This window comes from Mucilaginibacter sp. SMC90 (assembly GCF_022811725.1).
In the GTDB taxonomy this organism is placed as follows: Bacteria; Bacteroidota; Bacteroidia; order Sphingobacteriales; family Sphingobacteriaceae; genus Mucilaginibacter.
On record NZ_CP094527.1, the window covers coordinates 1,499,459 to 1,614,801 of the forward strand.

The 115,343-nt window shown below is 42.4% G+C and carries 93 protein-coding genes, 1 tRNA gene and 1 riboswitch (1 of these 95 cut by a window edge); of the genes, 67 read left to right on the forward strand and 27 right to left on the reverse strand.

The window, feature by feature from the left end; genetic code table 11:
• From MTO98_RS06560 to MTO98_RS06590, 7 genes are all read left to right on the forward strand, one after another.
• Window positions 1–671 carry the 3' portion of a 16S rRNA (uracil(1498)-N(3))-methyltransferase gene (locus MTO98_RS06560; RefSeq protein WP_243485806.1) on the forward strand. The gene continues 40 nt to the left of window position 1, outside the view, so 671 of the gene's 711 nt are visible here — the last part of the coding sequence; its start codon lies beyond the left edge, outside the window; it ends in the stop codon at window positions 669–671.
• 5 nt (window positions 672–676) lie between these two features.
• A complete protein-coding gene (locus MTO98_RS06565) occupies window positions 677–1,330 on the forward strand; it encodes a DUF4159 domain-containing protein (RefSeq protein ID WP_371825424.1) in 654 nt (217 codons plus the stop codon).
• 166 nt (window positions 1,331–1,496) lie between these two features.
• On the forward strand, window positions 1,497–1,994 hold the full coding sequence (locus tag MTO98_RS06570; protein ID WP_243485808.1) for a biotin/lipoyl-containing protein: 498 nt from the start codon (window positions 1,497–1,499) through the stop codon (window positions 1,992–1,994).
• A 128-nt stretch (window positions 1,995–2,122) separates the two neighbouring features.
• Window positions 2,123–5,215, forward strand: coding sequence for a TonB-dependent receptor (locus MTO98_RS06575; RefSeq protein ID WP_243485809.1), 3,093 nt, complete (start codon window positions 2,123–2,125; stop codon window positions 5,213–5,215).
• A 17-nt stretch (window positions 5,216–5,232) separates the two neighbouring features.
• Window positions 5,233–6,597, forward strand: coding sequence for a RagB/SusD family nutrient uptake outer membrane protein (locus tag MTO98_RS06580; RefSeq protein WP_243485810.1), 1,365 nt, complete (start codon window positions 5,233–5,235; stop codon window positions 6,595–6,597).
• Between the two features lie 175 nt (window positions 6,598–6,772).
• Window positions 6,773–7,156, forward strand: coding sequence for a hypothetical protein (locus tag MTO98_RS06585; RefSeq protein WP_243485811.1), 384 nt, complete (start codon window positions 6,773–6,775; stop codon window positions 7,154–7,156).
• A 104-nt stretch (window positions 7,157–7,260) separates the two neighbouring features.
• A protein-coding gene (locus MTO98_RS06590) for an IS3 family transposase (RefSeq protein ID WP_371825378.1) occupies window positions 7,261–8,513 on the forward strand; the annotation gives its coding sequence in 2 pieces (ribosomal slippage) (window positions 7,261–7,603 and window positions 7,603–8,513; 1,254 coding nt in all).
• A 43-nt stretch (window positions 8,514–8,556) separates the two neighbouring features.
• Here the strand turns inward: MTO98_RS06590 and MTO98_RS06595 are convergent.
• Complete coding sequence (locus MTO98_RS06595; protein WP_243485812.1) at window positions 8,557–10,215, reverse strand: SUMF1/EgtB/PvdO family nonheme iron enzyme; 1,659 nt, start codon at window positions 10,213–10,215, stop codon at window positions 8,557–8,559.
• Between the two features lie 241 nt (window positions 10,216–10,456).
• Between MTO98_RS06595 and porV the strand changes: the two genes are divergently transcribed.
• The 3 genes from porV to MTO98_RS06610 all read left to right on the forward strand — a co-directional run bounded on the left by porV (window position 10,457) and on the right by MTO98_RS06610 (window position 12,552).
• Window positions 10,457–11,626 (forward strand): type IX secretion system outer membrane channel protein PorV, encoded by a 1,170-nt coding sequence (porV, locus tag MTO98_RS06600; RefSeq protein WP_243485813.1) that lies wholly within the window; start codon window positions 10,457–10,459, stop codon window positions 11,624–11,626.
• Window positions 11,626–12,108, forward strand: a complete 483-nt coding sequence (ispF, locus tag MTO98_RS06605; RefSeq protein ID WP_243485814.1) for a 2-C-methyl-D-erythritol 2,4-cyclodiphosphate synthase — start codon at window positions 11,626–11,628, stop codon at window positions 12,106–12,108. The genes porV and ispF overlap by 1 nt, the downstream gene beginning before the upstream one ends.
• 183 nt (window positions 12,109–12,291) lie before the next feature.
• Complete coding sequence (locus MTO98_RS06610) at window positions 12,292–12,552, forward strand: (2Fe-2S) ferredoxin domain-containing protein (RefSeq protein ID WP_091217070.1); 261 nt, start codon at window positions 12,292–12,294, stop codon at window positions 12,550–12,552.
• A gap of 226 nt (window positions 12,553–12,778) precedes the next feature.
• On the opposite strand, the gene MTO98_RS06615 is transcribed toward MTO98_RS06610, so the two are convergent.
• On the reverse strand, window positions 12,779–13,309 hold the full coding sequence (locus tag MTO98_RS06615; RefSeq protein WP_243485815.1) for a ferritin: 531 nt from the start codon (window positions 13,307–13,309) through the stop codon (window positions 12,779–12,781).
• A gap of 131 nt (window positions 13,310–13,440) precedes the next feature.
• The gene (locus tag MTO98_RS06620; protein WP_243485816.1) at window positions 13,441–13,800 is read right to left on the reverse strand and encodes a hypothetical protein; all 360 of its coding nucleotides are present in this window, start codon (window positions 13,798–13,800) and stop codon (window positions 13,441–13,443) included.
• 756 nt (window positions 13,801–14,556) lie between these two features.
• On the opposite strand from MTO98_RS06620, the gene MTO98_RS06625 reads away from it, so the two are divergent.
• The 9 genes from MTO98_RS06625 (at window position 14,557) to MTO98_RS06665 (ending at window position 29,006) form a co-directional block, all read left to right on the forward strand.
• Window positions 14,557–16,419 (forward strand): glycoside hydrolase family 13 protein, encoded by a 1,863-nt coding sequence (locus MTO98_RS06625; protein ID WP_243485817.1) that lies wholly within the window; start codon window positions 14,557–14,559, stop codon window positions 16,417–16,419.
• Between the two features lie 45 nt (window positions 16,420–16,464).
• Window positions 16,465–17,115 (forward strand): beta-phosphoglucomutase, encoded by a 651-nt coding sequence (gene pgmB / locus MTO98_RS06630; protein ID WP_243485818.1) that lies wholly within the window; start codon window positions 16,465–16,467, stop codon window positions 17,113–17,115.
• 126 nt (window positions 17,116–17,241) lie between these two features.
• Window positions 17,242–19,551, forward strand: a complete 2,310-nt coding sequence (locus tag MTO98_RS06635; RefSeq protein WP_243485819.1) for a glycoside hydrolase family 65 protein — start codon at window positions 17,242–17,244, stop codon at window positions 19,549–19,551.
• A 95-nt stretch (window positions 19,552–19,646) separates the two neighbouring features.
• A complete protein-coding gene (locus MTO98_RS06640) occupies window positions 19,647–21,365 on the forward strand; it encodes an alpha-amylase family glycosyl hydrolase (protein WP_243485820.1) in 1,719 nt (572 codons plus the stop codon).
• Between the two features lie 153 nt (window positions 21,366–21,518).
• Window positions 21,519–22,895 carry an MFS transporter gene (locus tag MTO98_RS06645; protein ID WP_243485821.1) on the forward strand — a complete coding sequence of 459 codons (1,377 nt, stop codon included), beginning with the start codon at window positions 21,519–21,521 and terminating at the stop codon, window positions 22,893–22,895.
• Window positions 22,896–23,004: 109 nt separating this feature from the next.
• On the forward strand, window positions 23,005–25,482 hold the full coding sequence (locus tag MTO98_RS06650) for a glycoside hydrolase family 31 protein (RefSeq protein WP_243485822.1): 2,478 nt from the start codon (window positions 23,005–23,007) through the stop codon (window positions 25,480–25,482).
• A gap of 291 nt (window positions 25,483–25,773) precedes the next feature.
• A complete protein-coding gene (locus tag MTO98_RS06655) occupies window positions 25,774–26,079 on the forward strand; it encodes a GIY-YIG nuclease family protein (protein WP_243485823.1) in 306 nt (101 codons plus the stop codon).
• Between the two features lie 280 nt (window positions 26,080–26,359).
• Window positions 26,360–28,609: a 1,4-alpha-glucan branching protein GlgB gene (gene glgB, locus MTO98_RS06660; RefSeq protein WP_243485824.1), complete on the forward strand. Its 2,250-nt coding sequence runs from the start codon at window positions 26,360–26,362 to the stop codon at window positions 28,607–28,609.
• A 205-nt stretch (window positions 28,610–28,814) separates the two neighbouring features.
• Window positions 28,815–29,006: a hypothetical protein gene (locus tag MTO98_RS06665; protein ID WP_243485825.1), complete on the forward strand. Its 192-nt coding sequence runs from the start codon at window positions 28,815–28,817 to the stop codon at window positions 29,004–29,006.
• Window positions 29,007–29,052: 46 nt separating this feature from the next.
• Here the strand turns inward: MTO98_RS06665 and MTO98_RS06670 are convergent, their stop codons facing one another.
• Complete coding sequence (locus tag MTO98_RS06670; RefSeq protein WP_243485826.1) at window positions 29,053–29,343, reverse strand: hypothetical protein; 291 nt, start codon at window positions 29,341–29,343, stop codon at window positions 29,053–29,055.
• Between the two features lie 81 nt (window positions 29,344–29,424).
• A complete protein-coding gene (locus MTO98_RS06675; protein ID WP_243485827.1) occupies window positions 29,425–29,715 on the reverse strand; it encodes a hypothetical protein in 291 nt (96 codons plus the stop codon).
• A 265-nt stretch (window positions 29,716–29,980) separates the two neighbouring features.
• Between MTO98_RS06675 and MTO98_RS06680 the strand changes: the two genes are divergently transcribed.
• The 14 genes from MTO98_RS06680 (at window position 29,981) to MTO98_RS06740 (ending at window position 49,475) form a co-directional block, all read left to right on the forward strand.
• Window positions 29,981–32,368, forward strand: a complete 2,388-nt coding sequence (locus MTO98_RS06680) for an ABC transporter permease (protein ID WP_243485828.1) — start codon at window positions 29,981–29,983, stop codon at window positions 32,366–32,368.
• 372 nt (window positions 32,369–32,740) lie between these two features.
• A complete protein-coding gene (locus tag MTO98_RS06685) occupies window positions 32,741–35,158 on the forward strand; it encodes an ABC transporter permease (RefSeq protein ID WP_243485829.1) in 2,418 nt (805 codons plus the stop codon).
• Window positions 35,159–35,388: 230 nt separating this feature from the next.
• Window positions 35,389–36,495, forward strand: a complete 1,107-nt coding sequence (locus MTO98_RS06690) for an acyltransferase (protein ID WP_243485830.1) — start codon at window positions 35,389–35,391, stop codon at window positions 36,493–36,495.
• Between the two features lie 70 nt (window positions 36,496–36,565).
• Window positions 36,566–37,471: a helix-turn-helix domain-containing protein gene (locus tag MTO98_RS06695; protein ID WP_243485831.1), complete on the forward strand. Its 906-nt coding sequence runs from the start codon at window positions 36,566–36,568 to the stop codon at window positions 37,469–37,471.
• A 51-nt stretch (window positions 37,472–37,522) separates the two neighbouring features.
• Window positions 37,523–38,248 (forward strand): SDR family oxidoreductase, encoded by a 726-nt coding sequence (locus MTO98_RS06700; RefSeq protein ID WP_243485832.1) that lies wholly within the window; start codon window positions 37,523–37,525, stop codon window positions 38,246–38,248.
• Window positions 38,249–38,549: 301 nt separating this feature from the next.
• The gene (locus MTO98_RS06705; RefSeq protein ID WP_243485833.1) at window positions 38,550–39,062 is read left to right on the forward strand and encodes a GNAT family N-acetyltransferase; all 513 of its coding nucleotides are present in this window, start codon (window positions 38,550–38,552) and stop codon (window positions 39,060–39,062) included.
• A 6-nt stretch (window positions 39,063–39,068) separates the two neighbouring features.
• The gene (locus tag MTO98_RS06710) at window positions 39,069–39,497 is read left to right on the forward strand and encodes a MarR family winged helix-turn-helix transcriptional regulator (RefSeq protein ID WP_243485834.1); all 429 of its coding nucleotides are present in this window, start codon (window positions 39,069–39,071) and stop codon (window positions 39,495–39,497) included.
• Window positions 39,498–39,620: 123 nt separating this feature from the next.
• Complete coding sequence (locus tag MTO98_RS06715; protein WP_243485835.1) at window positions 39,621–40,967, forward strand: sigma-54 dependent transcriptional regulator; 1,347 nt, start codon at window positions 39,621–39,623, stop codon at window positions 40,965–40,967.
• Window positions 40,968–41,620: 653 nt separating this feature from the next.
• Window positions 41,621–41,698: a K(+)-transporting ATPase subunit F gene (gene kdpF, locus MTO98_RS34400; RefSeq protein ID WP_083879072.1), complete on the forward strand. Its 78-nt coding sequence runs from the start codon at window positions 41,621–41,623 to the stop codon at window positions 41,696–41,698.
• A 9-nt stretch (window positions 41,699–41,707) separates the two neighbouring features.
• Window positions 41,708–43,423: a potassium-transporting ATPase subunit KdpA gene (gene kdpA / locus MTO98_RS06720; RefSeq protein WP_243485836.1), complete on the forward strand. Its 1,716-nt coding sequence runs from the start codon at window positions 41,708–41,710 to the stop codon at window positions 43,421–43,423.
• 153 nt (window positions 43,424–43,576) lie between these two features.
• Window positions 43,577–45,607, forward strand: a complete 2,031-nt coding sequence (gene kdpB, locus MTO98_RS06725) for a potassium-transporting ATPase subunit KdpB (protein ID WP_243485837.1) — start codon at window positions 43,577–43,579, stop codon at window positions 45,605–45,607.
• 140 nt (window positions 45,608–45,747) lie between these two features.
• Window positions 45,748–46,314 (forward strand): K(+)-transporting ATPase subunit C, encoded by a 567-nt coding sequence (locus tag MTO98_RS06730; protein ID WP_243485838.1) that lies wholly within the window; start codon window positions 45,748–45,750, stop codon window positions 46,312–46,314.
• Between the two features lie 306 nt (window positions 46,315–46,620).
• Entirely contained in the window at window positions 46,621–47,751 is a 1,131-nt protein-coding gene (locus MTO98_RS06735; RefSeq protein ID WP_243485839.1) for a sensor protein KdpD, read from the forward strand.
• Between the two features lie 2 nt (window positions 47,752–47,753).
• Window positions 47,754–49,475, forward strand: a complete 1,722-nt coding sequence (locus MTO98_RS06740) for an ATP-binding protein (protein ID WP_243485840.1) — start codon at window positions 47,754–47,756, stop codon at window positions 49,473–49,475.
• A 137-nt stretch (window positions 49,476–49,612) separates the two neighbouring features.
• On the opposite strand, the gene MTO98_RS06745 is transcribed toward MTO98_RS06740, so the two are convergent.
• Window positions 49,613–50,374: an NUDIX domain-containing protein gene (locus tag MTO98_RS06745; RefSeq protein ID WP_243485841.1), complete on the reverse strand. Its 762-nt coding sequence runs from the start codon at window positions 50,372–50,374 to the stop codon at window positions 49,613–49,615.
• Between the two features lie 190 nt (window positions 50,375–50,564).
• On the opposite strand from MTO98_RS06745, the gene bglX reads away from it, so the two are divergent.
• The 11 genes from bglX to MTO98_RS06800 all read left to right on the forward strand — a co-directional run bounded on the left by bglX (window position 50,565) and on the right by MTO98_RS06800 (window position 73,744).
• A complete protein-coding gene (gene bglX / locus MTO98_RS06750; protein WP_243485842.1) occupies window positions 50,565–52,871 on the forward strand; it encodes a beta-glucosidase BglX in 2,307 nt (768 codons plus the stop codon).
• Between the two features lie 933 nt (window positions 52,872–53,804).
• Entirely contained in the window at window positions 53,805–57,053 is a 3,249-nt protein-coding gene (locus MTO98_RS06755) for a TonB-dependent receptor (protein ID WP_243485843.1), read from the forward strand.
• A gap of 26 nt (window positions 57,054–57,079) precedes the next feature.
• Entirely contained in the window at window positions 57,080–58,849 is a 1,770-nt protein-coding gene (locus tag MTO98_RS06760) for a RagB/SusD family nutrient uptake outer membrane protein (RefSeq protein ID WP_243485844.1), read from the forward strand.
• 77 nt (window positions 58,850–58,926) lie between these two features.
• Window positions 58,927–62,541 carry a VCBS repeat-containing protein gene (locus MTO98_RS06765; protein WP_243485845.1) on the forward strand — a complete coding sequence of 1,205 codons (3,615 nt, stop codon included), beginning with the start codon at window positions 58,927–58,929 and terminating at the stop codon, window positions 62,539–62,541.
• Window positions 62,542–62,551: 10 nt separating this feature from the next.
• Window positions 62,552–63,874, forward strand: a complete 1,323-nt coding sequence (locus MTO98_RS06770; protein WP_243485846.1) for a vanadium-dependent haloperoxidase — start codon at window positions 62,552–62,554, stop codon at window positions 63,872–63,874.
• 16 nt (window positions 63,875–63,890) lie between these two features.
• Window positions 63,891–65,456 carry a VCBS repeat-containing protein gene (locus MTO98_RS06775; protein WP_243485847.1) on the forward strand — a complete coding sequence of 522 codons (1,566 nt, stop codon included), beginning with the start codon at window positions 63,891–63,893 and terminating at the stop codon, window positions 65,454–65,456.
• A gap of 19 nt (window positions 65,457–65,475) precedes the next feature.
• The gene (locus MTO98_RS06780) at window positions 65,476–67,029 is read left to right on the forward strand and encodes a VCBS repeat-containing protein (RefSeq protein WP_243485848.1); all 1,554 of its coding nucleotides are present in this window, start codon (window positions 65,476–65,478) and stop codon (window positions 67,027–67,029) included.
• A gap of 259 nt (window positions 67,030–67,288) precedes the next feature.
• Window positions 67,289–70,078 carry a sugar-binding domain-containing protein gene (locus tag MTO98_RS06785; RefSeq protein ID WP_243485849.1) on the forward strand — a complete coding sequence of 930 codons (2,790 nt, stop codon included), beginning with the start codon at window positions 67,289–67,291 and terminating at the stop codon, window positions 70,076–70,078.
• 124 nt (window positions 70,079–70,202) lie between these two features.
• The gene (locus MTO98_RS06790) at window positions 70,203–71,513 is read left to right on the forward strand and encodes an NAD(P)/FAD-dependent oxidoreductase (protein WP_243485850.1); all 1,311 of its coding nucleotides are present in this window, start codon (window positions 70,203–70,205) and stop codon (window positions 71,511–71,513) included.
• Between the two features lie 185 nt (window positions 71,514–71,698).
• Window positions 71,699–73,333, forward strand: a complete 1,635-nt coding sequence (locus tag MTO98_RS06795; RefSeq protein ID WP_243485851.1) for an amidase — start codon at window positions 71,699–71,701, stop codon at window positions 73,331–73,333.
• A 9-nt stretch (window positions 73,334–73,342) separates the two neighbouring features.
• The gene (locus MTO98_RS06800) at window positions 73,343–73,744 is read left to right on the forward strand and encodes an AraC family transcriptional regulator (RefSeq protein WP_243485852.1); all 402 of its coding nucleotides are present in this window, start codon (window positions 73,343–73,345) and stop codon (window positions 73,742–73,744) included.
• 79 nt (window positions 73,745–73,823) lie between these two features.
• On the opposite strand, the gene MTO98_RS06805 is transcribed toward MTO98_RS06800, so the two are convergent.
• Entirely contained in the window at window positions 73,824–74,378 is a 555-nt protein-coding gene (locus MTO98_RS06805; RefSeq protein WP_243485853.1) for an arylesterase, read from the reverse strand.
• Between the two features lie 20 nt (window positions 74,379–74,398).
• Window positions 74,399–74,608, reverse strand: a complete 210-nt coding sequence (locus MTO98_RS06810) for a hypothetical protein (RefSeq protein ID WP_091175047.1) — start codon at window positions 74,606–74,608, stop codon at window positions 74,399–74,401.
• 102 nt (window positions 74,609–74,710) lie between these two features.
• On the opposite strand from MTO98_RS06810, the gene MTO98_RS06815 reads away from it, so the two are divergent.
• Window positions 74,711–75,460 (forward strand): YdcF family protein, encoded by a 750-nt coding sequence (locus MTO98_RS06815; protein ID WP_243485854.1) that lies wholly within the window; start codon window positions 74,711–74,713, stop codon window positions 75,458–75,460.
• Here MTO98_RS06815 and MTO98_RS06820 read toward each other — a convergent pair whose 3' ends face one another.
• Together MTO98_RS06820 and MTO98_RS06825 are read right to left on the reverse strand one after the other, a co-directional pair.
• Entirely contained in the window at window positions 75,461–75,688 is a 228-nt protein-coding gene (locus tag MTO98_RS06820) for a hypothetical protein (protein ID WP_243485855.1), read from the reverse strand. It lies immediately after the preceding gene.
• A gap of 67 nt (window positions 75,689–75,755) precedes the next feature.
• On the reverse strand, window positions 75,756–76,760 hold the full coding sequence (locus MTO98_RS06825; protein ID WP_243485856.1) for a nucleoside hydrolase: 1,005 nt from the start codon (window positions 76,758–76,760) through the stop codon (window positions 75,756–75,758).
• 137 nt (window positions 76,761–76,897) lie between these two features.
• Here MTO98_RS06825 and MTO98_RS06830 point away from each other — a divergent pair, with 137 nt between their 5' ends.
• Together MTO98_RS06830 and MTO98_RS06835 are read left to right on the forward strand one after the other, a co-directional pair.
• Window positions 76,898–77,635, forward strand: a complete 738-nt coding sequence (locus MTO98_RS06830) for a peptidase (protein ID WP_243485857.1) — start codon at window positions 76,898–76,900, stop codon at window positions 77,633–77,635.
• 4 nt (window positions 77,636–77,639) lie between these two features.
• Window positions 77,640–78,488 (forward strand): transglutaminase family protein, encoded by an 849-nt coding sequence (locus MTO98_RS06835; RefSeq protein ID WP_243485858.1) that lies wholly within the window; start codon window positions 77,640–77,642, stop codon window positions 78,486–78,488.
• A 76-nt stretch (window positions 78,489–78,564) separates the two neighbouring features.
• Here the strand turns inward: MTO98_RS06835 and MTO98_RS06840 are convergent, their stop codons facing one another.
• The gene (locus MTO98_RS06840; RefSeq protein WP_243485859.1) at window positions 78,565–78,966 is read right to left on the reverse strand and encodes a transmembrane 220 family protein; all 402 of its coding nucleotides are present in this window, start codon (window positions 78,964–78,966) and stop codon (window positions 78,565–78,567) included.
• Between the two features lie 304 nt (window positions 78,967–79,270).
• A riboswitch (SAM riboswitch) is annotated at window positions 79,271–79,385 on the reverse strand.
• Between the two features lie 269 nt (window positions 79,386–79,654).
• Between MTO98_RS06840 and MTO98_RS06845 the strand changes: the two genes are divergently transcribed.
• Both MTO98_RS06845 and MTO98_RS06850 read left to right on the forward strand, forming a co-directional pair.
• On the forward strand, window positions 79,655–80,416 hold the full coding sequence (locus MTO98_RS06845) for an SDR family oxidoreductase (protein WP_243485860.1): 762 nt from the start codon (window positions 79,655–79,657) through the stop codon (window positions 80,414–80,416).
• A gap of 250 nt (window positions 80,417–80,666) precedes the next feature.
• A complete protein-coding gene (locus MTO98_RS06850) occupies window positions 80,667–81,605 on the forward strand; it encodes a DUF72 domain-containing protein (RefSeq protein ID WP_243485861.1) in 939 nt (312 codons plus the stop codon).
• Here the strand turns inward: MTO98_RS06850 and MTO98_RS06855 are convergent.
• Both MTO98_RS06855 and MTO98_RS06860 read right to left on the reverse strand, forming a co-directional pair.
• Window positions 81,597–82,100, reverse strand: a complete 504-nt coding sequence (locus MTO98_RS06855) for a hypothetical protein (RefSeq protein WP_243485862.1) — start codon at window positions 82,098–82,100, stop codon at window positions 81,597–81,599. The genes MTO98_RS06850 and MTO98_RS06855 overlap by 9 nt on opposite strands.
• A 9-nt stretch (window positions 82,101–82,109) precedes the next feature.
• Window positions 82,110–83,375, reverse strand: a complete 1,266-nt coding sequence (locus MTO98_RS06860) for an ectonucleotide pyrophosphatase/phosphodiesterase (protein WP_243485863.1) — start codon at window positions 83,373–83,375, stop codon at window positions 82,110–82,112.
• 158 nt (window positions 83,376–83,533) lie between these two features.
• On the opposite strand from MTO98_RS06860, the gene MTO98_RS06865 reads away from it, so the two are divergent.
• On the forward strand, window positions 83,534–84,502 hold the full coding sequence (locus tag MTO98_RS06865; protein ID WP_243485864.1) for a glycoside hydrolase family 5 protein: 969 nt from the start codon (window positions 83,534–83,536) through the stop codon (window positions 84,500–84,502).
• 390 nt (window positions 84,503–84,892) lie between these two features.
• Here the strand turns inward: MTO98_RS06865 and MTO98_RS06870 are convergent, their stop codons facing one another.
• Window positions 84,893–86,473 (reverse strand): GDSL-type esterase/lipase family protein, encoded by a 1,581-nt coding sequence (locus MTO98_RS06870; RefSeq protein WP_243485865.1) that lies wholly within the window; start codon window positions 86,471–86,473, stop codon window positions 84,893–84,895.
• A 185-nt stretch (window positions 86,474–86,658) separates the two neighbouring features.
• Between MTO98_RS06870 and MTO98_RS06875 the strand changes: the two genes are divergently transcribed.
• Together MTO98_RS06875 and MTO98_RS06880 are read left to right on the forward strand one after the other, a co-directional pair.
• Complete coding sequence (locus MTO98_RS06875; RefSeq protein WP_243485866.1) at window positions 86,659–87,126, forward strand: hypothetical protein; 468 nt, start codon at window positions 86,659–86,661, stop codon at window positions 87,124–87,126.
• Between the two features lie 68 nt (window positions 87,127–87,194).
• Window positions 87,195–87,473, forward strand: a complete 279-nt coding sequence (locus tag MTO98_RS06880; RefSeq protein ID WP_243485867.1) for a DUF3072 domain-containing protein — start codon at window positions 87,195–87,197, stop codon at window positions 87,471–87,473.
• Here the strand turns inward: MTO98_RS06880 and MTO98_RS06885 are convergent.
• From MTO98_RS06885 to MTO98_RS06895, 3 genes are all read right to left on the reverse strand, one after another.
• The gene (locus tag MTO98_RS06885; RefSeq protein ID WP_243485868.1) at window positions 87,470–87,910 is read right to left on the reverse strand and encodes a BLUF domain-containing protein; all 441 of its coding nucleotides are present in this window, start codon (window positions 87,908–87,910) and stop codon (window positions 87,470–87,472) included. The two genes, MTO98_RS06880 and MTO98_RS06885, sit on opposite strands and share 4 nt — an antisense overlap.
• Window positions 87,911–87,981: 71 nt before the next feature.
• On the reverse strand, window positions 87,982–88,743 hold the full coding sequence (locus MTO98_RS06890; protein ID WP_243485869.1) for an MBL fold metallo-hydrolase: 762 nt from the start codon (window positions 88,741–88,743) through the stop codon (window positions 87,982–87,984).
• Window positions 88,740–89,012 (reverse strand): hypothetical protein, encoded by a 273-nt coding sequence (locus tag MTO98_RS06895; protein ID WP_243485870.1) that lies wholly within the window; start codon window positions 89,010–89,012, stop codon window positions 88,740–88,742. Before MTO98_RS06895 ends, MTO98_RS06890 begins: the two co-directional genes overlap by 4 nt.
• A 117-nt stretch (window positions 89,013–89,129) precedes the next feature.
• Here MTO98_RS06895 and MTO98_RS06900 point away from each other — a divergent pair, with 117 nt between their 5' ends.
• From MTO98_RS06900 to MTO98_RS06910, 3 genes are all read left to right on the forward strand, one after another.
• A complete protein-coding gene (locus MTO98_RS06900) occupies window positions 89,130–90,191 on the forward strand; it encodes a polysaccharide deacetylase family protein (protein ID WP_243485871.1) in 1,062 nt (353 codons plus the stop codon).
• A gap of 9 nt (window positions 90,192–90,200) precedes the next feature.
• Window positions 90,201–90,662, forward strand: coding sequence for a DUF4265 domain-containing protein (locus MTO98_RS06905; RefSeq protein WP_243485872.1), 462 nt, complete (start codon window positions 90,201–90,203; stop codon window positions 90,660–90,662).
• A 138-nt stretch (window positions 90,663–90,800) separates the two neighbouring features.
• Window positions 90,801–91,343 (forward strand): AAA family ATPase, encoded by a 543-nt coding sequence (locus MTO98_RS06910; RefSeq protein WP_243485873.1) that lies wholly within the window; start codon window positions 90,801–90,803, stop codon window positions 91,341–91,343.
• 283 nt (window positions 91,344–91,626) lie between these two features.
• Here the strand turns inward: MTO98_RS06910 and MTO98_RS06915 are convergent, their stop codons facing one another.
• Together MTO98_RS06915 and MTO98_RS06920 are read right to left on the reverse strand one after the other, a co-directional pair.
• Window positions 91,627–92,304 (reverse strand): outer membrane lipoprotein carrier protein LolA, encoded by a 678-nt coding sequence (locus tag MTO98_RS06915; protein WP_243485874.1) that lies wholly within the window; start codon window positions 92,302–92,304, stop codon window positions 91,627–91,629.
• Between the two features lie 69 nt (window positions 92,305–92,373).
• Window positions 92,374–94,986: a DNA translocase FtsK 4TM domain-containing protein gene (locus tag MTO98_RS06920; protein WP_243487918.1), complete on the reverse strand. Its 2,613-nt coding sequence runs from the start codon at window positions 94,984–94,986 to the stop codon at window positions 92,374–92,376.
• Between the two features lie 273 nt (window positions 94,987–95,259).
• Between MTO98_RS06920 and MTO98_RS06925 the strand changes: the two genes are divergently transcribed.
• Entirely contained in the window at window positions 95,260–95,907 is a 648-nt protein-coding gene (locus tag MTO98_RS06925) for an ankyrin repeat domain-containing protein (RefSeq protein ID WP_243485875.1), read from the forward strand.
• Between the two features lie 128 nt (window positions 95,908–96,035).
• Window positions 96,036–97,019 (forward strand): GlxA family transcriptional regulator, encoded by a 984-nt coding sequence (locus MTO98_RS06930; protein ID WP_243485876.1) that lies wholly within the window; start codon window positions 96,036–96,038, stop codon window positions 97,017–97,019.
• A gap of 111 nt (window positions 97,020–97,130) precedes the next feature.
• Here MTO98_RS06930 and MTO98_RS06935 read toward each other — a convergent pair whose 3' ends face one another.
• The gene (locus MTO98_RS06935) at window positions 97,131–98,177 is read right to left on the reverse strand and encodes a sterol desaturase family protein (protein WP_243485877.1); all 1,047 of its coding nucleotides are present in this window, start codon (window positions 98,175–98,177) and stop codon (window positions 97,131–97,133) included.
• 209 nt (window positions 98,178–98,386) lie between these two features.
• Here MTO98_RS06935 and MTO98_RS06940 point away from each other — a divergent pair, with 209 nt between their 5' ends.
• Together MTO98_RS06940 and MTO98_RS06945 are read left to right on the forward strand one after the other, a co-directional pair.
• Entirely contained in the window at window positions 98,387–98,986 is a 600-nt protein-coding gene (locus MTO98_RS06940) for a DUF998 domain-containing protein (protein WP_243485878.1), read from the forward strand.
• A gap of 20 nt (window positions 98,987–99,006) precedes the next feature.
• Window positions 99,007–99,363, forward strand: a complete 357-nt coding sequence (locus tag MTO98_RS06945; protein WP_243485879.1) for a hypothetical protein — start codon at window positions 99,007–99,009, stop codon at window positions 99,361–99,363.
• A gap of 187 nt (window positions 99,364–99,550) precedes the next feature.
• Here the strand turns inward: MTO98_RS06945 and MTO98_RS06950 are convergent, their stop codons facing one another.
• A complete protein-coding gene (locus MTO98_RS06950) occupies window positions 99,551–99,973 on the reverse strand; it encodes a hypothetical protein (RefSeq protein WP_243485880.1) in 423 nt (140 codons plus the stop codon).
• A gap of 120 nt (window positions 99,974–100,093) precedes the next feature.
• Between MTO98_RS06950 and purU the strand changes: the two genes are divergently transcribed.
• Both purU and MTO98_RS06960 read left to right on the forward strand, forming a co-directional pair.
• Window positions 100,094–100,918 (forward strand): formyltetrahydrofolate deformylase, encoded by an 825-nt coding sequence (gene purU / locus MTO98_RS06955; protein WP_243485881.1) that lies wholly within the window; start codon window positions 100,094–100,096, stop codon window positions 100,916–100,918.
• A gap of 89 nt (window positions 100,919–101,007) precedes the next feature.
• A complete protein-coding gene (locus MTO98_RS06960) occupies window positions 101,008–101,889 on the forward strand; it encodes an endonuclease/exonuclease/phosphatase family protein (protein WP_243485882.1) in 882 nt (293 codons plus the stop codon).
• 53 nt (window positions 101,890–101,942) lie between these two features.
• On the opposite strand, the gene MTO98_RS06965 is transcribed toward MTO98_RS06960, so the two are convergent.
• Window positions 101,943–103,403 (reverse strand): glycoside hydrolase family 30 beta sandwich domain-containing protein, encoded by a 1,461-nt coding sequence (locus tag MTO98_RS06965; protein ID WP_243485883.1) that lies wholly within the window; start codon window positions 103,401–103,403, stop codon window positions 101,943–101,945.
• Between the two features lie 556 nt (window positions 103,404–103,959).
• On the opposite strand from MTO98_RS06965, the gene MTO98_RS06970 reads away from it, so the two are divergent.
• Window positions 103,960–105,009, forward strand: a complete 1,050-nt coding sequence (locus tag MTO98_RS06970; protein WP_243485884.1) for a quinone-dependent dihydroorotate dehydrogenase — start codon at window positions 103,960–103,962, stop codon at window positions 105,007–105,009.
• 382 nt (window positions 105,010–105,391) lie between these two features.
• Here MTO98_RS06970 and MTO98_RS06975 read toward each other — a convergent pair whose 3' ends face one another.
• The 3 genes from MTO98_RS06975 to MTO98_RS06985 all read right to left on the reverse strand — a co-directional run bounded on the left by MTO98_RS06975 (window position 105,392) and on the right by MTO98_RS06985 (window position 106,462).
• Window positions 105,392–105,565, reverse strand: coding sequence for a spore protein (locus tag MTO98_RS06975; protein WP_090527770.1), 174 nt, complete (start codon window positions 105,563–105,565; stop codon window positions 105,392–105,394).
• 30 nt (window positions 105,566–105,595) lie between these two features.
• Window positions 105,596–105,666 (reverse strand) — tRNA-Cys (locus MTO98_RS06980).
• A gap of 46 nt (window positions 105,667–105,712) precedes the next feature.
• Window positions 105,713–106,462 carry an RNA methyltransferase gene (locus tag MTO98_RS06985; RefSeq protein ID WP_243485885.1) on the reverse strand — a complete coding sequence of 250 codons (750 nt, stop codon included), beginning with the start codon at window positions 106,460–106,462 and terminating at the stop codon, window positions 105,713–105,715.
• Here MTO98_RS06985 and MTO98_RS06990 point away from each other — a divergent pair.
• Window positions 106,453–108,813: a BamA/TamA family outer membrane protein gene (locus MTO98_RS06990; RefSeq protein WP_243485886.1), complete on the forward strand. Its 2,361-nt coding sequence runs from the start codon at window positions 106,453–106,455 to the stop codon at window positions 108,811–108,813. The two genes, MTO98_RS06985 and MTO98_RS06990, sit on opposite strands and share 10 nt — an antisense overlap.
• A 179-nt stretch (window positions 108,814–108,992) precedes the next feature.
• On the opposite strand, the gene MTO98_RS06995 is transcribed toward MTO98_RS06990, so the two are convergent.
• On the reverse strand, window positions 108,993–109,526 hold the full coding sequence (locus MTO98_RS06995; RefSeq protein ID WP_243485887.1) for a hypothetical protein: 534 nt from the start codon (window positions 109,524–109,526) through the stop codon (window positions 108,993–108,995).
• A gap of 66 nt (window positions 109,527–109,592) precedes the next feature.
• Entirely contained in the window at window positions 109,593–110,090 is a 498-nt protein-coding gene (locus tag MTO98_RS07000) for a TspO/MBR family protein (protein WP_243485888.1), read from the reverse strand.
• A 155-nt stretch (window positions 110,091–110,245) separates the two neighbouring features.
• Here MTO98_RS07000 and MTO98_RS07005 point away from each other — a divergent pair, with 155 nt between their 5' ends.
• The 4 genes from MTO98_RS07005 to MTO98_RS07020 all read left to right on the forward strand — a co-directional run bounded on the left by MTO98_RS07005 (window position 110,246) and on the right by MTO98_RS07020 (window position 115,065).
• On the forward strand, window positions 110,246–110,656 hold the full coding sequence (locus MTO98_RS07005) for a hypothetical protein (protein ID WP_243485889.1): 411 nt from the start codon (window positions 110,246–110,248) through the stop codon (window positions 110,654–110,656).
• A 50-nt stretch (window positions 110,657–110,706) separates the two neighbouring features.
• A complete protein-coding gene (locus tag MTO98_RS07010; protein WP_243485890.1) occupies window positions 110,707–111,477 on the forward strand; it encodes an SGNH/GDSL hydrolase family protein in 771 nt (256 codons plus the stop codon).
• Window positions 111,478–111,686: 209 nt separating this feature from the next.
• The gene (locus MTO98_RS07015; RefSeq protein WP_243485891.1) at window positions 111,687–113,609 is read left to right on the forward strand and encodes an ABC-F family ATP-binding cassette domain-containing protein; all 1,923 of its coding nucleotides are present in this window, start codon (window positions 111,687–111,689) and stop codon (window positions 113,607–113,609) included.
• Between the two features lie 205 nt (window positions 113,610–113,814).
• Entirely contained in the window at window positions 113,815–115,065 is a 1,251-nt protein-coding gene (locus MTO98_RS07020; RefSeq protein WP_243485892.1) for a DUF5103 domain-containing protein, read from the forward strand.
• Window positions 115,066–115,343: the final 278 nt, after the last annotated feature.

Consider the following 115,343-nt stretch of genomic DNA (forward strand, 5'->3'; position numbering starts at 1 on the left):
CACAGTACTTTCTGAGCGAAGAGGAAAGTAAGCATGCCATACGTGTGCTGCGTCTTGAGGCAGGTGACGAAGTGCAGCTGATTGACGGCAATGGGGGCCTTTATACTGCCCTGATCCATGATGCACATCCGAAGCGTACCATCCTTAAAATAACATCGGTAAGCACCGGATTTGAAAAGCGGAACCATTACCTCCACATTGCGGTTGCGCCAACCAAAAATATTGAACGTTTGGAGTGGTTTTTAGAAAAAGCCACGGAGATTGGTATCGACGAGATCTCATTGATCATCACCCAGCGGTCGGAACGGAAGGAAGCAAAGGTTGAACGTTTAAATAAAATTATTACGGCAGCTATTAAACAGTCTCTTAAAGCATACCATCCGGTATTAAATGAGCCGCTAACGTTAAATCAGCTATTAGATAAACCTTTTGAGGGACAAAAATTCATTGCCCATTGCGAACCCGGCGAGAAATTTAATTTGAAAGACGAAATAAGCCCTCAGGGGCGTTATTTAATATTGATAGGTCCTGAAGGTGATTTTGCCCCAGCAGAGATTGACAAGGCCCTTCAAAATGGGTTTAAACCAATGTCATTAGGCACAAGCCGTTTGCGCACGGAAACCGCTGCGCTGGAAGCTTGCTTTGAAGTAAATTTTTTAAACAGAGTATGAAAAGGATGAGGCTGGCATTGGTTGTTTTGTTTGCCGCTATGGTGATGAGCAGCTTTAATGCCCCTGCCTATAAAATTGCCCGTCTTAAATACAGTGGCGGGGGGGATTGGTATGGCGACCGCACAGCGCTGCCTAACCTGATCAAGTTTTGTAACGAGAACCTCAAAACAAATTTTGACGATGATGACGAGGTGGTTGAGGTAGGTAGTACCTCGCTATTTAATTATCCCTTTACTTTTATGACAGGGCATGGCAATGTGATCTTCTCGGATCAGGAGGCCCGGAACCTGCGAAAGTACCTTACCGGCGGCGGCTTTTTGCATATCGACGATAATTATGGGCTTGATCAATATATTCGCCCGCAAATGAAAAAAGTATTTCCCGAACTTGATTTTGTTGAGTTACCGGTTAATCACCCCATCTATCACCAAAAATATGACTTCCCGAACGGCTTGCCTAAAATTCATGAACACGATGGTAAACGCGCCCAGGGTTTTGGGTTGATATACAAAGGCAGGTTAGTTTGTTTTTACACCTATGAGTGTGATTTAGGCAACGGGTGGGAAGATTATGGTACTTATGCAGGCGATACCCAGGAAGCCCGCCAAAAGGCCCTTAAAATGGGTGCAAATTTAATTCAGTATATCTTTACCCAGTAGCCGCTGCCGTTGCAGCAGCCGTTTCTTGCAATTTTTTTCTGCATATTGTCAATTGCAGGTTTACTTTGCCCATTAAATCCTTGTGGTTAAAGTTAATATGTTTAGCTTTATACTTATCGCCTTAAACCAACAACTTATAAACTGCCTGCAAAAAATCAGATCCTCTATGTATAAATTAAATATTAACGACAAGTATAGTATTGAAGCAGAAAAAACTGCAGCGGGTTTGCTTATTAACGGGGTAAAAAGGGAGGCAGATATCAGGCAGATAAAGCCTGGGGTATACCATATTATCGAAAACAACCGGTCATACAATGTCGAGATAGTTAATTTTAACGGAAACGAAAAGGTTGCTGAAATAAAGGTTAATAATAATATAAACCATGTTACTGCTAAAGACCAGTTTGATATACTGCTTGATAAGCTTGGTTTTAGTGATTTAAACAGTGCCAAAATCAGCGAAATTAAAGCTCCAATGCCGGGTATGGTTCTTAAAGTATTTGTAAATAAGGGAGATAGCGTAAGGAAAGGTGATAATCTTTTTGTCCTCGAGGCTATGAAAATGGAAAATATTATTAAATCGCCGGCCGATGTAACCGTAGAAAAGATTTTGATAAAGCCTGGCGACAAAGTTGAAAAAGCACAGATATTAATGCTCTTTTAGCTGATTATTACCCCTTTAATATGCGATAATAACATTTTTGTAGTCGGCACAACGTGATTTCGGGCGTTTTGTTGTTTTTGCACATTTTTTTTACGAACTTACTTTCTTAATTAACAATATTAACTTTTATGAAGAAACATTTACTAACAATCCTGTTGTTATGTACTTGTATTGGCTTAGGTTTTGCTCAAAACCGGGTCATCACAGGTAAAGTAACAGATCAGAAGGACGGCTCGCCCTTACCAGGGGTAAGCGTAACCGTGAAAGGTGTTACAGGGCTGGGCACCCAAACCGATCTTAATGGTGGTTATAAGCTTAGTGTGCCCGCTAATGCTAAAGTTATAGCTTTTAATTTTTTGGGTTATAAACTTGCCGAACAGCAAATTAGCGGTAGTGTTGTTGATGTTCAATTAGTATCAGATTCAAAGCAGCTTACAGAAGTTGTTGTAGTTGGTTATGGTACGCAAAAAAAGGCTAATATTACTGGCTCCATATCTTCAGTATCTGCAAAAGAAATTGAAGGGACACCTACAACCTCTGTTGAGCAAGCTATACAGGGTAAAACAGCGGGTGTTTATGTCCAATCAGGAAATGGTAAACTTGGCCAGGGCATCCAGGTTAGGATCCGCGGTTCATCTTCAATATCTGCCGGGTCGGAGCCACTATATGTTTTGGATGGTATGCCAATTACAACGGATAACTTATCAAGCACCGATGCACCAACCAACCCGCTGGCTGATATTAACTTTAATGATATCGAATCTGTACAGATATTAAAAGATGCATCGGCAGCAGCTATTTATGGTGCACGCGCATCTAATGGCGTAGTGGTGATAACAACTAAAAAAGGTAAATCTGGAGCTGCTAAAGTTAATTTTTCGGCATCGTACGGTAAAAGCACGCCGTCAAGGCACCGCGAGTTTTTAAATTCAACGCAATTTGTACAGATAATGCAACGCGCCGGCGAAGGGGCTGCTAAGCAAGATTTTGCAGCCGGAGGTTATGATTCGCTTGATGATGCATTGGCCGACTATAAATCATATATTGATGATGAGCTTACTTTCCTCTCGGGCGGTACTGATGATTGGAAAACCGGCAAGATCAATACAAACTGGGAACGGGCAGCTTATCAAAGTGCGCCCCAACAGCAATATGATTTAAACATATCCGGAGGTAACGACAAAACAACTTTCTACATGGGCGGTCAGTATCTTGATCAAACCGGTATCCTGATAGCTAATAGCTTTAAAAGATATTCGGGCCGTTTAAATTTGGACAGTAAGGTTGATAAAAATTTAAGTATCGGCATGAACTTAAGTTTTGCCAATACTATTAATAACAGGGTCTCGAACGATAACGCTTTCAGCACTCCTTTACAAGCAGTAGCATTATCACCTATAACACCACTAATTGACCCCCGCAGTGGTTTAATTAGCGGTACCCCTCCGGGTGAATCTGAGGATTTCCCGCTGTACTATAATCCGCTTATCGCCAAAGCAAATGCGGCTTACCAGGCAACAGTTTTCCGTACTATAGGCAATGTGTATGCCAATTGGGAAATAGTAAAAGGTTTAACATTCCGTTCGGAATTTGGTATAGACCAATTAAACCAGGCTGAAAATAGTTATTACGGAAGCGCGACTTTTCGCAATACAGGTACTAATAATGGTTTTGGTGAAAATACCACCACCCAGATACTAAACTATAACACTAATAACTATTTTAGTTATAAAAATCTGTTTGGGAATGACCATTCATTAGAGTTGTTATTAGGAACAAGTTATCAGAAATCGCGCAATGTTGGTAACGATGTACAAGGACAGGAATTTGCTTCTGACGCTTTTAAAAAGCTAACGGCGGCAGCTGTAATTGTTTCAGGTGCATCATATGATAGCCCATATAGCTTTTTGGCTTATTTCTTTAGGGCAAATTATGCCTATAAAGGCAAATACCTGTTTTCGGGAAGCGCGCGTACTGACGGATCATCAAGGTTTGGCTCAAACAACCGTTATGGATTTTATCCATCAGGCTCGGTAGGTTGGATAATGACTGAAGAGGACTTTTTGAAGAATAATAACACGATCAGCAACTTAAAAGTGAGGGCAAGTTATGGTTTAACAGGTAACGCTAACATCAGCAATTTTGGCTCATTAGGTTTGTTTTCGGCTGCAAATTACAATGGTGTAGGCGGTCAGCGGTTTTCTCAGATAGTTAATCCCAATTTAAAGTGGGAAACAACGGCTACGCTCGACTTAGCTCTTGATTTTGGTTTCTTTAACAATAGGTTATCAGGTAGTTTTGATTATTATAATAAACAAACCCGCGACCTGCTGTTAAATGTAAACCTTCCGGGAACGCTGGGTATATCCACACAATTGCAAAATCTTGGTAAACTATCAAATAAAGGATTTGAGCTTGAATTATCATCTGATAACTTTGTTGGTAAGTTTAAATGGTCAACCAGTTTAAACGCATCATATCAAAAGAATTTAATTAAAGATATCAAGGGTCAGGTTATAACTGATAATAATATCAACTATGTAATGGCTGGTCAGCCGATAGGCGTGTTTTACATGCCTGAATATGCAGGGGTAGATCCTGCCAATGGCGATGCACTATATTACAACAACACAAAAGGGACCGATGGGAAGCTTGATCGTACTAAAACAAATGACCCCACTCAGGCACAAAATGCTGTGGTAGGTTCTCCTACACCTAAATACTATGGAGGTATTACAAATACGTTCGGATATAACGGTATCGAATTAGCGGTAACTTTTCAGGGCGCTTTTGATTATAAGGTATTTAATACTGCAGGTCAGTACATGAGTACAAGTGCCGGTAACGGGTTTGATAACCAAACGGTTGATCAGTTAAAGTACTGGAACAAACCGGGCGATATAACTGATATACCCGAACCCCGTTTTGGCTACGCAAATGGTGCAAGTATTTCAAGCAGGTATCTTTCCGGAGCAAGTTATGTTCGTTGCAAAACGGTAACATTAGGGTACACTCTGCCAAAAGCGGTTGTGAGCAAATTGAGGCTGCAAAAAATAAGGGTGTATGCAAGCGCTTATAATCTGTTTTTGATTACCAAGTACAATGGATGGGATCCTGAAGTAAACTCGGATGCGCTTCCAAGCAATGTGGATTTAAGTAATGACTTTTATTCGGCCCCACAGCCGCGTACTATTGTATTTGGTATTAATATAGGCTTATAATATAAAAAATAACAGAAATGAAAACGACGAAGTTTATATATATATCAGCAACAGTATTAATTGTATGCTTAAGCGCATGTAATAAACAACTTAACATAAAGCCGGTTGAATCTGTCGATCAAACTCTGGCTATTAAGACGGCTAAAGATGTACAGGGCGTTTTGGCAGGTACTTATAATCGCTTAGGGCAGGTTGATCTTTACGGCGGCCGAATATTTATGGAACCGGATTTGTTAGCGTCACAAAACGAAATTAACTGGACGGGTAGTTATATAGATTTAACAAAAATGACTGTGCAGTTGTTGACAAGAGATAATTTATATGTTGAAGCTACCTGGTTGGATGCTTATCAGGTAATAAACCAGGCTAATACCGTACTTGCTAATTTAGATAAAGCTGATAATGCGGATGATAAAACAAGATGGGAAGGGGAAGCTAAATTTATTAGAGGTTTAATGTATTTCGATTTGGCCCGCTTGTACGGAAAGTCATGGAATGACGGTGACCCTTCGGCTAATTTAGCAGCAGCTATAGTATCAAGTCCTACTACCTCTGCCAATAGTGAAGGAGCTACAGTTGGCCGGTCGACGGTTAAGCAAGTTTATGATCAGGCTATTAGTGATCTAACAACCGCAGAAAGTAAATTGCCTGCAGACAATGATTTTTATGCCAATAAATACGGTGCATCGGCAATATTGGCAAGACTATATCTGCAGCAAGGTAATTATGCCGGTGCTTTAAAAGAGGCTAACACAGTTATTGGATCCGGAGCATTTTCACTTGTATCTGATTATACTAAAGAGTTTTTATTGTCAAGTAAGCCATCTCACCAGGAAAATACTACTGAAGATATTTTTGCTATACAGGTAACCCAGCAACAGGGTACAAATAGCTTGAATGAATTTTATGCCTCATCGGCAAATGGTGGCCGCGGAGATATCAAAATAACTGATGATTTTTTAGCGGAATTTGAGGCCGATGATGTGAGGGGGCAATTTTATACGATCACCTCAGTTAACAGAACTAAAAAGTTCGATAATCAGTATGGAAACGTACATGTTGTACGCCTTGCAGAAATGTACCTGATCCGCGCGGAGGCTAACCTCCGTGGTGGTACAACTACAGGCGCAACACCTGCAAGTGATATTAATAAAATAAGGGAAAGAGCAGGCCTCGGCCCTTTAGGAGCTGTAACTATTGCCACTGTATTGGCAGAGCGTAGGCATGAGTTATGTTTTGAAGGCGGATTTTTTCTGCACGATGCAAAAAGGCTTAAGCAAAGCGTGAACGGACTCCCATACAACTCACCAAAATTGGTGTTCCCTATCCCTCAGCGCGAAATATTGGCTAATCCAAAGTTGGTTCAAAACGAAGGCTATTAATTATTGAATGATATTTTGTTAAATATGATCCCGGAGACCTATTTGGCTTTCCGGGATTTTTTTTGAGTATAGAATTTTATTTAAGTGATAACATTCATTACTAAAATGTGATTAGATTGTTATGGATGCACTAAGCAAGAGATAAACACACAATCAAACCTAAATTAAATGAGCCATGGAAGAAGAACAAATACTTGCGGCCCTAAATGCCCATTGGGTGGCATCGGCAGCTGGCGATATAAACGCCGAACATGAGATCTATGATGATGATGTAATTTGTGACTATCCTCAATCGGGCGAGCGGATTTTTGGACGAAGTAATTTACAGGCATTACGGGGGCATCACCCGGGTAAGCCATCCGGCTTCAGGGTTAGGAGGATACTTGGAAAAGGTAATATCTGGGTTTCGGAATATACTATCGACTACGAAGGACAAAAGGCATTCACGGTAAGTATTATGGAGTTTCGTAATGACAAGGTAATACATGAAACGCAGTATTTCGCAGATCCTTTCAAAGCCCCTGCATGGCGAAGTCAATGGGTTGAGCTGATTGACTGACAGGATTTGAAACCGCTTAAAACAAATAAGGCCCTTCAATAATGAAAGGCCTTATTTAATATCTTGTCGCGTCCTGAAATAAGTTGACACTCAAGTTGACTTATATGGAAAAACGAACAAAGAATGTAAGTAGGCGCAGTCAGCGCGATTACAGCCTTGCCTTTAAGTTGCAGGTCGTGCAGCAGGTTGAAAAAGGCGAACTGACCTATAAAAAGGCTCAAAAACATTACGGGATCCAGGGAAGGAGTACGGTATTGGTTTGGTTAAGGAAACATGGTACCTTAGATTGGACATTACCCAAACAGTACACCTTGGAAAACGATCGGGAACTTAGTCCGGAACAGCGGATCAAACAATTAGAAGCAGCATTAAAAGATGAACAGGACAAGAACCTGATCTACAAGACCATGTTCGATATCCTGCAGCAAGAGCACGGTGTTGCATTGCCAAAAAAGTCTTTGCCCAAGCAATCCAAAGGCTCAAAGCCAAAGGAATAGTGAGCCTGTCAAAGGCTTGCAGGTTGTTTGGGATCAGCCGTCAGGGCTATTATCAAAAGCAGCAGCGCATAGAAAAGCGTTTAAAAGAACTTAGCCAGGTAAAAGCGGATGTGATTAAAGAACGAATCCATTTGCCCAGGTTGGGTACGCGTAAGCTTTATCATCGTTTAGGTAAACAGATCAGAAGCAAGGGAATAAAGATAGGCAGAGATGCTTTATTCGATTTTCTGCGTTCGGAACATATGCTGATCAAACCAAAGCACTCTTATCATAAAACGACGAACTCCAAGCACTGGTTACATAAGTATCCTAACTTACTTAAACACAGGAAAGCGGCAACGAGGCCTAACGAAGTATGGGTAAGCGATATTACTTATATCGACACTAAAGCAGAGACCGCATATCTTAGCTTGATCACTGATGCTTATTCAAGAAAGATCGTAGGATATCATCTGCATCATAGCTTGCACACAGATGGTGTGGCTGCTGCCATGCAAATGGCTGTCAGACATGAGCAGATCAAAGCGCCATTGATACATCATTCGGATAGAGGTTTGCAATATTGCTCAGCACAATATCAGCAGTTGTTGGCCAAACATCAGATTACCCCATCTATGACGGATGGATATGATTGCTATCAGAATGCTTTGGCAGAACGCATCAACGGCATTATTAAAAACGAGTTCCTGGTGGTTAAACCAGCAGATATACAGCAGGCAAGGGTAATGATTGCAGAAGCTATTAAACTTTATAACTGTCGAAGGCCTCATTTGGCTTTAAATTATCAAACACCACAATTTGTACATCAACAAAAAATCCTTGCTGGTATCGACCAACAAGGACTATCTTTAAATCATTAATTTCTGTCAACCTATTTTAGGACGACTCATCTTGTTGTGAAAATTATCTTGCTTTAAAAGGTTTAGCCTTTTTAACCGGATAATGAGGTTTGCCATTAGGGTTAATTTCAGGCGCACCTACCAGGGTCATGGCGCAACGGAAACCAATTTCTGCACTTGCCTCGTCCTGGTCCATGAATCGGCGTGTTGCAGGGTTTAACCAAAAAGCCATATCATTCCATGACCCGCCTTTGTACACTTTTGAATGGTCATTAACCAGCGTCGTAGTGCCGTAAAGGGCCTTATTAACTTCATCCTTTTCGCCCCTTGCATCAGGAGTGTAAGCCTTGCCCGAGTTTTTAGGTAATAATGAATCAACCGGAAGCGAGCCAGTTTGTGTAGTTGCAAGAGGTGCATTTGGATTGGCGCTTTGTGCAGCTGTAGTTTGCTGTTGTAAGGCCAAAAGTTCGCTGTATTTTAATTTTTTATTGGAATGCGCAGGATCTTTGATTGGTTTGCCATATTTATCTTTGGCGTAAAGGCCTTTGGTTGGATCTGCCATACGTTTATTTGAGAACTCGTTACCACGGAAAGGGTTAAAGTCTTCAAACTCTTCAAATGATGTTTGACGATACGTATCGGCAACCCATTCGTTTACGTTACCAGCCATGTTGTATAAGCCAAAATCATTAGGTGCATATGAACGTACCGGAGCAGTAATATCTGCCTTATCGTTCAGGTAGCCGCCTACACCGGCGTTGTCACCGCTGCCACGTTTAAAATTGGCCATGATCAAACCGCGTGTTTTGCTTTTTGCCGAACGCACGCCTAATCCATTCCAGGTATATATTTTACCATCGTCGATGTTTTCAAACTGGGTATTTCCTGCAAGGGCCAGGGCTGCATATTCCCATTCGGCTTCTGATGGCAAACGGTAAGCTTGTTTCAGGATACCATCTTCCATACGTACCGGCCTAACAGCTTTACCGCCTTTACCGGTGCCTGCCTGTGCGTTGGGGCTCAGGTTAGGCATCATCTTTTTACCGTCTATCCCGGCTCCGGTCATTTGACCGTTTAAATAAATATCTGTGTTAAATGGCTGTCCGTTGGCTGCAACACCTGCATCGCCGCCGCCGCCTTTTTTACCCTGATCTTTCCAGGCTACCAATTTCCCGGTTTCACGTAAAATATTTTCGTTGGTACGGTCGGTACGCCATGCGCAATAAGCCTGTGCCTGATCCCAGGTTACACCAACAACCGGGTAATCCTGAAAAGCCGGGTGGCGCAAATAGTTATCTACATAAGGCTCATTATATGATAATGGATGGCGCCAAACTAAGGTATCTGGTACTGCGTTGTAATATAATTCGCGGTCCTGTGGGAAAGTAATATTTATCCAGTGCAGGTAGTCAAGCCAGTCCTGATTTGATACTTCGGTTTCGTCCATGTAAAAAGAAGGTACGGTAACCCTGCGGCGCACATTGTTATAATCGTAAGTGATGTCCTGATCTGCACTGCCGCCCATAACAAAGGTACCACCTTCAATAGGTACTAATCCAGGCCCCGGAGAGGGGTGACTTTGCCTGAAACGTTCGTAACCGCCGTTATTTTTATCATTATAAGTTATACCCGTTTTTTGCGATTGCTCACGTTTACTGCAGCTGCTCAGCACGGCCCCTATAGCCAACAATCCCAGAGCAGTTTTAGTAAAAAGTATTTTCATATTTTTACAGTTATATTAAGTGGTAAATTTATAAAAAAATGGATACAGTGCTTATGCCAATGAACCATTATTTAGAAATAAATAGTACAGTTATCGGGTGTTTTAACGAAAAATTGATGAAATTAGTTGCGTCGATTTAAATTTTTGATTTAACTTTCAACAAAAGGTGTGGGCTTGAAAATGCAAATAAGTCGTAGTTCCATCTTATAAAATACAAAATGCTATAACCTAACTCCTACAAATGAAGTTTTTTACATTTCGAGGCCTTGCTATTATTACCCCATTATTATTACCAATTGTTGCTGCCGCGCAAACAAATCCTAACGGGAGTAGTGTCAATGCAATTCCTACCGAAGTCCCTTTTTTAAATATTTCACCAGATTCACGCTCGGGGGCTATGGGGGATGCTGGCGTAGCGTTGTCGCCGGATGTAAATGCAAATTTCTGGAACCCGTCAAAACTTGCATTCCTGGAAAGCAATGACGCATTATCGGTATCATATAGCCCGTGGTTAAGGCACCTTGTGCCGGACATCAGCTTATCATATCTTAGTTATGCCCACAAAATTGACGAGAGAAATACGATAGGCGCTTCGCTAAGGTATTTTAATTATGGCTCTATTCAGCTTACCGACGATAATACGAACGATCAGGGAACATATACACCTAACGAATACTCACTTGACGTTTCATTTGCCCGTAAGTTTGGTGATAATTTTTCATTAGGCTTAACTGCACGGTACATTCACTCCAATATATCAAGTATTTCGTTTGCTACCGGTTCAAGCCAGGCTGCTAAAGCGGGTAATGCCGTTGCTGCCGACGTTTCACTGTATTATACAGCACCGTATGGAGATGGCAATCTTTTTGCCTTTGGTACGCACATATCAAATATTGGTACAAAAATCAGTTACAGTGATGTTGGTAATAAGTATTTTTTACCTGCCAACTTAAAAATAGGGGTGGCTAATACCTGGCAGCTGGACGAAACTAACGAGTTTACAGCAACTTTTGACATTAATAAATTGCTTGTACCCACGCCTCCCCCGCGCGATGAGGATGGTAAGATCATAAAAGGGAAAGACGATAATGTATCGGTTCCTGCAGGCCTTTTTCAGTCGTTTGGTGATGCACCGGGTGGTTTTAGTGAGGAGTTGAAAGAGATCAGTTTTTCGCCGGGTGTAGAATACTGGTATAATAAACAGTTTGCGGTAAGGGCAGGCTATTTTTACGAAAATCCTAACAAAGGCGACAGGCATTACCTTACCATGGGGATAGGGTTTAAATACAATATTTTTGATTTTGATTTTTCATACCTGGCAGCCAGCCAGCAAAATAGTGCCCTGGCCAATACTTTGCGCTTCACATTGTCGGCAAATTTTGGCGGTACAACAAATGCTTCAAAAAGATAATGGGTAAAATTAAGGTAGGTTTTGGGTTTGATGTACACCAGTTAAAAGAAAATCACCCGTTTGTTTTGGGCGGAGTTAGGCTTGAACACCACGCAGGTGCTTTTGGCCATTCAGATGCCGATGTGTTGTTACACGCTATTTGTGATGCCTTGCTTGGTGCTGCAAACCTGCGCGACATAGGTTTTCATTTTTCAAATAAAGATGATCGCTGGAAGGGGATTAGCAGTTTGATCCTGTTGCAGCATGTTGTGGGCCTGATAAAAGAAAAAGGTTTTGTTATCGGTAATATTGATGCTATGGTTTGCCTTGAGGCTCCAAAGATCAATCCTCATATCCCCGCAATGAAAACCTATATTGCTGAAGCAGCAGGCATCAGTGAGGAAGATATTTCCATTAAAGCTACTACCAACGAGCAAATGGGATTTATAGGTCGTGAAGAAGGTGTTGTAGCTTATGCAGTGTGCTTAATTGAAAGGGAATAATTATAGCCGCTTATTGCAATAACCGGCCGGGCATCAGAATTTGTACAATGTGCAGATCGTAGCTGATTATAAAAGAAAAATCCTCTTAATCTCATAAATCTAATAAATCCCGGTTAAGGCAACTATTTGATTGTTTTAGCATTAACTTTGCTATTTGTTAACGCAATTTTAATAAATAGCATCATGAGCAAATTTACCATACCTGATAAAGTGCTGTACGTTTGTGTAGGCAGTAAATGTGGAAAGCGTGGCGGTAAAGACATGTACAAGCTTGCCAAATCATATATCAAACATCACCATGGCCGTGAAGAACTGGAGGTTATTGAAACTGAATGTACAGACAGGTGTAAATACGCCCCGGTGTGCAGTATTCAGCCCGGAAATACGTGGCTAAAAGAGTATCATCCAAAAGAGGTTTTGAAGCTGATGGATCTGATAGATTAAGAGATCTCAGATAAAGCATTGTCATTTCGACGAACAGCGAGAGTTGTGAGCAAAGGGGGAGGAGAAATCATACGCATTGCAATAAATATGCAAGGCCTATAAGATATAAGATTTCTCACTCGTTCCTCGTATCTAAATGAAAATAGGCAATAATAAAAAAGGTCCTTTTGCATTGCAAAAGGACCTTTTTTATTATCCCTGTCTTTGGAGAGGGCAGGGTGAGGTTTTAAGCTTCGCTATCATATTTTATCTGACCAACATGCTTGTCGATCTGCCACCTGCCGGTGCCTTCTTCGCCAATCACTTCGAATAGTTCGAGGGCACGACGGGCTTTGTATTCTTCCTCGCGTTGTTCTTTCAGGAACCAGTTTAGGAACTCCATAGTAACAAAATCCTGCTCTTTCATGCAACGGGCATAAATGTTTTTGATTGAGTTAGTTACGCTGATCTCCTGGTCAAGGGCCTCTTCAAACACTTCGCGGAACGAGTTAAACTCCTGTTTAATGCCGGTTACCTCTGGTGATACAGCGTTGCCGCCCATATCAAGGATATATTTATAAAATTTTAGCTGGTGATGGCGTTCTTCATCTGCTTGTTTGAAAAAATATTCTGATGAAAAATCATAACCATTACGGTTGCACCATGACGCCATGGCTAAATATACTGATGAAGAAAATGCTTCTTTCTTAACTTGCTGGTTCAAAAGCGATTCGATATCAGATGATATGAGGCTTTTTATGCGGAGTAGGTCTTTCATGACTTTATTAAATTAAGCGTTATATGCGTTATTGCGGAAATTATAATGCAATAATAATGCAGTTAAAGCATATTAGTTTAATTTAAAATCAATATGAAATTAATCTAAATTATATTGAGAATTGGTCTAAATTACAGTGAGTTACTGAAAAGGCGGTCGTGAATAATATGGTTGAGTTCCAGCATTACAAAAGTGCCTTCTAACAAGTCTTTCAGGTTGATGATCTGGGCCAGTGAAAGTACATAACAATGATCGCAGGCGCAGATAAAAATGATCTCCACATCGGGATCGGTAGTTGTGTTAAGTAGTTTTTGCTCAATATCAATGGCGTAAACTGCCTTGCGTAATTTCAGAAAATTACGGTGATCAAACCGTGCAACTTTACCGGCGAAGTCTACATACCAGCAACGCTCCGCATCGCACTGGTAAACTGCACCTGTTTTGGTGCTGAAAACATCGGTCCATAAAGTTAGTTCTGTGGTCGCAATCATATAACGGATACAAATATTGGTATTATTTGTAATCAATCCAAATAAAGATAGAAAAAAAATATTACAACTTTTGGGGAGTGAGAGCTTTAGTTGTATTTAACTGACATTGGCCCGCTCAATTGCCGCGGGTGGCTGTTACTTTTGTCTTGACACAAAAGTAACCAAAAAGTCAAGTCGGCAGGGAGGCTTCTTTGCCGCACTGTCCAGCCCACTCATCCTGCGCCGGCCTTTGCCCTGCAAAGCGGGCAGAACCACGGGCTGCAATTATTTTGCCCCGCTTCGCGCACTCATTGCCCTCGCTTCTGCAAAAACTTGCTATGCCCCTCCAATTGCACAGGCCACCATTGTTCTGCCCGTTTTCGCCCGAAGCTTACCTGCCGACGGGAAAGGAAAGAAGCAAGACAGTTAGAGTCAAGAAACAAGACAATAAAGTTTAATAAAGTACAAAAGCTGTTATAACCTCCAAAACAAAAGCGCGTCGGCCCGACAAAAAAGCGGGCCTGGGAGTATGGCCTGCGGGTGGAAGCATTTTTTTGTCTTGATTTTTTGGTTACTTTTTCATCAAGGAAAAAGTAACTGGCCCCGCCCGGCCAAGAGGGCGACGATGTAGGTTATAAAACCACGAGGTTTGTTGGAATACAATACCAATTAACTTATCTGTAACTTTTTCATACAAGCAATTAATTTTATTATAAATTTGAAACGCGGTTAAGGGCTTGTCCCTAATCAACCAATTATCCTTTTATCATTTTTTATATGAGAAAAACCTTACTATCCACCTTATGCTGCTTGTTGGCTGCTTTGGGTGTAAAGGCACAAACGCCTGCACTTGAGCGAGTTGAGCCTATGTCGTGGTGGGTTGGCATGAGCAATCCAAACCTGCAGTTGGTGGTTCATGGCAGCAACATCGCATCGCGCAGCGTATCCTTAAGCTATCCAGGTGTTAAGCTTAAAGCAGTGCATAAAGTTGAAAATTCAAATTATTTATTTGTCGACCTGCAAATTTTTTCATCGGCTATTCCGGGAACGTTCCCGATAAAATTTAAAAAAGCGGGCGAGAAAGATATTACCTATAGCTATACGCTTAATAAACGCGACAAGGCTGCAGGCAGGACGCAGGGGGTTACAAGCAAAGACCTGATCTATTTGATTATGCCCGACAGGTTTAGCAACGGTGACGCTGCTAACGACTCATTCAATAACCTTCGTGAGCAGGGTATTCACCGCGATTCGATGTTCAGCCGTCATGGGGGAGATTTGCAGGGGATCATGAACCACCTCGATTATCTGAAAAACTTAGGTGTTACCGCTATCTGGCTTACTCCCGAAATTGAAAACGATGAGCCGCACGCTTCATACCACGGTTACGCGGTTACCGATTACTATAAGATAGACTCCCGTTACGGCACCAATGATCTTTATAAAAAGTTTGTTGAAAAATGCCACAGCATGGGCTTAAAGGTTATAAAAGACCTTGTGCATAACCACGCCGGCACCGAAGGCTACCTGATACAGGACATGCCAATGAAAAGCTGGGTACACCAATGGCCAAAATACACCAAATCAAACTTCCGCGATGCGGCGGTGATGGATCCCCATGCTTCACCAATGGACCGCAAGCTGATGCAGGATGGCTGGTTTGACCATCGCATGGCCGATCTTAACCAGAATAATGTTTACGTGCAAAACTATCTTACCCAAAACCATATCTGGTGGGTGGAGTATGCCGGTATTGATGGTTTCAGGTTGGATACCTATCCTTATAATGAGCCTGTGTATATGGCCAAATGGGCCAAAGATGTTAAAGCCGAGTTTCCTAAACTTTCCATATTTGGCGAAACGCTGGTATGGTCGGCAGCTAATCAGGCATTTTTTACACAGGGTAATACCGTTAACCGCGGCTTTGATACCCAACTGCCCGGCGTTACCGACGGCGTGTTGAAAGACGCTATTTACGAAGCCATCAACGGTAAAGATGGATGGACAGACGGTGTTGGCCGTTTATACTCTGTAGTAGCACAAGACTTTTTGTACCAGGATGCTACCCGCAACACCATCTTCATGGATAACCACGATATGAGTCGTTTACTATCTATGGTGGGCGAAGATATTCCAAAGTACAAATCTGCCATGGCTATGCTGCTTACCATGCGCGGCGTACCGCAAATGTATTATGGCGATGAGATCCTGATGAAAAACTACTCTAATCCGGATGGCTTGGTGCGCGAGGATTTTCCGGGTGGCTGGGCCGGCGATAAGCAAAATAAGTTTACAGCCGAAGGCCGCGATAAAAAGGAGAATGATGCCTTTAGCTATGTTAGCAAATTGGCCAATTACCGCAAAGGTACTACAGCCTTGCAAACAGGTAAAATGATGCAGTTTGTTCCGGAAAATGGCATCTATGTTTATTTCAGATACGATGCTCAAAAAACAGTGATGATCATGTTCAATAGCGGCGAAAAAGACCAGGAAACCACAACTTCAAGGTATTTTGAGCGTATTGGCGATGCTAAAAAAGCAAGGAATGTACTAACTGATGAGATGATTGGTCTGGATAAAGTAACGATACCCGCCAAGACAACTTTAGTGTTAGAATTAATACCCGGTGTTACTCATTAAAATAATATCTTAGGAGACTAATTCCCTGTGTTTTACCCCGAAAAAATGAATACTATAAAAGCCTGTATTTTCGACCTCGACGGTGTAATTGTTGATACCGCCGTTTATCACTATAAAGCCTGGAAAAGGCTGGCCAACTCGCTTGGCTTTGATTTTACTGAACATCAAAATGAGCAGCTAAAGGGCGTAAGCCGTGTGCGTTCGCTGCAACTGATCCTGGGTTGGGGCGGTGTTACCAAGACCGAGGCCGAGCAGGAACAACTGGCTACCCAAAAAAACAACTGGTATATGGAAATGGTAAACCAGATGAAACCCGAAGAGATTTTGCCTGGAGCTAAGGAGTTTTTAATAACCTGCCGTGCAGTTGGCCTTAAAACCGCGCTTGGTTCGGCCAGTAAAAATTCCATGACCATATTGGAGAAAATTGGTATCACCGATATGTTTGATGCGGTAATTGATGGTAACAAAGTAAGCAAAGCCAAACCCGATCCGGAAGTTTTTTTGGCAGGAGCACAAGCTCTGGGTGTTCAACCCGAGGAGTGCGTGGTTTTTGAAGATGCCATTGCGGGTGTCGAAGCTGCCATTGCCGGTGATATGAAGGTAGTAGGCATCGGTTCGCCGGATGTACTTACGGGGGCCAACCTGGTAATTAAGGGGTTGGATGAAATGACACTGGATAAATTGTATAAGTTGTAATAAAAAAATATGTCATTGCGAGGAGGAACGACGAAGCAATCGCATATTGTACAGGGCCGCCCTGTATAGCATGCGGTTGCCACGCTGCGCTCGCAATGACATGTTGGTATTAAATAAAACGATTTGATGAAAAACTACATAAAAGCTGATGAGTGGAAGATAATTGAAGAAGGTTTCGACGCTCATTATAACAAGATTTCTGAAAGTATCTTCAGTTTGGGTAATGGCCGTATGGGGCAGCGCGCCAACTTTGAGGAGGCTTATAGCGGCGATACCCTGCAGGGTAACTATGTGGCTGGGGTTTATTACCCTGATAAAACCCGCGTAGGCTGGTGGAAAAACGGCTACCCCGAATATTTTGCTAAAGTGCTTAACGCCGCCAACTGGGTTGGTATCGACGTTGTAATTGACGGCGAACAACTTGACCTTGCTAAATGCGAAGTGTTGAGCTTTCGCCGCGAGCTGAATATGAAGGAGGGTTACCTGAAACGCGATTTTCATGCTAAAACAGCATCAGGGAAAGAGGTTAAGGTTGAAGCAGTACGCTTTTGCAGCATGGCTGATGATGAAACCGGCGCTATCAAATATACCCTTACACCGTTAAATTTCAGTGTTGCAATTGCTTTAACCCTGTCAATTGATGGTGATGTGGTAAACAAAGACTCAAACTACGACGAAAAGTTTTGGGATGAGGTAAGCAAAGCCACGCATACCGATAGTGGTTACATTGTGATGCGTACCAAAAAGACTGGTTTTGTAGTTGCTACAGGCATGAAGTTTAACATCCTGCAAAATGGTGTTGTTATTGAACCAACTGCCGAGGCTATCGAAAAAGAGAAATACGTGGCCGCTAAGGTTAGCTTAGAGGCAAAACAAGGCGAAAGCATTACAGTAATTAAGTACGCGGCTAACCTGTCATCACAAAATTATAAACAGGAAGACCTGATTGACCAGCTAAACGCTACTTTAACCCGTATCAGCGCCAAGGGTTTTGATACCATGCTTGCCGAACAGGCTGCTGCATGGGCCGAAAAATGGAAACATAACGATATCATTATTGATGGCGATGTATCGGCACAACAGGCTATCCGCTTTAATATTTACCAGCTTAACCAAACCTACACCGGTGAGGATGATCGCTTGAATATAGGCCCTAAAGGTTTTACCGGAGAGAAATACGGAGGCTCTACCTATTGGGATACCGAAGCTTACTGCGTGCCTTTTTACCTGTCGACAGCACCGCAAAAAGTTACCCGCAATTTGCTGCTATACCGCTATAAACAATTGGGTAAAGCCATTGAAAACGCGCAACTGCTTGGCTTTAAAAATGGTGCCGCTTTATACCCCATGGTTACTATGGATGGTACCGAATGCCATAATGAGTGGGAGATCACCTTCGAGGAGATCCACCGTAACGGGGCTATTGCTTTTGCCATTTATAATTACGTACGCTATACCGGCGATGAAGCTTATTTAGGCGATTATGGTTTGGAAGTGTTGTTAGGTATCGCGAGGTTTTGGTCGCAAAGGGTTACCTGGTCTGAGGATAAGGAACAGTACGTAATGCTGGGTGTAACCGGGCCAAACGAGTACGAGAACAACGTTAATAACAACTGGTACACCAGTACTATAGCTACCTGGTGTATGCAATATACACTTGAAGTTGCTGAAAAAGTAAAAGCTGCCGATTCTGAAAAATATGCCGCGTTGGTAAGCAAAACCAACCTTGATGAATCAACCGAGTTTGGGCGTTTCAGAGATATCATCCAAACGATGTATTATCCGTACGATGAAAAACGCCAGGTGTTTTTACAACAGGATGGTTACCTGGATAAAGAACAGATTCTGGTTAAAGATTTGCCTGCTTCAGAGCGTCCCATCAACCAAAAATGGAGCTGGGATAGGATTCTTCGTTCATGCTATATTAAACAGGCCGATGTATTGCAGGGAATTTACTTTTTTGAGGATCAGTACGATATAGATACTATTCGCCGCAACTTTGATTTCTATGAGCCGCGTACGGTGCATGAATCGTCATTATCGCCATGCGTGCACGCTATTTTGGCCGCCAAGCTTGGTGACGAAGCCCGTGCCTACGAGTTTTACCTGCGTACTGCCCGTTTAGATCTGGACGATTATAACAACGATACTGAAGATGGTTGTCACATCACTTCGATGGCAGGTACCTGGATGGCTGTTGTGGAAGGCTTTGGTGGCATGCGTGTAAGGGATGGTAAACTGGTATTCCAGCCGTTCATTCCCGAAAAATGGTCGTCGTTTTCATTCCATGTAGGTTTCCGTGGTGCACTGCTGAATATTAAAGTGAGCAAAGAAGGCGTGCAGATCAAAAATGCATCGGATGTTGAAACTACTGTGCTGGTTTATGGTAAAGAACAATTGGTAAAAGCCAATGATGAATTACTGGTTGAAGCGTAATGAAAAGCAATAAACTATTTACTTGTTTTATTGCTGCAACAATGTTGCCCGTTATTACGTTGGCACAGGTAAAAACACATCATACAAAAAAACGCATGGAATCAACCACCGATCATAAACTTATTATATACCAGTTACTGCCCCGCTTGTTCGGCAATACCCAAACGCTTAATAAAACCAATGGATCCATTGAAGAAAACGGCGTAGGTAAGCTCAACGATATCAACGATAAAGCCCTGCAGGAGATCAAAAAAATGGGTTTTACCTACGTTTGGTATACCGGGGTGATTGAGCACGCCACCATGACCGATTATTCGCAATTCGGTATCAAAGCCGATGACCCGGATATTGTGAAGGGTAGGGCAGGATCTCCTTATGCTATTAAGGATTATTACGATATCGATCCCGATCTGGCGGTTGATGTTAAAAACCGCATCGGCGAGTATGAAGCGCTCATCAAACGTACCCATAACAATGGTTTAAAAGTACTGATGGATCTGGTACCCAACCACGTAGCCCGCACTTATGGATCGGATGTTAAACCTGCCGGTGTGCGTGATTTTGGCGAGGATGATGATAAAGGCAAAGCTTTCAGTGCTACCAATGACTTTTACTATATGCCCGGTCAGCCATTTGTGGTGCCACAGGGATATAATCCGGGTGGCGATGAATTTAAAAGCCCGCTGAAGGATGGGAAATTTGATGAAAACCCTGCTAAGGCTACCGGTAACGATGTGTTCAGTGCAGCCCCATCAATTAACGATTGGTTCGAGACCATGAAGCTGAATTACGGAGTTGACTATATGGATCACCGTCGCGGTCATTTTGATCCTATCCCACCGCTTTGGAATAAGGTTTATGATATCCTGCATTACTGGAGCGAAAAAGGCGTGGATGGTTTCCGCTGCGATATGGTGGAGATGGTTCCGATTGAGTTTTGGGGATGGGTGATCCCTAAACTAAAAGCCGAGCACCCCGGTTTGGTATTCATTGGCGAGGCTTATGACAAAGGCAAATACGCCGATTATATTTATAAAGGAAAGTTTGATTATCTGTATGATAAAGTAGGCCTATACGATGCCATCAAGCGCCTAACCCGTGATGAGCACAACTCATCAACCTGGGAAATTAACGCTGTTTGGAACCACGATAGTAAAGGTATCGATGAGCATATGCTCCGTTTTATGGAAAACCATGACGAGCAGCGCATTGCCTGTAATGATTTTGCAGGCAACCCATGGCTGGCTGTTCCGGGTATGATAGTCACCGCTACGTTGAACACCGGTCCGGTAATGGTTTACTTTGGCCAGGAGGTAGGAGAGCCGGCTCATGGTACCGAGGGGTTTAGCGGGAATGATGGTCGCACCTCTATATTTGATTATTGGGGCGTGCCCGAGCATCAAAAATGGGTAAACAACCATGAATATGACGGTGCGAAATTATCTGCCGATCAGCAGAAGTTACGCGGCTTTTATCATAACCTGCTCACAGCGGTTCATAATAGTGAAGCTTTAAAAACAGGCAGCTTTTATGAGCTGATGATAGCCAACGAACATCAGCCGGGTTTTGACACCCGTTTGTATATGTACGCGCGTTATACCAATAACCAGCGTATATTAGTGATAACCAATTTTAACCGGGGCGAGCGTAAATTAACCGTAAAGCTGCCGGAAGACCTGTTGACAAAATTAAACCAAAGCGGCCATAAACAATTCACCGACCTGCTAAGCGGCGCTAAATTCAATACCGATGATATTAAAAACGGTGTTGAAGTAAGCCTGCCGGCTATGAGCGGATTGTTGCTGGAGTTTTAGCCGCTTACAATATGTCATTGCGAGAAGGAACGACGAAGCAATCGCACAGAGGCTTCGCCGCTCTGTATAGCATGCGATTGCCACGCTGCGCTCGCAATGACATGGTGGATAATATACGAGCTGCCACCAATGAATTATTGAACCAATGAACCAATGAACAAAAATAAACCAACCATCGCACAGAAGCCACGACTAAGTTTTTGGCAGATCTTTAACATGAGCTTCGGCTTTTTGGGTATCCAGTTTGGCTTTGCCCTGCAAACAGGTAACGCCAGCCGGATTCTGCAAACCTTTGGTGCCGATGTGGAGCATCTGTCGTGGTTTTGGTTGGCCGCGCCTATAACGGGCATGATTGTTCAGCCAATCATTGGGCATTACAGCGACAGGACCTGGAACCGCCTTGGTCGTCGTCGGCCTTACTTTTTGACTGGGGCAATCCTATCTGGAGTGGCTTTGTTCTTTATGCCCAACTCATCCATGCTGGCTGCGCTGATCCCGCCTATAGTAGTGGGAGCAGGGATGCTCATGATCATGGATGCCTCGTTTAACGTAGCTATGGAGCCTTTCAGGGCTTTGGTAGCCGATAACCTGCCCGATAGCCAGCATACTACTGGTTTCTCTATGCAAACTTGTTTAATAGGGGTGGGCGCAGTTATAGGTTCGTGGCTGCCTTATGTTTTTGCCGAATGGTTCGGGATAGGAAAAACTGCGGGGCAAGGTATCGTACCTGACAACGTGCTATATTCTTTTTATATAGGTGCTGCCGTATTGATAGGCGCTATTTTATGGACGGTTATCCGCACTAAAGAGTATCCTCCCGAAGTTTATGCTACATTTCATGAAAAAGACGAATCTGAATCAGGCCATAAGGGTGGCTTAGCCGAAATTTTCAGTGATCTGGCTAATATGCCTAAAACCATGAAGCAATTGGGGCTGGTGCAGTTTTTTTCCTGGTTTGCGCTTTTCTCTATGTGGGTATTTACTACCCCTGCCGTGGCCGATCATGTTTACCATATACCCGCTGGTGACACCTCGTCGGCGGCTTACAATGATGCTGCTAACTGGGTAAACGTATTGTTTGGCGTATATAATTTAGTATCGGCAATATACGCGCTGTTATTACCCCAAATTGTGAAAAAGCTGAGCCGTAAAAAAGCCCATGCCTTTTCATTAACCATGGGTGGTTTGGGCTTGATATCCATATTCTTTATAACCGACCCAAAGCTGCTTGTATTTTCAATGATAGGGATAGGTTTGGCCTGGGGCAGCATTTTAGCTATGCCTTATGCCATTTTATCAAGCTCGATACCTGCTTCCAAGATAGGCGTTTATATGGGTATCTTTAATTTCTTCATCACTTTTCCACAAATTGTTAATGGCATTATTGGTGGCCCCATAGTAAAATACGCATACAGCGGCCATGCTATCTACGCATTGGTGATGGCCGGGGTATTTATGTTCCTGGCGGCTATAGCTGTACTGTTTGTTGGAGATGGTAAGAAAATCCAGATTATTGAGGCTGCAAATTGAATAAAAGTTGAGTGATTGGCACGGTTAATGATTTTTGGTTAACCAATTGTTTGTATCTTGCGTACTAAGTACACTATATACATATTTGCAGAATCACTAATACATTTAAATGGAAAGTAATACCCCACCAAATCCGGAGCTGATTACCAGTAAGTTGGTTGAAGTTGAAAACCTGATAGAGGAAGAAGAGGAGTTTCACCATCTTAATAACCCTGCCGATGGTATTAAGCCTGTAGTTAAAAAATATCTCGGTGTACCCAATCATGCCGATCAGATGGGGAATAAATTCTACTTTACCGATGGCGATGCCAAAGTTGAAGTAATAGTTGTTACCGACGAGATCATTCGTGTAAGGCTTGCCCCGCACAGTGTTTTCCTGGAAGATTTTTCATACGGTGTGCCCAAATTGCCAACAAAAGCAGCCGGTTTTACCTTGCATGAAGATGATAACGAATTCAGGGTTTCTACTTACAAGGTTAATTGTCATATCCGCAAAAAGGATTTCTTTATCTCTTTTTCAGATAGCAATAACCACGTAACCAGCATGGATGCAGTGCCGATGCATTGGGAAGAGAACGTACAGGCCGGTGGTTACTACGTTTTTTGCACTAAAACCTGCGCACCTGACGAAAGTTTTTTTGGCCTTGGCGATAAACCAACCGAATTTAACCTGCGTGGCAAAAGGCTCAAAAACTGGAATACCGATGCTTATTCATTTCAGTGGAACCAGGACCCTCTTTACCGGAGCATCCCTTTTTACATTAGCGTAAATGAGGGTATAGCACACGGCATTTTCTTTGATAATACTTTTAAAGCACAGTTTGACTTTGGTGCCGAAGACAGGACTAAAACAAGTTTCTGGGCTGATGGCGGCGAACTGCAATATTATTATATCCACGGCCCGCACATGATGGACGTGGTAAAAAGCTACCATACCCTAACCGGTACCCACCCAATGCCGCCACTTTGGGCGCTGGGTTATCATCAATGTCGCTGGAGCTATTATCCGGAGTCGAAGGTTAAAAAAATTGCCAGAGGTTTCCGCGAAAATCAGATCCCTTGTGATGGTATTTACCTGGATATCGATTATATGGATGGTTACCGTTGTTTTACCTGGAACCGCAAGTATTTCCCCGATCCTAAAAAGATGATCAGTGAGCTTGCTGCCGATGGTTTTAAAACAGTTGTAATTATTGATCCGGGGATCCGTGTAGATGACAACTACTCGGTGTTTAAAGAAGGTAAGGAGAAAAAATATTTCTGCCGTCGCAGTGATGACTATTTCATGGAAGGCCACGTATGGCCGGGTCGTTGCCAGTTTCCTGACTTTACCAACCCCGAGGTACGCGAGTGGTGGGGAGGTTTGTTTGACGAGCTGGTACAAATGGGAGTAGCCGGTGTGTGGAACGATATGAATGAGCCCGCCGTATTTGGTGCAGGTACTTTCCCTGATGATGTACGCCACCAGTACGATGGTTACCGTGGGTCGCACCGTAAGGCACATAATATTTATGGTATGCAGATGGTGCGTTCAACCTACGAGGGATTACGCAAGATCATGAAAAATAAGCGCCCTTTTACCATTACAAGGGCAGGCTACTCAGGTGTGCAACGCTTTTCATCGGTGTGGACCGGTGACAACGTAGCATCGTGGGAACACCTGAAACTGGGTAATATCCAGTGCCAGCGGTTGTCAATATCGGGTATTCCGTTCTGCGGTACAGATATCGGTGGTTTTAGCGGCGAGCCGGATGGCGAACTGTTTACCCGCTGGATCCAGATGGGAACTTTCTCGCCCTTTATGCGTGCACACTCGGCCGGTGATACCAAAGAGCGTGAACCATGGAGCTTTGGCGAACCATTTACCGCCATAAACCGTAAATTCATTGAACTGCGTTACCGTTTGATCCCTTATTTATACTCTACTTTTTGGGAGCATCACCGCTACGGTTTCCCTATTTTGAGGCCGATAGTAATGCACGAGCAGGATACGGTGACGAACCATTTCCGCCAGGATGAGTTTACTTATGGTGATAAGATACTGGTTTGCCCGGTAATGGAACCAGGGCAGATTAAGCGCAACGTATACCTGCCAAAAGGTAAATGGTACAACTTCTGGACTTATGAGGTTGTTGACGGTGGAAAAGAAGTATCGGTTGATACCCCTCTTGAAACCATGCCTGTATTCATTAAAGCCGGTTCTGTTATCCCAGAATACCCGGTAATGCAATATGTTGGCCAAGAGGAAATTGAAGAAGTGAAACTGAATATCTATTATACAGATTATGAAGTAAATTCATTCCTGTTTGAAGATTACGGTGAAACCTTCGCCTACGAACAGGACATTTATCTCGAAAAGAAATTTGTGGTAAATGGCAGTTCGAGGTCAGTGACTATTGATCAAAGCATGGAAGGTTTATATACCCCACGTTATGATGGTTATCATTTTAACCTGATAGGCCTGCCATTTGCGCCCACCAAAATTACGGTAGATGGCAAGGATGTAAAGGAATTCCAGATCAATGAAGATAAAACAGTAGAGTTTAAATACACCAAAAACTTTAAGCATATCGAAATAAGCAAATAGTATTTAACTAAGGCCATTTTTTAGTAACGCCATTGCCGTAGGAATACGTAGCAATGGCGTTTTTATTTGTCTTTACCTGGTAGAGTTGGTGGAATGTTTCCGTCCGTCCGCATACCTGTGTCAAATACTTTTGGACATGGGGCGGACAGTCAGAACATATGCTGCATCCCTCTCCAAGCGTCATTGCGAGGTACGAAGCAATCCCCTACTTACAGAGTAGCTATAAAAGTTCTCTTGCCAAGGTAATTGTGATCCGTCGTAAAAAATCTCCAATATTCATATTATTGCATTATGGTTATGCAACGCGGCGGATGTGTTTATATCGTCACAAACAAAACACATTCAGTATTATATACCGGGGTAACATCAGATATTGTTGGTAGGATCTGGGATCATATAAATAAAACTTATCCGCAAAGTTTCACTGCTAAATACAATTGTAGTAAACAGGTGTATTATATTTTTTATCCTCATATCGAAGAAGCAATTGCAGCCGAAAAAGCGATAAAGGGTGGAAGCCGACAAATGAAAGCTGAGCTTGTTAACCAAATGAATCCCGGGTGGAATGATTTATATGATGATTTGTTAAACGAATAACCGACCAGCTAACCGGCTCTGTAAGTAGAGGATTGCTTCGTACCTCGCAATGACGTGGTGGAGAGTTTGTTTGGCGGCTTAACCAGCTAACCGGCCCTGTAAGTAGGGGATTGCTTCGTGCCTCGCAATGACGTGGTGGAGAGAGGTAGTTGAACACCCCAAAAATAAATCTGCAAAACCCTGCATAATATATTAATCCTGTTATATTTGATTGCATATAAACCAAACTCATTCCTGTGATTTGGGTTATCTTATAACACCCTAACAGGTTATCTATATCATGGCCAAAAAAACAACTAAAACCGAAAATCCTTTACCGGATGTAAAGCCAGTAAAGGAAAAAAAAGCCGTCACTAAGGTCAAAGCCGATAAAGTAACGCCTGAAGCAGGAAGCCCTGAGCCTAAAAAGGCAGCTAAAACTAAAGTAGTTGCCGCCGAAAAGCCAGCCACCGAAACAAAAGTTGCCCCTGTTAAAGCTAAAGCGGTTGTAGCCGAAAAGCCTGCTGCCGGTAAAAAAGCTGCCCCTGCTAAATCAAAGACCGCTAAAGCGGAGAAGCCAGCTGAAACTATTGCTGTGCAGCCTGCAAAGCTTAAAGCCGTTGAATCATACAGCCGTTTTACTGATTTTGATATTAGTTTATTTAAATCGGGCAAGCATTATAAGCTATACGAAAAGCTGGGTTCGCATGTGGTAGAATATCAAGGTGTTGTGGGTACCTATTTTGCTGTTTGGGCGCCAAACGCACAATATGTAGCGGTAATAGGTAATTTCAATGGCTGGAACCGCGGTTCGCATAGTTTGAACGCCCGCTGGGATTCATCAGGGATTTGGGAAGGGTTTATACCTAATATTGGCGTAGGCGAAACTTATAAATATTTTATTAATTCATCAAGCGGCGAAGATCTTGAAAAAAGCGATCCCTTTGCTTTGCGTTGGGAACTACCGCCGCGTACGGCTTCGATAGTTGCTGATACCTACTATGAGTGGAAAGATCAGGACTGGATGAAAAACCGTCAGGAACATAACGCCCTTGATAAGCCATATTCGGTTTATGAGGTACATTTAGGCTCATGGGCACGTAACTTGGAAAGTCCGGATGAGTTTTTGACCTATACACAACTGGCCGAAAAGCTGGTGCCTTACGTTAAGGATATGGGCTTTACACATGTGGAGTTTATGCCGATAATGGAGCACCCATACTATCCAAGCTGGGGTTACCAGGTGAGCGGTTATTTTGCTGCGGCATCGCGTTATGGCACACCACAGGAGCTGATGTACCTGATAGAGGAGTTTCACAAAGCCGGTATTGGCGTGATATTGGATTGGGTTCCTTCACATTTTCCGGGAGATATTCATGCGCTTTACAGGTTTGATGGCACACATCTTTATGAGCATGCTGATGCGCGCAAAGGTTTTCATCCCGACTGGAAATCGTATATATTTAATTACGGCCGTAACGAAGTTAGGGCATTTCTGATCAGTAACGCTTTGTTCTGGCTTGACAGGTACCATGCCGATGGTTTGCGTGTAGATGCAGTAGCTTCAATGCTGTACCTTGATTACTCGCGTAAGCATGGCGAATGGGAAGCCAATATGTATGGCGGCAACGAAAATCTTGAAGCCATATCATTTTTGAAGGAATTTAATGAGGCCGTTTACAGCCATTTCCCATCGGTACAAACCATTGCCGAGGAGTCTACTTCGTTTACAGGCGTTAGCCGCCCGGTTTACTTGGGTGGTTTAGGCTTTGGTATGAAGTGGATGATGGGTTGGATGCACGATACCATAGGGTATTTTAAAGAAGACCCGATACACCGCAAGTATCACCATAACGAAATCACTTTTAGTACCATATACGCTTTTACCGAAAACTTTATGCTGCCTTTCTCGCACGATGAGGTAGTATATGGTAAAGGCAGCATGTTGCGCAAAATGCCGGGCGACGAATGGAGACAATTCGCAAATTTACGCCTGATGTACGGCTATATGTTCACCCATCCCGGCGCTAAACTGTTGTTTATGGGTGCTGAATTTGGCCAGGGTGATGAATGGAATTTTGGCCAGTCGTTACAGTGGCATGTGCTTCAGTATCCTAATCATCGAGGCATAAGCGAAACAGTTAAAGCGCTCAATCATCTGTATCGCGATGAACCGGCGCTGTACGAAAAAGCTTTTTCGTTTGAAGGCTTTGAATGGGTTGATGGCGGCAATGCCAATGATTCCATACTGGTATATCGCCGTATGGGACACGATAGTAAAAACGATTTGATGATTGTCCTGAACATGACCCCGGTTATCCGCAAGGATTACCGCATTGGTGTACCTGCGGCCGGTAAATGGAAAGAGATATTTAACTCCGACCAGGAGAAATATTGGGGCAGTGGCATTATTAATTATGATGCCGTAAATTCTGAACCCGTTAAATGGCACGGCAAAGCGCAATCTATCAAAATTACGATACCACCATTAGCCGCAACCGTATTTAAACTGACGCCCGATGTGCCTGCTAAATATGAGTTGAAGAAATAAATTTAGTTGAACAAGACTTCCGAAGTTTTTAAAACTTCGGAAGTCTTTGTTACGATATACTTATTGTCATCCTGATAAACGAAGGATTTTCTTCGCCCTGTGTAGCCGTTCTGAATATTGAAGAGGATTCTTAGCTATAGCTCAGAATGATAAAAGCTGGTGTTGAAACAAGTTCAGGACGATGTTGTTAAGAGTATAAATAATAATGAATCCCAAATTCAAATATCTTTATCTTATAGGCGGTATAGTTGCCACCATATTGCTTATTGTACAAGTAGTGGCTACTTATCCCAAACCTAATACAGTTGGAGTGATCCTTGGCGCTTTGCCAGCTTTGGCCTTGTTTTACTTATCGTACAAGGCTTATCATGTTAAAAAGGATAATGAGTTGATGTGATTGATGCCTATCTATAAAATAATAATAGTACCGTCAGGCTTAGATCTTACTTAGCAGGGAAATGTTGGCCAATAACAAAAATTGCAGCCATTAATGCAATAATAGCACCCAGTACTCCCCATAACTGAGCGGGTTTCATGTTCGAAACTAAGTCCCCGATAGTTAATTCATCAGGAACAACTTTCTTTTTTTGGACGGCGATATCATTTTTACTGAGACTAAGTTTTTCTACTTTGCTTTTCCAACTTGCCAAAACCCCGTTAAACTCCACGGTTGATAGTGAACTTTGGCTGGGTTTTACAGTCATCACATACCAGTCATAGCCTTTTTCTAACAACCCTTCGGCTCGTATTCCTTCTTCTACTATTACTAAAATCGGAAGGCTTTTAGCGTACGCTATCGCTGATTCAATTTGATTCTAGGGAGTGGCAAATTTAGTTGCCGGGAGTGTTGTTTCATTGGCGCTACCCCGTTTTTCGATTCCGCGTTCAAAATAGGTACGCTCAAGTGCAATAACCAAAATGCCCGAACATTCATCCATCAAATCTTTTATTGATTTTAAAGGCGAATCAGAACTGAAGGTATTTCGCCCGATAGTATTTGGGACTAAATTTTCGCTTCTGAGCCTGTCCTCAATATATTTTACAAAAGCTTCTTGATCAGGTGTTGTAGTGCCGCCTACACTTATAAATACTTTGGGTTGATCCATAATAATTAAAATAAGGTTGGTTGTTATGTGCTGACAATCAGGTTTATAATATGTGTAAGGTAACGATAAACCTATAGCTATTCAATACTTTTTTGCAATTGCCGGAAAAAGAGACTGTGTTTTACAAAAATTGATCAAAACTGCACAGTCGTTGTAATGAAAACGTACGATACGGTACGGCGTGTTGTTTTTAATTGTTTGATTATCAGTGATTTTTATATTTGGCATTATTTTGCCGTAAAACAAATTACAGTAAAAATATACCATGTTCCGTAATTACCTGAAAACTGCCTGGCGCAATTTGCTGCGCAACCAATCAACCGCCTTTATCAATATCGGCGGGTTAAGCCTCGGCATGGCCGTTGCGCTCATTATTGGCTTGTGGATCAACGATGAGTTATCGTTTGACCGGTATCATCACAATTATGACAGTATTGCGCAGGTAATGCAAAGCCGCGCAAATAATGGTGAAACCAGTACATCAGATATGGTGCCCCTTCCCTTGGCTAACACTTTACGTACAACTTATGGCAATAATTTCAAATACGTGGTACAGGCCTCCGGTGTTTGGCAACACATCCTTAGTACGGGTGATAAGCACCTGATCATGAACGGGCGTTATATCCAGGCACAGATACCCGATATGCTTACACTGCAAATGGTAAGCGGGACGCGGGCTGCTTTGAACGATCCAGCTTCGGTATTACTGACAGAAACAACTGCAAAGGCACTGTTTGGCAATGCTGATGCGGCCGGTAAGATCCTGAAGCTGGACAATAAAATGACCGTTAAGGTAGGCGGTGTTTACCGTGACCTGCCGGGCAATACCACATTTGGCAGCCTTGCATTTATGGCAGCCTGGGACTTATACAAAATAGCCGATCCAAACCTTGTAAAATCTACCGGAGATTGGGGTAATAACTCCTACGATCTTTTTGTGCAGCTGAAAGATGGTGCAGATATGAAACAGGTATCGGCGCAGATCAGGGACGCAAAATTACTAAACGTAGATGCAGAGAGTGCAAAACTTAAACCGGCTATCCTGCTGCACCCCATGAGTAAATGGCATCTATATGCCGAATTTAAGAATGGTGTAAATACTGGTGGAGCTGTTACCTACGTATGGCTTTTCGGGGTGATTGGTGTATTTGTACTGCTTTTAGCCTGCATCAATTTTATGAACTTGAGCACCGCACGCAGTGAAAAACGTGCACGCGAGGTTGGTGTAAGAAAAGCCGTAGGTTCGTTGCGGGGCCAGCTGATCCTGCAATTTTATACAGAGTCGGTATTGCTGGCTTTGCTGTCTTTCGTGCTCTCGCTTGTGGTAGTTGAATTTGCTTTGCCTTACTTCAATCACATTACCGATAAATCACTGAGCATGTTATGGCATAATCCTGCTTTTTGGGGGGCCGGGCTTATTTTTACGTTACTTACTGGTGTTTTAGCGGGAAGCTATCCCGCATTATATCTTTCCAATTTTCAACCTGTTAAGGTTTTGAAAGGTACATTTCGCACCGGCAAAATGGCTGCATTGCCGCGCCAGGTATTGGTTGTGGTGCAGTTTTGTGTATCTATTATATTGATCATCGGTACGCTGGTCATATACCGCCAGGTTCGTTATTCGCAAAGCCGCGAGGTGGGGTATAACCGTGCCGGTCTGCTCTCGATGGAAATGTACTCGGCTACCATCCATGATCATTTTCAATCCTTCCGAAACGATTTGCTTAATACCGGTGCAATTGTAGATGTTGCCGAATCGAGCAGCCCAACAACTGGTATATACAACACGGTGGGCGGCCTGAAATGGACGGGCAAAAACCCAGGCTTAAATGATGAGTTTGCTATGGTTGGTGCCAGTATGCCATACGGGAAAACGGTAGACTGGAAGCTGGTAGACGGCCGGGATTTTTCCTCTGCATTTCCTTCAGACTCATCAGCTTTGGTCCTTAACGAGGCTGCAGTTCATTATATGAACCTGAAAAAGCCTGTAGGTGAAACCATCGACTGGTGGGGTAAGAAATATCATGTGGTTGGCGTAGTAAAAAATATGGTGATGCAATCGCCTTATGAACCGGTTAAGCAAAGTATCTTTTTTATCAATAAAGATGTGGGGAACGTGCTCAATATCCGCCTCAATCCAAAAGTTGGCCCGCAAACGGCACTTGGCAGCATTGAAGGCGTATGGAAAAAGTATGTTCCTGAACAACCGTTTGATTTCAAATTTACCGATCTGGAATATCAGAAAAAGTTTGATGCCGAACAAAAAGTGGGTATCCTGTCAAGCCTGTTTACTGGCTTGGCTATCCTGATCAGTTGTCTTGGCTTGTTTGGTATGGCAGTTTTTATGGCCGAACAGCGTACCAAAGAGATAGGTGTGCATAAGGTATTGGGCGCTTCTGTCCTGAACCTTTGGCTACTCCTATGCCGCGATTTTGTGGTGCTTATTATTGTAGCATTGCTTATAGCTGCCCCGGTAGGGGCCTTTATAATGAATGGTTGGTTACAGCATTACAGCTATCATATTGACCTTTCGGTTTGGCTGTTTGCACAAACCGCCGCCGGGGCATTTACACTCACTTTATTAACAGTTAGCTATCAAAGTATCAAAGCGGCGCTTGCCAACCCGGTGAAGAGTTTACGATCGGGGGAATAGGGAGCAGAGGTTGGAAATTTGAGATCAGTTGAAAAACGGGGAACTCAAGTATGCGCAAAATGCCGTTTTAGGGTAAACACGATTTGTACCGTGACCATAGGGAGATTGCGCATGTATCCGCAGTGGTAAAAGCACAAGTGATTGTTACAAAGGCAACCGCACTATATTTACTCTAAAAAAGGTATTCGTGATCAAGAAATCTGTTTATAAAATCAGCAATACCGCAACCCGGCAGGCCATCTCACAACCGCACAATCACTGTTCGAAAACGAACAGTTTCGTAGATTGAATATTGGCTTAAATTATTGATAATTAGATATTTATAAATAAGGCATGTAATTAGCTGAATTTCAGGTATAAACCTTTGTAGTTATGCTTAAAAATTATTTGCTGGTTGCTTTTAGAAACCTCTCTAAAAACAAAGCGTTCTCTGCTATTAACATAGTAGGACTGGCTATTGGCATGGCAGCGTGCCTGCTTATTTTGCAATACGTTAGCTTTGAGCTTAGTTTTGATGATTTTCATGTCAAAAAGGATCGTGTTTTTCGCATCAATCAGGACAGGTATAACAACGGTAAGTTAAGTACCCAATGGGCCGGCGGGGCCTTCGCTCCCGGTACGGCATTTAAAACCGAGCTTCCCGAAATTGAGGAGCATGTAAAAATTGTAGGTGCGGGCCAAACAATTGCTAACTACAAGGATCAGAAAATGGTTATCCAAAACGTTTACTATGTGAGCGATGCCTTTTTCAAAACTTTCACTTTCCCATTGATAAATGGCGACCCAATCACAGCGCTTAAAGAACCTAATACAGCGGTAATTACCCGGCAAATTGCCGACAAGCTTTTTCATGGAGTAAATCCGGTTGGCCAAACACTATATATCAATACAGATAAGCCGCTTAAAATAACCGGCGTAATAAATAACATGCCTGCCAATACGCATATGAATTTTGATATCATGCAATCATATGCTACGCTGCTTAAGGAAAATCCACCTAATAAAGATTATAACCTTGACGATGCCTGGCTAAATGATGGTTGTACAACCTATCTGCTTTTGAAACCCGGGGTTGATCCGCGGGCATTAGAGGCTAAGTTTATCCCGGTGGTAAAAAAAGCATATGATAAATATCCAGGCTCGGGCGAAGGCGGTATTTATACACTGCAGCCGGTAAAGGATATCCACTTGTACTCAAACCGGATGCTGGAGTTTCAGCCCAATGGCGATGGCAAATCGGTGTACCTGCTTCTGGGCATAGCCATTTTTGTAATCATCATTGCCTGGATCAATTATATCAATCTGGCTACTGCCCGTGGCATTGGCAGGGCTAAAGAAGTTGGCGTGCGTAAAACCCTTGGTTCGGCAAAGGCACAGCTTATTGCCCAGTTTATGCTGGAAGCCATGATGCTTAACGCCATGGCAATAGGGTTGGCATTACTGATCATTGTGGCCTGCTTACCTGCATTTGCCAATATCTCGGGTATGCAAATGGGCTTTACCCTGTTTGCTAAAGTAACTTTCTGGCTGGCCGTTTTGGGGATCTTTGTGTTAGGCTCGTTCTTCAGTGGATTTTACCCGGCCCTTGTACTATCGGCTTTTAAACCGGTTGAGGTAATGAAGGGTAAGATCCTGGCATCGCCAAGGGGTGTAGTGTTGCGTAAAGGAATGGTGGTATTTCAGTTTGCTGCATCTATATTTTTGCTCATAGGCTCGCTTACAGTATTTAAACAGCTTAAATACATGCAAGGCCAAAAGTTAGGGGTAAAAATAGACCAGACACTGGTGATCAAGGCCCCATTGATTAAGGTTGATTCATTTTACCGTAGTATGAGCTCGTTTAAGCATGAATGCCTGGCTCAAAGTGCTGTAAAAAGCGTTACGGTATCCACCTCTATCCCCGGCGAGCCGGTGGGCTGGAATGCGGGAGGTATTAAACTGGTAGGCTCCGATCAAAGTACAAGCAAGCAATACCGTATCATAGGTGCCGATTATGACTACCTTAATGCTTATGATATTAAACTGATAGCCGGGCGCAAATTTTCGAAGGAGTTTGGCGATGAGCCGCACAGCGTAGTATTTAATAAAAAAGCGGTTGAGCAGTTGGGCTTTAACAAACCTGCCGATGCCCTTGGCAAACGCATTGATTTTTGGGGACAGGTTTACACCATTGTAGGCGTTGCCGATAACTTCCATCAGCAGTCTCTGCATGATGCTTATGATGCCATCATCTTCCGTTGTATTCCCGATGTACGGGGACCGGTATCGGTAAAGGTAAGCACCACTAATATGCCGCAAACCATTGCCGATTTAAAGAAAACCTGGGCCAGCTTTTTCCCTGGCGATCAATTTGATTATTTCTTTTTAGACCAGTTTTTTAACAAGCAGTACAAAACCGATCAGCGCTTTGGGCAAGTTTTTGGTGTGTTTACCGGCATTGCCATTTTTGTGGCTTGTTTGGGTTTATTTGGCCTGGTATCATATACTATTGTTCAACGCACCAAGGAGATAGGGATCCGCAAAGTACTGGGCGCTTCTGTAAATAATATCCTGAGGCTGCTGTACAAAGATTTTGCATTGCTGGTGGTGGTTTCGTTTATTATTTCGGCACCTATAGGCTGGTATGCAATTCATAGATGGCTGCAAACCTATGCTTTCCGGATGGATGTTAATTTGTTCCTGTTTGTTATTCCTTTTTTCCTGGTATTGCTGGTTGCGTTTGCAACGGTTTCATTTTTGAGTGTAAAAGCAGCCTTGATGAACCCTGTAAAGAGTTTGAAAACGGAGTAGCAATTGAAATACACATAGTTAAGCGTTTAAGTTTGAGCAAAACAAAACCGGGGGTGTTGTACTCCCGGTTTTGTTTTGTGGATTATAAAGAGTTTAAATACTTAGCACGCACAGTGGGCGGTATTTATATTAGTAAATATTCCATATTTTAGTTGAAAAAACAGATAAGATCTCGTTTTATTTATTTGCTAAAAAAAGATTTTGCCGATTATCGATAGCCTCACCTGATTTTGGACACAGCGCAAAAGAGTTTAAAAGGACTTAAAAAACATAACAGATTTAAGGAGTTAGATGCACTGCGTGGAATAGCAGCCATAATGGTTGTTTTATTTCATTTTACTATGGATAGGCCTGAACGAAATTTAGGCTTCAAATTTGGCGTGACCGGTGTTGATCTGTTTTTTATTATTAGTGGATTCGTAATATATATGAGTTTAACTAAAGTAAAAAGTAGCCTGGAGTTTGCTATAAACAGGATAAGCAGATTATATCCTACCTATTGGGTGTGTGTAACAGTTACATTTATTTTAATATGCATTAAAGTATATTTATTTAAAAGCCTTGTTTTACACCCGCCTTCTCTTTGGGATTATTTGGCTAACATGACAATGTTTCAATATTATTTGGGGGCTAATGACCTCGACGGACCATATTGGACCATGATTATTGAAATGATTTTTTATATAGGAGTTTTGATCCTTTTTAAATTTCATTTACTCAAATACATCAACATACTGGGTATAACAATTTCTCTTGGCGTTGCCGGGCTCACCGTTTTCTTTCACGATCATGCTTTTGCTCATCAAATATTTAAAGCAATTCCGCTTTTATCATTTGTCCCGCTGTTTTTCGCCGGAATAATTTTTTATAACATCTATGAATATAAAGATAAACTGATAGCAAGATATGCAATGCTGTTGATGTGCCTTGTTTGTCAGATATCCTTGTATCATTATGGCGGCACATCATGGTGGTATTTAAGCCAGGCAGAATATGCTGTTATGCTTACAATCTATTTTCTTTTGTTTGTACTTTTTGTAAGTGGAAAATTAAAATTTGTAGTGAATAAAATAACACTTTTTCTTGGCAAGCTTTCATTTCCTTTATACCTCATCCATCAGTTTGTAGCCATTCGTTTCGTTATTCCTGCCTTAACAAATAAAATGAATTTGAATTATTGGGCTGCATCTTTTCTTGTTGCATTACCTGTGGTACTTATTTTAGCATACCTTATTAATCGTTATGTTGAGATACCTGTTAGCAAGCAAATGAGGAAAAAGCTAAATTCCATCAGCGGCGTTAACGCTATACATAAAGCCGCAAATACTTCATTGTAGCGTAAAAACATTTACAATGCGCTGTTGGTTGGCTGTTTATACAATACCAACTAATTGCGTAATTTGCCTCATGCCTGTTTTAACTGCACCCGAAAAAAACGTTATCCCTACTTTCTCCCTGCAACAAAACAGCGAGCGGGGTAACACCATGATTGATGTGCGTGAAGCCATTGGGCAATGCGGTGAGTTTAAGCTCGATCCTGCATTTCTGCAGCCGCACCGTAAAGATTATTATTTGTTTGTATTGGTAAAAAACGGTGCTAACCGGCATTGGATAGATTTTGTGCCATACACCGTAAAGCCTGATACCTTTTACTTTACCGTGCCGCAACAAGTGCATCTGAAAGAGCATTCCGGCCCTACCGAAGGTATTATGGCCAGTTTTACCGACGAATTTCTGCAACTGGAAGATAACCGCATACTTAAACAGCTCCCCATTATCCAAAACCCTGCTGCCGCGCATGAGATAGCACTTAGCCAGGCAGATGTGGCTTTTGTAGAAGATACCATGCGCAAAATGCTGGTTGAATTTAATACCGATGGAACCTGGCGCAACCAAATGCTTACTTCATGGTTAAGGGTATTGGTGATATACCTGAGCAGGTTATACGGCGAACAGTATAATGAAACCTGTGTTACTTTAAACTATTGCCTGCTTAAAAGTTTTCAAGCGCTTATAGCCGAGCATTATGCCACCCAGCATGATGTTGCTGCATATGCCGAAAAGTTGAACCTGACGCCCGGTCACCTCACTGATGTTATTAAGCAGCAAAGTGGTAAAACAGCTATAACCCATATTCATGAGCGACTTATAGTTGAAGCCAAACGCCGCTTATTGCATACCGAACTATCCGTTAAGCAAATTGCCGACGACCTTGGTTTTGAGGATGCTGCATACTTTAACCGCTTTTTTAAACGCATTACGGATACCACGCCAATGGGGTTCAGAACGCAAATCCGGGAAATGTACAGTTAATGCCCTGCTATGTGCAGCGGTAAAAATATCATCGCATTATAGCTTTGTGTTATGGAAAAACAAACAGTATTAATAACCGGTGCCAATAAAGGAATTGGCCTGGAAAGTGCCCGGCAACTGGCCAAAGCCGGTTACTACATTTACCTGGGCAGCCGTGATCAGAACAGGGGCGAAAAGGCGGTTGAACAGCTCAAAGCCGAAGGTTTAAATGATGTTGAGCTCTTGCTGATAGATGTTACCAATGAAGCCTCGGTACAGAAAGCTCATGATGAGCTGGCGAATAAAATAGACCACCTTGATGTACTCATCAACAACGCCGGTATTCCCGGCGCATTCCCGCAAAAGGCCGATACCGTGAGCGATGATACCATGAAGGAAGTTTTTGAAGTTAACTTCTTCGGCGTGATCCGTACGGTTCGGATCTTTATCAACCTGGTTAAAAAGTCTCCTAACCCGCGCATTGTTAATGTTACATCTGATTTGGGCTCGTTAACTTATCACAACGATCCTGATTGGGAGCATTATGAGGTTAAGTCGGCGGCTTATGGCCCATCAAAAACAGCGTTGAACGCTTATACCGTTGCCCTGGCCTATGATCTTAAAGATCAGGTTAAAGTGAACATGGTAAACCCCGGTTACACCAATACCGAATTTAACGGCAACCGCGGTCCTAAACCGGTAGAAGAGGGTGCAGCGCCTATAGTGAAATACGCCATGATAGGCACTGATGGCCCTACTGGTAAATACTTTAGCGATTATGGCGAAAGTCCATGGTAAATTGCTTAAGAAGCAAGAGTTTAGAATCAAGAAGCAAGAAAGAACAATTTCTGCCGCGGGTTTAGCACAGCGTAACCCGTGGTTTTACATAATTGAAGTTTTCAACTTCAACGGTTAAGCTGAAGACCTAACCTATGCTTTCAATGGTACCGCTGCCCTATAGCAGTGATTGAATTTAAAAGCGGCTCCCAAAAAATCTGGGGCCGTTTTTTTATGCATTTCAATTTAGTTGACTTTGTCAACTAAATTTATTTATTTTGCTAATGAAAAACATAGTTGGTAACAGAAAGCATAAACACAGATGAATACACTAATAAAACCTGATCTCGCTGCCATCAAGATCAGAAATAAATTACTTCCCGGCGATTTGGGCTACATCGCATATATTCACGGCGATCTTTACGCCAGAGAATGCGGGTATGGGTTGAATTTTGAAGCCTATGTGCTTCAGGGTTTAAAGGATTTTGCGCTTGAATATGATGAAGCCAAAGATAAAGTGTGGATTTGCGAACATGGGAACAGGATTGTCGGTTGCCTGGTGGCCCAGCACAGAAGTGATGCCTTACAATTGCGTTATTTTATCTTTTTGCCCGAGTACCGGGGCATTGGTTTAGGGAAAAAATTGATGACGGAGTTCCTGGAATTTATAAAGTCGGGGCCATACCGCAGTGCCTATCTCTGGACAACCGAAGAACAGTATTCGGCAATTGCTTTGTATACCCGGTATGGGTTTAAGCTCAGTGATAAAAAACCGTCAAATGCCTTCGGGAAAGAATTGATAGAACAACGCTACGATTTGGTATTAGATCAATAATCGCGCATGAGCATTCAACAACACATTCAGGAAATAAGAACATTTAACAGATTTTATACTGATCTTATCGGCTTGCTCGACAAGCATTTGCTTAATAGTGAGTATTCGCTCGCCGAAGCCCGGATCCTTTATGAAATATACACCGCAAAGCAAGTAAGCGCATCCGACATTATTTACAAATTAAGCATTGATAAAGGCTATTTGAGCCGGATTTTAAAGAAATTCGAGAAACAGGAATTAATTGCCAGGGTGCCCTCAAAAGAGGATGCCCGTGTGTCACTGCTTTCGCTTACCGGTACAGGTTTTAAAACTTTTCATGAACTCAATGAGGCGTCAGACCAACAAATAGCGGATTTAGTTTCGGCAATGCCGGTTAATCAGTTAGAAGATCTGATTAAACACATGAAAGCTATAGCCGGTTTGTTAAGGAAGTGAAGCCAGCGACATTATATTCAGATAAAACATTTTGGGTAGCTTATTAACGTTATTAATCAGCGCATCAGAAAATCCTTAAATCCTAAAAATCAAGGTTCAAAATAATTTGCCATATTTGCCACAATGCAAAAAGGTAAGCTATTAATTATTGATGACGAGGAACGTCTCCGCAACCTGCTTGCGCGTATTTTACAGCTGGAAGGCCATGAGGTAATTACCGCAGGTACGGGTAAAGAGGGGCTAAAAAAACTTCAGCAGGATAGCATACAAGTGGTGCTTAGCGATGTTAAACTACCTGATATTGATGGCATCACCCTTTCAGAAACCATCAAGAAAAATTATCCTAATACCGAGATCATCGTTTTAACTGCTTACGGTACCATTAACGACGGCGTAAAAGCCATAAAAGCCGGCGCGTTTGACTATATCACCAAGGGCGATGATAATGAAAAGATCATCCCGCTTGTGAGCAAGGCCATGGATAAGGCACTGCTGCAACAAAAAGTAGCCGAACTGGAAAGCAAACTCAATGATAAGTTTGGTTTTGACAGGCTTATTGGTAAATCAACTGCCATTAGCGATGTGATCAGGCTGGCCCAGAAAGTAGCCCTTACCGATACTACCGTTTTACTTTTAGGTGAAACCGGTACAGGTAAAGAAATTTTTGCCGAAGCCATTCACCAGGCCAGTAACCGCAGCGCAAAATCATTTGTGGCTGTAAACTGCAGTGCATTTACCAAAGAGCTGTTGGAAAGCGAATTGTTTGGTCATAAAGCAGGTTCATTTACCGGTGCTGTTAAAGATAAAAAAGGCCTTTTTGAAGAGGCCAATGGCGGCACCATTTTTTTAGATGAAATAGGTGAACTTGATCATGATCTGCAGGCCAAGTTGCTTCGTGTGCTGGAATCGCAGCAGTTCATCAAAATAGGGGATACCAAGCCCACCCAAGTTAATGTGCGTATCCTGGCAGCTACAAACCGTAACTTACTGAACGAGATTAATGACGGGCATTTTCGCTCGGATTTATATTACCGCTTATCTGTTTTTCAGATAACATTGCCGGCCCTGCGCGAGCGTAAGAAGGATATTAAACTGCTGGCCGAATATTTTATGCAGCATTTTGCACTTAAAGTAAAAAAGCAGGTGAACGTTTTGGGTGATGAGTTTATTGAAAAACTGGAAGCCTACGCATGGCCCGGCAATATCCGCGAGCTCAAAAATATAGTTGAACGAGCCGTGATCCTTACTGATAGTAAAGTACTTGATGAAAGCCTGCTGCCGTATGAAGTTCAGCAGCAACAGGTAAAAAGCGGTGCGCCGATTTCGGCGTTCGACCTTTCATCTGTTGAGAAACTGCATATTCAACGGGTGCTTAACCACACGCATGGCAACCGTGCCGAAGCAGCACACCTGCTAAATATTGGCGTAGCCACGCTGTACAGGAAGCTGAAGGAATATAATTTAGAGTGATTTCGGATTTCGGAATTTCGATTTCGGATTTTCTAAAGTTTTAACATACCATGCTGACGCCCGGCTCCAGCCCATAGCCGTTAACTTAAGGTAAAAAACCTCTCAAAAGCAGGGGAATGTGCGATTCCCCTCTCGAGAGGGGTGGAGGGGTGTGTTATTCTACGTGCGGCTTATCGCTTATATAACACACCCCTGCTACAACACGTTCCCACGCGCCCCCTCTCGAGAGGGGATTTTAAAACGCTTACGCCAAATTACTCCCCTAAGTTAACGGCTATGGCGAGGACGCGAGCGGCGGCGGTGCTTAAATTTGAAGCTGAAAGCTTCAGTTGTGCTTAACCACGGATTACGCTATCACTAAACCCGAGGTAGCTAACATATCTAAGCAAAACGCAATCCCACTTTGATAATCACCTATCAAAATGATAGTTCAATTCTTCCTGAATAAATAAACTAACATTCCTGTATTTATTTAAGTAATTGATTATCAATTATTTGAATTGGTTTTAATTTTTTTGGCATCCGCTTGGCAAAGCCCTTTGCAAAACACATAAAAATGGATGCTTTACTCACAATCGCTTATCTGGCCACATTTGTAGTGGTATTCTGGATCTTTTTTAAATCTGTAACATACTTCGAAAAAATCTAAAGTCATGGCAGCATTATTCATCGTAGCAATAGCCGTGTTCATTTACATGGTATACGTACTCCTCAAACCCGAAAAATTTTAAAATTAAACTATGAACACTGAACTAACGGGTGTAATTTTCACCTATCTGCTCACCTTAGCTATCGCCATTCCCCTTGGCCGTTACATGGCAAAGGTATTTAAGGGCGAAAAGACCTGGCTCGATTTTCTTGCCCCGCTTGATCGCTTTATTTTCCGCTTCAGCGGTATTGACACCAAACGCGAAATGAACTGGAAACAGCACCTGCTGGCCCTGCTTACTATTAACAGTGTTTGGTTAATATATGCTTTTGTTTGTTTGATGGCTCAAGGTCATTTGCCACTTAACCCTGACGGAAACCCCGGCCAGTCGGCAGATACAGCCTTCAATACCGCTATTAGCTTTTTAGTGAACTGCAACCTGCAGCACTATTCGGGCGAAAGCGGCGCTACTTATTTTACCCAACATTTTGTATTCATGTTCCTGCACTTTGTATCAGCTGCTACAGGTATCGCGGCGCTGGTAGTAGTGTTCAGGGCTATGAAAGATAAGGTCACAGATAAGCTGGGCAACTTTTGGGAGTACTTTGTGAAATCCATCACCCGCGTGTTGCTGCCTATTTCATTTGTAATAGCCATAATCTTCGCCTTTAACGGCATGACTACAAGTTACGCCGGTAAAGATACTTTCATCAGTATGCAGGGCGATACCGTTCACGTTTCACGCGGGCCGGTTGCGCCATTAGTTGCTATTAAACATCTGGGCACTAACGGCGGCGGCTGGTTTGGCGCTAACTCGGCCCATCCAATCGAAAACCCTAATTATTTAACCAATACTGTTGAGTTGTTTGCTCAAACCGTTATTCCAATCGCTTTGGTATTTACACTGGGCTTCTATCTTAATAAAAAGAAATTTGCTTATGTAATATTCGGTGTGATGACGCTGGGTATGCTCATGCTGCTGATCCCTACCATGAATGCCGAACTACACGGTAACCCTGCCATTGCAAAAATGGGCATCAGTCAGCCAACGGGCGCTATGGAAGGTAAGGAGGTAAGGTTCGGTCCGGCAAATTCCGCTTACTGGAGCATCATGACCACTATTATTTCTACCGGATCTGTAAACTCCATGCATGACAGCGCTATGCCTGTTTCGGGCACCATGATGATGCTTGGTATGATGATCAACTGTTTTTATGGTGGTTGCGGGGTTGGGATTCTCAACTTCTACATATTCATTATCGTGGCGGTATTTATTTCAGGCCTGATGGTTGGTCGTACGCCCGAGTTTTTAGGCCGAAAGATAGAGGCGCGGGAAATGAAAATAGCCTCATTGATTGCTTTGCTGCATCCTTTTATTATCCTGGTTGGCCTTGCAATTTCATCGTACTTTATCGTTCACGTAGCCGGTGCCGATTGGGCGGTTAAACCTTCGGCATGGTTAAATAATCCGGGTAATCATGGCTTTTCTGAAATGCTGTACGAGTATACTTCATCAGCGGCCAACAACGGTTCGGGTTTTGAAGGCTTGGGCGATGGTAATATTTTCTGGAATTACACCACAGGTATCGTAATGATATTGGGCAGGTTCCTGCCAATAATTGGTCCGCTGGCTATTGCGGGTTTATTGGCCAATAAGAAATATATACCTGAGTCGGCCGGTACGTTGAAAAGCGATACCTCAACTTTTGGGCTGATGATCTTTGCGGTGATCGTCATTATCGCTGCGCTGTCATTCTTCCCATCACTGGCTTTAGGTCCTATTGCTGAACATTTTTCATTGAATTAAAAAGCAGAAAAGGAAAAAGCTTTGGATTGTGCGATTCCCCTCTTGAGAGGGGCCGAGGGGTGTGTTTCTCAGCACGCTAAGAACACACCCCTACCACCGCAAAACCCCACGCACCCCCTCTCGAGAGAGGGGAACTAAAAAAATAGAAAAATCATGAACTCAAATCAAAATACATTGTTTCAGGGCGATCAGATGAGGGATGCTTTAAAGCAGTCCTTTATCAAACTAAATCCACGCATCCTGTTCCGCAACCCGGTGATGTTCACCGTGGAGATTGGCACGGTGATAATGCTCATTGTGAGTATATTTTCGCTGACAAATAAAGGTCAGGGTAGTTTCGCCTACAATTTTACAGTTTTCATCATATTACTGTTAACCGTGCTGTTTGCCAATTTTGCCGAGGCAATAGCCGAAGCCCGGGGTAAAGCCCAGGCCGAAAGCCTTCGTAAAACCCGCGAAGAAACACCTGCCCGCCTCCTGGTTAATGGTAAGGAAGAAAGGGTGATGTCATCACAGCTTAAAAAAGGTGATGTTTTCATTTGCGAAACCGGTGATAACATCCCTACCGATGGCGAGATCATTGAAGGTATTGCTACTATTGATGAGTCGGCCATTACAGGCGAATCGGCCCCGGTGATCCGTGAAGCCGGCGGTGATAAATCATCGGTAACCGGCGGTACCAAGGTATTATCTGATAAGATCAAAGTATTAGTTACCACCCAGCCAGGCGAAAGCTTTTTGGATAAGATGATTGCCCTGGTTGAAGGTGCATCACGCCAGAAAACCCCTAACGAGATAGCATTGACCATTTTACTGGCAGGTTTTACGCTCATCTTCGTTATTGTATGCGTTACGCTGAAACCCTTTGGCGATTACTCTAACACGCCCATCACTATAGCTGCTTTTATATCGTTGTTTGTTTGTTTGATCCCTACCACTATCGGTGGCCTTCTATCGGCCATCGGTATTGCCGGGATGGACAGGGCCTTACGTGCCAACGTGATCACCAAATCAGGTAAAGCTGTTGAAACTGCAGGCGATTTGGACACCTTATTGCTTGATAAAACTGGTACCATTACCATTGGTAACCGTAAAGCAACCAACTTTTACCCAACAGCAGGTGTGAGCGAACAAGATTTTGTAATGGCTTGTGTATTAAGCTCCCTGGCCGATGAAACCCCGGAAGGTAAGTCTATTTTAGAACTTGCCGAACAGGGTGCCCATAAACTTAAAATCCATGCACCTGCCGATTCTGTATTCATCAAGTTTACTGCCGAAACCCGTTCAAGCGGTTTAGATACTCCCGATGGTATGCGGATCCGTAAGGGAGCTTTCGATTCTATACGTAATATAGCTTTAAAAGCCGGTAATCCTTTCCCTGCAGACGTGGAAGAGCAAGTAAAAAAGATCTCGTCAAACGGTGGAACTCCATTGGTAGTAGCTAAAAACGAGAAGATCATGGGCGTTATCGAACTGCAGGATATCATTAAAACCGGTATTGCCGAACGTTTTGAACGTCTCCGTAAAATGGGTGTTAAAACCGTAATGGTAACAGGCGATAATCCGCTTACTGCTAAATTTATAGCTGAAAAAGCCGGTGTGGACGATTTTATTGCCGAGGCCAAGCCCGAGGATAAAATGAACTACATTAAAAAGGAACAGCAAGGCGGTAAACTTGTTGCCATGATGGGCGACGGTACAAACGACGCTCCTGCACTTGCCCAGGCCGATGTTGGCGTGGCTATGAACAGCGGTACACAAGCTGCTAAAGAGGCCGGTAACATGGTGGATTTAGATAACGACCCAACCAAGCTGATTGAAATTGTAGAAATAGGCAAACAGTTATTGATGACCCGCGGTACATTAACAACCTTTAGTATAGCTAATGACGTGGCTAAATACTTTGCCATTGTTCCGGCATTGTTCATGGTATCCATACCTGCTTTAAAGGCATTGAATATTATGGACCTGCACAGCCCGCAATCGGCTATCCTTTCGGCAGTGATTTTTAATGCTATTATTATTCCACTGCTGATCCCGCTGGCTTTGCGTGGTGTTGAATACAAACCGATAGGTGCAAGTGCCCTGTTACGCCGTAACCTGCTTATTTATGGTTTAGGTGGTATAATCATACCATTTATAGGTATTAAACTGATTGATTTAGCTGTTTCACTTTTTATATAGATGTGAGATGTTAGATATGAGATGTGAGACTTTTTTAAGTCGGAAGCTAATAGTACTTAATCAAAAGTTATCAATCATATTTCATATCTAACCATACAAGGTCTCATGTCTCAAATCTCATATCTCAAATCCAATTCAAAATGAAAACATATTTGTTGCCATCCATCAAGCTAACCTTAATACTAATTGTATTAACAGCGGGCATATATCCTTTAGCCATAGCAGGTATTGGTAAATTTACCCCGGGCAAAGGCGATGGTGAAACCATCACTTACAAAGGCCGCATAGTTGGTTACGCCAACATCGGTCAAAAATTTACTAAAGACGAATATTTCTGGGGCCGTCCATCAGCAGTTGATTATAATGCTGCCGGTTCGGGAGGGTCAAATAAAGGCCCTTCAAACCCTGATTACCTGAAACAGGTTGAAGGCCGTATTGAAGATTTTCTGAAACATAACCCTGGCATAACCCGCTCACAGATCCCTGCCGAATTGGTTACAGCATCAGGCAGTGGTTTGGACCCCGACCTTTCGCCGGCTGGTGCTAAAGTACAGGTAGCCCGTGTAGCCAAAGTCCGTGGGTTATCGGCCGATGCTGTAAGCAAACTGGTTGATGAGCATACTGAACAGCCTTTATTAGGCATGTTTGGCCCGGCTAAGGTGAATGTATTGAAGTTGAATGTGGCTTTAGATGAGTTGAAGAAATAGAAGCTTCTAATTTATGTCATTGCGAGGAGGAACGACGAAGCAATCGCACGGAAGCAAGGCCGCTCTGTATAGCATGCGATTGCTTCGTTCCTCGCAATGACATGGTTTAGATAATATTGATAACGAATATAAAAGCAAAAGCACCGGGACGTGCGATTCCCCTCTTGAGAGGGGCGGAGGGGTGTGTTGCTCGTCACGCGATGAAACACACCCAACAGCCGCGCTATCCCATCACTCCTCTCAAAGGGGGAATTAAAAAATAAAATTGATAAATTTAGAAGTCTCCCTTGTAAGAGGGATTGCCTTATGAACGAAGACACCAAAGAGCAATCGGTTGAGCATTTCCTGGAGCTGATCAAAAAATCGCGCCGGGGAAAGTTCAAGGTATATATTGGCATGAGTGCGGGTGTGGGTAAAACCTACCGCATGCTGCAGGAGGCCCAAGCCTTGATGCGCAATGGTATCGACGTGAAAATTGGTTACATTGAAACCCATAACCGGAAAGAGACCCACGCCCTGCTGGAAGGCTTGCCGGTAATACCCCGCCGCAAGTTATTTTACCGGGGAAAGGAACTGGAGGAGATGGACCTGAAGGCAGTGATCAGCCTGCGCCCGGAGGTGGTTATAGTTGATGAGCTTGCCCATACCAATATTGAAGGCAGCAGTAACGAAAAGCGCTGGCAGGATGTGATGGAGATATTAAATGCAGGTATCAATGTGATCAGCGCGGTGAACATACAGCACATGGAAAGCCTTAATGAGGAGGTGGAACGTATAACCGGCGCTACCATTCATGAACGTGTACCGGACAAGGTGTTGCAACTGGCCGATGAGGTAGTTAATATTGACCTTACTGCCGATGAACTGATAGAGCGTTTGAAGGAAGGCAAGATCTATGATGAAAAGAAGGTGCCGACAGCGCTAAACAACTTTTTTCAGGTAGAGCGAATTTTACAGCTGCGTGAATTGGCCCTGCGCGAGGTGGCCCACCAGGTAGAGCGGAAAATAGACATTGAGGTGCCAAAAACCATTAAGCTGCGGCCCGAGTTGTTTTTGGCCTGTATCAGCACTAATGATGAATCGGCTAAGGTTATTATCCGTAAAACGGCACGGTTGTCGTCATATTATCGCTCAAAATGGTATTTGCTGTATGTACAAACCTCACGCGAAAGCAGCGATAAGATTAACTTAGCCGCGCAAAGGCACCTGATCAATAACATGAAGCTGGCCACACAGCTGGGTGGCGAAGTGTTAAAGGTAAAAGACAACAACGTGGCCCGTACCATTTGGGAAACAGCCGAAAAATATGATATCACCACAATTTGTATTGGCAAGCCACGGTTTAAATTTTACCAGCTTATCATGAAAACAGCCGTGTTTACACAGCTACTTAATAAAATGTCGAAAACTGATATTGACCTTGTAATACTATCATAGCCATGACCATAAAAAATAAACTCCGGGCAGGGATCGGTTTCCTGTTTACTCTGGCATTAATATGCTGCGGAATGTCGATATATTTTCTTAATCAGCTCTCATCAGATGCAGGCGCGATATTGAAGGATAACTATAAAAGCGTACAGTATGTTCAGAATGTACTTACGATGTTAGATGCGCATCAGGGAAAGCTAACGCCGGAAGAAATAAAGGCCATTGATAAAAACATGGCAATGCAGGACCATAACGTTACTGAGGTTGGCGAGCGGCAGTTCACCGATTCGGCAAGGTTCACTTTTGAAAAACTGAAGGAAGCAAACAACAGTGGGCTTCAGCAAGGTCAGTTAAGCCTGAGACTTCGTCAGCATCTTTATAGTGTAATGCGCGTAAATATGGATGCCATATCACGCAAAAATGACATAGCTAATGCTACTTCAAAACGAGGATCGTTATTAGTAGCATTTTTAGGCGCATTTTTATTTTTGGTGGCATTCAGTTTCGCAGTAAATTTTCCCGGCTATATCGCCAATCCTATTAAGGAGCTAACAGCCCGCATTAAAGAGGTATCAAACAAGAATTATCACCAGCAGATCCATTTTGAATCTAACGACGAGTTTGGCGAATTAGGGCAAGCTTTTAATAACATGACCCGCAAGCTTGATGAGTTTGAGAACAGCAATCTCGCCAGCATTTTGTTTGAGAAAAGACGGATTGAAACCATTATTAACTCTATGCAGGATGCCATTATCGGCCTGGATGAAAAGCAAGTGATCATTTTTGCCAACCAGGTGGCCTGCAACCTGATAGGTATGAAGGCCAGTCAGCTCAATGGTGAGTATGCTCCTGACATTGCCTTAGAGAACGACCTTATGCGTAAGCTGTTAGTGAATGACCAGGCCAAGCTGCGCATTTTTGCCGATAACCATGAAGGTTTCTACTCGCGCGAGTCGTTATCTGTAAGCAGTAAGGATAAAGTGATAGGTAAGGTTATCATCCTCAAAAATATTACCGAATACCAGCAACTGGATGAAGCAAAAACTAACTTCATCGCTACTATATCACATGAGTTAAAAACCCCGATATCCTCCATAAAAATGAGCCTGAAACTGTTGGAAGATGAGCGTATTGGTAACGTAAACCCCGAGCAACGTCAGTTGATCAGTAATATTGACGATGACACCCGCAGGTTGTTGCTCATCACCGGCGAACTGCTGGATATGGCCCAGGTTGAAACCGGCAAGCTTCAGCTTAACTTTGGCAGCACACATCCTCAAAATATTGTGGATTACGCTGTGAAAGCTATCAAGTTTATTGCCGATCAGAAGCATGTAGACATTAAAGTGAAATGCGATGAAAGCCTGCCTAAAGTACATGCCGACCTTGACAAAACAACCTGGGTGCTGATTAACCTGCTTTCGAACGCTATAAAATACAGTCATGAAAAATCAACTGTTGAGCTGGTAGTTAAAAAGCATAAAAATGATGAAATAGAGTTTTCGGTTACAGATCATGGCAAAGGTATCGAAGATCAGTATCTGCCACGCTTGTTTGAGCGCTATTTTAAAGTACCTAACGCCACATCCGAGCAAAGCGGCACCGGTCTCGGTCTTGCTATTGCCAAGGATTTTATTGAAGCGCAGGCAGGCAAGATCAATGTTGAGAGTGAATTAGGTTCGGGGAGCACATTTTACTTTACGCTGAAAAGGGCGATAGCAGCAGCGTAGGTTGACTCTTATTAGCGGCAATGTATTTTTTTCTTAAAAAAAAGGAAGGGATTGCGCGATTCCCCTCTTGAGAGGGGCGGAGGGGTGTGTTTAACAAAGCGATCAATAAACGCTGTAAAACGCACCCCTGCTGTAAATTACCACCCTCCTTTAAACCCTTCGGTTAAAGCATGCTGATAATTTTCTATATCAAATGAATACAGGTATGGTGCCTTATGTGCGCCTCCTTTTCGGGGCTCTTCAGACCGGTTCAGGATGCCGAAAGCTAATATCCGGCGCTGAAAATTACGCCTGTCGAGCTTTTTACCTAAAATGGCCTCATATAATTTTTGCAGTTCGGGCATTGTAAATTCCCCGGGCATCAGGTTATAGCCTATAGGCTGGTAGTTAAGTTGTAAACGCAGGGCGTCTAAAGCGCTTTTATAAATCTTTTCATGATCCAGCTGCATTTCGGGCATATCATCCAGATCGCGCCAGGCGCAAAGTTCCGAAAACGGGTCAGGATGCGGTATAACGCCAAAAAAATCAACCAGTGCATAGTAGCCTATAGATATAAACCGGCCCGAAAACCAATTTTCTTCCTTTGGCAACATACCGGCGTACATGTCATTATGAACCTTTGAGCGGTCGGGGTCGCCAAATACACGAAACTGTTGTAAAAATATTTTGTCTAAACCGGTGCGCTCCTGTAATATCCTTACAGCGGCATTATCTATCGGTTCTTCCTTAAGTACGAAGCCTCCGGGCAGGTACCATTTTTCTTCGTCATTGGTTTTTAATAGCAGCACTTTCATTTGCCCTGCATGAAAACCAAATACAACACAATCAATAGAAATGTGGTTCACGTAGTTTTTGCGGGCGTCTTCGCTGTACTCAATAAGTTGCTGTTTACTTAACATTTGCGCTATTGTACAAATAAAGTTTGATTTTTTAATTATAATATTTACAATTGTGTACTTAATACACTATGGAAAATGCCTTGGCAATACCGTTTTAAAAATCATCAAAAATATTTAAGGGCGCAATGAAATGCCCTGATTATTAGTCATATTTGTTAACCAATTATTTACTACCCACATAAATTAAAAAATGAAAAAGTATTTTTCAAGCAGGCTCGTTATAGCCGTGATGCCGTTTTGCGTGGCGTTAATGCCTTATAATAAGGTGTTGGCACAAAGCAAAACCGAAGATGCAAAAATGAACGCCTATGTTAAAGGCCTGATGAGTAAAATGACCCTTGATGAAAAAATAGGGCAGCTTAACCTGGTAACCATCGGGGCGGCAACAACAGGATCGGTAGTAAATAAAGGGGTTGAAGAAAATATTAAAAAAGGATCAATAGGTGGTGTGTTTGGTGTTTGGGGCACGGCACAAACCCGCCAGATCCAGGATATAGCCGTAAAAAATTCAAGACTGCATATTCCGCTTATTTTTGGTTTGGATGTTATCCACGGGCATCGTACTATTTTTCCTATTCCGTTGGGTATGTCGGCTACGTGGGATATGGGCCTGATCAAGCAATCGGCACAAATTGCAGCAAAAGAAGCAACCGGCGAAGGTTTGAACTGGGTGTTTTCGCCAATGGTTGATATAGCGAGAGATCCGCGCTGGGGCCGTATCTCAGAAGGCTCGGGCGAGGACCCATGGTATGGTTCGCAGGTAGCCAAAGCTATGGTTCAGGGTTACCAGGGAGCCAATATGAAAGATGCTGATGCGGTAATGGCCTGTGTTAAGCACTTTGCGCTATATGGTGGCGCAGAAGCCGGTCGTGAGTATAACACCGTTGATATGAGCCGCATTAAAATGTACCAGGATTATCTGCCGCCATATAAAGCAGCAGTTGATGCAGGCGCAGGCAGTTTCATGAGCTCGTTCAACACGGTTGATGGTGTACCTGCAACGGTTAACCAATGGTTGTTAACAGATTTGTTGAGAAAACAATGGGGCTTTAAAGGTTTCGTGGTATCTGATTATACAGCAGTAAACGAAGTGATTGATCATGGCCTTGGCGATTTGCAAACGGTATCTGCCCTTGCCCTTAAAGCCGGTTTGGATATGGACATGGTAGGAGAGGGCTTTTTGAAAACTTTAAAAAACTCGCTTACTCAAAAGAAAATAACCCAGCAGGAAATTGACCTGGCCTGCCAGCGCGTATTGGAAGCCAAGTATAAATTGGGCTTGTTTGATAATCCTTATAAATCGATGGATGCCAATAAGGAAGCTAAAGAAGAGCTATCGACTGCAAACCGTGCTGCCGCAAGGGAGATCACTAAACACTCCTTTGTATTATTAAAAAATGATAACCAAACACTTCCGTTAAAAAAAGGTGGCAGTATTGCATTGGTAGGCCCGTTGGCCGATAATCACCGCGATATGCTGGGTACATGGGTTATTGCCGGCGAATGGGAGAAATCAGTAAGCGTAATGGAGGGTATTAAAAATGTGGTGGGCAACAATGTTACTATTAATTACGCCAAAGGTGCTAACGTAACTGAAGACAGCCTGTTTATTAAAAGGCTGAACTTTGGCCCTGGGATGGTTTCTTTAGATGCTAAGCCTGCCGATGAACTGCTGAAAGAAGCAGTTGACGCTGCCAAAAAATCTGATGTGATTGTGGCCGTGGTCGGCGAATCGCAAAGCATGTCGGGCGAGTCGTCAAGCCGTTCGGATATTGATATTCCTGAAAGCCAGAAAAACATGCTAAAGGAACTTTCAAAATTGGGCAAGCCAATGGTGATCGTTTTGTTTAACGGCCGCCCGCTTACTTTAACCTGGGAGGATAAACACGCTAATGCTATACTTGACGTTTGGGCACCGGGTACCGAGGCCGGTAATGCTATAGCAGATGTATTATTTGGTGACTATAACCCTGCAGGTAAATTAACAGCTACCTTCCCGCGTAGCGTAGGCCAGATACCTATCTATTATAACCACAAAAATACAGGCAGGCCGTACAAAGGTGGTCCTTCAAAGTTCAGGTCAAATTATCTTGATATTTCAAATGATCCGCTTTATCCGTTTGGTTACGGTTTAAGTTATACAACCTTTAACTACAGTGCGGTTAGCGTAAGTAAAAATAAATTGAAGGGAAATGAAACCTTAACGGCTACTGTTACTGTTACGAATACCGGCAAATATGCCGGCGAAGAAGTGGTACAATTGTACATCAGCGATCCTGTTGCAAGCATCAGCCGTTCGGTAAAAGAACTTAAAGGCTATCAGAAAATAAGCCTGCAGCCAGGGGCTTCAAAACAGGTAAGCTTCAACATTACCCCTGAGCAATTAAAGTTTTATAACAGCCAGCTTAAGTACGATTGGGAGCCTGGTGAATTTGTTGTGCAGGTAGGCACAAATTCGGCAGATACGCATAGTGCATCGGTTTGGTGGGCTAAATAATGCCATTTAAAGTATAATACATTTTTGGCACTTTGTTAAAAATAGCAAAGTTATTTTTTGATACACAAAAATATCTGGACAGCACCGGTAAGCAAATTTTACCGGTGCTGTTTTATTTTAGAAAAAGTGTGTAAAATGTTGTGTAATTGATGTGAAATCGATTGCAATAAATGTTAATTGAACATTTATTGTTCGAAAAGCACCGCTTGTGTAAATGTAAATTCAACATTTATTAATGTATAATTAATAATAAATGTTGCCCTGACAGTATTGCAATGTATGATGATATTTTAACACTTTTGTAAATTGCAGCAATTTGTCTTTGTGCATTAAAATTGAATCAAAATATTGAAGGTAACATATCCGTTACCCTTATATTTATTGTTTTAATAAATTTTGCAGAACGGTTATTGAACAATAGCAACATTTTTACAATGCGATATTTTTAAAAAAATAAGTCATGTGTTAATAATGTGTTAATGAAAAGTGTTCGATTTGTAATTTTAGTGGATAAATCGACCAATAAATAATTAATTTATAAATCTGCTTTTCTTACTTGTGTATCCAGTACACACTAATTACATTAGTTCCATAGCCAATATAAATTTCTGTTAAAACAGAAATCGCCCAAAATCTAATATTATTATAACATTTCAACTTTAAAACTGCTTCAGTTGCGGAAGCATAAAAAAGGTGAAAAAACGGATAAAAAGTTTAAAATTTATACGAGAGAAGATCATATGATAAAACTTTTACATTTTTTACTTTCCCCCACTTCATCTTTAACCAATCTGTTTAACAGGGCTCATCTCACAATTGCCCCGCTAAAATTGGTTACCCGCAAGTGTGCAATTTTTCATTTTAAAACATAGCACCCCAGTTATCGACTTAAAAGCTTAAATCAAATATATTAATCAACTAAATCTCAATCTCATGTTTAAAAGTTTACTCCTGAAAGGAAGATACTTGGGTTTGCTGCTATGCTGCCTGGTATCTTCATTGGTAGTTACAGCACAAACAAAGTACAAAGGTAAGGTTATCGGCTCCGACGATAAATTGCCTATTGTTGGCGCATCTATACGCCTCAAAGGTACAAGTACCGGTACTGTAACTGATGTTAACGGTGAATTCACCTTAACCCTGAGCCCGGGCAATACCCTGGTGGTTACTTATATCGGTTATCAAAGTACCGAAATTAAAGTAGGAACTGATGTAAACCTGCGCATCACGCTGCAATCGGGCAGCAGCTCACTTAATGAGGTGGTGGTAACAGGTTATACCGCTCAGCGTAAAAAGGACATCACGGGCTCGGTAGCGGTAGTTAACGTAGCAAGTTTAAAAACTGTACCTGCGGCCAACACTGCTTCCCTGTTACAGGGCCAGGCAGCTGGTGTAACTGTAGTTAACTCGGGTAACCCGGGTGGTGGTGCTACTGTTAACGTACGTGGTGTAGGCTCTATCTTCAGTACTGCACCTCTTGTGATGATCGACGGTGTTCAGGGATCATTAAATGATATCAACCCCAATGATATCGAATCTATCCAGGTACTGAAAGACGGTTCGGCTTCAATTTACGGTGTGCGTGGTTCAAACGGTGTAGTTGTGGTAACCACTAAAAGAGGTAAATCAGGAGCCGCTACAATCACTTACGATGCATTTTATGGTACTCAGCGCCCTTTAGCTGATGGCTTTAAACTGGCAGATACCAAAACTTATGTTCAAGCTATTTATGAATCATTCTTAAATACGCCTAAAAATGATGGTACTGGTAATTCTTTAGGTGTTAACTCTCAATATGATCCGCAGGGAACAGGTACCTGGACCATTCCGGATTTTATTACGCCTGCCGGTGCTAAAAATGGTGATCCTAAAACAGACCCTTCATCTTATTTGCTGAACCCGTTCACTGCTGATAATCAAATTACCAGGGCAAATAAACAAGGTACCGACTGGTTTCACGAGGTATTTAAACCAGCTCCGATTCAAAGCCATAACATTACTGCAAGCGGTGGCAGCGAAAAATCAACCTATTTGATGTCTGTTAACTACTTTAACCAACAAGGTACGCTTATCGATACCTACTTTAAACGTTATTCGGTAAGGGCTAATACCCAGTTTGCAATTGGTAATCACATCCGTGTTGGTGAAAATGCTTACATTTTCTACAAAAGGTCTCCAAACCTGAGCAATAACCAAAACGAAGGCAACGCCATTTCCTACATTTATCGTGAACCACCTATAATTCCGGTTTATGACATTATGGGCAATTTTGCCGGTACAAGGTCAGGAAGCCTGGGTAACTCAAGTAACCCTGTTGCTGTTCAGGAACGTAAAAAGAACGACAGGAACAATAACTGGGATATAGTTGGTAACCTGTATGCCGAAGTTGACTTCCTTAAACACTTCACAATCCGCAGCCAGTTTGGTGGTAGTGTTGATAATTACTACTATTATTATTACACTGTACCTGCTTATGAAAACTCAGAAGGTAACACTTCAACCAATGGTTTCACCGAAGTTGCAGGTTACAACAGCAAATACACCTGGACCAACACGTTAAACTATAAGCAACAGTTTGGTAAGCACAATGTTAACTTATTGCTGGGTTCTGAAGCGGTTACTACTTATCAGCGCGGTATCCGTGCAGGCGGTGGTAACTACAATATTTCTTTTGACCCTAATTATGTTACGGTTGCAAATGGTGCCAACCCTCCAAGCAATGGTGTTGACCAGTTGTTTGACGCAGGCTTGCTATCTTACTTTGCAAAACTTGATTATACATTTGATGACAAGTATATTGTTAGCGGTACTGTACGCCGTGACGGTGCTTCTTACTTCTATACAGGTTATCGTTGGGGTACTTTCCCGGCAGCCAGTCTTGGTTGGAGGATTTCTAAAGAATCGTTCATGAAAGATATCAGCTGGCTTAACGATTTAAAGCTGCGTGTTAGTTATGGTAAATTAGGTTCATTGGCTGGTGTTGAAACCAGGTTGAGCAACGCTTATGATTTATACAAACAATCAAATGGTAATGCCAACTATGATATCAATGGTACAGGTAATTCAACCGTTACAGGTTTATACCGCTTCCAGGCTGGTAACACCCAAACATCATGGGAAAATGATATTATCAAAAACATTGGTTTTGATATGACCTTGTTAAACAACAGGTTAGATATATCTGCCGAGTATTTCCGTAAATCGGTAACCGGTTTGTTATTTCAAAGTAAAAACCCCGCAACAACCCTGGCACCGCTTAACGTAGAGAACGCGCCGTTTGTTAATGGTGGTAATATCCTGAATACTGGTTTTGATGTTACAGCTAACTATCATGGTAATATAGGCAACGATTTCAAATTTGATCTTGGTTTAAACTTAAGCCATTACAAAAACCTTGTAAAAGATTTGAACGGTGCTAAATATATCAACTATAACAGTGCTGGTTCAACCCGTATCCAAAACTTTGTGAGGTTACAACCAGGCCAGGCTGTGAGTGCGTTTTATGGCTATAAAGTTATCGGCCTGTATCGTGACGCGGCCGATATTGCAGCATCGCCAACTGATGGTAATGCAAGACCAGGTTTGTTCAAATACGCCGATGTTAACGGCGACGGTAAAATCACTGTTGATGATAAAACATTTATCGGTGACCCTAACCCGAAAGTTACCACTGGCTTTACGCTTAATATGAGCTATAAAAACTTTGATTTCAATGCTTTCCTTTATGGTTCATTTGGTGCTAAATTATTCAACTACGTTAAATACTGGACTTACTTCCCTCAGGTATTTACCGGTAACGTAAGTGCTGATATATTAGGCCCTAAAGTATGGCGCCCGGGTGCTGATAACAGCAAAGCAACTATCCCTGTATTAACCAGGATAGCTAACGCTGATAACACAGGCGAGCCAAATTCATGGTATCTTGAAAATGGTAATTATTTAAGACTTAAATCATTAACTTTAGGCTATACTATCCCTAATGCAACAATTAAAAGCTTAGGTATCAAAAAACTGCGTGTTTACTTCCTGGCTAACAACTTGTTTACCATTACTAAATACAGCGGTTTAGATCCTGAGCTGCAGCCATCTAATATAAACGACAATACAAGTACCGGTATCGACTTTGGTAACTATCCGGCAAATCAAAAGATATACAATATTGGTGTTAATGCCACTTTTTAATACGTAAAAATTTTATAAACAGAGTTATGAAAAAATTACAAATGAAACTATACATACCAATAGCATTACTGCTGGTATGCCTGGTGTACGCTTGTCGCAAAAATATATTGGACAGGCCTATCCTCCAGAGTTTGAGCCCCAATATTATAGCTAATAAAACCGGGGTTGAGAGTTTGTTGATAGGTACTTACTCACTTTTGGATGGTGTAGGTGGTATTGGTGGTGGTATCAACGCGGCCGGTTCAAACTGGTTATTTGGTAGTGTTGCTGCCGGTGATGCTTACAAAGGTTCAGAACCATCAGATGGTGGTAACGATGCCTTACCTGTAGGTAACTTTAACTATACAACGTCAAATCCTTATATCTCATCAAAATATACATTGTGCTTTAACGGTGTAAGCCGCGCTAATGACGTGTTGCGTACAATCCCGTTAGCTAAAGACCTCAGTGCCGATGATATAAAAAGGATCACTGGTGAAGCCCGTTTCTTAAGAGGCTATTACTATATGGAGCTTAAGAAAATGTATAACATGATCCCTTATGTTGACGAAACTGTTACTGATGCCAATCAGCCTAATGATAAGGATATCTGGCCTAACATTGAGGCCGATCTGCAGGCTGGTATTGACAACATCCCTGCGCTGCAGTCACAAAAAGGCCGCGCTAATAAATGGATAGCTACAGCTTACCTGGCAAAAGCCAAAATGTTCCAGCACAAGTTTGCCGAAGCAAAAACATTATTTGACAACCTGATAGCTAATGGTACAAAACCAAGCGGGGATCATTTTGCATTGAACGATAACATGCAAAAGAACTTCAGCCCGCAAGCTGGTCAAAAAAATAGTGTTGAATCGGTATTTGCTGCACAGGCATCAGTTAATGATAACTCGGGCGGTAATAACGGTAATACAGGCGATGAGTTGAATTTCCCTTATAACAGCGGTCCTGGTGCATGCTGCGGTTGGTTTAACCCTTCACAATCATTAGGTAACTCTTATAAAACCGATGCCAATGGCTTGCCGTTGTTTACAACATTTAACGATGGTAAAAGAGTAAGTGGTAAAACTGATCCTTACACAGGTACTGTTGACCCTCGTATTGATGTTACTATGGGACGTCCTAATATCCCTTATCTTGACTGGGGCAATCCTCCGGCCAGCTGGATCCGTGACCCTACAAACGGTGTTTTCAACCCACGTAAAAACGTTTATTCATCTGCCGAAAAAGGTACCAATTCAAGTACTGAAAATTATTGGGCAGCTAATGAGGTAACCTCAAACAATGTTAACTTAATGCGTTGGAGCGATGTTCTTTTAATGGCGGCCGAAGCTGAAGTTGAAGTTGGAAGTACTGATAAAGCTTTAGAATATGTAAACCTGGTTCGTAACCGTGCTGCAAACCCTATTTGGTGGGTTTACAAAAACTCAACTTACGATCCGTCAAAATCTGAGTATACAACAAAAACAACTCCTGCTGATAATTATTTGGTTAAGCCTTATCCTGCAGGTGCGTTTGCCGACAAAAATTACGCACGTACAGCTATTCACTTCGAGCGTAAAATTGAATTGGCTATGGAAGGTCAGCGCTTCTTTGATTTACAGCGCTGGGATCAGGGCACGGGCAGCATGGCTACCGAGATCAATGCATTCTTTGCTTATGATGTTAACGTAAACTCACAGTTAACCGGTGCAAAATTCACTAAAGGCAGAAATGAGTATTATGCAATACCTCAAAATGAAATTGATCTTTCAGCTTCATTAGGGTCTGGAAAATTGAAACAAAATCCTGGTTATTAATTAACCGTTGATTTTAAATATTTAACTTTAGGTGGAGATGGTTATCTCCACCTTTTTTTATAGTTTACTAACCAATAATGAAGTACACCTTTCCCTTTGCATGCCTGGTTGCCGTTTTATTTGGCGCCTGTAAAAAAGCTACCCTTTTTGAACAGATCCCTTCTTCGCATTCGGGTATTACTTTTAATAATAAGATCATTGAAAATGACGCCATAAACCCGCTTACCAAACTTAATATTTACAATGGTGGTGGTGTAGGTATCGGCGATTTTAATAATGACGGGCTCCAGGATATTTATTTTGTTGCCAATGCCTCACCAAATAAACTTTACCTCAATAAAGGCGATATGAAGTTTGATGATGTTACATCAACTGCCGGGGTTGGCGGCAGCGGAGGATGGGGCAGGGGTGTGGCTGTGGTTGATATAAACAACGATGGCCTTATGGATATTTATGTGTGTTATACTTTGCTTGATGACTCGGTTAAGCGCACTAATTTACTTTATGTAAACCAGGGGATAGGGAAAGACGGTGTACCGCGTTTTAAAGAAATGGCTAAGGAGTATGGCCTTAATATAAAGCTCCACTCAACAATGGCATCGTTTTTTGATTATGATAACGATGGCGACCTGGATATGTACCTCACCGTTAATGAGGCCGTGGCAGGAGATAACCAAAGTACTTTCAGGCCTATAATTACAAATGGAAGTCATCGTAGTACCGGGCAACTTTATCGCTGCGATTGGGATAGCACATTAAAACATCCGGTTTATACCAATGTATCCAAACAAGCCGGGATAGGAACCGAAGGATATGGTCATGCTGCTACCATCGTAGATATTAACCGCGATGGCTGGAAAGATATTTATGTAACCAACGACTTTTTAACAGATAACATTCTATACATCAATAACGGCAATGGCACTTTTACTGATAAGGTGCAGGAGTATTTTAAACACACGGCCTTCAGTTCCATGGGGCAGGATATTGAGGATGTGAACAACGATGGCCTTGCCGATGTTTTTGAGGTTGACATGAACCCCGAGGATAATTACCGCAAAAAGATGTTCATGCCACCTAATAACTACCAGGTATTTCAAAACTTTGACAGGTATAAATACCAGTACCAATATACCCGCAATACCCTGCAGCTAAACAACGGCCCAAGGCTTGGCGGCAATGACTCCATCGGCGACCCTTCATTTAGCGATGTAGCTTTTTTAAGCGGTGTTGGCCAAACAGACTGGAGCTGGGGCCCTATGATAACTGATTTTGATAATGACGGTTACCGAGATATTGTAATAACCAATGGCTATCCGAGGGATGTAACCGATCATGATTTTATAACTTTCAGGCAAATGGCTTACTCTGTGGCCTCAACCCAGCAAGTGCTTGACCAGATCCCGATTGTAAAAATACCTAATTATGCTTTCCGTAATACCAACGGTTTGCAGTTTGAAGATGTAACAAAAAGCTGGGGACTTGGCACCCCTTCATTTTCGAACGGATGCGCCTATGCCGACCTGGACAACGACGGCACCATGGATATGATTGTTAATAATATCGATGACGAGGCATTCATCTATAAAAACACATCCCGTAAAAATGCAATAAACAACAGTAACTACTTACATATACAATTTCATGGCGGTCCTAAAAATTTGAATGGGCTGGGAGCTTTTGCCGATATTTATTATGATCAAGGTAAACACCAGTACTATGAAAACACGCCATACCGTGGTTATTTATCAACTATACAGGATATTGCCCATTTTGGTTTGGGCAGTGTATCTAAACTTGATTCGGTGGTGATCCGCTGGAATAATGGCAAAAAGCAGGTGCTTACCAATGTAAAGGCAAACCAAACGCTCCGGGTTAAAATTGATGATGCAAAGCTTGATTATACCAATAAGCAGCAACCGGCTGATAACATTGCATTATTTAAAGATGTAACCAAATCGGCAGGTATAACTTACAAGCATAATGATCAGGACTATATAGATTTTAATGATCAAAAGTTACTTCCGCATAAGTTGTCGGAGTATACGCCTGCGGTTGCGGTTGGCGATGTAGACGGCAACGGTTTTGACGACATGGTGGTTGGCGGCACTACCAAATATCCGGCCCAGCTATTATTACAGCAGGCCAGCGGCAAATTTGTTCAGCGCGATCTGGTGCCCCGGCCTAAAGTTGTAGCCCCTGTTAGCAATCCTAATGATATGGCACATATGATATCGCCTGTGAGGGTTAAAGACGAAGGCATGTTGCTTTTTGATGCCGACGGCGACGGCGACCTTGATCTTTATGTTGCCAGCGGCGGTTATGAAAGCGAATCCGGTTCATCAAATTACCAGGACAGGCTTTATGTTAACGATGGTAAAGGCAACTTCAGCCTTCAGCCTGATGCCTTGCCTAAAAATTTCACCAGCAAGCTTTGCGTAAAAGCTGCAGATATAAACCGCGATGGTAAAATGGACTTGTTTATATCGGGCCGTGTTGATCCTAAAAATTATCCTAAACCGGTATCAAGTTTCATTTTGCGTAACGATAGCAAAAATGGTGTTATTAAATTTACAGACGTATCTGCATCAGCCGCAAAAGACTTGAACAATGTAGGGTTAGTTTGTGATGCTACCTTTACCGATTTTAATAACGATGGCTGGCCTGATCTTATCCTTACAGGTGAGTGGATGCCGATCACTTTCCTCAAAAATGATCATGGCATTTATAAAAATGTAACACAAAGCACAGGCGTTGAAAATAAACTTGGCTGGTGGAATACTATTGCCTCCGGCGATTTTGATCACGACGGTGATACGGATTATATTGTTGGTAATACTGGTCTTAATACTTTTTACAAGGCAAGCGATCAATACCCGATTTATATTACTGCCAAAGATTTTGACAACAATGGCAGCTATGACGCTTTTCCTTCAGTGTTCCTGAAAGATCAGCAGGGACAGCTTCAGGAATTTCCGGCTTTTGGTCGCGATGACATTGTTAAACAAGTGATCAGTATGCGCATCAAATTCCAAAATTACCGTTCGTTTGCTACGGCAACAATGGATTCGGTAATAACACCCAAAATGCGTGAAGGAGCACTACGCTTAAAGGTAAACTACCTGCAATCTGTTTATTTACGTAACGATGGCGGCGGCAAATTTACAACTGTTCCGCTACCGCTTGAAGCGCAGATGTCTGAACTATGTGGCATCACGGTTGATGATTTTGATGGCGATGGCAATCTGGATGTTGCATTAAACGGCAATGACTATGGCACCGAAGTATCAACCGGTCGTTACGATGCTTTTAACGGTTTATTGCTTAAAGGAGATGGCAAGGGGGGCTTTAAGCCGCTCAGCATCGTACAAAGCGGTATTTATATACCGGGCAATGGTAAGGCCTTGGTTAAGCTTAAAGGGGCCGGTGGCAATTACCTCTTGGCCGCTACGCAAAACCGCGATGTCATGAAATTATTTGAATTGAAAAGGCCCGTTAAAACGTATAGCCTGCAGCCACTTGATGCGTTTGCAACCATAAAATACAAAAACGGTAAAACTGCTAAACAGGAGTTTTATAATGGTAATTCTTTCTTGTCACAATCGGGCAGATTCATTAATATTGATAATGACATGGCCTCAATAACTGTAACTGACAGCTATGGCCGTCAGCGTAATATACCAATTAACTAAACTATTATAAATGAGATGCTTTAAGATATTTATAGCCGTTGCGGGTTGCGCCCTTGTTTTAGGTTGCGGAAGTAAATCTAAAAAGGTGGCATTGATTAAAGATGCCGATGTTATTCATAATAATGTTGACCAGCTTACTCAGGTTATTATTTATGATGTATTCAGCCCGCCGGTGGCAAGCCGTATCTACGGATATACTACGTTGGCTGCTTATGAAGCGCTTCGCTATGAAAACCCCGAATATAATTCAATCACTGCGCAGCTTAAAGCTTTTGGTCAGCCGCCGCAGCCTCAAAAAGATGTAAAGTATAATTATACCCTTGCTGCTACATCTGCTTTTTTCACAGTGGCTCATAAAGTCACTTTTTCTATCGATTCGCTCAAAAAATACGAGGCTAAAGTTTATGCCATGTATAAAGAAAATCTCGATGATTCAACCTATGCCCGCTCAATGGCCTTTGGCGAAAAGATAGGCAAGTACGTTTTAAAGAGGGCCGCAGTTGATAATTACCCTCAAACCCGCGGCAAACCAAGGTTTTTGGGCAATGATAATCCCGGTAACTGGCACCCGACACCTCCTGATTACCTGGATGGCGTTGAGTTTTGCTGGGGCACCATGCATACCTTTGCCGTTGATACCTCAACCATGTTCCCGCTTCCGCCGCCTCCTGCATTCAGTGAAAGCAAGGATAGCGAGTATTTTAAGCAAACAATGGAGGTGTACAATCAAAGTAAGAACATAACACCCGAGCAAAAAACCATAGCTAAATTTTGGGATGATAACCCTTTTGTTATCGAGCATAATGGCCATATGATGTTTGCTAATAAAAAAATAACCCCTGGTGGCCACTGGATTGGCATAGCTGCAATTGCCTGCAGGCAAACCCATGCAGATGCAGTAAAAACTGCGCAGGCTTATGCCCTTACTTCTATAGCTTTGTATGACGCTTTTATTTGCGGCTGGCAGGTTAAATATGAAACTAATTATATAAGACCGGTAACTATTATTAACGATAAAATTGACCAAAACTGGTTACCAATGCTGCAAACACCGCCGTTCCCCGAATATCCAAGCGGTCATAGCGACATTAGTGGTGCTTCGGCCGTGGTACTTACGCATTTATTCGGCGATAATTTTGCCTATCAGGATACCAGCGATTTACGCTATATTGGTATGCAGCGCCACTTCGATTCGTTTTTGAAAGCTTCTGACGAAACCTCAATAAGCAGGTTTTATGGAGGGATCCACTTCCGCAATAGTGTTGATCAGGGTGCTGTACAGGGCAAACAAGTGGGCGAATACATCTGGAAAAAACTAAAACTAAAAAAATAACGGCTTAACTATATTTATGAATATCAAAAAAAGCACGTTAACCATATCATACCTTTTATCAATTTCTGTATTACTGGCCGGTTTAACACTTTTTAATGGCTGTAAGCGTAAACCGGCATATCAGCCTTATAAATTTACCGGCGATGTTATTGTTGACGGTAAAAACTTGGTACAATTAAAATGTACCCGCTGCCATTCGTTAGTACCTGTTGATGCGTTGCCTAAAGATGTATGGATTAACCATACATTGGTTAATATGGCTCCGCTGTTACATATTTCAACATATGGCGGCTCATCGTACTATAAAAATAATCCGCTTGATACTACCGGCGCTACTATTCCCGAATGGACAGCTATTTTAGAGTATTATAAAAAAGCGGCACCTGACACTTTGTTGCCTGCTAAAAAGCCTGTACCGTTAGCAAATGATTGGGCTGGTTTTACACTAAAAAAGCCTGCACCGGTAAGTTATGTTGCTTTTACAACCATGCTCGCAACAAATGCCGCCACAGGGCGTATGTACAGCGCCGATGCGGTGGATGAAAAATTGAACACCTGGGATCGTAATTTAAAAATGGATTCGCTTGCGAAACTGCCATCGGCGGCGGTTGGGGTAAGTTTTGGTAAAGATAGTGCCGGAAATAATGTTGGTTTTCTCTCCTGCATTGGCCGCATGGCACCAATTGATTTTCCGAATGGTAAAGTTGTAAAAGTTAACCTTGATGCGCAGCATGTTAACAGCGATCAAACATACATAGCATCTGATTTGCCCCGACCTGTAGGCACTGTAACCGGCGATTTTAATAAAGATGGCTTACAAGACGTTGTAGTTTGCGGACAGGGTAAGTTTAAGGGCGGCGTTTACCTGCTTAAACAAAATAAAGATCACACCTATGAACAGCAAACCATTTATGATAAGCCAGGGGCGGCACAGGCTTTAGCCGGCGATTTTAATAATGATGGCTGGACTGATGTGATGTTACTGACCGGCAGCGGCGATGAAGGTTTGTGGTTATTATTAAACGATAAAAAGGGAGGTTTTACTACCAGGAACCTGCTGCATTTTCCTCCCGTGTATGGCTCAAGCAGTTTTCAACTGACCGATATAGATCATGATGGTAAACCCGATCTTATATTAACCTGTGGCTATAATTACCGCGATTCGAGGATCCTTAAACCTTACCACGGTTTATACATTTTTACCAATACAGGCAACTGGAACTTTAAACAACGCTGGTTTTACCCTATAAATGGTTGCACAAAAGCTATCGCAGCCGATTTTGACGGCGACGGCGACCTTGATATAGCAACAATAGCATTCTTCGCTGATATGAAAAATACGCCTGCCGAAGAGTTTATTTATTTTGAGCAAAACAAACCTTTTGATTTTAAGCCCCATGCCTTACCAATTAGCCAGCTCGGACATTGGATGTGTATGGAAATGACAGATTTGAACAATGATGGCAAGCCAGACCTTGTGTTAGGTAATTATGCTGATGGCTTTATGTTTCAGGATGGCTTTAAACCTAATTGGGATCAGCACCTGCCGTTAATAGTACTCGAAAATCACATTAAAAAGTAAAGCTTACACCAAATTTTCAATGAGGAAAGCGGGAGGGGTGAGGATAAGCCGGCGTAATGTATTGTTGCTGGCAACGGTTTTGGTTACTGCCGTTATTGTGGTTTTAAATAGTTGCGGCAATAATGAGATGAGCGATGAGGAGCTTTTGGCTGATGCCAAAAAAACGGCTTTTAAACATTGCGGAAGCTGCCATGAACCACCCGATGCTTCATTGCTGGATAGTGTTACCTGGGATAAATATATTTTGCCGGCAATGGGTGCAAAACTTGGCATGCAACCTTTTATGGATCAGTATATTGCCGGGCCAAGGGCCACGCTTTCTCTTGCCGACTGGACAAAGATTGTAGTTTATTACCGGTACGCTTCTCCAAAAAAACTAAAGATCCCCAAATCCCGTGCGGTGCTTGATTCGGCTATATTTTCGGTAAGGCGGCCTGTTTACACCGATAAAAAATCGGGAGAAGCGATAACTACAATGGTTAAGTTTAACCCTAACGATAAACATTTTTATACGGGCGATGCCGGTAATAAACTTTACCGCTGGAACAGTGACCTTACGGCTACGCTTATCAAAAAGTTTTATTCGCCTATAACCGATGCTACTTTTTATAAATCGGCTACAGAGCCTAACGGCGCTGTAATTACCTGTATAGGTATCCTCCCGCCTAATGATCAGCTTAAGGGAACATTAACAAACATTGATCTTGATAAAAAATCAAAAGACACCTCCTTAGTGGTTGACAGCCTGCCTCGCCCGGTTAAAAGTGCTGCCGCCGATTTTAACAAAGATGGCCTTACAGATTATGTAAGTTGCGGGTTTGGCCGTGACCGCGGCGGCTTGTTTTTATTACAGCAACAGCCAAATCATACTTTTAAAAGCAAGGTCATTCGTGCGATCCCCGGCCCGGAAGTAGTTTATACCGGCGACTTTAACGGTGATGGCTGGCCGGATATAGCATGTCTTTTTGCCCAGGCCGATGAAGGTATCTGGATGTTTTTTAATGATAAAAAGGGTGGTTTCAATATTCAAAATGTCATGCGTTTTCCATCGGTTTACGGTTCAAGCAGTTTTCAGTTAATTGATTTTAACCATGACGGCAAACTTGATATCGTTTACACCTGCGGTGATAATAATGATTATTCGCCCATATTTAAACCCTATCATGGGGTTTATATTTTTATCAACCAGGGCAACTGGAAATTTAAGCAAAGCTATTTTTATCAAATCAATGGATGTTCAAAAGCCATAGCTGCCGATTTTGATAATGATGGCGACCTTGATCTGGCAGTGATAGCTTTCTTTCCTGATTATAAGTACCACCCTACAGAAAGTTTTACATACCATGAGCAGTTTGCACCCGGTAAGTTTAAAGTTCATGAAGTGCCAGTTAATTTATTAGGCAGGTGGATTTCGATGGATGTGGGAGATATTGATGGGGACGGTGATACAGATATTGTCTTGGGTAATTTTTCGGTAGGGGCACAGGGGCTCCTGAATCAAAAAGATTATAAGCCTGATTGGAATATGTATGAACCAATCATTGTATTGCAAAATAAAACCATTCACAAGTAATTTCATTTTACTTATCGTTATTATCCGTCCATTGAATAAAAAAAGGTAATTGCGGCAGCCGAAAGCAGGAATGGCTATGCTGTGCGGCATACAATTACCTACGGTAATGACATAGTTTTTAAAAAAGTGTTGTTAAACTGATAAAATGTTTTACTTAACCCCTAAAACGTATCATTTGTACAACAAATTGATAAATAAGTACAGCTGTATCTGGTTGTATGTTAAGTAGTTTTACCACACTTACTTATTGATATACTAAATGAAGAAAAGTATCTACTCTGCTTTAAGCGTTGTGGCTGCCTGCTTTTTACCGGCTTTGGTGTCGGCGCAATCAGGAGTTGTAAAACAAGTTAAATTAAGCAATTTTGATCTGCAATCTTCGGCGCTGGTTAATGCTTCCGGCACCGAATTGTCAAGCACTCAATACCATTCGCCGGTATACTGGTTCCCGGTAAAAGTGCCGTCAACAGTACTCACCGGCCTTGTGGCCAACCACATTTATCCGGATCCGTACCAGGGACTAAACAATATGCTCATCCCAGATGCATCCGATCAGTTTAATAAGGAATATAACCTGGAGCAATACAGTCATTTACCTAATGATCCTAACCCCTGGAAAAAGCCTTATTGGTACCGTACCACTTTTAAAATACCGGCGGGTGATAAAGGCCATCGTTTCCAATTGATATTTAAAGGAATCAATTACCGCGCAGCTGTATGGCTTAACGGTAAGCAAATTGCCGACAGCACACAAATGGCAGGCATGTTTGCCGAACATAACCTGGATGTGAGCGGTGCTGTTAAAGCAGGTGCTGAGAATGCCCTTGCCGTAAAAATTTATCCGCTCGATTACCCGGGATATCCCGCAAAAGAACAGTTAAAGGCGCTTGGCCCATTTTATGAAAATGGCGGCCCCACCGGCGATATCGGCAAAAATGTGACTATGCTCTGTTCATCGGGCTGGGACTGGATCCCGCCGGTGCGCGACCGTAATATGGGGATCTGGCAGCCGGTTTTCCTGCGTACTACAGGTGCTGTAACTATCGGCAGGCCAAAACTGGTTAGTGATTTACCTAACCTGCCGGATACAGGAACAGCTAAACTTTCATTAAACCTAACATTAACCAATAATACAGCTGTAACCCATGGCGGTAAACTAACGGTTAGTATAAAACCCGAAAACTTTGCAGGTGCGCCGGTTCAGTTTAGCCAGCCTGTTGTGGTACCCGCCAGTGCCGAAAAAGCAGTAGAGTTAAATGCCGGGACTATTAGCCAGCTGATAATTCATCAGCCTAAATTATGGTGGCCCAATGGTTATGGTAAGGCAAACCTGTATCGTATCCGTTTGCAATATGCCGAAGGGGCAACTATAAGTGATGATACCACATTTGTATTTGGGGTACGGAAGGTAGCTTCAAAAGCCGAAACCACAGCTAATGGTTTTGTTCGCCGTAAGTTTTATGTAAACGGAAAGGAAGTACATTTAGTAGGTGGCGCGTGGGTACCGGATATGATGGTAAACCGCGATTCGGCCCGATATGATTACGAGATGCACCTGTGCCGGAATGCCAACGTAAACCTGGTACGTATTTGGGGAGGCGGCGTTACCGAGCCCGATGCGTTTTGGAACGCTGCTGATAAATACGGGCAGATGGTATGGTCAGACTTTTGGATTACCGGCGATACCCAGGGCGAATTTAAAGGCTCGCCCGATTGGCCGTTAGAAGGTAATGTGTTTATAAAAAACGTAGAAAGTACCATATACCGTATTCGTAACCACCCGAGCTTATTGGTTTGGACAGGTGGTAATGAAGGCCATGCCCGTAAAGAATTATATGATGTTATGCGTAATGACATAATCACGTTAGACGGCACACGTCCTTTCATTCCAAGTTCATCGGGTTTTGCCAAACTCCCTGCCGGCTGGAAGGGCTCATGGCCTGATGATATGCCATCAGGCGTTTATAGCGGAGGCCCTTATGAATGGAAAGACCCTAAAGACTACTATAAACTGGCTAATGATGCTAAAGATTGGGTGTTTAAAGACGAAACCGGATTACCCTCACAACCACCTTATACCACGTTGCCAAAGATCATCCCTAATTTGGTTTGGGATACCAATTTACCTTTCCCGCTTAATAACTCATGGGGCTACCATGACGCTGCCACCGGTGCAGGTAAGTATGATAAATATTATGAAGAAATGGCCAAAAGGTATGGCAAGCCCAGCAGTATCGTTAATTTCTCTGATAAAATGCAGCTCATGAATGCTGTAGGCTACCAGGGGATTTTTGAAGCTGATGGTCATAAACTAAACGAAACCGGTGGCGTAATGCTCTGGAAATTGAATGCCGCCCTGCCAAGCGTAATATGGCAAATTTACGATTGGTATTTGGAGCCCAACGCCGGTTACTACACCATGCAAAATGCCTGCGAACCTATCCACATTCAGTATAACTACGATAATTCATCGGTGGCTATCATAAACCGTACACACCATGCTACAGGCGTTTTAACCGCAACGGCCGATATTTATGATATCAACAGCAAACTTATCAAATCAGAGAAAGTTGGCAATGTTGGCCTGGCACAAACCGGTGTTAAAGAAGTAATTCAACTTAAAGATGCACTTGCCGTCACCAAAGGTGTAAGTTTTGTGGTGCTGAACCTGACCAATGCGGCAGGTAAAACGGTATCACACAACGTGTACTGGTTATCGGCTACTGACAATTTTACAACGTTGAATGATATGAAGCATGCGCAGGTACAAAGCAAGGTGCTTAAAGCCGAAAAAGGTGCGAGCGAAAATAAATGGACTTTACAGTTCACCAATAACTCAAACCAACTGGCGTTTTTTGTTCGCCCGCAATTAATGAAAAATGGCGAAGAAGTGATGCCAAGCTATTGGACAGGAAATTATTTCAGCCTTGCGCCGCATGAAAGTATTACGGTATCGGTTAGCGCTCCTGTTGCTAAGCTGGGCACAGTAAAACCAGCGGTGCTGCTTGAGGGCTGGAATTTGGATAAGCAGGTGATAGCCTTGCAGTAAGCTTTTAATGCGTTTATTTTCGCAAAGGCGCGGAGACGTAAAGATTTTTTTCTTTCGTTTTCGTGCCTTTGCGTGCTTTTATAAAACTTAAAAATCTGCTTATCTTGCTCAACACATATTGCATATGGAAAATACAGATGTAATTATCATAGGAGCGGGAGCGGCAGGCTTAATGGCGGCACGTACGCTTGCTAAATCGGGTAAAAGTGTTGTTTTGCTTGAGGGGCGTAACCGCCTTGGCGGCCGGATCCATACGCTGGAGCATGGCACCTCCCAGCAGCCGGCAGAGCTTGGTGCCGAGTTTATTCATGGCGATTTGCCCATAACTCAAAGTTTGCTTAATGAAGCAGGTATTAAATATATTCCAGCCTCTGCTTCAATGTGGAAATATGAGGACGGTAGGTTTATAGCCGAAGGTCATGTTATTGAACATTGGGACGAGTTTCTTGAAAGTATCATGCAACTGAAGCATGACATGAGCATTGAGGAGTTCATGCAGCAGGAATTTTCGGGCGAACAATATGCCGGGCTCCGCGAGTCGGTACGGGGGTATGTATCGGGCTACGATAATGCCGACCCTAAAAAAGCGAGCGCATTTTCTATCCGTAAAGAATGGCAAAATGAGCATGAGGATGCACAATACCGTGTAGAAGGTGGCTATTGCGAGCTCATCAGCTACCTGGCAAATGAGTTTAAACAGGCAGGCGGGCATATTTATCTAAATGCAATTGCAAAAGATATTGACTGGGGGCAACATCATGTTACCGTTAGTACCGATATTGGTATAACCTACCACGCGCGGCAATTGCTGGTTGCCGTGCCGCTTGGCATTTTGCAGGCAGAAGCTGGATTGAAAGCTACTATAAGCTTTGATCCGCCGGTTGATTATTATATCAACGCTTTAAAATCACTTGGCTTTGGCGCGGTTATAAAAGTTTTGCTGGAGTTTGATGAAGCATTTTGGTACAGCGATGAAACGCGGCAAATGACCGGTACCGATTTGGAAGATATGGGCTTTCTGTTTTCGGCGGAAGCCGTACCGGTTTGGTGGACCCAAATGCCTGTACACCGTCCTTTGCTTACCGGTTGGTTAGGTGGGCCGCCTGCTGCTGCCCGTTTAAATACCAGCGATGAAGAGATGTTGATGCAATCCCTTAACTCTATCTCGAATATTTTTAAGATAGACGTTGCTAAGCTTAAGGAGAAACTTCTCACCTGGAACGTCATAAACTGGACAGTCGATCCTTTCTCCCGCGGATCATACAGTTATGATACCACGGAAACTGCCGAAGCAAGAAAAATCATAAGTCATCCCATTGGCGATACCATATTTTTTGCCGGCGAATATTTGTACGAAGGCACAGCCATGGGAACCGTAGAGGCGGCACTCACCAGTGGTTTAAGGGCTGCCGAAATGTTGCTGGATTATAAATAAAACAGTTAACAGACAAGCCTTTGTTATAGAAGACAGTACCTGTTTTGCATAGGATAGCATGCTATCTCAGCAAGGCGTTTAAAAATTTGACTGTGTTTATTGTAACATTTAGCTATTCCAGCCCATGGTAGTTTTAAAGTAGTTAAATATTTTGTTACTTGTAATGCCTTTTATTTTAAACATTTATGCACAGAAGAAATTTTCTCAAAACCGGTTCATTGGCCGGTTTAACGATATCCACTTTGGTAGCAGCTTCCTGCAACCAGCCATCTGCCGAAAATAAAGCAGATGACATTGCAGCCGCAGAAAATAGTAAGGACGATATATTTGAATTGGGCGAAATAACGATTACCGATCTGCAGCAAAAAATGCAGAGCAAGCAGTTTACCTCAAGGCTTATTACCGAATTATATTTAAAACGGATAGACCAGATAGATAAAAAAGGTATTACACTCAACTCGGTTATTGAGCTTAATAAAGATGCCTTGAACATGGCCGACGCCATGGACAGGGAACGCGAAAAAGGTAAAGTACGGGGTGTGCTGCACGGTATACCTGTGCTGATTAAGGATAACATTAACACCGGCGATAATATGCACACAACTGCCGGTTCATTGGCGTTGGCTGATAATTTTGCTAAACAGGATGCCTTTATTGTTCATAAGCTCAGGGAGGCAGGCGCAGTGATATTAGGTAAAACCAATTTGAGCGAGTGGGCAAACTTTCGTTCTTCACATTCAACAAGCGCATGGAGCAGCAGGGGAGGTCAAACTAAATGCCCTTATGTTTTAGACAGGAACCCCAGCGGTTCAAGCGCAGGCACCGGGACGGCTGTAGCTGCTAATCTTTGCGTTATAGGCATCGGTACAGAAACCAATGGCTCTATTGTTTCACCGGCGTCGGTTAACGGATTGGTGGGTATCAAGCCCACAGTGGGTTTATGGAGCCGGGCGGGCATAATACCTATTTCTAAAACACAGGATACAGCCGGGCCAATGTCGCGCTCGGTTAAGGATGCTGCCATACTGCTTGGTGCACTTACTGGTATTGATACGCTTGATTTGGCAACGCTTGGCAGTAAAGGTAACGCAGAGACCGACTATACCAAGTTTTTAGATATTAACGGCTTGCAAGGCAAGCGCCTTGGGGTTGAAAAATCGGCGTTTAACGATAACCCCGCTGTTGTGACATTGTTGCAGGAGGCTATTAAAACCTTGAAAAGTAAAGGGGCCGAAGTGGTGGAGATAGAACTGAACAAGCAGTTAAAGACAATTAATAACAGTGAATTTACGGTATTGCTTTATGAATTTAAGGACGGCCTTAACCAATATTTTAGTAACGCCAACAGCAAAATTAAAACACTGGCCGATGTAATAGTGTACAACAAGCAGAACGAAGCTAAAGCTATGCCTTTTTTTAAACAGGAGATCCTGGAGCAGGCACAGGGCAAAGGTGACTTAAAGAGTAAGGAATATCTTGACGCGGTTAAACAAACAAATGATGGAACCCGTAAAGTTATTGATGATATACTGACCAAAAATAAACTTGACGCCATTATAGGTACCACCAATGGCCCTGCAGTATGTATTGATCTGGTAAATGGTGATTATGATAACGGTTTCAGCTTTTCGGGACCGGCTGCTATGGCCGGGTATCCGCATATCACAGTGCCTATGGGGTTGGCACATGGTTTACCGATTGGGTTATCTTTTTTTAGTACAGCTTACAAAGAAGGTGAGATCATAAAATTAGGATATGCCTACGAGCAGGCATCTAAAAAGCGGGTAGCGCCAATGTTTAAGCCCGATTTGTTTGCTTAATTTTGTATAATGGATACAACCCTCACTGTTCCGAAGAAAATACTGGCCCGGCAGCATGAAATTACTGCCGACTATTTAAAGGCCATTGATAAGCATCTTGACGATGTGCTGAACAACAGGGTATTGGATATGTATGAGATCCGTGACTTTGCCGACGAAATGCATATCCATCCTACACATTTAAGTAACACCATTAAACTTACTACCGGCAAACATCCATGTTTCTTTTTTGAAGAAAAAATAATGGAAATTGCAAAAACGATGTTGGAGCAAAACAAGGCAAGCGTAGCCGAAATAGCTGGCAGGCTTACATTTGATCCATCAAATTTTACCAAGTTTTTTAAACGTTTTGAAGGGCAAACACCAAAGCAATATCGCGAGCAATGGCTAATCAGGAAACATGATTTGTAGGTTTTGGAAATAGGCAATCGGAAAGTTATGTCATGCGAAGATCAGCATTAGTAAGCGCCTTGAAATGACATGGTAATCTCTACAATAACCCCTTTATCACCGGCCAAACATTATCGGCCATGATCTTATAACCATTGGCATTGGGGTGGAGCCTGTCGGGCAGGTTAAGATGGGCTACACCGGCAACATCCTGTAAATAAAAAGGCACAAACGCGGTATTATTGGTTTCGGCAAGCTTGCGGAAGATAGCTTTAAACTGTGCTGCAAATACGCCGGGGATAAAAGCAGGGATCTCCATTCCCATTAAAGCAATTTTAACATCGGGATGCCTTTGTTTAACCCTGTCAATTATAGTTTGTAAGTTATTGGAAGTGGTTTGCGGAGAAATGCCTCTGATGATGTCATTGATGCCCAGCTCCAGTATAAATATAGCTATTGGCCTATTGATCCAATAATCTAACCGGTAAATGCCGCCAGAAGTGGTATCGCCGCTAAGGCCGCCGTTAATAACATGGTAGGCTAAGTTTGCAGTATTTACCTTTTGTTGTATTAATGCCGGTAATGATTCTGTTTTAGCATCTGCAAGGCCATAACCAGCTGTAAGGCTGTCGCCAAAAAATAATATGTTTTGCATAAAATGAAAGGCAGGGTTTATTAACGCCTGCTGTTATCCCTGAAATTTTGGGTACGCACGGCAATTTGTTCTAAAGTAAGTTCGCCGTATTTTTTTGCACGATCTGCCCATTCAGGGGCATTGTCAACCAGGTTATCTATAATTGATTTACCGTCGGGTCCTTTTTTGGTTACGTAATTTATTCCGTAAGCAACTGCAGCACCTATAGCAAGAGTTTTGATAAAGCCCATAATTTAGTTTCTTTTAAAATATAAGACAATGATAATGCCAGTTTGTTACCCCGTTTACTAAAAGCTTCTATATTTGAAGTACTTAAACACTATAACCACAATATGTTTTTTATATTTTCAAAAGTGCTTTCGTTTTTAATGAACCTGCTTTTATGGGTATTTGCATTTTTAATGATTGCCCTTTTTTCAAAGAACGTAAAACGTAAACGGAAATTTTTGCTCATCAGTATTATTATTCTTTATGTTTTCTCCAATTCGTTATTGCTCAATTTTGTTAGCTGGTGCTGGGATATCAGGGAAAGCAACATGCCGGCCGGCAAAAAATATACTTGTGCTATAGTACTGGGCGGTTTTAGTTCGGAAGACGGTAAAGGAGGGGGCTTTTTTGATGCTGCTGCCGACAGGTTTATACAGGGTGTACGCTTACAAAAAACCGGGCAGGTTAAATACCTGCTGATGACAGGAGGAAATGGCCATTTAACACCTACATCATTCAGGGAGGCTGATTGGGTAAAGGGGCAGCTCCGGGAAATGCAGGTTCCGGATAGTTGTGTAATAACTGAACCTAAATCGCGCAACACTATTGAAAATGCTGCTTTTTCAAAACAGTTGTTATCGCAGCACAAACTTAAAGGGCCTTATCTGTTGGTTACCTCGGCATTTCACATGCGTCGTTCTCTAATGATATTTAAAAGGCAGGGGATTGATGTGGTGGCATATCCCTGTAATTTTTATAGCCGCAGATTTTCAGTTGCTGCCGGCGATTTACTTCCCGATGCGGGTGCCCTGGCGGGCTGGGGGACCTATATAAAAGAGGCAATAGGGTATGTAGTAACCGTCTGGTTTAAATGATCAGCCCTGTTTCAGGCGTTTCGTATTAGGAGTGATATCAGGGTCCCGTTGGTTATGCTCGTTCCAGTTAGCGATGTCAACCAGTCCGGGTGGGGTTTGATAATGGTCGGTGCTGGCACCGCATCTTACTATAAATTTACCTTTGGCCTGCGCAATAACTGGCTTGCTGCCGCAAATAACGCAAGGCTCGCAAAAAATAGCCACCTGGATTTTAATTGGTTTGCTCATAATAAAAACTAAGGTGCTATCAATCGGTTAAAATTTCAATACCAAGTACTTGGTATTTTTGAGATAATTACCGCTTCGGTTTTTTGATCGGCTGATGCATCATAAGTTGTTCAATATCTTTTGCAATAGCTGCCGGTTCCATAGCCAGCTGCAGATATAAAAATCGTTCGCCCGGTATTATCACATTGGTGCCGTCATCCTTTATTTCCATATCAAGTTTGCGATAGGTAAAATAGGGTTTAGCCCCCCTTATGGCTGTTAACACGGCTGTTTCGTCCCAGCTATTGCGGCCAACAGTATTTTTGTCTTTTTCCAGCGCAACTTGAAACGCATCTTTTATCGGGCTGTTTTGTATCGGGTAATTATTGACCAGCCGGATGCCGGTCAATATCTTTTCACCTATTTCAAAGCCGCTTAAGGTAATAGGTGTAGGCCAATTTTTAAATACTTCCTGTGCCGAAGCTGCGTCTACATTTACATTATATTCGCTAAATGTTTTACCATCGGTGCCTATGCCCGTAGCCATAGATACCAGTTTTTTAACTTTCTGTTTCACCAATTGCTCTCCCGTCAATGAGCTGTATTTATCAGCTCCGGACCGCAGCAAATCGGCAAGGTTGGTAAAAAAACCAACAGAAATAATGGTTACACTACCATCAGTTTGGGTTGCCAGGACTTTGCGGTAAAGTGACACCGCTTCAACTGCCTGGCTGTTTGATTTTATGTTGTGCGGATATCCGGCAATAATAGCTTGTGCCCATTGCTGCGGGCAGTCTTTATTAGGTTTGCTCTTTTTTAAAATTCCTATCGGAATTTCGGGCCTGCCAAAATATGTATTGATTACACTGATAGTTGGTGCAGTAGTTTCAAAGGCATTGCATGATATGGTTGCCAGTATTTTAGCTTCGCCCTTATCTGCAAATGTATGTAATAGCGCCATGGCACCAACGTCATCATAATCGCCGGCGATATCCGTATCAAAAATAACGGGCACAGGGTTGCGCTTTTGAGCTTTGCAAAAGCTTATTGCAAAAAGCAATAGCAGAATAAGTGATGCTGATTTAAGGTTCATATTGTTCAATAAGTAATTGGTAGAAGGCAAAAAAGAATGCGATTAATAAATATCTGTTTATTAATGAGCTGCTAATAAATCTCGCATTATTTAATTACTTTGGCAAGTATTAATTTATAACGAGTTACGCTAATCAAATGACTTATTGCCTGGGAATTAAAGTTAAAGAAGGCTTATTGGCCATTGCCGATACCCGCATAACTTCGGGAACTGATACCACTGTAAAAAAGAAGATCACGATAGAGCAAAAAGATCAATTTTCACTATTTATCATGACCAGCGGGCTGCGTTCGGTACGTGATAAGGCAGTGATCTACTTTAACGAGTTACTGGAAACTGCCGAATTCAATAAAATGTACAAAGCCGTAAATGCTTTCGGCGAACAGGTTAAGCGTGCTGCCCAGGAAGATAAGGAATCACTTGATGCTGCCGGTTTAAGGTTCGACCTCAATACCATTATAGGCGGCCAGTTGCGGGATGATGATGAACATAAGCTTTTTCTGCTTTATCCCGAAGGAAACTGGGTAGAATTGGGGCAGGGGGCGCCTTACGTGGTTATAGGTAATTCGGGGCACGGTAAGGCTATCTTGAACCGTATCCTGGATGAGGATTCAAGTTTGAAATTAGCTTTAAAAACGGGTTTTCTTTCCTTTGATTCAACAAGGGTGAGCTCAAATAATGTAGATTTTCCGATAGATGTTGCGGTTTATAAAAGAGACAGTTTTAATATTGTTGAGCAACGTTATAACAAGCAGGACCTGGAGCATATCTCAACCCAGTGGGCCGAAGAATTGAAACTTGCACTCCACCATATTTCGGAAGACTGGATGGATACCACGTTTAACAAATTAGAAGAAATAAAAACAGGAAGCTGATAACATGAAATTTGATGTGTTTTCGCAGATGGAATATGTGGTGCGGTCGCCCGGCACATTGATTTTAAATATACATGCTTTACGTAGCCCTAATCAAACGGTAATAAGCGAGGAATTTAGTTTAGAACCCTACATTAAGTTTGAAGAACTGCAAACCCTGCAGGGCGAAAACCGTTTGATACGCTTTGATGTAAATGCCGATACGCCCAACGTTAAGGTTACTTACAAAGCAACAATCGACAATTGTTATGAAATAGCCGATTTCAGCGAGTTGCAGGAAACGCACGTTTCTGAACTGCCGTCGGCGGTGCTACCATATCTGAACCCAAGCCGCTATTGTCAGTCGGACAAATTATACCGGCTTGCACATAACATGTTTGGGCATATTACCAACCCTTTTGAACAGGTGGTTGAATTAACCAATTGGATCCATAAAAATGTTCAATATTTAAGCGGCTCAACTAATTCGCAAACATCAGCTTTTGATACGGTGACAGAGCAGGCAGGTGTTTGCCGGGATTTTGCGCACTTAGGCATTGCCCTTTGCAGGGCTTTGACTATCCCGGCCCGTTATTTTACAGGCTATGCCTATCATCTTAAACCTGCCGATTTTCATGCATGCTTTGAGGCCTGCCTTGGCGGCAAATGGGTTTTGTTTGACGCCACCCGGTTAGTGCCGTTAAATGGCCTTATCAAAATTGCTACGGGTCATGATGCTGCCGACTCGGCCATAGCTAATATTTTTGGTGATGTTACCTTCACAACCATGCTGGTAAGCTGCGAACTTGCCGAAGATAGCTTTGAGCCATTTTATTATGGTGATGGTGAATTTAAGGGACTATCCTATTTATAGGCAATCTTAACCCTAAACCTCCGCTTCGAGAAAGGCTTTAAAAAATCTCTCCTAACGGGAGATTAGAGAGGCTTGTTTACTTTTTTCCCTTTTTAACCGGTATCTTTTTACCCTGCTTTACCCCATAAACCCAGTTTGCCGCCAATACAGCTACACAAATTAACAGCCCGAAAAATTCACGTACTTCTTCAACCCAGGGCTTCTCGGCTTTCATTGTTTCAACAAGGCTTTCGGCATGGTGGTATTCAAACCAATCTATTAAACCATTATTGTCAAATACTTTATAGATGGCATAACCAGTAAAAATGACAATGCCCGCTGCATAACCAACCGTGTAAAATTCCTTTTTAACCGCCAGGTAGCAAAACCAAGCACAATACAGGTAAATAGGCATCCAGAGGTACGGGTCCGGATCATTATATTGTAACCCCGCAAAAATGATAAAAAGTATAACCCATACAATGTTGAAGATCTTCATAACTTAAAAGCAATTGCAATAATTTACACTGGTTTTGGTGCTTAATATACAGGCTAAGCAATGCTAAATATAGGGATTTAGTTTACACTTTTTAAAGCGCGAAAAATAGTTTTTGCACGGCTTGATCGCAGCAAAAAACAGGCTCAGGAAATGTGTGACAGAAAAAAAATCGGAAAATTTGATGTCGCGGGCAGATTCGAACTGCCGTTTAGGGTATTGCGGACCCCCACCTATCCTCTCGGTCACGCGACTTGAAAACTATAGAAAAAAATCACTTAATCAGATCGGTTGTGGGGTGTAGATATAATTATCTCTCTCCCGTTTTGCACAGGAGCAGGAATTAGCACCTTTTACATTATGCGGATGTACAGGTTGCTAAGACGTCTTTGGGCCTTTCCCTCAGTCTTTCTTGATAAGTTATATAAAGAACGTTTTGTCGTTGTTGACAGTGCAAATGTAATAATTAATTATATAATTCCTATGGTTTTAGTAGTTTAATTTAATTTTTATTTATTTGATGCTGATTTTTAGGGTGATAAATTTTATTGTAGTTGTTTTTAGTAATGCTTTTTTGGTAGGATTATCTTTTTAAAAACTGAAATGATCACCATTTAATCTGAAGTAGTCACCATGATTTTAGCACTGAACTATTGCACCTTTGTATTGTTAAAACATTTAAAACAACACAATGGGAACAAATAAAATAGCACTGATAACAGGCGGCAGCCGTGGGTTAGGTAAAAATGCAGCCCTGCACATCGCCCAAAAAGGGATTGACGTTATCGTTACTTATCGCAGTAAAAAAGAAGAAGCCGAAGCTGTGGTTGCCGAAATTGAGTCGGCTGGGCAAAAAGCCGCTGCTTTGCAGTTAGATACGGGTATAGTATCAACATTTGACACTTTCATCACAAAGCTAAAAACAATCCTGAGCGAAAAATGGGGTCGTGATACCTTTGATTTTCTGATCAATAATGCCGGTATCGACGCAGCTTCACCATTTGCCCAAACCACCGAAGAGGATTTTGATAACCTGTTCAACGTTCACTTTAAGGGAGTTTACTTTTTAACTCAAAAGAGTTTGCCTGTAATTGCCAATGGTGGCCGCATCATTAACTTTTCAACAGGGTTGGCACGTTTTTCAACTCCGGGCTACGCAGCCTATGCCTCAATGAAGGGTGCAATTGAAGTTTTTACCAAATATTTGGCAAAAGAATTGGGCAGCCGTGGCATAGCTGCAAACGTTGTGGCTCCCGGCATTATTCAAACCGATTTTACTAAAGCGGCGTTTGATTCACATCCGGGGCTGGAAGAAATGATGTCGAAATCGACGGCATTAGGCAGGGTAGGCCAGCCCGATGATATAGGCGGCTTAGTTGCTTTTCTATGTACAGAAGATGCCCGTTGGATCAACGCTCAGCGCATTGAAGCATCAGGCGGGATGTTTCTATAAATGGTGAATGGTTGATTGGGTTGATTAGGTGAGTGGTTGTTTCTTTGGTGAGTAGTTGATTAGGTTGATTAAGTGAGTGGTTGCTTCTTCGGTGATGAGTGTCCAATAGCCTCATCAATCACTCATCCAATCAACCATTCACCCAATCAACCAATCAACCACTCACTTAATCTAACCACTATCCAACTACTCTCCCAATCAACCATTCACCTAATCAACCAAATCACTATCTTTCGCACAAAAAAGCATTATGGAATTTGGTAGAGTAACGGACGAAGAATTATCAAGGGTTGGTTTTACCCTGCCCGCCAACCCACAGATAACTGTTGATACGCTTACTGCTGCAAAAAACGATGTGCCTTTACTGGTACATGTTGGTTGTGCTAAGTGGGGGCGTAAGGAATGGGTTGGCAAGATATATCCGCCAAAAACCAAGGATGCTAATTTTTTAGATGAGTACGTTAAGCACTTTGATTGCATTGAACTTAACGCCACCTTTTACCAGGTTTACGGGGCCGATACCATTGCTAAATGGAAAGCCAAAGCGGATAGCAATCCTGACTTTAAATTTTGCCCTAAATTTTCGCAAAGCATCAGCCATATTCGCCGGTTAAAAAATGCGGAGGATATTACTACTACTTATTATGAGGGGATATTAGCTTTCGGCGAAAAGCTTGGTCCGCTGTTTTTGCAGTTAAGTGATAATTATACTCCAAAAAGTTTCCCCGAGCTTAAAGCTTATCTTGAACAATTACCGAAAGATATCCCGGTATTTGTTGAACTGCGCCATAAAGATTGGTTTGCTGTTGCCGAAAACCGCGATAGGGTATTTAACCTTTTCCGCGATTTAAATATAGGCTCTGTCATAACTGATGCCAGTGGCCGCCGGGATGTGGTGCATATGGCCTTACCTACACCGCATGCTTTTATCCGCTTTGTTGGCAACAGCCTGCACCCTACAGATTATGCCCGTGTGGCTGAATGGGTACAGCGGATCAAAAACTGGAAGGAGCAGGGCCTTAAATCGGTATGGTTTTTTATGCACCAGCATGATGAGCGTTACTCGCCCGAGCTGGCTGATTATGTAGTTGAAGAATTAAACAAAGCATTGGGCACACAACTAATGCGCCCAAAGTTTATCCAAAGAAATGATAATAAGCCGGCAGCCCAAACTTCGTTACTATTGTAATGGTTCTGTTGTTGCAGGCGGAATCTTTAAATCCGGGTTAAAGTTAGGGATCAATTGCTGAACTTTATCGGCAGTTGAATTATTCATATCCAAAAACGACCAGCTTTTGCCGCCATCGCCGCTAACGGCTAATAAATTGCTGTGCATAGCCATACGCCCTTTTGAGCTTGTCATAATAATGGTTTCGGGCAGCAGGCAATGTGTTTCTTTTCCTGCTTTGTAAAATTTGCCTGGGTTGCCTACCGTAACGCTTTCAAAGCTGATGCCTGCTGCTTTCATTTGCTGCATGGCTGTGCTTATCATGGCTGTCATTTTTTCTTTGCCTCCGGCCATTTGCACAGCTTTGGGATATGTATAATTAACAATATTCTTATAATCGCCTTTAGTCATGCTTTGGGCCATTAACGTTGCCTGTTGTTTTACCACAGCCGGATTTTGTGCGTGTAACGCCAGCGGCGATACTATAATGATCAGGAGCCTTAATACTTTTTTCATAGCAGTATTTTATTTTTCTTTGAGAACATTATTGGCAAGTTGATCTGTTCCATCGGTCTTGCCATTGTATTTAAGCCCCAATATGCGATTTACTAAATTAAAAACATCAACATTTTTAAAAGAAGGTATTTGTTTGCCTTCTTTAAATGCAGGTCCCCAGGCCAGGAAAGTAGCATGCATATCTTTTACCGAGTACGGATCATAGCCGTGCCAGCCTATATTGATCTTCCTGCTGTTCCATAAATTAAAGATCAGGGGATAATGGGGGATCAGCAAAATATCGCCTATCCGGTTATGCCAATCATCAGTTTGGCCATAATGAAGATTGGCCGGTACATTGTTTTTAAGGTATACCTCGTAGCCTTTTGCTTCGGCCTTGAGTTTATCATATGTTGGTTGGATAGCCGTTTTATCCCTGGCGTAAAGTTCAACCAATATGCCATCACCGGAGATTTTGAATTTAGCAGTGTCAATAGCTGGGGGGATGCCCATTGGGTGTTCACGATCAATTTTGGTCATGCCATGGTCTGATACAAAAATAAAGTTGACATCGAGCCCGGTGGTTTTTACTGCCTTATTCAACTCATTGACCGCCGAATCAACAAAGTGTACTTCCCGCCCGGTTTCAGGTGCATCGGGGCCAAAAGTATGCCCGGCATGGTCAACCTGCGGAAAGTAAAAAGTGATAAAGTGAGGGCGCTTATCTTCCGGGAGTTTTAGCCAGTTTACCACTGTGCTGATGCGGTTATGGATATCTATCTTATCATTATAAACATAGTAGTAGGTTGGATTAACTCCCTGTATAGCTGCCTCCGATGCCACCCAGTAAAAACTTGCCGAAAGCATTTTCTGCTGCTCGGCCAATACCCAAAGCGGCGAGCCAAAGTACCAGCTGCTGTCGCTCACTTTTTGCTTGTCGCTCATGGAGTAGTTATCATTACGTTTGCGGTCGTAAAAAGTGTTGTTAACCAGGCCCGAATGTGATGGGTACAACCCGCTTACCAGGGCATAATGATTTGGGAAAGTAACCGAAGGGTAGGACGGGATCATGGATTCGGCCTGCACACCGCGGCTGCTTAAATCAAGTAAATGCTGTGCATTATACTTTTTAGCATAATCATATCTGAAACCATCAGCAGAAATTAATATTACATAGGGCTTTTTTTGCTGGGCTATGCTGTTTTTACGATTGGGAATTACTTTTTGTGTGGTGTCCTGCGCAAAGACTGAGGCTGCCAATAATAGGCAAAATAAAAAAAGGTTGTACTTTTTCATGCTAAAAAATGATGAGCTAAAGTAGATAAACCGCATTACCTGAATGATAATAGCGGGTAAACTTTGGCTGTTTTTACCATTATCTAATCAAATTTTTACATGTTGCTATAAAACCAATAATGGAGCTATAAATTACTTTTCTTTTAATTTAATTACAGATGAAGGTCTTTTTAACGCTTTTATTAGCCGTTGTTTTTGGTTGCCCTATTTTAGCCCAAACCCCTGTTGCCCGAAACGGTAAGCTTAAGATAATAGACGGCACACTTGTAAATGAGCATGGCGTTGCACCGCAGTTAAGGGGGATCAGTCTTTCGTGGTCGCTTTGGCAGGGGCGGAAATACTATACCCCGGGAGTTGTAAGCTGGCTGGCAGATGATTTTAAATCATCGATCATTAGGGCCTCAATGGGGGTACAGCCTGACGGAGGTTACCTGCAGCAACCTGAGGAGCAGAAAGGCTTAATTGTTAACGTGGTTGATCAGGCAATAAATAACGGCATTTATGTATTGATAGACTGGCACGACCATAATTCAAACCTGCATGTTAGCCAGTCGAAAGATTTTTTCAGCCAGATGGCTAAAAAGTATGCAGATGTACCCAACGTGATCTATGAAATTTGGAATGAGCCCGAAAAAACAGATTGGAAAACCGTGAAAGATTATGCTTTGCAGATCATCCCTATCATTCGCAAATATGACAAGAGTAATATCATTGTAGTTGGCAGCCCCCACTGGGACCAGGATGTTGATAAAGCTGCTGCCGATCCCATCAAAGGTTACGATAACATAGCTTATTCTTTCCACTTTTACGCCAGCGACCCAAATCATCAGGAGGGTTTGAGAGCAAAAGCCGATAAGGCTATCGCGATGAAATTGCCGTTGATCATTACCGAATGGGGCGTAGGCGAGGCCAGTGGCGATGGAGAGTTCAATGTTCAAAAAACACAAACCTGGCTCAAATGGGCCGGGGACAACAAACTAAGCTGGACTAACTGGAACGTAACTGATAAACACGAAACTACCGCCTTGTTGCAAAACAACGCCCCCACAAACGGAGGCTGGACAGAAGCAAACCTAACCCCGGCAGGGATTTTTATCAGGAATGTGTTACGGGAATTGAATAAATAAGAGGGTTATTCTGGCCGTTGTCTGTGACAACGCCATTGGTGTTAGGAAGATTTTTTTAATTCCCTCCCTCGGGAGGGGTGCGGCTGAAATGAGCGTTGGCTGGGAGGGGTTTATGCGTCATCAAAGCAGATAGGTCTTAGGCCGTTGTTGTTATCACCAACAAGCACCGGATAGGCACCAATTGGATGGTGTAGAGTTGTTGATGACAACACCAATAATCGCCAGGGAGGGCTTGAGTAAGTTATAAAATATGTCACTGCGAAGGGCGAAAATGGGAATGAGCCAGGGTGCGACGTGGCAATCACATACCATATCGGGCGGCCATGCTTCCGTGCTGTTGCTTCGTCGTTCCTCTTCGCAATGACATGATTTTGAACCAATGCAGGTGGCTTACTTCTTTTTCAATACTTCTGCAATCCCTTTTTCAACCAATGGCCCCATTATCCTGTATCCTTCAACAGTTGGGTGTACACCATCAGCGGCAAGGTTTTTCGGCAGGCCCTTGCGGTCGTCGGCCATAGCGCTGTGATAATCTACATAAACCATTTTTTGTGCATCAGCAAAAGTTTTGAGCATAGTGTTAAGCTGGATCACTTTTTGGGCAGGCTCCATACCTGGGCGCCACGGAAATGCATAGGCTGGTAATACGGAGCATATCACCACTTTAATATTGGCAGCTTTAGCCAGCAAGGCCATGGATTGAATATTACCGAAAATATCTTCAATAGCTATAGGGCCATTATTTTGAGCAATATCATTAATCCCTGCCAGGATCACTACCGCGCCCGGTTTCAGATCGATCACATCTTCGCGGAAACGTACTAACATTTGGGTGGTGGTTTGGCCGCTGATACCGCGGTCATAGTACGGCTTGCCGCTCCAGAAAGTCGAGTCTCTGTTGAGCCAGAAATCGGTAATTGAATCGCCCATGTAAACTACGCTTTTAGGGTTCGGGGCTGATGCTTTTATTTTATCATTGTCAGCCTTGAAACGGCCCATATTGGCCCAATCCTTATGGAACGAATCTTCCCATTGCTTATGATAAGCCTCCCACTGGTCTGTCCTTTCTTTAGCTGATTTTAATTGCGGGTTGATGGGCTTCAATAAGCCTTTTAGCTCCAGCCAATCGTTAAAACGATCTATCCAGCTATCGGTTGGCAGGTTTTGTTTGCGCATCCCAAAACCATGACCACCTTTTGCGTACATATGCAGTTCGGCGCTGTGTTTTGATGCCAGCCATTTGTTATAAAGCTCCACGCTATGCGGTGCAAGGCCAAGCTGATCATCCGTGGCGGCAGCAATAAACATTGGCGGCGCATCATCAGCAATTTTCGACAATAATTCGGGCGGCACATAAGCATAAATAGGCGCGTCAAAATCAGGTTTGTTGGCAGCCGTATAATTAAACGCGGCTGCGCCTGCCAGGGTGCCGCCTGCCGAAAAGCCCATGACCCCGATACGTTGCGGGGAGAGATGGTATTCTGCAGCATGCTCACGTACATAAGCAATTGCCGCGCGTGCGTCGGCCACTGCCAATGGAATGATTGGGGCTACCTGTTTTGGAAAGTCTTTCTGGCTCATTTTAGCCATCAGTTCTTTTACCGGGTCGTTGGTTAAACTATGTGCCAGCCTATATTTTAACACAAAGCATGTTACGCCCTGTTTGGTAAGCCATTTGGCCACGTCATAACCCTCGCTGTTGATAGAAAGCGTATGAAAGCCGCCTCCCGGGCAAATAACTACAGCTGTACCGGTGTTAATTGCCGAATCGGGCAGGAAAACACTTAGTGAGGGATGCGTAACGTTATAAATGATTTTGGTGTTAAAAGCATTATCATCGCTCTCGCCTTCGTTCCAGGTCCAGTTTTCGGAACCCGGGGCCGCGCCCGGATACAGCGGGATAACTTTTTGCTGGGCCTGCGTGCCAAGTGCCGATAATAGGAGTAAGGTGCCTATCAGTTTTAATTTCATGGGAGTTTAATTCAGGTTAATGTTGATATACAAAAATAACAGCATAAAGCAAAGAAGCAAGATGCCTAAACGTTTTAGCAAAGATATGTTTCGCATCAATTGCAGCATCTGTAACCTTGCTGTAAAATATCTGTTATAAGGTTTAATGACAGATATTTTCGCTATCTTAATCATTCCTAATTTATATGACTGTGGTATTTATCCATATCAAGAATATACTCCGGATTTTGCCGCTGTTTGTTTTGCTTGGGGCGTGCGCCAAACAAAAAAAGATCTTTCAAAGCGATTGTAATATCTCCAAAGATTATAAGAAGGTTTCATTTACCGAACTCATCAGTCATATTGAAAAATATGATAAGCAATATGTTGAAGTGAGCGGAAAATATAAAGAGGGTAATGAGCAATCGGCATTGTTTAATGATAGCTTGTTTTCGAGCCATGATTTGCATAATGCGTTATGGGTTGATTTTAGCCAGGACTGTCCGCTTTACCTGCCAGGTACACATATTGGTTTGTTTACTTATAACGATGGCCAGTTTACCCAAATGAATAAACGCAAGGTAACTATCAGGGGAGTAGTTGATGCCGGCGACAAGGGACATCTGAACCAATATAAGGGCACTATTGACAGGGTGAGTTTTATTGAGCTGTAAGGTGGGCTTGCGGCTCTAAATGAAAACAATGTGCCGCCCTAACGGTTGTAATTATAAAAACAATAGTTATGGCTGTCAATCCAAATGATACACCCGACAATGGCTTTTTTGATGAATCGGACGATCAGGAGATCATCGATCAGAATAAAATAAAGGGCTCAAACACAGTGAAAGACCCTGACGAATGGACTACCGGCGATGAACCTATGACCGGCGCACAGCACTCTTACCTCAAAACGCTATCTGACGAAGCAGGTGAAGAGTTTGACGGATCATTAACTAAAGCCGAGGCTTCTAAACGAATAGATGAGCTGCAGCATAAAACCGGTCGTGGATTGAATAATTAATTAAACAGCGTAAGGGTTGGTGTTGAAAGCCTGTTACTTTCGGCAAAGGTTTTCAGCATATTAGCTGTTGGATGATTAGTAGCTTCTATGTGAAAATTCATATATGCGGGATTTACGTAACCTTCAATCAGTTCAAGTACATTTGCGTTTACAGACGCAAACGACATTGACCATTTAGAAAAGATCCGCTTATTAAGCATTCCGGTTATCATCACAATGATATTTCGATATCTTTTGTCGGCCTGAATAGCATTGTAAACGCGATGGATGTCTTCTTTTTTACCTTCAAGAACCTGCATAAAGGTGCCTTCGCTATAAAGAAGCATTCCGGTGATATTATTTTCGGTGTTTTTTAACCTTGCTGATTGCAGCAGGTCCAATAGTTCATCATCGCTCATTAATTTTCTGGCGGTGCTGATAAATACAAGATACTCCATAAAAATAAAATTAGGGGCTATTTTATTATGGTAATTTACGGGGAAATCAGGGCTACGGATTTACAGCGATATTAAATAGTCAGTTTTAATCCGTCGTAAGCCAGTTCAATACCGGCAGGGAGTTCTTTGGAAACATCGGCATGTTTACCAAGCCTATGGCTTATATGAGTAAAATAAGTGGTTTCTGCACCAATATCATTCGCAAAAGCAACGGCTTCGCTAAGTGTGAAATGGGAGATGTGGGTTTCCTTTTGCAAGGCATTTATCACCAGTATTTTTGTGCCTTTTATTTTTTCCTTTTCAGCGTCAGGGATTGTTTTGGCATCAGTGAGATAGGTGAAGTCTTTTATCCTGAACCCTTTTATAGGTAGTTTGTAATGAAACACCTCGATAGGAATAAGCTCAACCTGGCCAATCTTAAATGGCTCAAGTGCAATGGTGTGCATATTTACCTGCGGAATGCCCGGATAGCCTGTGCCATTAAAAATATATGGAAATTCACGCGCCAGGGCTTTTTGTACCCGTTCATCCGCATAAATATCCATCGGCGTGTTTTGTTTGTAGTTAAACGCGCGGATATCATCCATACCGGCAATATGGTCTTTATGCTCATGGGTAAAAACTATGGCATCAAGATGTTGTACGTTGGCACGCAGCATCTGGTACCTGAAATCGGGCCCCGAATCAATAGCAATTACTTTATCCTCAGCTTCAATCAAAATGGAGCTGCGCAGGCGCTTATCATGCTTGTCTGTTGAGAGGCATACTTCGCAGTTACAAGCAATAACAGGCACTCCCTGCGACGTTCCGGTTCCTAAAAATGTTATGGTCACAGTTGCAGTTTTGTTTGTTTAATTTCCTGCAAAAATGCAATCTGTTTATCATCAAGCAGCTTGTAATCAACCTCAAGTTCGCGCAACAGCTCAACCAAGGCAAGGATCTTGCTTTCCAGGTTTGAGAAACGGTTCACTACAATCATTTTGCTGCTAAGCAGCAAACACGCACCGGTTTTAAAGTTGCCTTTTTCATAGCGCACCTTATAACCTGCCGTTTTTAACAGCATTTCCAGTTTCTCAAGTGTATGGTTAGTTGCGGGAAGCATTAATTTCAAAAGTAGTAAAAACGGGTGTATTTAAAGCGCTTAAATTGGCATTTACATGTCACATTTGCTGATTTAATTTCTATTTTTATTAACCTTTTATATTCCAAAACTATCCGCATGAAGAACTTACTGCTTACCGTTACCGGTGTTGTTTTTTGCATTGCCGTTTGCGCCCAGCAAACAAAAACCTATGCCGAAAAACTTGGCTGGCCTAAAGGTGCCCGGGTAATTATTCTGCATGTTGATGATGCAGGGATGTCGCACGAGTCAAACGAGGGCGTGGAAAAAGCCATCGGTGAGGGTGTTGCCACATCAACCAGTGTGATGATGCCCTGCCCCTGGGTCCCCGATTTTAAACATTATATGGATCAGCATCCGGGCATTGATGCCGGCTTACATTTAACCCTCACTTCCGAATGGCCAAGTTACCGCTGGGGGCCGCTTGCTGGCAAAGCCGCGGTGCCGGGGTTGGTGGATAAGGAAGGTGCTTTTTGGCCTGCTGTGCCTGCTGTTTATTTTCGGGCCACGCCCGATGAGATCGACAAGGAAATAAGGGCCCAGCTTGACCGTGCACTGGCTATGGGCTTTACGCCCACGCACCTCGATTCGCACATGGGGACTTTATTTGCTAAACCAGCCTTTCTTGAAAAATATATTAATCTCGGTATCGAAAAAAAGATTCCGGTAATGTTGCCCGGCGGCGAAGACCTTTTTTATCGGGCCGAAGCAAAAAATGCTACAATAGCCCAGCTTAAAAAAGACGGTAAATACACCGAAGGCATGACCATCCCCGAGCCGGCAGAACTAAACAAGGCCAGGGAGCTTGGCGAACTGGTGTGGAAAGGTGGCTTGCCTGTATTGGATGACCTTGATAACTCAAGCTATGACTGGGTAATGCCCGATATTGAAAAAGCTACTGATAAAGAATTGCAAAGGTGGTACACTGATCATTATATCGAAAATTTTGACCGTTTTTCGCCGGGGTTAACGATGGTCCTGATGCACTGCACACAGCCATCTCCACAGTTTAAAAATATCTGCAACGAAGGCCAGAAACGAAAAGGTGATTTGCTGGCCATGACCGATCCGCGGCTGAAAGCTTATTTGAAACAAAAAGGGTTCATTTTAACCACCTGGAAAGAGGTGATGGAACGTCGGGTTAAAGCGGGAAAAGAGTAAGTTTGTTTTATGGCTGATGATAAACATGTAAAAATACTATTCAGGTTATATAGCACTATTTTAGAAGAAACGACTGTGGAAACCATGTGGGCTAAGGTTGTCAATGAAGAGCTAGGTCTTTATTCGTTGGATAATATCCCTTTTTACCTGCCGGTTATTGCATCAGGTGATATTGTATTTGCCGAATATGATGCAGATGAACAAATACTCACTTACCGCGAAACAAGGGAATATTCGGGTAATTCAACCATTCACGTAATTTTAATGAGCGATGCTGCCGACATCAAGAGCATTGGTAAATCATTTGAAGAATTGGGTTGTAACTGGGAGGGTATGAATGATAAATATTTTGCTATGGATGTACCGGGTTTGGTTAATTACCGCTTAGTTAAAGCCCGGTTAGAAGAATTGAAAGGGCAGGATATTGTAGATTATGCAGAATCTGCTTTATCAGTACCGCATCAATATTAGCCAACATGATTTTACTCAATGTATTGAGTAAAATGATTGTTTTGTTATAAGCTTCTGATTAACAGTTTACTTATGCTGACTTATGACAAGTGATTTTTAGCGAATATTTAGTTATTTGCCTAATAATTCATCTATTTTATGCACATCAACATCTTCGGTGCCTCGGGTTCAGGCGTAACTACACTGGGTCAGGCTTTGAGTGAAAAGTTGGCCTATCCCTATTTCGACAGTGATCATTATTTCTGGCTCCCCTCTGATCCTCCTTTTACTGAGCGGAGACCTCCTGAAGAAAGAAATACTTTGATCAACAAAGAAATGGCCGGCAATGAGAGTTGGATCCTTGGCGGTTCTGTGATCAACTGGAATAATAACTGGCAGTTTGACCTGTCGGTATTTTTGTATATCCCACAGGAGCTGAGGCTTCAACGCTTAAAGGACAGGGAATATGAACGTTATGGCGATATTATCTATACAGACAAAGAACGAAACCGGCTTTACAATGAGTTTATTGATTGGGCGCGAGGATACGATGAACTTATTACCAATAGCCGCAGTTTACATTCGCACAAAAATTGGATGAACAATCTTAACACGCCTTTACTGGTTATTGAAGGAGATACAACTGTTGAAGAAAGGGTAGAGGCTGTTTTGGGGAAGATTAATGGATTGAAACTCCAATAAAAACTTCGAACAGTAAAGGCAAAAAAACATGTCATTGCGAGGTACGAAGCAATCGCACGGAAGCAAATCAGCCCTGTATAGTATGCGATTGCCACGTCGCGCCATGCGCAGCCCCGTACAGGCAATGACATGATTTTATTAGGTGTTAAAGCTTTATCCAATTATAATGTTTTTATCTTTTTACTTGTAGCAAATAGGCCGGGCGCGGCTTTAATTAAAAAAGCGGAAGGTTTACTCCCGCTTCAAAATATCTCGAATCTCACGTCTCAAATCGCACATCTAACTACCTTAAATCCACAACCTCAACACCGGGGTGGCCTTTGGCATCCCAGGCAAAGGTTGCATCAGGTGCAGGGACATTAGGGGTAAAGGTACGTACAGTGTAAGTATACCTGTTGCCGTTTTTGTCAAAGATTAAAGCGCTGTAGATCTGTTTTTTTGCTTTATCAATGGTAAGCTTCACTTTGTAAATAGTTTTTTTGTCGTCTTCGGGTGTAAGCTCAATGTTTTGGTAACTTTTACCTGCTATCTTCTGTTCGCCCGTGTACAGGTATTTAAATCCCTTTTCATACATGGTAAAAATCTGCGCCGGGTTGCTTAGCCCATCGCCGCTTTTATCGGCATCGCTTACCTGCACTTCCTTATCTTTTTTAAGATACGTCCATTGGCTTTTGCCATCGCTCAGGATCTCTTTATCAACTTCGGGTTTTGCTGCCGAATTGTATAGGGTTACCCTGTATTTACCGGTTTTTGCCTTTGATATCAGCGTACCGGTTTGTGTTTCTTTGATGTTGGCCTGTTGGTTATTAAGGCTAAAGGTAAAGTCAGTTTTAATAACATCATATGAACGGTATTTCTGGCTTACTTCACCTAAAATAGTTTTTGCCTGGCTGTCTTTTTGCGCAAAAGCCGTGCTGTATGTACTAATGGCTAAAATGGTATATGCTATGATCTTTTTCATTCAGTTTTATTCAACAACAACTATAATCATTAATAGTTATCGGATTAGAGTAATTAAATTTTGCTTGGTTTAATCTTTGATGGGTTTTTGCAGCGTTTCCAGGTAACGCTCCAGGCTGTATTCGTCGGGATAAAGCACATCGCGGGCTTTACTGCCTTCAAATGGCCCTACAATGCCTGCGGCTTCCAACTGGTCAATAATGCGGCCGGCGCGGTTATAGCCCAGCTTCATTTTACGCTGTATAAGCGATGTTGAGCCCTGCTGATGCAATACAATAAGGCGGGCTGCATCTTCAAACATCGGGTCGCGATCATCAGGATCATATTCCTTGGCACCGCTACTGGCTTCACCTTCGCCAACATATTCGGGCAGGTACATAGCCGATGGATAGCCTTTTTGGTTACCGATAAAATCAGATATAGCTTCAACCTCTGGTGTATCCACAAATGCGCACTGTAAACGGATCAGGTCGCTGCCGGTTGAGAACAGCATATCCCCGCGACCTATCAGTTGATCGGCACCACCTGCGTCAAGAATGGTACGCGAGTCGATTTTTGAAAGCACCCTGAATGCCAGCCTTGAGGGGAAGTTGGCTTTAATAGTACCGGTGATGATATTAACCGAAGGGCGCTGTGTGGCAATAACCAAATGGATGCCTACCGCACGGGCCAGCTGCGCAATACGGGCAATTGGCATCTCTACTTCCTTACCGGCAGTCATCATTAAATCGGCAAACTCATCAATTACCAGTACTATAAATGGCAGGTAACGGTGTTTTTCCGGATCGCTTATTTTGCGGTTTACAAATTTAGCGTTGTACTCCTTCAGGTTACGTACCTGTGCATCTTTCAACAGGTCATAACGCTGATCCATTTCAATACAGAGCGAATTTAGTGTGTTTACTACTTTCTTGGTATCGGTGATGATTGCATCGCCATCATCAGGCAGTTTAGCCAAAAAGTGCCTTTCTATCTTGCGGAAAAGCGTAAGCTCCACCTTTTTAGGGTCAACGAGTACAAATTTCAGTTCTGCCGGATGTTTTTTATACAGCAGTGATACCAGGATGGCGTTAATACCAACCGATTTACCCTGACCTGTAGCACCTGCAACCAGTAAGTGGGGCATTTTAGCCAGGTCGGCAATAAATACCTCGTTTGATATGGTTTTACCTAAAGCGATAGGCAGGTCCATCGTAGTGTTCTGGTATTTTTCTGTCGATAGGATAGAGCGCATCGAAACCATCTCGGGATTTTGATTTGGCACCTCAATACCGATAGTTCCCTTGCCCGGCATAGGGGCAATGATACGGATACCCAAAGCGGCTAAACTTAAAGCAATATCATCCTCCAGGTTTTTGATCTTGCTGATCCTTACTCCGGGAGCGGGTATGATCTCATACAGTGTTACTGTTGGGCCGATGGTGGCTTTGATCTTATCTATCTCAATGTTATAGTGGTTCAGCGTTTCAACAATTTTATTCTTGTTGGCCTCCAATTCTTCGGCATTAACCGATATCTTGTTTGAACCATGATTTTCTAATAACTCCAGGTGAGGCAGCTTGTATGAGGCAAGATCAAGCTTATGGTCATAAATGCCGAATTTACTTAATAAGTCATCCTGTTTTGCTTCATCTGCTTGCTCAACACTTAGTTCGGGCAAAGGCCTGTTGGTATCAATAGTAAGCGGAATTTCTTCCTCTTCTTCAGGCTCGTGCTTGATTGTGTTTTCAGGGCGTAATACCACAGGTTCATGATATTCTGGTACCTGCTCCATAGGGGGCTGCCTGAAAGAAGATGGTTGTGCAAGCGGCTCCTGTACCATAGGTTCGGGCATGATACTGCTTACATGGGTTTCACGGATCTTGTTATTGCCCCGCGGCCATTCAAGTGGCGTTGATGGTTCTTCATCAATTAGTTCAACAGGTTCGGGAGCTACTTCTTCAACTTCCATTGCCGCAACTGTGCGTTTTTTGCGCTGCGGTATTTTAAAATCAATATTGTAAGCTATTACAAGTACGGTGAGTGCTAAAAATACCAGCAAGCCTCCGGTGCCTGCCTCGCCTATTTGGGCTGCCAGCAAACGGTTGCTCCAAAAACCAAAGCCACCTTCAAAATAATGTGGATAATCAATTATAAATGAATGAAAATAAGCTATAGTTACAGAAATAAATACAATACTAAACAACGAATATGCCAGTGTTTTACGGATAGAAAACAACCTTGCCTTAAAAAGCAGGCGGTATCCGGCAACAAAAAAAACAAAAACAAATATGAAAGAAGCAATGCCAAACCACTCATAAATAAACTGGTTTGATAGTAGTGCGCCAAATTTACCCAACCAGTTTTGCGCCCTGAAGGTAGGATCGGTCAGGTCGGCAATTTCATGAACGGTAGTGCCGGTTGAAAGGTTGTGCCAGCCCCCGTTTGTTTTAGAAATATAGCTCTGATCTTCCTGCCAGGTAAACAGGTATGATGTAAATGCGATAAGGAAAAAAATGGACAAAAGCAGTGAAAACAAACCTGCTATTTTAACAGCTTTGCCATTTTCATAGTCAAAGTCAAAACTGGGCAGTTTAGGTAATTTCCTGCCTTTCGCCCGTTCCTGTTCGGCCTTGCCGGTTTGGCGTGGCTGATTTTCTCCCTTGAAATTATTTGATCTAAACTGGTTTCCTTTTGCCGGCATCCTGATGTAACAATCGTTTATTTGCAAACTTACGTAAAATTTCACCTATGTAAACTTTGCTGTTATACCCGGTAAATATTTTATATAAGATTCATTAACCCGCAAAAAATTACAGGCCAAATGAATATAAAGTTAGCAGATTATATAACTTATTGGTAACATTTTTAATTTTTTAGTATAATTGAAAAACAACATTTATCTGTAACATAAAACGTACTTTTAATAAAGTAAATATATAGCGTACTTAATAGTAACGCTTTACTTAACTAAGTAATGAGCATAGAAAGACTTGAAGAATACATTGCATCAGCCGATTTAGATAGTATCAATACCCTGCTTGGCCGCGACCCGGCACTGGCTACCCGAAAAACAAGCCTCAACGTATCGCCACTCATGCTTTCGTGTTATTATAAAAAGCCCGCAGTTACTGGTTTGCTGTTAAATTATGTAAGCGATATAACTTTATTTGAAGCCGCTGCTGCCGGCAAATTTGATACGGTTGCCCATATGGTTGCTACCTATCCCAACACGCTCGACGATTATGCCGATGATGGTTTCACTGCCCTTGGTTTGGCCTGTTATTTTGGGCAATTTGATGTTGCGCGATACCTGGTGTTGAAAGGGGCCAATGTTAACCTGCAATCAAATAATGGTTTCAATGTATTTCCTATTCATTCGGCAGCGGCAGGTAATTTTACAGATATTGCCCGTATGCTGGTTGAAAACGGCGCTAAAGTAAATGTGGTGCAGCAGGCCGGCGCTACACCGCTGCATTCGGCCGCACAAAACGGTAACCTGGAGCTCATCATCTTGTTACTGGAAAACGGAGCCGAACTTTTTATACGAATGGAAGGCGGCAAACTCCCAGCCGACCTGGCCCGCGAGAAAGGCTTTGAAGAAATAGCTGAGATTTTGAGTTGATGTTTAAACGCTTAATTTTAAACTGGTTAAGTGATAGCTTTTTATCGATAACAGGCTTTTTTTAAAGCTTATCGCATGTTTTTGTGCCGGGTGCTTTTATATATTTGTAATAACCTGAATTATAACAAATGAGAGAAATAGCGCTGCTTATCCACGAAGACATTAATCTTTCAACCATATCCGGTGTATTGGATATGGTAAGGCATACTAACCGTTTTTTGGTAGAAAGCGGCAAAACCGAAGCTTTTAGCGTAATGCTTGTAGGCGAAAAAATAAACAACAACCTGCTTTACTTTCCGGCCCAGTTTACCGGGTTTAAAACTATCGACGAGATCAAGGATATCGACCTGGTGATAGCCCCCGCTTTTTATGGTCCGCCTGATTTGGTGATGCGTAAAAACAAAAATCTGATAGATTTTATAAAGAGGATGTATAATAAAGGTGCCGAAGTAGCCAGCTTGTGCTTTGGTAGCTATTTTTTGGCCGAAGCGGGAGTGCTTGACGGCAAACCATGCACCACACATTGGGTTGCGGTTGATGATATGAAACGCCGCTATCCACATGTGAACATCCTGCCCGATATGGTTACAACCGATAAAGACGGAACCTATACCAGCGGCGGTGCTTTTTCAAGCATGAACCTGATCCTTTACCTGATTGAAAAGTATTGCGGAAGGGATACCGGCATTTGGGCCAGCAAAATGTTTTCGCTGGATATTGACCGTACGAGCCAGGCGCACTTTAAAGTATTTGAAGGTCAGCATCAGCATGAAGACCAGGAAATTATGCGCTCGCAATTGTTTATCGAAAACAATTATCACCTGCCCATTTCGGTAGAAGAGATTGCCGGCCAAACCAATATGAGTAAGCGTAATTTCATTCGCCGCTTTAAAAATGCCACACAAAATACTCCGATGGAGTATCTGCAAAAGGTTAAGATCGAATCGGTAAAAAAAGGGCTGGAGAAAACCAATTTTAATATCAGTGAATTGATGTACAAGGTTGGTTATAATGATCTGAAAACCTTCAGAAAAATCTTTAAGCGTATAACAGGGTTAACCCCGCAGGATTATCGGAGCAAATATTGCAGGAGAGCAGTGCTGGAGAATTAAACTCTACACCATGTCATTGCCTTTACGAAGCAATCGCGAACTATACAGGGCGGATATGCTTCCGTGCGATTGCCACGCTGCGCTCGCAATGACATGGGGTTATAAGCGGAGTTAAACTACTTCTTCCTTTTCTCCCTGCTTCGCAACCTTCTTCTCCTGCTCATCTGTCTTTTCCTCAAGTGATTCAAAATAGGCTTTTTTAACTACGGTTGTCATTTTATGATCGCCGGTATGGCTCCAACCGGGAGGCATAATAATGTACAGAAATTTGTTTTTAATACCAGGCGCTTTACGAACATCTTTAGCCAGTGCTATAATCTCTCCAAAATAAGCATCCAAAAAGCTGTTTTTAACCATAGGGCGGCTGATGCCGTACTCAATAGGGATTTTATGATCCTCATTTTGAAAGGTGCCGAAAACTTTATCCCATATAGGCAGCAGGTTACAAAAATTGGTATCCATATATAGCGGATTACGTGCATGGTGCACCCTGTGATGTGACGGCGTAAGTACAATTTGATTGAGAAAACCCAGACGCCCATCTTCTATTAAGTTTTCGCCTATATGGATCATCGACCCCCAAAAGCCATCTATAAACATGATTACAAACAACATTGGCGGGTTTACCCCTAACAAAATACAAATGCTGGTACGGATCAGATCTGCATAAGGTGCTTCAAGAAAAAAATGCGCGAATGTTACCGAGAGGTTCATGCTTTCGGGGGCGTGATGGGTTGAATGCAGGCACCATAACACCCTCACCTTGTGTGCGAGGTAATGGTACCAGAAATGTGCAAATTCCCATACAATGTAGCCATAAATAAACCAGTACCAGGTAAAATTTGTTTTAAAAACAGCGAACCGTGAAAAGAAGCCGATGCAAAATGTTACCATGGCTATAGAAAGCACGCTGCCTATAAAGGCATTTAATACATAGGTCCAAAAAGAAATTTTATAGTGGATAACCTTGAACTTTTTATAAAAGGCTCCCCTGATAATTTCAAATACCAGCAGTACAGGCAGCATGGGGCCTAACACAGCAGTGATGCCTTCGTAAGTAAGCAGTTTGCTGTAATCGCCTGATTTGACGATGTCATATAGCCCGCCAAGACCGAAAAAACCTGTAATGTGATCGTAAATCGCTTTTAAGAAATCCATGTCGAAAAATAGGTAATTGGTAAAATGGTTACCCAAATTTAAGGATTTTCATTGTATGTATGTAGGTACATGTCACTTTTAAAAGAGTTTTCTCCGGTGGAGTTAGGTGAAAATTTAATTCTAAAAAAATATAGTACTATGTATTGTATAGTACCATGTTTAATATTAACTTTGTTTTATCAAAGGAAAAACTTAAACATTATTGAAAAATGGATACTAAACCATTACTGTATACAGGTACCATCATTCCTATTGTATTTTGGCTCTCAACACTTATTGGTGGTTTTGTACATGGCAATTACAATCATATCAGTAATACTATTAGTGAGCTGGGTGCCATTGGTACAAAATCCGAAACATTAATGGAAACATTCACCATGCTTACTACAGTGCTCAGCGTATTTTTTATGGCTGGGTTGTTTATAGCATGCAGCCAGTTAAAACTCAATATCCTGCCCATATTTGGGGTGATAGGTTTCCCTGTTATGTTTGGATGGGCAGCTATATTTCATTCGGGTAATCCGTTGCATTCGGCATCGGGGCCGGTATTTTTATTAATATATGTTGGCGCCTTGCTGGCTGGTATTTTGTGGCGGGGTGAGGATTTCAGGCAGATCAGAAAATTGTCATTATTGAGCCTTGGTATTATGCTGCTCATCTTTATCCGGTTTATTCCGTCGGCAACCATTCAAAACAACTATACAGGCCTTATTCAAAGGTTAGCCCATTTGGGCTGGTCTGTTTGGTTTACATCACTAAGTATCTGTTTCGTAAAACTGCTTAACAATAAACAAAAACAATTAAAATAATCATCATTAAAATTAATAGCATGAAAAAATTAGGTTACGTATTGGTTGTCATAGGTGTGATAGCCCTGTTAGATGCTTGCCATATAGGTGGAAGACATACGGTTATTGTTGAAAACGCTAATGGCAACGAGCGGAGGATTGAATACTGGGGCCACGTGTATTTTACTGGCGATAGTACGGGAATCAGTCGCATTTCGCCCAATGGAAAGGTGAAATATAAAAACAGCGACTTTGAAGTAATTGCTGAAAGCGATTATAACGGGCATATTAGTTATCAATTTAACGACGGGGAAAAGAAAAAGGAGCTTGACAATAATGAAAAGATCTCGTTAGCAAGAGCTGTACGCGATATGATGAAGGCAGGGCATGATAAATAGTAAGTAATGTAGGTTACCTATTCAAGTAATATATTGAATTGTGTAAACGCATGGAAAAGTAAAACCCATACTTTCGGAGTTTTTGAAACTCCGAAAGTATGGGTTTTGCAATATATAACGTCCAATGATCATGAAAGTGGAACTCTGTGTTGATACAGGCACCAACGATGTCGTGATCAGCAATGCCTTACTTCATCCGCACATACACATCATTATACCCATCGGCTATATAAATGTCGTTCAGGTATAGGGTATCGTTGCTGATAAGGTACGATACCGGGTGTGTATCAAGTGCAGGGCCAGATATTGATAATATATTAACTGTTTGAGTCGGGCTGTATTTATAATCCTTAGTAGTACGGAAATTGCCGGTGATCTGCAGCGTATCATTTTTGAACCTTTTGAAACTGCTATCGGCCGAAAACTCGTTACGAATGGAGTAACCACTACTTTGCGGCGTAATAGTAAAGCCGCCAATGCCGCCAACTGACTTTACCCAGCGCCATTTGCCAATTATGCTATCGCTGCCCGGACCGGGAAGGTTGCCTTTATTGCAGGCGGTTATACTGCATAATAAAATTGCTGATGCTGTTAACAGGATATTTTTCATAATTATGGTTTGGTTATGAGATACTTTACGGTACTGCACCTGGCTTTGCTACAATAGGTTGAAAATAATTTAGTGAGCCGCCTGTTGTATATTCAGCAAAAAACTTTGTATCATTAAAGCATGATTATTGTAATACAGTGTAAAGACAAGGTGGGCCTTGTAGCGGCGATTTCTGCAACATTAGCCAAGCACCTGCTTAATATAGTTTCCATGCGTGAGCATGTTGATCATAATGAAAACGTTTTTTTTACACGCCTGGAGGTTGAAGATGGGGATGATGCCGGGCTTGAAGAGTCGTTACGCAAAATATTGCCCGAAGGGGCCTATATTTCAGTAAATCCCGAACCTGTAAAAAAAATAGTTGTACTGGCCACCAAAGAGTATCATTGCCTGAGCGATATCCTGGTGCGCAATCATTTTAATACCCTGGGTGCAAGTGTACAATGTGTAATAGGCAACCATGCTAAACTGCAGGATATATGCCAGCGCTTTGATATTCCTTTTTATCATATCAGCCATGAGCAGGCAAGTAAAGCCGAATTTGAGCGGCAGGTAGTAGCGGCTATCAAACAGTATACCCCTGATTATGTGATATTGGCTAAATTTATGCGGATCCTTTCGCCTGGATTTGTTGCCGAATTTCCGATGAAGATCATCAATATTCACCATTCGTTTTTACCTGCATTTATAGGCGCTAACCCTTATAAGCAGGCGTTTGAGCGCGGAGTTAAGCTTATCGGTGCTACAGCACATTACGTATCAAATGAATTAGACGAGGGGCCCATCATTGCTCAGCAGATCATCCCGGTAAATCACTCCTATAGCTGGACAGATATGGTAAAAGCCGGTCAAGAAGTTGAAACCGCAGTACTGGCCAAGGCCCTGAAACTTGTATTTGAAGACAGGGTATTTGTGTATAAAAACAAAACGGTGGTGTTTGGGTAAGATCAGAATCCTGGTTAAAGACATATTATTTAACATTTACCTTTACTTTTGTTCGCCCGCAGGGAACAACTTTGCCTAAATTTCTATTTATGAAAAAAGTATTTTCTTTATTGTTGATGGCTATGCTATCCGTATCGGCTGGCTATGCCCAGCATCAGCTTACTATTGCAACCTATAATTTACGTAACGACAACAGCACAAATGATGATTCGGTGCGGGGCAATGGCTGGAAGCAGCGCCTGCCTGTTATAACACAACTCATCCGGTTTCATGATTGGGATATTTTTGGTACCCAGGAAGGTTTGGTGCACCAGCTTAACGGTTTAAAACAGGCTATGCCGCAGTACAATTATACAGGTATTGGCCGCGATGATGGCAAAACAGCAGGAGAGTTTTCGGCCATTTTTTATAAAAAGGACAGATTTAAACTGCTTAAGCATGGTGATTTTTGGATGGCTCCTATTACGGATAAACCCAATAAAGGCTGGGACGCAGCGCTGCCAAGGATTTGCTCATGGGGCTATTTTCAGGAGATAAAAACCGGTTATAAGTTTTACTACTTTAACCTGCACATGGATCACATAGGCGTTGTAGCCCGCCGCGAAAGCGCTAAGCTGGTATTGAAAAAAGTAAAAGAATTTGGCGGTAATTCTCCAACCATATTATCGGGCGATTTTAATGTTGATCAAACATCTGATAGCTATGCTGTGATTAATAACTCGGGGGTATTGAAAGATAGCTACGAACTATCTCCTGTAAAGTATGCTACTAACGGAACATTTAACGATTTTGATGCTAACGATAAAACCACCGGACGCATTGATCATATTTTTGTAACTAAAGATTTTAAAGTGAAGCGGTATGGTATATTAACAGATAGTTACAGGGCAAGAGCTAAAGGTTCAGATAAATATGAGGCTAAAGAACCAAGCGACCATTTTCCGGTAATGATAATGGTGGATCATAAATGACCCACCATACCAGAGATTTAGTTGATTGATTAACTAAAGATTTTTATAAAAAACTACTTCACAATTAGTGTAGCAATTGAATGCGGCAGGGCAGTAGTGCCGGCCGCTTTTCCTTTTATCCAAAGGCTGTAATCTATTTTTTCGTCGGTTTTATTCATTACCACCACAGCAATTGAGCCGTCAGGGTTTTGATAGGCTGTTGTTAACAGCTTATCCCTGCTGGCTACCGCGCTGATGCGTTTTGCACCCGGATGAATGTATTTTGAGAAGTGGCCGATGTAGTAGTATGAACTGGTATAGATCAGGCTTCCGTTACGTAAATCGGCATGTACCGGAGCGAAGCAGAAATTGCCTACATGGTTTGGCCCGCCTTTTTCATCAAGTAATACGTTCCAGTCTGTCCAGGCTACGGTACCTGCGTTAAAGTCATTGATCATGGATAAACCGTAACGTTCGCCTAATGCCCAATCGTTGATCTTGTTGAAATCAAACTTTTCGATACAGCCTTCGGTAAACACCAGGTTTTTATCAGGGAACGACTCGTGGGTTTTACGGGTTGCCTCAAAGTTTTGACCAGCACCTGTCCAGGTTTCATACCAGTGGAAACCTATACCCCAGATGTATTTGGCTGCAGCAGGATCTTCCAGAATGGTGCTGGCACGTTGGTAAAGCAAATCGCGGTTATGGTCCCAAACAATTAGTTTTTTACTTGCCATGCCTTGTTTTTGTAAAGTTGGGCCTAAAAAGTTCTTTACAAAATCACGCTCTTCTTCGGCAGTGTACATGCATGATTCCCAGGTTTGTTTAGCCATTGGTTCGTTCTGTACCGAAAGGCCCCAGATAGGTATGCCCTCTTTTTCATAAGCCTTAATAAACTTTACATAAAAGTTGGCCCAGCTTTGATCAAATTCTTTTTTAAGCTTGCCGCCGTGCAGTACATCGTTATTATCCTTCATAAAAGCGGGAGGGCTCCATGGCGAAACAAACATGGTCAACTTGCCGCCTGCCGCTGCAGTAGCCGCTTTAATAAAAGGGATGCGGTAAGTTTTATCATGGCTGATATCAAAAGTTTTTAATTCCTTATCACCTTCTTTTACATAACTGTAGCTATCACTTGAAAAATCGCAGCTTTGAATGTTGGTGCGGCCAAAAGAGTAACCAATGCCCTTGGCTTTATCGTAGTAGGCGGTTAAAAGCTCTTTCTGCTTATCTTTTGGCAGTTTGGCAAAAGTTTCGGCCGAGGCATCTGTAAGTGCACCACCAATACCTATCATGGTTTGGAATTTTTTTGCCGGATCGACAAATACTGCTACCTCTGTTTCGGCAGGTTGCGGTTTATCAGAAAATTTTAGCGTTTCGGTTTCTTTAAATTTGTACCCGGCATTTTGTTCGGATACAATTACTTTTACAGACTTACCTGCCGCCGAATACGGTGTTTTACTTTGGGCGCTGACAAAGCCAGCCTTTAATAATCCGCCCGCTATAAAACAGGCAATTAAATACTTTTTTTGCATAATTTAATTAAATAGGCTTGCCGGTTTGGTTACGAGCCCGGACTGTGGCTAACCGGAGGCATCAAATTTATTAAACTTAATCAGAAAAAAGCAAAAAGCGAAATATAAATTATTGCTGTTTACAACGGTTTCAGTAAAAATGATACGCCTCTATACCAAAGATTTTTTGTTTTTAATTAGTTGATTATTAGTTTTTTATATTAAATTAAAATGGGCGTCGCTATTTAATTTTGATGCGCTAAAATCCGTTAAAAATTGTAGTGTATTTTGTACACAGTTGTTAACGGCGTAGCACAGTTTAAGGGTGATACTGCACCTTTTAAATTTTGGAGCCTTACGAAGTTTAAAAGACTTCATAAGGCAGGGATTGGCAGGGGGCTGAAAGATGTAATGGTGTCATTAAAAATAGGGATCATACTGAACTTATCGAAGCGTGGTGACGTGGGCTTCTACACATCTTTCTACGAGCTCAAGATGACAGTCCTTCCATGTGTAATGCCAATTACCTTCACAGATCCCGTTTGCTCTACGTGCCGGAATGTGCTAACTTCGCGGCATGTATCAGCTCATAAAACCCATCCTGTTTAGGTTCGATCCCGAAAATGTGCATTACTTTGTTACCCGCAACCTGAAGCGTTTTAACCGTTTTCCGGGCGGTACGTCACTGAGCAAAGCTATTTGGGATGTAAAGGATCCAAAACTTGAGCGTGAAGTTTTTGGTCTTAAATTCAGGAACCCTGTTGGCCTGGCCGCTGGTTTTGATAAAAATGCCGAGATGATGGGTGAGATGGCTAACCTTGGTTTTGGTTTTGTTGAGATAGGAACAGTTACACCACTACCACAGCCCGGTAATGACAAGCCCCGCATGTTTCGCCTTCCGGCAGATAGTGCGCTTGTTAACCGTATGGGCTTTAATAATTTTGGTGTGGACGTAGCCGCCGAGCGCATTGCCGCTTTCAGGCGTGATCCAAAGAATGCCAATAAAGGCCTGATCATCGGAGGGAACATCGGTAAAAACAAGGTTACCCCTAATGAAGATGCTGTAAGTGATTATATCAAATGTTTTGACCGCCTGTTTGATGTGGTTGATTATTTTGTAGTGAACGTAAGCTCACCCAATACCCCGGGATTGCGTGCGTTGCAGGAAAAGGGCCCTTTAATGGAAATTCTGAACACGCTGCAGCAACGCAATAATAAAAATGGCATAAGCAGGCCTATCCTGTTAAAAATTGCCCCCGATTTAACTGATTCACAATTGGATGATATTGTTGATATAGTACAGCAAACAGGCATAGCAGGGTTAATTGCCACCAACACTACCATAAGCAGGGAAAACCTGATATCTCCGGCTAAGTTAAAAGATGAAATGGGAGGGCTGAGTGGTAAGCCACTTACCCAGCGCTCAACAGAAGTAATAGCTTATCTGCATAAAAAATCGAACGGTTCATTCCCTATAATTGGGGTAGGCGGGATTCACTCTGCAGAAGACGCTATGGAGAAACTAAAGGCAGGTGCATCATTGGTGCAGCTGTATACAGGTTTTATTTATGAAGGGCCGGGTTTGATTGGCAGGATCAATAAAAGGATTCTGAACCCTGATTTTTAAGATTTAAGGATTGTCGGGATTTTTCTTGCAGCATGTATTTTTCCGTTTCAGTGTACTAACGGAAACGCCGATGTTTGTTCCATTTCCTTAGCGTTTATGTATCCGGGATACTGATCACCGTGTGTCTGTGAGGACACAACAGCCGTTAACTTAAGGGAGTACTTTGGCGTAAAGTTTTAAATCCCCTCTCGATAGGGGAATCGCACATTTCTCTGCTTTTGAGGAGCTTTTTACTTTAAGTTAACAGCTATGGTGAGGACACGGACACGGGGGAGGAACATCATGATCATCCTCAAATCCTGACAATCATGGTTCAGCAACAAAAAAAGTCCCGCCGGAAACCAGCAGGACTTTAAGTTTTTTCTTCCGAAGAAGGACAGAATTATTTGCCTAATGCGATATCTAAAGCTGCATTGTTTTTAGCTATCTGGCTGTGTTTTGACTCAGCAGAACGGCTTCCGTATTCAAGGTTAGTAGCCAGTTTCAAGAACTGAACTTCTAAACGTGAAAAAGTTTTATTTCTCCTGTCTTTTCTTTTTAAACGAGTAACGCCCATTGTCTTTTATTTTAAAATTTTTTAACCCTGAGGTCGGAAGCGGATTCGAACCGCTGTAAAAGGTTTTGCAGACCTCTGCCTAGCCACTCGGCCATCCGACCCTTTTTTAAGGACTGCAAAGATAGTAAATATTTTCAGCGAGCAAATTTATTTGAACGAATTTCTTTTAATTTCTGAACATAATATAGCAGTTGCTATGGCTACATTTAATGATTCGGCGTGGCCAATTCGGGGAATAGTTACTTTTTTGTTTATTAAAGCCTGTATTTCAGGGCGCAAACCATTGCCTTCGTTGCCCATAGCCAATAACCCTTCATTTTGAAAATTGGTGCTGTAAATATTTTCGCCGTCGAGCATTGCACCAAATAAAGGGAGCTTTATTTGGGGGAGAATGGCCGTAAGCTCCCCGTAATGTACATTTACCCTTGCTAATGATCCCATGGTTGCCTGCACTACTTTAGGGTTATAAACGTCGACGGTGTCGTCTGAACAGATAATATCGGTGATGCCAAACCAGTCGGCAGTACGGATAATGGTGCCCATATTGCCGGGGTCCTGCACCCCGTCAAGTACCAGCGAAAACTTGTTTTTCAACGAGTTGTAATTTAAAATGGGCCATTTTGGTATTTTAACCAAACCAATTACCTCCTGCGGGGTTTTCAAACTGCTGATCTTTTCAAGGTCGGACGATGAAATTTCCTGAAAGTTTATTTTTCGGGATAAATTCATCATTTTTGGAGCAATTTCGGCGGTGTGGTATATAGTATCAACCTGGTATGCAGTATTTACGAATTCAATAACTGATTTGTGACCTTCAACCAAAAATAAGCCATGCTCTTTACGGAATTTTTTTTGTTGTAGGGATTTTAATAAACTGATCTGTGATTTTGAAAGCATATACTAAACCTGTTGTTTACCGCCTTACAATATTAAGTATTTTGCTGGTTATAATCGGTTCGGGGTGTAGTATTACCCGGGGTATCCGTAAAGATCAGGCATTGGTACGCAAAATCACTATAAAAGGTATCGATGATCAATTTGCTGAAACAGCTGTGAATTATGTAGATAAAGAACAGCAGCCTAACAACTGGCTCAATTTGCAGCTATACTACACTTTTAGTAACAAAGGGAAAAAAAACATAGGGGAAGCCCCTGTGGTTGTAGATAGCAACCTGATTGAGTACTCGCGCCTGCAAATGGAAAAGTACATTCGGAGCCGCGGTTATCTGAAGGCGAAGGTTGCCGATAGTGTGGTCATAAAAAAACAAAAGGCCGAACTGATTTTTACGGCTACCGAGGGGCCTATGTTCCGCATCCGCAAGTTTACCGATAGTATTGCCGATAATAATATCAAGGGGTTGTATAATGGCAACCGCAACAGGATAACGCACATACAGCCAGGCGGCAGGTTTGATACAGATAGCTTAGCTTATGACCGGGATCAGCTTTACTTGCTGATGAAGCATAATGGTTATTATGATTTTTACAGGCAGTACATCAATTTTACCTATGATTCTACTTTTAACAGCAGCGTGGTTGATGTGAAAATGATCATAGATAACCCGGCAGGAAAAACACAGCATCCGGTTTATACCATCAATAACACCTTAATCACGATATCAAATAGCCAGGGACGCACTACCGGGAAGGCTGATACCATTCAGGTCGACTCGCAGTTCAGGTTTGTTGATTACTCCAAAAGGTTTCAGCCCAGGGTAGTGACTGATTATGTTTTTCAAAAAAAAGGCGAAATATACGATATCGATAAGCAAACTCGTACCACCACGCGTTTATCAGAACTTAACGTTTTCAGGAATGTACCCAACCCGGTTTATGAAAAACTAAAGGATAGCTCCAACAGGCTGGACACAAGGATAGATATCGTACCGCTTAAACGCATGAGCGACCGTGTGGAGGGCGAGGTGCTTTTTAGCGGCGGCCGTTTTGGTTATAACATTGGTAATACTTTTACCGACAGGAATTTATTTAAACAGGCAGCTATCCTGCAGCTGAAGGTTAACTGGAGTATCCTTTTTGATAATGGTAATAATGTAGGTAACGACCGTAGCATTATCCAAAACCAGGAGTTTAGGGTAGGGGGCCAGCTTACCTATCCGCGTCTTTTACTGCCGTTTAAATTCCCTTTTCTCGGTAAATTCGGCGTTCCGCACACAACGTTTTCGTCAAACTATTCTTTGTTTTTTCAGAAGGACCTGGTTAAGCGTGAAAGCTTTATCAACTCCATTACTTACGATTTTTTTGATACGCCATATAAATCACATACCATTACGCCTATCAGTATCGAATTTTCAAGGGGTGTAATTGATACGGCTGCGAGGCGGGCTTTGCTTGATCAAAACAGGGGTTCATATGTTTATCTGATCGGGCGTACTGTTTTTACATCCGGCAGTCAATACACGTATCAGGTTAATGCCATTAAGCTTAACGGTTATGAAAACTTTACCTATTTCCGCGGCAGTTTGGATATTGGTGGCAACTTCTTAAATCTGGTAAGTAATCTCACAAATGCCCCCAAAGATGCCGAGGGGCAGCATAAGCTTTTTGGATATACTTTTGCGCAGTATACCAAAGTTGAACTTGATACAAGGATCTACCGAAACTTTGGCGGCGAAAAGCAATTTGTATTCCGTATCAATCCAGGTATTGGTATCCCTTACGGCAATAGCGATCAACTCATTTTTGAAAAGAACTTTTACGCAGGGGGCGCCAATGATCTCAGAGCCTGGCTGCCGCGTACATTAGGTCCCGGGCAATTTAACAGGGGTACATATTATGCCAATGATCTTACTAACCGTGCCCGTTTAAAGTATCTTGACCAGTTTGGCGAAATCAAATTTATAACCAATGCCGAATACCGGTACCTGCTGGCAAATAACTTTTTTGGAGCAAAGCTTAAAGGTGCGTTTTTTGTTGATGCCGGTAACGTATGGCGTTTACATGACGAGCCGGATAATCCAAACGGTCAGTTTAAACTAAATAACTTTTTAAGCTCAACAGCGGTGGGTATCGGTACGGGTTTAAGGTTTGATTTAAGTTTTTTCGTTTTCAGGCTTGATGCGGCCTTTAAACTGAAAGACCCGCAGTTTAGCGGGTCTGACCAATGGGTGCTAATCAACCACGCCGGCGAATTGTTTAGCAAAGGCTCGTTTAAAAAAGCATATGAAGCGGCCAATGGTGAAAGCTACAACTTCATGCAGCTTAACTTTGGTATAGGATTACCTTTTTAGGTAAAAGGCTAAAGGTGAAAGGCAAAAGGTAGCTGCAGCTTTTGCAGATAACTTACATATTTAACTTTTTCTTATAAAGCCTTTTGTCTTTACCTCATTAAAAGCCTTTAACCTTTCGCCTTTAACCTCTCACCTTTCGTCTTTCACCTTTAGCCTTTTACCAAAAAGGGCCCTTCCTCCTAAAAGATATTCTTCAGCCCGTCAATAATACTTTCAAAAAAGGTTGGAATGCTTAGGCCGTTGTGGTAGTTAAAATATAGGAATATACAGAAGATAACCACCGCGATAATGATAAAACGCTTAAACATGTAAGCAAGCAGAACCAGTAAAAGCGGCACGGCTACAAGTAACACCCAGCTTATATGGAACGGACTTAGTTTACTATCGTGCTTGTAAATGTAGTATAGTATAGCGTGTGTGCCGCTATCATTCATGTGTTTGGCATATAAAAAGCTTGACCGGTCAAGCTTGTGGCGGTAAAAGGCTGTGCCTTTGTCAAACTTCAATTCTTCGGTAAAGCCGTTCATTACAAAGGTGAAAACACCGTTCACATTTTCCTGTATCACACCGGCGGTGTCGGTAGCAACTACGGCAACCTCGTCAACAGCAAAAGGATTTTCTTTAACTACAAAGTTGTTGATGGCAATTTTATCGGCAAAAACAAAACTGTGCGCGGCCGTAATAAGGCAAAAAATAAGTAGGATTTTTTTCATGGTTTGATAGAAAGCTTCTTTATCGATGCTATGATTATCTGCAATAAAAATAGTGTTTTTTATGAGCTATCGGTTAAGGAAATAAATACTCACGTTAAGTACGCTGGCAAAGCTTACCCATAATAAATAGGGCACTAATAACCAGGCAGCAGTTCGGTTAAATTTATTAAACCAATTAATATTTACCATAATGCTGAGCCACAGCAAGATGATCACAACCATAGCTATCGCTACCTGGTGCATTCCAAAAAATACTATCGACCACGAAAAGTTTAAAATAAGCTGAATGAAATATACCGAACGCGCAATGATGTAAGCCGGTTTGCGGCTGCGGTGTTTCCAAACCAGGTAAGCCGCAGTTGCTATCATGATGTAAATTGCTGTCCATACCGGCGCAAATAACCAGGGTGGGGGATTGAAAGATGCCTTTTTAAGCGTACTATACCAGCCGGCAATTTCAGGTCTGGTAACCATTGACGCAACAAACCCGATAAACAGAACAATTAGCAAACTTATGAGGTAAGGAAAAAATTGGAAGCGTTTGGTGGATACAGTTGCTGGCATAATGTATTTGAACCGTTAAACGAGGCGTAAGTTTTACCGCAGATGAATAATCTGTAAAACTAAATAAAATGAACATTCGCTGTGGTAAAGCAACTGTTTTGCAATAATTGTACTGCATGCAGCAGTGTTAACAGTTAAATGTTAGTTTAGCAAGCATGATAAAAGCATACAGGTTATACACCGGCGAAGACGGTCATTCACATATAGAGAAAGGTACAATTGAATTGGGCCCGCTTAACGAAGCGTTAGCTATCAGGTTCCAGGAATCGGAACCACATGCTTTTTATGATTACCATAATGCCCCAACTTATCAGTATGTGATCACCATTACCGGTACCCTTGAATTTGAGACTTATCCCGGCGAAAAATTTATATTGCACCCCGGCGAGATCCTGGTAGCCCAGGACACAACCGGCACGGCCCATAAATGGAGGCTGATTGACGACCAACCCTGGAAACGTGTTTATGTTACTTATGATCCGGCTAAGCCTATAAACTTTGCGGCAGATAACGACGCAGGTAATATTCCTTTTACAAATCCTGATACAAAAGCTAACAAAGTTTAAATAGTTGAGGCAAATCAGTATTTTCGACAAATACCAGTCATAATCCACAAATGAAAGATACCGAACAAAACTATCGCCGCCATTTTTTAAAAACTGCTGCACTTGGTACTATTGCCACTATGGGCATCCCGTCAATTGTATCATCGGCATTAGCTGGTGAAATGCCGGCTAAAAAGGTAATTTTTAACCAGGGCGATATAGTCCTTTTTCAAGGTGATTCAATTACCGACTGGGGCCGTGACCATAGTAAAACCGAACCTAATACCACCAGCGCCTTAGGCTCGGGATATGCATTGCTTACAGCTTCTCAACTGTTACTTAAACATGCCGATAAAGGATTAAAGATTTATAATAAAGGCGTTAGCGGTAATAAAGTATATCAACTGGCCGAACGCTGGGATACTGATTGTTTAGCGCTTAAACCTAACGTACTGAGTATCCACATAGGTGTAAATGACTTTTGGCATACGCTTACCGGTGGTTACAAGGGCACGATAGATACTTATATTGCCGACTATCGGGCACTGCTAACCCGTACGAAACAAGCCTTGCCCGATATTAAACTGGTGATCTGCGAGCCCTTTGCCGAGAAAAATGTGAAGGCGGTTGATGATAAATGGTATCCAACATTTGATTCTTTCCGTAAAGCAGCTAAAGACATAGCTACCGAGTTTGACGCCGTATTTGTGCCTTATCAATCAGCGTTTGATAAAGCGGAGCAAACCGCCCCCGCTACCTACTGGAACCTTGATGGCGTACACCCAAGTGTAGCCGGTGAAGCACTGATGGCGCAAACCTGGTTAAAAGCGGTAGGAGCGTAGTTTTAAGGTAAAAGGCTAAAGGTGAAAGGCAAAAGGTAGCTACAGCTTTGCAAGTGGCTCACCTGCATTTTTTTAACCTTTCGCCTTTTACCTTTATCCTTTCACCTTCCCCAAAAGACCTTTTGCCTTTCTGCTTTCACCTCCCCCTGAAAAACCTTTAACCTTTCGCCTTTAACCTTTCGCCTCAAAAAGCGTATCTTTGCGCGTAAATGATTGCTATAAATAACCTTACGTTCGAGATTGGTGCGCGGGCCCTATATGATGAAGCTAACTGGCATATTAAACCCGGTGAAAAAATTGGTTTAATTGGTGCCAACGGTACTGGTAAAACCACTCTTTTAAAAATTATAGTAGGCGACTATAAGCCTACTTCCGGAACCATATCAATGGCTAAGGACCTTACCATGGGGTACCTTAACCAGGATCTGCTTTCATACTCATCTGATAAAAATATAGTGCACGTAGCCATGGAAGCCTTTGAGCGCCAGAACCAACTGCACGACGAGATCGAGAACCTGCTCAAAAAGCTGGAAACGGATTATAGCGAAGAATTATTAAATAAACTAAGTGACAAGCAGCATGAATTTGAACTGCTTGACGGTTATAATATTGAATACAAGGCGCACGAAATTTTAGCCGGTTTGGGCTTTAGTGATGACGATTGCAAACGTAAGCTGAGCACGTTTTCGGGCGGTTGGCGTATGCGTGTAATGCTGGCCAAAATCCTTTTACAGGCACCCGATATCCTGTTGCTGGATGAGCCTACCAACCACCTGGACTTACCATCCATCCAATGGCTGGAAGATTATTTGAAGGCATTTACCGGTGCTATCATTATCGTATCACACGATAGGTGGTTCCTGGATAAGGTGATCAACCGTACGGTTGAATCGCGTAAAGGTAAACTTACTGTTTACGCGGGTAACTACTCTTTCTATCTGGAAGAAAAAGCCCTGCGCGAAGAAATTCAGCGCGGTGAGTTTAAAAACCAGCAATCAAAAATTAAACAGGAAGAGCGTTTGATCGAGCGTTTCCGTGCCAAAGCCTCTAAGGCAAAAATGGCGCAGTCGCGTATCAAAATGTTGGATAAAATGGAGCGTATTGACGATGTGGACGATGATAATCCGTCAGTTAACTTCGCTTTCCGTTTCTCCAAACAATCGGGCAGGCACGTTATAACGTTAGAAGATATCGTAAAAAAATATCCTGCAATTGATATTTTAAATGGTGGCGAGGCTGTAATTGAAAAAGGCGATAAAATTGCCCTCATCGGTGCCAACGGTAAAGGTAAATCAACCTTGCTGCGAATCATTGCTTCGGCCGATAATGATTATACTGGTAAGGTGACTGTCGGCCATAACGTAACCACTACGTTTTTCGCCCAGCACCAGTTGGAATCTTTACATCTCGAAAATCAGATATTACAGGAGCTGCAATCATTTGCTCCAAAACATACTGATACAGAATTACGTACCATTTTAGGTTCGTTTTTGTTTACCGGCGATGATGTGTTCAAGAAGATCAAGGTATTATCGGGTGGTGAAAAATCGCGCGTGGCTTTGGCAAAGGCGCTTACTGCCGATGCTAACTTCCTGGTACTGGATGAGCCCACCAACCACTTAGACATGCAATCGGTAAATATCCTGATCCAGGCATTAGATCAATACGAAGGCACTTTCATTGTGGTATCGCACGACAGGTATTTCCTTGATAATGTAGCTAACAAGATCTGGTTTATTGAAGATCAGAAAATAAAAATTTATCCGGGTACCTATGCCGAGTTCGATGTGTGGTATGCCAACCGTAAATTGGAGCCAAAAGCTGCTGCGCCAGCACCTCAGCCTAAAAAGGAAGAGAAAAAGCCGGAGCCTGTTAAACAGCCGCAAGGCGAAAACAAGCATCAGCAGCTTAAAAAACTAAACCAGGACCTGACCAAAATGGAGCAACAGATTGCCGACCTTGAAAAAGAAGTAAAGCAATTGGAAACCCAGCTGGCCGACGAAAAAATATATAGCGACGGTGCCAAACTAAAGCAAACCAATGCCGCCTACAGTGCTAAGCAAACCGAACTGAAACAAATTCAGGATAAATGGGAGGCATTGGCCGAGCAAATTTTGGAGCTGGAATCTTAAGATAGGATACTATGCACCACCATGTCATTGCGAGGACGGAAGCAATCGCGAACTACACAGGGCCGCTCTGTATAGCATGCGATTGCCACGCTATCGCTCGCAATGACATGGTGGTTTAAACAATATTATAAATTAACTCGACATTGCGAGGTACCAGGCAATGTCGGTTATTTTGTAGTTTAACTGAATTAGCAGGTTTATATAAATGAAAAAGCTTTACATCATCCTTTTCACCCTCCTGTCGTTAAAAACCTTCGCCCAGTCTCCCTATAACAACAACGTTTACTCACCAGCTATAAAAAGCGTTGAGTTTTATAACACAGCCAAACAAGGTTCTTTTCCGGTGATCAATTTGGGAGCGGACGAAAAAGTGCTGCTGGCCTTTGATGACCTGCGGGGAGGTAGTCGTAACTATTATTATACCATTGAGCATTGCGATGCCAACTGGAACTCATCAAACTTGTCATCTGCCGAATATTTGCAAAGCTTTGCCGATGATAGACTGTACAATTACAGTTACTCTACAGGTACAATGCAAAAGTATACCCATTACGAAATTTCGTTACCTAACAACAACATCGCCCCTAAAATATCGGGCAATTATGTGCTAAAGGTTTATGAAGATGGCGATCAAAATAAAATGGTGCTTACCCGCCGGCTATATGTGCTGGGCAAACGCGTGTCTATAGCTGCCGATTTGGTACCTTCGGCAAACAACGCTACACGGCAAACCAACCAAAAAGTCAATTTTACGGTTGATTATTCTGGACTTGTGGTGCAAAACCCTGCCTACGCCCTGCGTACTTTTATTTTACAAAATGCCCGAACAGAAACGGCGCTACTTAACGGGCAGCCGACTTACATTCGCGGCTCACAGTTGATTTATAATGATGTTGCGATTAACGATTTTCCGGGGCGTAACGAGTTCAGGCTGTTTGATACGCGTACATTGAAACTTAACTCGCAAAGGGTAGCTAAAATTTATAAAGACTCTACAAACGTAGTGGTACTGCTTGGTGATCCTGTACGCGACCAGTCTAATTACGTTTTTCAATATGATAACGACGGCAAATTTTACATCCTGAACCAGGATGGCACCACCCCGGCTACCGATGCCGATTACGCTCATGTTTACTTCACCTTGTCAACCAGCAAAGATCCTAAAGATGGAGCTCCGTACGTAGTAGGGCAATTTAATAATTACCGCCTTGAAGAAAGTAACAAGCTGCACCCGCTTGATAATGGCAGGTACACTGTAAACATGCTGCTAAAGCAAGGCGTGTACGACTACGAATACGTATGGTTAGATGCCAAAACCAACAAGGCCGATGATGTGCCATTTGAAGGCAGCCATTTTGAAACAGAGAATGAATACCAGATGCTCACCTATTATCGCGCACCGGGAGCAAGGTGGGATGAGCTGGTGGGTTTCAGGGAATTGGTGACAAAGAGGTAGACGTTGCTTACCGTATTTTAGCTTTTTCAAGCCTGCTTTTGGTATATGCTTAGGCTATCTTCAGCAACATATCTTATTTAGTTTACATATAGTAATTTACGATTGTTAAATGAAAGCCAATCGACAGTAATGATTGGCGATTTTAAATAAACAGGTTTTCAGAATATTCTGTAGTATTCCATAACTGACTATAAAGAGTCTATGCATAAACGGGCCGCTTTCCCGCAGTGCCCTTTCAATGATTGCGTTTCTTTAGTCCTCTTTATAACATATGCCGG

Coding starts and splice junctions, on each gene's coding strand:
- MTO98_RS06935 (WP_243485877.1), bottom strand. CDS start 98,177: ATGGATTTCTTAAAAGCGATTTACGATCACATTACAGGTTTTTTCGGT.
- MTO98_RS06740 (WP_243485840.1), top strand. CDS start 47,754: ATGACCATAAAAAATAAACTCCGGGCAGGGATCGGTTTCCTGTTTACT.
- MTO98_RS06915 (WP_243485874.1), bottom strand. CDS start 92,304: ATGAAAAAGATCATAGCATATACCATTTTAGCCATTAGTACATACAGC.
- MTO98_RS06735 (WP_243485839.1), top strand. CDS start 46,621: ATGAACGAAGACACCAAAGAGCAATCGGTTGAGCATTTCCTGGAGCTG.
- MTO98_RS06805 (WP_243485853.1), bottom strand. CDS start 74,378: ATGCAAAACATATTATTTTTTGGCGACAGCCTTACAGCTGGTTATGGC.
- MTO98_RS07005 (WP_243485889.1), top strand. CDS start 110,246: ATGATAAAAGCATACAGGTTATACACCGGCGAAGACGGTCATTCACAT.
- MTO98_RS06865 (WP_243485864.1), top strand. CDS start 83,534: ATGAAGGTCTTTTTAACGCTTTTATTAGCCGTTGTTTTTGGTTGCCCT.
- bglX (WP_243485842.1), top strand. CDS start 50,565: ATGAAAAAGTATTTTTCAAGCAGGCTCGTTATAGCCGTGATGCCGTTT.
- MTO98_RS07010 (WP_243485890.1), top strand. CDS start 110,707: ATGAAAGATACCGAACAAAACTATCGCCGCCATTTTTTAAAAACTGCT.
- MTO98_RS06870 (WP_243485865.1), bottom strand. CDS start 86,473: ATGAAATTAAAACTGATAGGCACCTTACTCCTATTATCGGCACTTGGC.
- MTO98_RS06985 (WP_243485885.1), bottom strand. CDS start 106,462: ATGCTTTCAAAATCACAGATCAGTTTATTAAAATCCCTACAACAAAAA.
- MTO98_RS06615 (WP_243485815.1), bottom strand. CDS start 13,309: ATGAAAGACCTACTCCGCATAAAAAGCCTCATATCATCTGATATCGAA.
- MTO98_RS06800 (WP_243485852.1), top strand. CDS start 73,343: ATGGATACAACCCTCACTGTTCCGAAGAAAATACTGGCCCGGCAGCAT.
- MTO98_RS06705 (WP_243485833.1), top strand. CDS start 38,550: ATGAATACACTAATAAAACCTGATCTCGCTGCCATCAAGATCAGAAAT.
- MTO98_RS06975 (WP_090527770.1), bottom strand. CDS start 105,565: ATGGGCGTTACTCGTTTAAAAAGAAAAGACAGGAGAAATAAAACTTTT.
- MTO98_RS06840 (WP_243485859.1), bottom strand. CDS start 78,966: ATGAAGATCTTCAACATTGTATGGGTTATACTTTTTATCATTTTTGCG.
- MTO98_RS06620 (WP_243485816.1), bottom strand. CDS start 13,800: ATGATTGCGACCACAGAACTAACTTTATGGACCGATGTTTTCAGCACC.
- MTO98_RS06860 (WP_243485863.1), bottom strand. CDS start 83,375: ATGAAAAAGTACAACCTTTTTTTATTTTGCCTATTATTGGCAGCCTCA.
- MTO98_RS06785 (WP_243485849.1), top strand. CDS start 67,289: ATGAAGAAAAGTATCTACTCTGCTTTAAGCGTTGTGGCTGCCTGCTTT.
- kdpF (WP_083879072.1), top strand. CDS start 41,621: ATGGCAGCATTATTCATCGTAGCAATAGCCGTGTTCATTTACATGGTA.
- MTO98_RS06855 (WP_243485862.1), bottom strand. CDS start 82,100: ATGAAAAAAGTATTAAGGCTCCTGATCATTATAGTATCGCCGCTGGCG.
- MTO98_RS06640 (WP_243485820.1), top strand. CDS start 19,647: ATGGAATCAACCACCGATCATAAACTTATTATATACCAGTTACTGCCC.
- MTO98_RS06570 (WP_243485808.1), top strand. CDS start 1,497: ATGTATAAATTAAATATTAACGACAAGTATAGTATTGAAGCAGAAAAA.
- MTO98_RS06940 (WP_243485878.1), top strand. CDS start 98,387: ATGGATACTAAACCATTACTGTATACAGGTACCATCATTCCTATTGTA.
- MTO98_RS06745 (WP_243485841.1), bottom strand. CDS start 50,374: ATGTTAAGTAAACAGCAACTTATTGAGTACAGCGAAGACGCCCGCAAA.
- MTO98_RS06675 (WP_243485827.1), bottom strand. CDS start 29,715: ATGGATCAACCCAAAGTATTTATAAGTGTAGGCGGCACTACAACACCT.
- pgmB (WP_243485818.1), top strand. CDS start 16,465: ATGAATACTATAAAAGCCTGTATTTTCGACCTCGACGGTGTAATTGTT.
- MTO98_RS06710 (WP_243485834.1), top strand. CDS start 39,069: ATGAGCATTCAACAACACATTCAGGAAATAAGAACATTTAACAGATTT.
- MTO98_RS06665 (WP_243485825.1), top strand. CDS start 28,815: ATGAATCCCAAATTCAAATATCTTTATCTTATAGGCGGTATAGTTGCC.
- MTO98_RS06880 (WP_243485867.1), top strand. CDS start 87,195: ATGGCTGTCAATCCAAATGATACACCCGACAATGGCTTTTTTGATGAA.
- MTO98_RS06650 (WP_243485822.1), top strand. CDS start 23,005: ATGGAAAGTAATACCCCACCAAATCCGGAGCTGATTACCAGTAAGTTG.
- MTO98_RS06755 (WP_243485843.1), top strand. CDS start 53,805: ATGTTTAAAAGTTTACTCCTGAAAGGAAGATACTTGGGTTTGCTGCTA.
- MTO98_RS06950 (WP_243485880.1), bottom strand. CDS start 99,973: ATGAAAAATATCCTGTTAACAGCATCAGCAATTTTATTATGCAGTATA.
- MTO98_RS06830 (WP_243485857.1), top strand. CDS start 76,898: ATGACTTATTGCCTGGGAATTAAAGTTAAAGAAGGCTTATTGGCCATT.
- MTO98_RS06965 (WP_243485883.1), bottom strand. CDS start 103,403: ATGCAAAAAAAGTATTTAATTGCCTGTTTTATAGCGGGCGGATTATTA.
- MTO98_RS06765 (WP_243485845.1), top strand. CDS start 58,927: ATGAAGTACACCTTTCCCTTTGCATGCCTGGTTGCCGTTTTATTTGGC.
- MTO98_RS06730 (WP_243485838.1), top strand. CDS start 45,748: ATGAAAACATATTTGTTGCCATCCATCAAGCTAACCTTAATACTAATT.
- MTO98_RS06960 (WP_243485882.1), top strand. CDS start 101,008: ATGAAAAAAGTATTTTCTTTATTGTTGATGGCTATGCTATCCGTATCG.
- MTO98_RS06925 (WP_243485875.1), top strand. CDS start 95,260: ATGAGCATAGAAAGACTTGAAGAATACATTGCATCAGCCGATTTAGAT.
- MTO98_RS06875 (WP_243485866.1), top strand. CDS start 86,659: ATGACTGTGGTATTTATCCATATCAAGAATATACTCCGGATTTTGCCG.
- MTO98_RS06685 (WP_243485829.1), top strand. CDS start 32,741: ATGCTTAAAAATTATTTGCTGGTTGCTTTTAGAAACCTCTCTAAAAAC.
- MTO98_RS06835 (WP_243485858.1), top strand. CDS start 77,640: ATGAAATTTGATGTGTTTTCGCAGATGGAATATGTGGTGCGGTCGCCC.
- MTO98_RS07020 (WP_243485892.1), top strand. CDS start 113,815: ATGAAAAAGCTTTACATCATCCTTTTCACCCTCCTGTCGTTAAAAACC.
- MTO98_RS06625 (WP_243485817.1), top strand. CDS start 14,557: ATGAGAAAAACCTTACTATCCACCTTATGCTGCTTGTTGGCTGCTTTG.
- MTO98_RS06580 (WP_243485810.1), top strand. CDS start 5,233: ATGAAAACGACGAAGTTTATATATATATCAGCAACAGTATTAATTGTA.
- MTO98_RS06595 (WP_243485812.1), bottom strand. CDS start 10,215: ATGAAAATACTTTTTACTAAAACTGCTCTGGGATTGTTGGCTATAGGG.
- MTO98_RS06910 (WP_243485873.1), top strand. CDS start 90,801: ATGCACATCAACATCTTCGGTGCCTCGGGTTCAGGCGTAACTACACTG.
- MTO98_RS06715 (WP_243485835.1), top strand. CDS start 39,621: ATGCAAAAAGGTAAGCTATTAATTATTGATGACGAGGAACGTCTCCGC.
- MTO98_RS06895 (WP_243485870.1), bottom strand. CDS start 89,012: ATGCTTCCCGCAACTAACCATACACTTGAGAAACTGGAAATGCTGTTA.
- MTO98_RS06770 (WP_243485846.1), top strand. CDS start 62,552: ATGAGATGCTTTAAGATATTTATAGCCGTTGCGGGTTGCGCCCTTGTT.
- purU (WP_243485881.1), top strand. CDS start 100,094: ATGATTATTGTAATACAGTGTAAAGACAAGGTGGGCCTTGTAGCGGCG.
- MTO98_RS06700 (WP_243485832.1), top strand. CDS start 37,523: ATGGAAAAACAAACAGTATTAATAACCGGTGCCAATAAAGGAATTGGC.
- MTO98_RS06645 (WP_243485821.1), top strand. CDS start 21,519: ATGAACAAAAATAAACCAACCATCGCACAGAAGCCACGACTAAGTTTT.
- MTO98_RS06810 (WP_091175047.1), bottom strand. CDS start 74,608: ATGGGCTTTATCAAAACTCTTGCTATAGGTGCTGCAGTTGCTTACGGA.
- MTO98_RS06775 (WP_243485847.1), top strand. CDS start 63,891: ATGAATATCAAAAAAAGCACGTTAACCATATCATACCTTTTATCAATT.
- MTO98_RS06905 (WP_243485872.1), top strand. CDS start 90,201: ATGGCTGATGATAAACATGTAAAAATACTATTCAGGTTATATAGCACT.
- MTO98_RS06790 (WP_243485850.1), top strand. CDS start 70,203: ATGGAAAATACAGATGTAATTATCATAGGAGCGGGAGCGGCAGGCTTA.
- MTO98_RS06970 (WP_243485884.1), top strand. CDS start 103,960: ATGTATCAGCTCATAAAACCCATCCTGTTTAGGTTCGATCCCGAAAAT.
- MTO98_RS06920 (WP_243487918.1), bottom strand. CDS start 94,986: ATGCCGGCAAAAGGAAACCAGTTTAGATCAAATAATTTCAAGGGAGAA.
- MTO98_RS06825 (WP_243485856.1), bottom strand. CDS start 76,760: ATGAACCTTAAATCAGCATCACTTATTCTGCTATTGCTTTTTGCAATA.
- MTO98_RS06850 (WP_243485861.1), top strand. CDS start 80,667: ATGGAATTTGGTAGAGTAACGGACGAAGAATTATCAAGGGTTGGTTTT.
- MTO98_RS06575 (WP_243485809.1), top strand. CDS start 2,123: ATGAAGAAACATTTACTAACAATCCTGTTGTTATGTACTTGTATTGGC.
- ispF (WP_243485814.1), top strand. CDS start 11,626: ATGGGTAAAATTAAGGTAGGTTTTGGGTTTGATGTACACCAGTTAAAA.
- MTO98_RS06655 (WP_243485823.1), top strand. CDS start 25,774: ATGGTTATGCAACGCGGCGGATGTGTTTATATCGTCACAAACAAAACA.
- MTO98_RS06995 (WP_243485887.1), bottom strand. CDS start 109,526: ATGAAAAAAATCCTACTTATTTTTTGCCTTATTACGGCCGCGCACAGT.
- MTO98_RS06585 (WP_243485811.1), top strand. CDS start 6,773: ATGGAAGAAGAACAAATACTTGCGGCCCTAAATGCCCATTGGGTGGCA.
- MTO98_RS07000 (WP_243485888.1), bottom strand. CDS start 110,090: ATGCCAGCAACTGTATCCACCAAACGCTTCCAATTTTTTCCTTACCTC.
- MTO98_RS06760 (WP_243485844.1), top strand. CDS start 57,080: ATGAAAAAATTACAAATGAAACTATACATACCAATAGCATTACTGCTG.
- MTO98_RS06815 (WP_243485854.1), top strand. CDS start 74,711: ATGTTTTTTATATTTTCAAAAGTGCTTTCGTTTTTAATGAACCTGCTT.
- MTO98_RS06680 (WP_243485828.1), top strand. CDS start 29,981: ATGTTCCGTAATTACCTGAAAACTGCCTGGCGCAATTTGCTGCGCAAC.
- MTO98_RS07015 (WP_243485891.1), top strand. CDS start 111,687: ATGATTGCTATAAATAACCTTACGTTCGAGATTGGTGCGCGGGCCCTA.
- MTO98_RS06635 (WP_243485819.1), top strand. CDS start 17,242: ATGAAAAACTACATAAAAGCTGATGAGTGGAAGATAATTGAAGAAGGT.
- porV (WP_243485813.1), top strand. CDS start 10,457: ATGAAGTTTTTTACATTTCGAGGCCTTGCTATTATTACCCCATTATTA.
- MTO98_RS06780 (WP_243485848.1), top strand. CDS start 65,476: ATGAGGAAAGCGGGAGGGGTGAGGATAAGCCGGCGTAATGTATTGTTG.
- MTO98_RS06845 (WP_243485860.1), top strand. CDS start 79,655: ATGGGAACAAATAAAATAGCACTGATAACAGGCGGCAGCCGTGGGTTA.
- MTO98_RS06565 (WP_371825424.1), top strand. CDS start 677: ATGAGGCTGGCATTGGTTGTTTTGTTTGCCGCTATGGTGATGAGCAGC.
- MTO98_RS06610 (WP_091217070.1), top strand. CDS start 12,292: ATGAGCAAATTTACCATACCTGATAAAGTGCTGTACGTTTGTGTAGGC.
- MTO98_RS06945 (WP_243485879.1), top strand. CDS start 99,007: ATGAAAAAATTAGGTTACGTATTGGTTGTCATAGGTGTGATAGCCCTG.
- MTO98_RS06695 (WP_243485831.1), top strand. CDS start 36,566: ATGCCTGTTTTAACTGCACCCGAAAAAAACGTTATCCCTACTTTCTCC.
- MTO98_RS06885 (WP_243485868.1), bottom strand. CDS start 87,910: ATGGAGTATCTTGTATTTATCAGCACCGCCAGAAAATTAATGAGCGAT.
- glgB (WP_243485824.1), top strand. CDS start 26,360: ATGGCCAAAAAAACAACTAAAACCGAAAATCCTTTACCGGATGTAAAG.
- kdpA (WP_243485836.1), top strand. CDS start 41,708: ATGAACACTGAACTAACGGGTGTAATTTTCACCTATCTGCTCACCTTA.
- kdpB (WP_243485837.1), top strand. CDS start 43,577: ATGAACTCAAATCAAAATACATTGTTTCAGGGCGATCAGATGAGGGAT.
- MTO98_RS06820 (WP_243485855.1), bottom strand. CDS start 75,688: ATGAGCAAACCAATTAAAATCCAGGTGGCTATTTTTTGCGAGCCTTGC.
- MTO98_RS06795 (WP_243485851.1), top strand. CDS start 71,699: ATGCACAGAAGAAATTTTCTCAAAACCGGTTCATTGGCCGGTTTAACG.
- MTO98_RS06900 (WP_243485871.1), top strand. CDS start 89,130: ATGAAGAACTTACTGCTTACCGTTACCGGTGTTGTTTTTTGCATTGCC.
- MTO98_RS06930 (WP_243485876.1), top strand. CDS start 96,036: ATGAGAGAAATAGCGCTGCTTATCCACGAAGACATTAATCTTTCAACC.